The sequence below is a fragment of the Haloferax sp. Atlit-6N genome (genome assembly GCF_003383195.1).
Classification (GTDB): domain Archaea; phylum Halobacteriota; class Halobacteria; order Halobacteriales; family Haloferacaceae; genus Haloferax; species Haloferax gibbonsii.
Genome location: NZ_QEQJ01000001.1, coordinates 1588197 through 1701364, shown reverse-complemented (window position 1 = coordinate 1701364; position 113168 = coordinate 1588197). Strand labels below are relative to the sequence as shown.

General features: G+C 67.5%; 104 protein-coding genes and 1 tRNA gene (2 of these 105 cut by a window edge). 36 read left to right on the top strand and 69 right to left on the bottom strand.

Translation table 11 applies throughout. The features are described 5' to 3' along the window. Window positions 1-592: the end of a TRAP transporter fused permease subunit gene (locus DEQ92_RS08855; RefSeq protein ID WP_115820658.1), read on the top strand. 2288 nt of this gene lie to the left of the window's left edge; only the last 592 of its 2880 coding nucleotides appear in the window; its start codon lies beyond the left edge, outside the window; the stop codon is at window positions 590-592. A gap of 24 nt (window positions 593-616) precedes the next feature. Here the strand turns inward: DEQ92_RS08855 and DEQ92_RS08850 are convergent, their stop codons facing one another. Then, window positions 617-1249, bottom strand: coding sequence for a YigZ family protein (locus DEQ92_RS08850; protein WP_004974131.1), 633 nt, complete (start codon window positions 1247-1249; stop codon window positions 617-619). A 323-nt stretch (window positions 1250-1572) separates the two neighbouring features. After that, complete coding sequence (locus DEQ92_RS08845) at window positions 1573-2076, bottom strand: ACT domain-containing protein (protein WP_004974129.1); 504 nt, start codon at window positions 2074-2076, stop codon at window positions 1573-1575. A gap of 162 nt (window positions 2077-2238) precedes the next feature. Here DEQ92_RS08845 and DEQ92_RS08840 point away from each other — a divergent pair, with 162 nt between their 5' ends. Beyond that, window positions 2239-2964 (top strand): hypothetical protein, encoded by a 726-nt coding sequence (locus DEQ92_RS08840; RefSeq protein ID WP_115804343.1) that lies wholly within the window; start codon window positions 2239-2241, stop codon window positions 2962-2964. A 43-nt stretch (window positions 2965-3007) separates the two neighbouring features. Here the strand turns inward: DEQ92_RS08840 and hisB are convergent, their stop codons facing one another. Further along, window positions 3008-3601 carry an imidazoleglycerol-phosphate dehydratase HisB gene (gene hisB, locus DEQ92_RS08835; RefSeq protein ID WP_004974124.1) on the bottom strand — a complete coding sequence of 198 codons (594 nt, stop codon included), beginning with the start codon at window positions 3599-3601 and terminating at the stop codon, window positions 3008-3010. A 121-nt stretch (window positions 3602-3722) separates the two neighbouring features. On the opposite strand from hisB, the gene DEQ92_RS24070 reads away from it, so the two are divergent. Then, window positions 3723-3881 (top strand): hypothetical protein, encoded by a 159-nt coding sequence (locus tag DEQ92_RS24070; protein WP_231608289.1) that lies wholly within the window; start codon window positions 3723-3725, stop codon window positions 3879-3881. Between the two features lie 45 nt (window positions 3882-3926). Next, window positions 3927-4115, top strand: a complete 189-nt coding sequence (locus DEQ92_RS08825; RefSeq protein WP_115804344.1) for a hypothetical protein — start codon at window positions 3927-3929, stop codon at window positions 4113-4115. Window positions 4116-4144: 29 nt separating this feature from the next. On the opposite strand, the gene hisA is transcribed toward DEQ92_RS08825, so the two are convergent. Continuing rightward, complete coding sequence (hisA, locus tag DEQ92_RS08820) at window positions 4145-4861, bottom strand: 1-(5-phosphoribosyl)-5-[(5-phosphoribosylamino)methylideneamino]imidazole-4-carboxamide isomerase (protein WP_008090905.1); 717 nt, start codon at window positions 4859-4861, stop codon at window positions 4145-4147. Window positions 4862-5035: 174 nt separating this feature from the next. Here hisA and glmM point away from each other — a divergent pair, with 174 nt between their 5' ends. Then, window positions 5036-6400 carry a phosphoglucosamine mutase gene (gene glmM, locus DEQ92_RS08815; protein WP_004974119.1) on the top strand — a complete coding sequence of 455 codons (1365 nt, stop codon included), beginning with the start codon at window positions 5036-5038 and terminating at the stop codon, window positions 6398-6400. Between the two features lie 45 nt (window positions 6401-6445). Here glmM and DEQ92_RS08810 read toward each other — a convergent pair whose 3' ends face one another. From DEQ92_RS08810 to DEQ92_RS08770, 9 genes are all read right to left on the bottom strand, one after another. Continuing rightward, window positions 6446-6697, bottom strand: a complete 252-nt coding sequence (locus DEQ92_RS08810) for a hypothetical protein (protein WP_004974117.1) — start codon at window positions 6695-6697, stop codon at window positions 6446-6448. 99 nt (window positions 6698-6796) lie between these two features. Further along, entirely contained in the window at window positions 6797-7165 is a 369-nt protein-coding gene (gene hisI / locus DEQ92_RS08805; protein WP_004974115.1) for a phosphoribosyl-AMP cyclohydrolase, read from the bottom strand. A 78-nt stretch (window positions 7166-7243) separates the two neighbouring features. After that, window positions 7244-8293, bottom strand: a complete 1050-nt coding sequence (locus DEQ92_RS08800; protein WP_115804345.1) for an A24 family peptidase — start codon at window positions 8291-8293, stop codon at window positions 7244-7246. A 73-nt stretch (window positions 8294-8366) separates the two neighbouring features. Continuing rightward, window positions 8367-9308 (bottom strand): hypothetical protein, encoded by a 942-nt coding sequence (locus tag DEQ92_RS08795; RefSeq protein WP_115804346.1) that lies wholly within the window; start codon window positions 9306-9308, stop codon window positions 8367-8369. Window positions 9309-9429: 121 nt separating this feature from the next. Beyond that, complete coding sequence (gene fer, locus DEQ92_RS08790; RefSeq protein ID WP_004974109.1) at window positions 9430-9819, bottom strand: ferredoxin Fer; 390 nt, start codon at window positions 9817-9819, stop codon at window positions 9430-9432. A gap of 140 nt (window positions 9820-9959) precedes the next feature. Beyond that, window positions 9960-11081, bottom strand: a complete 1122-nt coding sequence (locus tag DEQ92_RS08785; RefSeq protein WP_193493500.1) for an inorganic phosphate transporter — start codon at window positions 11079-11081, stop codon at window positions 9960-9962. Between the two features lie 143 nt (window positions 11082-11224). Beyond that, window positions 11225-12517 (bottom strand): O-acetylhomoserine aminocarboxypropyltransferase/cysteine synthase family protein, encoded by a 1293-nt coding sequence (locus tag DEQ92_RS08780; RefSeq protein WP_004974105.1) that lies wholly within the window; start codon window positions 12515-12517, stop codon window positions 11225-11227. 126 nt (window positions 12518-12643) lie between these two features. Continuing rightward, window positions 12644-13891, bottom strand: coding sequence for a homoserine O-acetyltransferase (gene metX, locus DEQ92_RS08775; protein WP_004974103.1), 1248 nt, complete (start codon window positions 13889-13891; stop codon window positions 12644-12646). Next, a complete protein-coding gene (locus DEQ92_RS08770; protein ID WP_004974102.1) occupies window positions 13888-15207 on the bottom strand; it encodes an O-acetylhomoserine aminocarboxypropyltransferase/cysteine synthase family protein in 1320 nt (439 codons plus the stop codon). Before DEQ92_RS08770 ends, metX begins: the two co-directional genes overlap by 4 nt. A 170-nt stretch (window positions 15208-15377) precedes the next feature. Here DEQ92_RS08770 and DEQ92_RS08765 point away from each other — a divergent pair, with 170 nt between their 5' ends. The 4 genes from DEQ92_RS08765 (at window position 15378) to ligA (ending at window position 19998) form a co-directional block, all read left to right on the top strand. After that, window positions 15378-16031 carry a helix-turn-helix domain-containing protein gene (locus DEQ92_RS08765; protein ID WP_115804347.1) on the top strand — a complete coding sequence of 218 codons (654 nt, stop codon included), beginning with the start codon at window positions 15378-15380 and terminating at the stop codon, window positions 16029-16031. A gap of 99 nt (window positions 16032-16130) precedes the next feature. Beyond that, window positions 16131-17483: a cytochrome P450 gene (locus DEQ92_RS08760; RefSeq protein WP_049905029.1), complete on the top strand. Its 1353-nt coding sequence runs from the start codon at window positions 16131-16133 to the stop codon at window positions 17481-17483. Between the two features lie 100 nt (window positions 17484-17583). Further along, window positions 17584-17802: a hypothetical protein gene (locus DEQ92_RS08755; RefSeq protein WP_004974097.1), complete on the top strand. Its 219-nt coding sequence runs from the start codon at window positions 17584-17586 to the stop codon at window positions 17800-17802. Between the two features lie 96 nt (window positions 17803-17898). Then, window positions 17899-19998 (top strand): NAD-dependent DNA ligase LigA, encoded by a 2100-nt coding sequence (gene ligA, locus DEQ92_RS08750; RefSeq protein WP_004974095.1) that lies wholly within the window; start codon window positions 17899-17901, stop codon window positions 19996-19998. Between the two features lie 63 nt (window positions 19999-20061). On the opposite strand, the gene DEQ92_RS08745 is transcribed toward ligA, so the two are convergent. From DEQ92_RS08745 to DEQ92_RS08730, 4 genes are all read right to left on the bottom strand, one after another. After that, on the bottom strand, window positions 20062-20985 hold the full coding sequence (locus DEQ92_RS08745; protein ID WP_004974092.1) for an ABC transporter permease: 924 nt from the start codon (window positions 20983-20985) through the stop codon (window positions 20062-20064). Continuing rightward, window positions 20982-21962, bottom strand: a complete 981-nt coding sequence (locus tag DEQ92_RS08740; protein WP_004974090.1) for an ABC transporter ATP-binding protein — start codon at window positions 21960-21962, stop codon at window positions 20982-20984. Before DEQ92_RS08740 ends, DEQ92_RS08745 begins: the two co-directional genes overlap by 4 nt. 174 nt (window positions 21963-22136) lie before the next feature. Continuing rightward, window positions 22137-22412, bottom strand: coding sequence for a hypothetical protein (locus DEQ92_RS08735; RefSeq protein WP_004974087.1), 276 nt, complete (start codon window positions 22410-22412; stop codon window positions 22137-22139). 66 nt (window positions 22413-22478) lie between these two features. Next, window positions 22479-23999 (bottom strand): methyl-accepting chemotaxis protein, encoded by a 1521-nt coding sequence (locus DEQ92_RS08730; RefSeq protein ID WP_004974085.1) that lies wholly within the window; start codon window positions 23997-23999, stop codon window positions 22479-22481. A 147-nt stretch (window positions 24000-24146) separates the two neighbouring features. On the opposite strand from DEQ92_RS08730, the gene DEQ92_RS08725 reads away from it, so the two are divergent. Beyond that, window positions 24147-25886 carry an excinuclease ABC subunit C gene (locus DEQ92_RS08725; protein WP_115804348.1) on the top strand — a complete coding sequence of 580 codons (1740 nt, stop codon included), beginning with the start codon at window positions 24147-24149 and terminating at the stop codon, window positions 25884-25886. Window positions 25887-25951: 65 nt separating this feature from the next. Here DEQ92_RS08725 and mdh read toward each other — a convergent pair whose 3' ends face one another. Next, window positions 25952-26866: a malate dehydrogenase gene (gene mdh, locus DEQ92_RS08720; RefSeq protein WP_049905028.1), complete on the bottom strand. Its 915-nt coding sequence runs from the start codon at window positions 26864-26866 to the stop codon at window positions 25952-25954. A gap of 206 nt (window positions 26867-27072) precedes the next feature. Between mdh and DEQ92_RS08715 the strand changes: the two genes are divergently transcribed. Continuing rightward, window positions 27073-27765 carry an Sjogren's syndrome/scleroderma autoantigen 1 family protein gene (locus DEQ92_RS08715; RefSeq protein WP_004974079.1) on the top strand — a complete coding sequence of 231 codons (693 nt, stop codon included), beginning with the start codon at window positions 27073-27075 and terminating at the stop codon, window positions 27763-27765. An 85-nt stretch (window positions 27766-27850) separates the two neighbouring features. Here DEQ92_RS08715 and DEQ92_RS08710 read toward each other — a convergent pair whose 3' ends face one another. The 4 genes from DEQ92_RS08710 to DEQ92_RS08695 all read right to left on the bottom strand — a co-directional run bounded on the left by DEQ92_RS08710 (window position 27851) and on the right by DEQ92_RS08695 (window position 32854). Continuing rightward, complete coding sequence (locus DEQ92_RS08710; protein ID WP_115820657.1) at window positions 27851-30433, bottom strand: DEAD/DEAH box helicase; 2583 nt, start codon at window positions 30431-30433, stop codon at window positions 27851-27853. Window positions 30434-30778: 345 nt separating this feature from the next. Beyond that, a complete protein-coding gene (locus DEQ92_RS08705; RefSeq protein ID WP_115804350.1) occupies window positions 30779-31765 on the bottom strand; it encodes a Zn-ribbon containing protein in 987 nt (328 codons plus the stop codon). A gap of 48 nt (window positions 31766-31813) precedes the next feature. Continuing rightward, window positions 31814-32206, bottom strand: a complete 393-nt coding sequence (locus tag DEQ92_RS08700; protein WP_004044951.1) for a DUF2073 domain-containing protein — start codon at window positions 32204-32206, stop codon at window positions 31814-31816. Between the two features lie 6 nt (window positions 32207-32212). Next, on the bottom strand, window positions 32213-32854 hold the full coding sequence (locus tag DEQ92_RS08695) for an Era-like GTP-binding protein (RefSeq protein WP_004974066.1): 642 nt from the start codon (window positions 32852-32854) through the stop codon (window positions 32213-32215). 1610 nt (window positions 32855-34464) lie between these two features. Here DEQ92_RS08695 and DEQ92_RS08690 point away from each other — a divergent pair. Continuing rightward, entirely contained in the window at window positions 34465-36138 is a 1674-nt protein-coding gene (locus tag DEQ92_RS08690; protein ID WP_004974065.1) for a Cdc6/Cdc18 family protein, read from the top strand. A 104-nt stretch (window positions 36139-36242) separates the two neighbouring features. Here the strand turns inward: DEQ92_RS08690 and DEQ92_RS08685 are convergent, their stop codons facing one another. Then, window positions 36243-37076: a S26 family signal peptidase gene (locus DEQ92_RS08685; protein WP_199522714.1), complete on the bottom strand. Its 834-nt coding sequence runs from the start codon at window positions 37074-37076 to the stop codon at window positions 36243-36245. A 78-nt stretch (window positions 37077-37154) separates the two neighbouring features. Here DEQ92_RS08685 and DEQ92_RS08680 point away from each other — a divergent pair, with 78 nt between their 5' ends. Together DEQ92_RS08680 and DEQ92_RS08675 are read left to right on the top strand one after the other, a co-directional pair. Further along, entirely contained in the window at window positions 37155-38747 is a 1593-nt protein-coding gene (locus DEQ92_RS08680) for a DNA-directed DNA polymerase II small subunit (RefSeq protein ID WP_050458399.1), read from the top strand. A 134-nt stretch (window positions 38748-38881) separates the two neighbouring features. After that, window positions 38882-40009 (top strand): NADH:flavin oxidoreductase, encoded by a 1128-nt coding sequence (locus DEQ92_RS08675; protein ID WP_115804351.1) that lies wholly within the window; start codon window positions 38882-38884, stop codon window positions 40007-40009. A gap of 124 nt (window positions 40010-40133) precedes the next feature. Here the strand turns inward: DEQ92_RS08675 and DEQ92_RS08670 are convergent, their stop codons facing one another. Together DEQ92_RS08670 and DEQ92_RS08665 are read right to left on the bottom strand one after the other, a co-directional pair. Further along, window positions 40134-40943, bottom strand: coding sequence for a ZIP family metal transporter (locus tag DEQ92_RS08670; protein WP_115804352.1), 810 nt, complete (start codon window positions 40941-40943; stop codon window positions 40134-40136). Between the two features lie 153 nt (window positions 40944-41096). Then, window positions 41097-41525 (bottom strand): hypothetical protein, encoded by a 429-nt coding sequence (locus tag DEQ92_RS08665; RefSeq protein WP_004974055.1) that lies wholly within the window; start codon window positions 41523-41525, stop codon window positions 41097-41099. 187 nt (window positions 41526-41712) lie between these two features. Between DEQ92_RS08665 and DEQ92_RS08660 the strand changes: the two genes are divergently transcribed. Both DEQ92_RS08660 and DEQ92_RS08655 read left to right on the top strand, forming a co-directional pair. Continuing rightward, a complete protein-coding gene (locus DEQ92_RS08660) occupies window positions 41713-42891 on the top strand; it encodes an aspartate kinase (RefSeq protein WP_004974053.1) in 1179 nt (392 codons plus the stop codon). Between the two features lie 216 nt (window positions 42892-43107). Then, window positions 43108-44454, top strand: coding sequence for a tryptophanase (locus DEQ92_RS08655; RefSeq protein WP_115804353.1), 1347 nt, complete (start codon window positions 43108-43110; stop codon window positions 44452-44454). A gap of 57 nt (window positions 44455-44511) precedes the next feature. On the opposite strand, the gene DEQ92_RS08650 is transcribed toward DEQ92_RS08655, so the two are convergent. Both DEQ92_RS08650 and DEQ92_RS08645 read right to left on the bottom strand, forming a co-directional pair. Further along, entirely contained in the window at window positions 44512-45171 is a 660-nt protein-coding gene (locus tag DEQ92_RS08650) for a metallophosphoesterase (protein ID WP_050458403.1), read from the bottom strand. Window positions 45172-45255: 84 nt separating this feature from the next. Then, window positions 45256-45828, bottom strand: a complete 573-nt coding sequence (locus DEQ92_RS08645; RefSeq protein WP_115804354.1) for an IMP cyclohydrolase — start codon at window positions 45826-45828, stop codon at window positions 45256-45258. Between the two features lie 132 nt (window positions 45829-45960). Here DEQ92_RS08645 and DEQ92_RS08640 point away from each other — a divergent pair. Then, a tRNA-Gln gene (locus DEQ92_RS08640) sits at window positions 45961-46033 on the top strand. 161 nt (window positions 46034-46194) lie between these two features. Here DEQ92_RS08640 and cgi121 read toward each other — a convergent pair. Both cgi121 and DEQ92_RS08630 read right to left on the bottom strand, forming a co-directional pair. Then, on the bottom strand, window positions 46195-46689 hold the full coding sequence (gene cgi121, locus DEQ92_RS08635) for a KEOPS complex subunit Cgi121 (protein WP_004974044.1): 495 nt from the start codon (window positions 46687-46689) through the stop codon (window positions 46195-46197). Beyond that, window positions 46686-49166, bottom strand: coding sequence for an ATP-dependent DNA helicase (locus tag DEQ92_RS08630; RefSeq protein ID WP_115804355.1), 2481 nt, complete (start codon window positions 49164-49166; stop codon window positions 46686-46688). Before DEQ92_RS08630 ends, cgi121 begins: the two co-directional genes overlap by 4 nt. 161 nt (window positions 49167-49327) lie before the next feature. On the opposite strand from DEQ92_RS08630, the gene DEQ92_RS08625 reads away from it, so the two are divergent. Both DEQ92_RS08625 and DEQ92_RS08620 read left to right on the top strand, forming a co-directional pair. Then, window positions 49328-49573, top strand: coding sequence for a ferredoxin (locus DEQ92_RS08625; RefSeq protein ID WP_004974040.1), 246 nt, complete (start codon window positions 49328-49330; stop codon window positions 49571-49573). Window positions 49574-49826: 253 nt separating this feature from the next. Next, entirely contained in the window at window positions 49827-50687 is an 861-nt protein-coding gene (locus DEQ92_RS08620) for a hypothetical protein (RefSeq protein ID WP_115804356.1), read from the top strand. Window positions 50688-50708: 21 nt separating this feature from the next. On the opposite strand, the gene DEQ92_RS08615 is transcribed toward DEQ92_RS08620, so the two are convergent. Next, window positions 50709-51287, bottom strand: coding sequence for an ATPase involved in flagella biogenesis (locus DEQ92_RS08615; RefSeq protein ID WP_050458408.1), 579 nt, complete (start codon window positions 51285-51287; stop codon window positions 50709-50711). A gap of 98 nt (window positions 51288-51385) precedes the next feature. Next, complete coding sequence (locus DEQ92_RS08610; protein ID WP_004974024.1) at window positions 51386-51844, bottom strand: DUF2391 family protein; 459 nt, start codon at window positions 51842-51844, stop codon at window positions 51386-51388. A 126-nt stretch (window positions 51845-51970) separates the two neighbouring features. Here DEQ92_RS08610 and DEQ92_RS08605 point away from each other — a divergent pair, with 126 nt between their 5' ends. Then, window positions 51971-52651, top strand: coding sequence for a class I SAM-dependent methyltransferase (locus DEQ92_RS08605; RefSeq protein WP_004974023.1), 681 nt, complete (start codon window positions 51971-51973; stop codon window positions 52649-52651). Between the two features lie 42 nt (window positions 52652-52693). Here the strand turns inward: DEQ92_RS08605 and DEQ92_RS08600 are convergent, their stop codons facing one another. The 3 genes from DEQ92_RS08600 to DEQ92_RS08590 all read right to left on the bottom strand — a co-directional run bounded on the left by DEQ92_RS08600 (window position 52694) and on the right by DEQ92_RS08590 (window position 56792). Next, window positions 52694-53830, bottom strand: a complete 1137-nt coding sequence (locus tag DEQ92_RS08600) for an ABC transporter ATP-binding protein (RefSeq protein ID WP_115804357.1) — start codon at window positions 53828-53830, stop codon at window positions 52694-52696. Window positions 53831-53924: 94 nt separating this feature from the next. Continuing rightward, window positions 53925-55640 carry an iron ABC transporter permease gene (locus DEQ92_RS08595; RefSeq protein ID WP_115804358.1) on the bottom strand — a complete coding sequence of 572 codons (1716 nt, stop codon included), beginning with the start codon at window positions 55638-55640 and terminating at the stop codon, window positions 53925-53927. Between the two features lie 9 nt (window positions 55641-55649). Next, on the bottom strand, window positions 55650-56792 hold the full coding sequence (locus DEQ92_RS08590) for a thiamine ABC transporter substrate binding subunit (RefSeq protein ID WP_004974020.1): 1143 nt from the start codon (window positions 56790-56792) through the stop codon (window positions 55650-55652). Window positions 56793-56922: 130 nt separating this feature from the next. On the opposite strand from DEQ92_RS08590, the gene DEQ92_RS08585 reads away from it, so the two are divergent. Next, window positions 56923-57957, top strand: coding sequence for an AI-2E family transporter (locus DEQ92_RS08585; protein ID WP_049905001.1), 1035 nt, complete (start codon window positions 56923-56925; stop codon window positions 57955-57957). Window positions 57958-57969: 12 nt separating this feature from the next. On the opposite strand, the gene DEQ92_RS08580 is transcribed toward DEQ92_RS08585, so the two are convergent. Then, window positions 57970-58746 carry a sulfurtransferase gene (locus DEQ92_RS08580; protein ID WP_004974018.1) on the bottom strand — a complete coding sequence of 259 codons (777 nt, stop codon included), beginning with the start codon at window positions 58744-58746 and terminating at the stop codon, window positions 57970-57972. 251 nt (window positions 58747-58997) lie between these two features. Here DEQ92_RS08580 and DEQ92_RS08575 point away from each other — a divergent pair, with 251 nt between their 5' ends. Continuing rightward, on the top strand, window positions 58998-59858 hold the full coding sequence (locus DEQ92_RS08575) for a sulfurtransferase (protein WP_004974017.1): 861 nt from the start codon (window positions 58998-59000) through the stop codon (window positions 59856-59858). A 53-nt stretch (window positions 59859-59911) separates the two neighbouring features. Here the strand turns inward: DEQ92_RS08575 and DEQ92_RS08570 are convergent, their stop codons facing one another. Continuing rightward, entirely contained in the window at window positions 59912-61354 is a 1443-nt protein-coding gene (locus DEQ92_RS08570) for a short-chain fatty acid transporter (RefSeq protein WP_004974016.1), read from the bottom strand. A 185-nt stretch (window positions 61355-61539) separates the two neighbouring features. Here DEQ92_RS08570 and DEQ92_RS08565 point away from each other — a divergent pair, with 185 nt between their 5' ends. Then, window positions 61540-62139: a hypothetical protein gene (locus tag DEQ92_RS08565; RefSeq protein ID WP_004974015.1), complete on the top strand. Its 600-nt coding sequence runs from the start codon at window positions 61540-61542 to the stop codon at window positions 62137-62139. Window positions 62140-62396: 257 nt separating this feature from the next. Here DEQ92_RS08565 and DEQ92_RS08560 read toward each other — a convergent pair whose 3' ends face one another. Beyond that, window positions 62397-62666 (bottom strand): hypothetical protein, encoded by a 270-nt coding sequence (locus DEQ92_RS08560; protein WP_004974013.1) that lies wholly within the window; start codon window positions 62664-62666, stop codon window positions 62397-62399. 88 nt (window positions 62667-62754) lie between these two features. Between DEQ92_RS08560 and uvrB the strand changes: the two genes are divergently transcribed. From uvrB to DEQ92_RS08535, 4 genes are all read left to right on the top strand, one after another. Next, window positions 62755-64851 (top strand): excinuclease ABC subunit UvrB, encoded by a 2097-nt coding sequence (gene uvrB, locus DEQ92_RS08555; RefSeq protein WP_115804360.1) that lies wholly within the window; start codon window positions 62755-62757, stop codon window positions 64849-64851. A 6-nt stretch (window positions 64852-64857) separates the two neighbouring features. Continuing rightward, the gene (locus tag DEQ92_RS08550) at window positions 64858-65277 is read left to right on the top strand and encodes an NUDIX hydrolase (RefSeq protein WP_115820656.1); all 420 of its coding nucleotides are present in this window, start codon (window positions 64858-64860) and stop codon (window positions 65275-65277) included. Between the two features lie 408 nt (window positions 65278-65685). Beyond that, complete coding sequence (locus DEQ92_RS08540) at window positions 65686-66771, top strand: sulfite exporter TauE/SafE family protein (RefSeq protein WP_008090981.1); 1086 nt, start codon at window positions 65686-65688, stop codon at window positions 66769-66771. 63 nt (window positions 66772-66834) lie between these two features. After that, the gene (locus DEQ92_RS08535; RefSeq protein WP_004974009.1) at window positions 66835-67275 is read left to right on the top strand and encodes a universal stress protein; all 441 of its coding nucleotides are present in this window, start codon (window positions 66835-66837) and stop codon (window positions 67273-67275) included. A 25-nt stretch (window positions 67276-67300) separates the two neighbouring features. On the opposite strand, the gene DEQ92_RS08530 is transcribed toward DEQ92_RS08535, so the two are convergent. Further along, window positions 67301-67795 carry an acyl-CoA thioesterase gene (locus DEQ92_RS08530; RefSeq protein WP_004974008.1) on the bottom strand — a complete coding sequence of 165 codons (495 nt, stop codon included), beginning with the start codon at window positions 67793-67795 and terminating at the stop codon, window positions 67301-67303. A 455-nt stretch (window positions 67796-68250) separates the two neighbouring features. Continuing rightward, window positions 68251-69444 (bottom strand): SPFH domain-containing protein, encoded by a 1194-nt coding sequence (locus tag DEQ92_RS08525; RefSeq protein WP_115804362.1) that lies wholly within the window; start codon window positions 69442-69444, stop codon window positions 68251-68253. A gap of 76 nt (window positions 69445-69520) precedes the next feature. Here DEQ92_RS08525 and DEQ92_RS08520 point away from each other — a divergent pair, with 76 nt between their 5' ends. Both DEQ92_RS08520 and DEQ92_RS08515 read left to right on the top strand, forming a co-directional pair. Continuing rightward, window positions 69521-69715 carry a hypothetical protein gene (locus DEQ92_RS08520; protein ID WP_004974006.1) on the top strand — a complete coding sequence of 65 codons (195 nt, stop codon included), beginning with the start codon at window positions 69521-69523 and terminating at the stop codon, window positions 69713-69715. Window positions 69716-69764: 49 nt separating this feature from the next. Then, window positions 69765-70262, top strand: a complete 498-nt coding sequence (locus DEQ92_RS08515) for a 2'-5' RNA ligase family protein (RefSeq protein WP_004974005.1) — start codon at window positions 69765-69767, stop codon at window positions 70260-70262. A gap of 68 nt (window positions 70263-70330) precedes the next feature. Here DEQ92_RS08515 and DEQ92_RS08510 read toward each other — a convergent pair whose 3' ends face one another. The 23 genes from DEQ92_RS08510 to DEQ92_RS08395 all read right to left on the bottom strand — a co-directional run bounded on the left by DEQ92_RS08510 (window position 70331) and on the right by DEQ92_RS08395 (window position 97182). Further along, window positions 70331-71707, bottom strand: a complete 1377-nt coding sequence (locus DEQ92_RS08510) for a cytochrome P450 (protein WP_115804363.1) — start codon at window positions 71705-71707, stop codon at window positions 70331-70333. 74 nt (window positions 71708-71781) lie between these two features. After that, window positions 71782-73986, bottom strand: coding sequence for an ATP-dependent DNA helicase (locus DEQ92_RS08505; protein ID WP_115804364.1), 2205 nt, complete (start codon window positions 73984-73986; stop codon window positions 71782-71784). A gap of 110 nt (window positions 73987-74096) precedes the next feature. Continuing rightward, entirely contained in the window at window positions 74097-74996 is a 900-nt protein-coding gene (argF, locus tag DEQ92_RS08500) for an ornithine carbamoyltransferase (RefSeq protein ID WP_004974002.1), read from the bottom strand. A gap of 63 nt (window positions 74997-75059) precedes the next feature. Continuing rightward, entirely contained in the window at window positions 75060-76247 is a 1188-nt protein-coding gene (locus DEQ92_RS08495) for a [LysW]-lysine hydrolase (protein WP_115804367.1), read from the bottom strand. Further along, on the bottom strand, window positions 76244-77380 hold the full coding sequence (locus DEQ92_RS08490) for an aspartate aminotransferase family protein (RefSeq protein WP_004974000.1): 1137 nt from the start codon (window positions 77378-77380) through the stop codon (window positions 76244-76246). The genes DEQ92_RS08495 and DEQ92_RS08490 overlap by 4 nt, the downstream gene beginning before the upstream one ends. Beyond that, window positions 77380-78363 carry an acetylglutamate/acetylaminoadipate kinase gene (locus tag DEQ92_RS08485; protein ID WP_004973999.1) on the bottom strand — a complete coding sequence of 328 codons (984 nt, stop codon included), beginning with the start codon at window positions 78361-78363 and terminating at the stop codon, window positions 77380-77382. Before DEQ92_RS08485 ends, DEQ92_RS08490 begins: the two co-directional genes overlap by 1 nt. 54 nt (window positions 78364-78417) lie before the next feature. Continuing rightward, a complete protein-coding gene (gene argC / locus DEQ92_RS08480; RefSeq protein ID WP_004973998.1) occupies window positions 78418-79461 on the bottom strand; it encodes an N-acetyl-gamma-glutamyl-phosphate reductase in 1044 nt (347 codons plus the stop codon). Continuing rightward, window positions 79458-80333, bottom strand: a complete 876-nt coding sequence (gene lysX / locus DEQ92_RS08475; protein ID WP_004973995.1) for a lysine biosynthesis protein LysX — start codon at window positions 80331-80333, stop codon at window positions 79458-79460. The genes argC and lysX overlap by 4 nt, the downstream gene beginning before the upstream one ends. Before the next feature lies 1 nt (window position 80334). After that, window positions 80335-80514, bottom strand: a complete 180-nt coding sequence (gene lysW, locus DEQ92_RS08470; RefSeq protein WP_004045057.1) for a lysine biosynthesis protein LysW — start codon at window positions 80512-80514, stop codon at window positions 80335-80337. A gap of 317 nt (window positions 80515-80831) precedes the next feature. Further along, window positions 80832-82298 carry an argininosuccinate lyase gene (argH, locus tag DEQ92_RS08460; protein WP_115820654.1) on the bottom strand — a complete coding sequence of 489 codons (1467 nt, stop codon included), beginning with the start codon at window positions 82296-82298 and terminating at the stop codon, window positions 80832-80834. 1 nt (window position 82299) lies between these two features. After that, window positions 82300-83517: an argininosuccinate synthase gene (locus tag DEQ92_RS08455; RefSeq protein ID WP_115820653.1), complete on the bottom strand. Its 1218-nt coding sequence runs from the start codon at window positions 83515-83517 to the stop codon at window positions 82300-82302. Window positions 83518-84001: 484 nt separating this feature from the next. Then, on the bottom strand, window positions 84002-85216 hold the full coding sequence (locus DEQ92_RS08450) for a cation:proton antiporter (protein WP_004973992.1): 1215 nt from the start codon (window positions 85214-85216) through the stop codon (window positions 84002-84004). Then, entirely contained in the window at window positions 85216-85701 is a 486-nt protein-coding gene (locus DEQ92_RS08445) for a cation:proton antiporter regulatory subunit (RefSeq protein WP_004973991.1), read from the bottom strand. Before DEQ92_RS08445 ends, DEQ92_RS08450 begins: the two co-directional genes overlap by 1 nt. Before the next feature lie 73 nt (window positions 85702-85774). Then, a complete protein-coding gene (locus tag DEQ92_RS08440) occupies window positions 85775-86377 on the bottom strand; it encodes a hypothetical protein (protein ID WP_004973990.1) in 603 nt (200 codons plus the stop codon). A gap of 6 nt (window positions 86378-86383) precedes the next feature. Beyond that, on the bottom strand, window positions 86384-88168 hold the full coding sequence (gene glyS / locus DEQ92_RS08435) for a glycine--tRNA ligase (RefSeq protein WP_004973989.1): 1785 nt from the start codon (window positions 88166-88168) through the stop codon (window positions 86384-86386). Next, window positions 88161-89015, bottom strand: a complete 855-nt coding sequence (locus DEQ92_RS08430) for a CBS domain-containing protein (protein WP_004973988.1) — start codon at window positions 89013-89015, stop codon at window positions 88161-88163. Before DEQ92_RS08430 ends, glyS begins: the two co-directional genes overlap by 8 nt. Before the next feature lie 123 nt (window positions 89016-89138). Next, a complete protein-coding gene (locus DEQ92_RS08425) occupies window positions 89139-89729 on the bottom strand; it encodes a hypothetical protein (RefSeq protein WP_004973987.1) in 591 nt (196 codons plus the stop codon). A gap of 59 nt (window positions 89730-89788) precedes the next feature. Then, the gene (locus tag DEQ92_RS08420) at window positions 89789-90226 is read right to left on the bottom strand and encodes a hypothetical protein (RefSeq protein ID WP_004973986.1); all 438 of its coding nucleotides are present in this window, start codon (window positions 90224-90226) and stop codon (window positions 89789-89791) included. Between the two features lie 2 nt (window positions 90227-90228). Continuing rightward, a complete protein-coding gene (locus DEQ92_RS08415) occupies window positions 90229-91563 on the bottom strand; it encodes an ABC transporter ATP-binding protein (protein WP_008091035.1) in 1335 nt (444 codons plus the stop codon). After that, window positions 91560-92639: an ABC transporter ATP-binding protein gene (locus DEQ92_RS08410; protein WP_004973984.1), complete on the bottom strand. Its 1080-nt coding sequence runs from the start codon at window positions 92637-92639 to the stop codon at window positions 91560-91562. Before DEQ92_RS08410 ends, DEQ92_RS08415 begins: the two co-directional genes overlap by 4 nt. After that, window positions 92636-94075 (bottom strand): ABC transporter permease, encoded by a 1440-nt coding sequence (locus DEQ92_RS08405; RefSeq protein ID WP_049905027.1) that lies wholly within the window; start codon window positions 94073-94075, stop codon window positions 92636-92638. The genes DEQ92_RS08410 and DEQ92_RS08405 overlap by 4 nt, the downstream gene beginning before the upstream one ends. 6 nt (window positions 94076-94081) lie before the next feature. Then, complete coding sequence (locus DEQ92_RS08400) at window positions 94082-95131, bottom strand: ABC transporter permease (RefSeq protein ID WP_050458425.1); 1050 nt, start codon at window positions 95129-95131, stop codon at window positions 94082-94084. 212 nt (window positions 95132-95343) lie between these two features. Further along, complete coding sequence (locus tag DEQ92_RS08395) at window positions 95344-97182, bottom strand: ABC transporter substrate-binding protein (protein WP_004973982.1); 1839 nt, start codon at window positions 97180-97182, stop codon at window positions 95344-95346. Window positions 97183-97418: 236 nt separating this feature from the next. Between DEQ92_RS08395 and DEQ92_RS23840 the strand changes: the two genes are divergently transcribed. The 3 genes from DEQ92_RS23840 (at window position 97419) to DEQ92_RS08385 (ending at window position 103189) form a co-directional block, all read left to right on the top strand. Beyond that, window positions 97419-97586: a hypothetical protein gene (locus DEQ92_RS23840; protein ID WP_004973981.1), complete on the top strand. Its 168-nt coding sequence runs from the start codon at window positions 97419-97421 to the stop codon at window positions 97584-97586. 84 nt (window positions 97587-97670) lie between these two features. Further along, complete coding sequence (locus tag DEQ92_RS08390) at window positions 97671-98090, top strand: PPC domain-containing DNA-binding protein (RefSeq protein ID WP_004973980.1); 420 nt, start codon at window positions 97671-97673, stop codon at window positions 98088-98090. A gap of 2 nt (window positions 98091-98092) precedes the next feature. Further along, complete coding sequence (locus tag DEQ92_RS08385; RefSeq protein ID WP_115820652.1) at window positions 98093-103189, top strand: DNA polymerase II large subunit; 5097 nt, start codon at window positions 98093-98095, stop codon at window positions 103187-103189. 245 nt (window positions 103190-103434) lie between these two features. Here the strand turns inward: DEQ92_RS08385 and DEQ92_RS08380 are convergent, their stop codons facing one another. Continuing rightward, entirely contained in the window at window positions 103435-104700 is a 1266-nt protein-coding gene (locus tag DEQ92_RS08380) for a PQQ-binding-like beta-propeller repeat protein (RefSeq protein WP_115804374.1), read from the bottom strand. Window positions 104701-104869: 169 nt separating this feature from the next. Here DEQ92_RS08380 and DEQ92_RS08375 point away from each other — a divergent pair, with 169 nt between their 5' ends. Together DEQ92_RS08375 and DEQ92_RS08370 are read left to right on the top strand one after the other, a co-directional pair. Further along, the gene (locus DEQ92_RS08375; RefSeq protein ID WP_115804375.1) at window positions 104870-105157 is read left to right on the top strand and encodes a rubredoxin-like domain-containing protein; all 288 of its coding nucleotides are present in this window, start codon (window positions 104870-104872) and stop codon (window positions 105155-105157) included. A gap of 72 nt (window positions 105158-105229) precedes the next feature. Then, window positions 105230-106126 (top strand): ketopantoate reductase family protein, encoded by an 897-nt coding sequence (locus tag DEQ92_RS08370; protein ID WP_115804376.1) that lies wholly within the window; start codon window positions 105230-105232, stop codon window positions 106124-106126. A 21-nt stretch (window positions 106127-106147) separates the two neighbouring features. On the opposite strand, the gene DEQ92_RS08365 is transcribed toward DEQ92_RS08370, so the two are convergent. The 4 genes from DEQ92_RS08365 to DEQ92_RS08350 all read right to left on the bottom strand — a co-directional run bounded on the left by DEQ92_RS08365 (window position 106148) and on the right by DEQ92_RS08350 (window position 108885). Continuing rightward, the gene (locus DEQ92_RS08365) at window positions 106148-107689 is read right to left on the bottom strand and encodes a sulfatase (RefSeq protein WP_050458429.1); all 1542 of its coding nucleotides are present in this window, start codon (window positions 107687-107689) and stop codon (window positions 106148-106150) included. Window positions 107690-107767: 78 nt separating this feature from the next. Continuing rightward, window positions 107768-108145 (bottom strand): NifU family protein, encoded by a 378-nt coding sequence (locus DEQ92_RS08360; protein WP_115804377.1) that lies wholly within the window; start codon window positions 108143-108145, stop codon window positions 107768-107770. Between the two features lie 44 nt (window positions 108146-108189). After that, entirely contained in the window at window positions 108190-108507 is a 318-nt protein-coding gene (locus DEQ92_RS08355) for a DUF5783 family protein (protein ID WP_050458431.1), read from the bottom strand. 156 nt (window positions 108508-108663) lie between these two features. Further along, a complete protein-coding gene (locus DEQ92_RS08350; protein WP_115804378.1) occupies window positions 108664-108885 on the bottom strand; it encodes a hypothetical protein in 222 nt (73 codons plus the stop codon). Window positions 108886-109299: 414 nt separating this feature from the next. Between DEQ92_RS08350 and DEQ92_RS08345 the strand changes: the two genes are divergently transcribed. Together DEQ92_RS08345 and ppk2 are read left to right on the top strand one after the other, a co-directional pair. Next, window positions 109300-110058 (top strand): TrkA family potassium uptake protein, encoded by a 759-nt coding sequence (locus tag DEQ92_RS08345; protein ID WP_199522715.1) that lies wholly within the window; start codon window positions 109300-109302, stop codon window positions 110056-110058. A 60-nt stretch (window positions 110059-110118) separates the two neighbouring features. Next, window positions 110119-110949: a polyphosphate kinase 2 gene (gene ppk2, locus DEQ92_RS08340; RefSeq protein ID WP_004973970.1), complete on the top strand. Its 831-nt coding sequence runs from the start codon at window positions 110119-110121 to the stop codon at window positions 110947-110949. A 31-nt stretch (window positions 110950-110980) separates the two neighbouring features. Here the strand turns inward: ppk2 and DEQ92_RS08335 are convergent, their stop codons facing one another. Further along, complete coding sequence (locus DEQ92_RS08335) at window positions 110981-112429, bottom strand: DHH family phosphoesterase (protein ID WP_115820651.1); 1449 nt, start codon at window positions 112427-112429, stop codon at window positions 110981-110983. Window positions 112430-112591: 162 nt separating this feature from the next. Beyond that, a protein-coding gene (locus DEQ92_RS08330; RefSeq protein ID WP_050458434.1) for an MFS transporter crosses the window boundary here: on the bottom strand, window positions 112592-113168 show its 3' end. It continues 605 nt past the right edge of the window; only the last 577 of its 1182 coding nucleotides appear in the window; the start codon falls outside the window, past its right edge; its stop codon occupies window positions 112592-112594.

The following is a 113168-nucleotide window of genomic DNA, read 5'->3' as shown; positions in this document are numbered from 1 at the left end:
CCACCTGTTCATCCTCTACTTCGGGGTGATAGCGGACATCACACCGCCGGTGGCGGTCGCGGCGTACGCCGCCTCGGGCATCGCCCGGTCCAATCCGTTCCGGACCGGGACGAAGGCGTTCTCGCTGTCGCTCAACAAGGCCATCGTACCGTTCGCCTTCGCCCTCACCCCGGGCATCCTGCTCCTCCGCGGACGGGGCGAGTCCGCGGCGGTCATCACGTTCGCCGACGTGGCCGAGGTCGGCTACTTCGTTCCCGAGGTGGTCATCCCGGTCGCGGGCGTCTTCATCGGGGTCATCGGACTCGGCGCGACCGTCATCGGCTACCTCTACGGCCGCGTATCGCAGACCGAACGGGCCCTGTTCGCCCTCTCGGCGTTCCTGCTCATGGCCCCGATGCTCCTGTTGAACGCCGCGTTCGACCTCGGGAGCTTCCTCGGACTCGTCGGGACCGTCCCGGACACGGTCGCCGTCGACCTCGCCATGCGCGCGGTCGGTGGGGTGCTGTTCGGCGCGCTCGCCGTGAAGAACCGCCGCGAGACGCGCGAGCGGGCCGCACCGACGCCGCCGGAACAGGTAGAACCGACCAACTGAACCGAAAAGAAGCCCGCGACCGCGCTACTCGATGTCCGCGCGGCCGCTGGTCGCGCTTCTGATGCGGTCGCGGAGGTCCGCCCCGTCCTCGACGGGAACGCGGACCTCGAACGACACGTCGGCCTCGTAGGCGGCTTCGAACTCGACGCCCGCGCTCTCTAGGAGCCCGCGGACGCTCCCCGAATCGTCGTACTCGACGGTCGCGGTGAACCGCTCGTGGGGAATCTCCTCGACGACGCCCGCCGCGTCGAGCGCCTCCTTGACGGCCCGGGAGTACGCGCGGGCGAGGCCGCCGACGCCGAGGTTGGTGCCGCCGTAGTAGCGCGTCACGACGGCGGCGACGTTGCGCACGTCCTGCTGGACGAGAACGTTGAGCGCCGGTTTTCCCGACGAGCCGCTCGGCTCGCCGTCGTCGCTCTGGTACTCGCGGAGCATGACGTTCCCCCCGCCGGGAACCGACGACGAGGCCGACCCGGCGGGCACCCGGTAGGCGGGGACGTTGTGGGTGGCGTCGGGGTGGCGCTCCTCGATTTCGGCGACGAACGCCTCCGCCTCCTCGACCGTCTCCGCGGGGGAGACGTAGCCGATGAACTCCGAGCCGTTGACCTCGAAGCGGGCGTCGGCCCGGCCGGCGACGGTTCGATAGGCGTCGGTCATGCCACCGAGTTGGCGTCGCGGCGTGGAAAAGCGTTCGCACCGGGGCGTCGTCGGCCCGGCCCGGACGGCATGGGGTCGGCGAGGGCCGGCCGAGGGCGACGGGTGTTCGGGCGGGAGACGACGCGCGACTGCTACTGTCCGCAGGCGTCCGCGTACGACGTACACCCGTTTTGGATGCAGACGCCGCAGAGGTGGCGCGTCTCGGAAATCGGCTCACCACAGCACATGCAACTGCGCATGGACACCATGCGAACAGCTACCACGTGAAGTTACAAGAATCTTATTGCTGCGTTGACAGAACATTCGCGAGCCGACGGGGCGGCTCAGGCGATGATGATGCGGCGGACGAATTCGAGGTTCGACAGGTCGTTGAGCAGGTCGCCGGGAATCGGCTCGTCGGTGATGATGTAGAGCTTCGGGTCGTCGGTGAACTCGGGGTCCTCGCTTATCGTCTGGCGAATCGAGATGCCCGCGTCGGCGAGCTTCGAGGTGACGGTGGCGACGATGCCGGGCTCGTCGGCGTCGGCCACCTCGACGGTGAGCACGGAGAGGTTGAGCACCGGCGCGAGGTCCATCAGACTCGGAATCGACGAGATGTTCTGGAAGATTCGCCGAAGCTCCTCGTCGGCGAGGATGGCGTCGGTGGTCGAGTCGACGACTCGCCTGTCCACGTCGGCCTCGCGGGCGATGCCGGTGTTCGGTATCTCGATGCCGCCCGAAACGACCCGTCCCTGGTCGTTGACGGAAAAGCCCCGCTCCAAGAGGAGCCGGATGACGGCCTGCTGGCTCGGGCTGCCCTCGAACTTCTCCATAATCTCGTCGAACATTCGTTGGTCGGGGGATTTGCGGGCGGGTGCATTAAGTGGTACGTCGCCGACGGCGGCTGACTGGAGGCGTCGCGCGGGCGTCGGGTGGACGACGCCGCGGGCAGGCGACCGACGCCGCGGCCGGGGAGTGGGTTTAACCGTCGGCGCGGATACCCGTCGTGCATGCGCGAGCTACGCACCTGTGATTTCTGTGGGACCGACGCCGTCGGCGTGTTCGAGGTACTGCCGCCGGAGTTGACGCCGGCCGACGACCAGCGCCGCGTCGTCCTCTGCGAACACTGCGAGGAGACGCTGAGCGAGGTCATCGCGCCGCTTCTCTCCCGACTCGGCGTCGACGCCGGCGTCGACGTACCCGACGACGCGCGGGCCGAGACGGGCGCGTCCGCGGCACCGGAGCGGACCGCGAGCGGGTCGGGCGGCGAGGCCGCCTCGGTCGACGTGAACGCGGTCGACCCCGCGCCGACGCCGCCGGAGCCGGCCGATCACGACTCGACCGACGAGGCCGACGACCACGGGGTCTCGGGAGACGACGCGGACGACGACGGCGACACCGAAACCGAGACCGAAACCGAGGAGTCCGACGGTGCCGCCCGGGAGACCGACGAGACCGCCGACGAAGCCGAAGCGACCGACGGGGAGGCCGAGTCGGACGCCGACGATGAGACTGAAACCAGCGGCGGGTCGCCCGACCGGAGCGAGGAGCCGCCGAAGTTCCGAAAGGTCATTCGCATCCTCCAGAACCGCGAGTTCCCCGTCGAGCGGGCGGAAGTCGAGGCGCTGGCGTCCGGCGCGTACGACCTCGAGGACGACGAGGTCGCCGATATCTTCGACTACGCGGTCGAACGCGGTCTGCTCGTCGACGACTCGGGGACGCTCCGGCGACCCTGAGAGTCGAGTGCGGGAGGTCGGGGAGAACGGGGCGGACTGGCGACTACAGTTTTCCTTTGGTACTCGGCGTGTCGGAGCGCCGCGGGTCCACGCGGGTCGCGTCGTCGAGCGAGCGCGCGAGCGCCTTGAACAGCGCCTCGACCTCGTGGTGGGCGTTGTCGCCCTCGACGCCCGCGTGGAGCGTGAGTCCGGCGTTCATCGACAGCGACATCGCGAAGTGTTCGGCCATGTGGCTGGTGAACTCGCCGACGTAGGGCTGTGAGAACTCCCCGGAGAACTCGAAGAAGGGGCGGCCCGACACGTCCACGACGACGGAGGCGACGGCCTCGTCGAGCGGGACCTTGCGGTCGGCGTAGCGGACGATGCCGCGCTTGTCGCCGAGCGCCTCGGTGAACGCCTCGCCGAGGACGATGGCCACGTCCTCGACGGTGTGGTGGTCGTCGATGTGGAGGTCGCCGTCGCACTGGACGGTCAGGTCGAACAGGCCGTGTTTGGCGAAGGCCTCCAGCATGTGGTCGAAGAACCCGATACCGGTGTCGACGACCGCGTCGCCGTCGCCGTCGATGGACAGCGTCACGTCGATGGTCGTCTCGGACGTCTCGCGGGAGACGGCCGCGCGTCGGTCGGCGTCGCTCATGTCGCGTTCGAAGCGGGCCGCGCATATAGGGATTCTCGTCGTGCGGAGGCGACCGCAGCCCGCCGCAGCGTCAGACGCGCGTCTGACGGACGTTCATGGTTTCGGACGTGTACCGTGGGGTATGCAGCGAAAGGGAGCGCTGGTGGTGGGCTACACCATCTGCGTCGGGGGACTCCTGCTCACCGCCCGGTCCGGGGTGGCTGTCGCGCTCGGCGTCGCACTGGTGACGCTCGCGGTCGGCGCGGCGGTACTCGGCGGAGGCGTCCTGAGTGGGCGATAACCGACCGATGCGACTGGAATCGAGTCGTCCGGAGGCGAGCGACTGATGCGGCGCGGAGCGACCGCCAGCCCGAAACGCGACGTGGTGACTGTCAGTATGCTCGTCCTCTCGGGGCCGTTCCTCGCGACCTCGCGTCCCGAGACCGCGATTATCGGCGCGCTGTTCGTCGCCGTCGGCGTCTACGGGACCGTCGAGAGCCTCGCCGCGGCCGTTATCGCGTATCTGGACGGATAGCGCCTCGGTGCGGCGCGTCTCGTCGGCGACTACGCCTCCATCGCCTCTTCGAGCGTGAACCGCCCCTCGTAGAGCGCGGTGCCGACGACGGTCGCCGCCGCGCCCGCCTCGCGGAGCGCGCGGACGTCGTCGAGCGAGGCGACGCCGCCGGAGGCGACGACGGGGATGTCGACCGCGTCGACGACCGCCGAGGTCGTCTCGAGGTGGACGCCTTCGAGCTGTCCCTCGACGTCCACGTCGGTGAAGAGGATGGCCGCCGCGCCGAGTTCCTCGTACCGGGCGGCCGCCTCGGCGGGGTCCAGGCCGGTTCCCTCGGTCCAGCCGGAGACGACGACCTCGCCGTCTTTCGCGTCGAGGCTGACCATCACGCCGTCGGGGTAGTCGTCGGCGAGTTCGGCGACGATGTCGGGGTTCTCGACGGCCGCGGTGCCGAGGATGACGCGGTCGACGCCGCGGTCCAGCAGGTCGCGGGCGTCGTCGGCGGTGCGGATGCCGCCGCCGAGTTGGAGCGGCACGTCGACCGCGTCGAGGACGGCGTCGACCGCCGGGGCGTTCTTCCGCTCGCCCTCGAACGCGCCGTCGAGGTCGACGAGGTGGAGCGTCTCCGCGCCGGCGTCGACCCAGCGGCGGGCGGCCTCGACCGGGTCGCCGTAGGTCTTCTCGGTGCCGCGTTCGCCCTGTACGAGCTGGACGACCTCGCCGTCTTGCATGTCGACCGCGGGGACGACTTCGAACTCCGGGAACATACGCCACCGTGGGCGAGCGACGTGCGTAAACGCACCGGATACGGCGACCGAGATACCGAATACGACGACCCGGGTGCGACACCCCGAAGTGGGCGACGCGAATCGGGCGACGAACGGACCGAGCGAGCCACCAGTTCGGAACGGCTTTGTCGCGCCGGGGTGCACACACACTCAATGAAACTCTTCGGTTCCAGCGGCACCCGCGGCGTGGTGGGTGAGAGCCTCACACCGGAGTTCGTCCTCCGCGTCGCCAAGGCCGCCGGCACGGTCTGGAACGCAGACCGGGTCGCCATCGCACGCGACACCCGAACGACGGGTGAGATGTTCGTCAACGCCGCCGAGTCCGGGCTGGCGAGCGTCGGCGTCGACGTGGACGACCTCGGCGTCGTCCCCACCCCCGCCGCGGTCCGGTACTGCGAGAACCAGGGCGTTCCGGGCGTCGTCATCACGGCCTCGCACAACCCCCCGGAGTTCAACGGCGTCAAACTCGTCGGCGACGACGGCGTCGAACTCGCCGTCGAGGAGTTAGAGCGCATCGAAGACCACATCCTCGCCGAGGAGTTCGACGTGGCCGAGTGGGACGCCGTCGGGAAGACCCGGCGCGTCGAGACGGCGAACGACGACTACCGCGAGGACCTCCTCGCCAGCGTCGACCGCGAGAAAATCGCCGACGCGAACCTCACGGTCGCGCTCGACCCCGGCCACGGCGCCGGGTCGCTCGTCACGCCCGACTTCCTCCGCGAACTCGGCTGCGAGGTCCGCACCGTCAACGCCCAGCCAGACGGCCACTTCCCCGGCCGCCAGTCCGAGCCGGTCCCCGAGAACCTCAGCGACCTCGAACGACTCGTCCGCGCGACCGACGCCGACGTGGGAATCGCCCACGACGGCGACGCCGACCGGGCCGTCTTCGTGAACGAGCGCGGCGAGTGCATCTCCGGCGAGGCGTCGCTGGCCGCCCTCGCGGCCGCCGCCCTCGAACCGGGCGACGCGACCGTCTCCGCGGTGAACGTCTCCCAGCGCCTCGTCGACGTCTGCGAGGAGGTCGGAGCCGACCTCGAACTCACGCCCATCGGCGCGACGAACCTCATCACCCGCATCCGCGAACTCTGGCGCGAGGGTCGGAACGTCCCCATCGCGGGCGAGGGTAACGGGGGAGTGTTCTACCCCAACTACCGCCTCGTCCGCGACGGCGCGTACATCGCGGCGAAGTTCCTCGAACTCGTCGCCGAGCGCCCGCCGAGCGAACTCGTCGCGCCCTACGAGGACTACTACAACGTCCGCATCAACCTCGAATACGACGAGGAAGCCGAGTTGACGGCGATGCTCAACGCCGCCGCCGACTACGCGGAATCCGCCGACGCGACGCCGAACACGACCGACGGCTACCGCCTCGACTACGGCGACGCGTGGGTGCTCGTCCGCCCCTCGGGAACCGAGCCGAAAGTCCGCGTCTACGCCGAGGGTCGCTCCGAGGAACGCGCGACCGAACTCGCCGAGGACGCCGCCGACGCGCTTCGAACCGCGGTCGCGACGCTGTAACTCGGCGATAGCACCGGGGAGAAGGAGTCTCTTTTCGCGCGCCGCTCACAGGCTAATCGCCGCGAACAGGAGCGCCAGCGCGCCGAACACCAACAGCATGAAGCCGCGTTCGAGGTCGTCGCCGCCGAGTTCGTCGTCCGGCGGGTCCTCGCGGGTCGGGTCGAGGACGAACTCCGGGTCGTCGGAGCGGGCGACCCGACGGGCGGCCGCGGCGCTCTTGAGCAGCCGGCCGCCGAGGGCGAAACAGCCCAGCCCCACGACGATGGCGACCACGGAAACCGGATTGACGTTCAGCATCGGCCGGCGACCGCGGTCATCGGTCGGTCGACCCGTCGGTCGCGGTCGTGGCGACGGTCGGCGGAGCGGTCGCGCCCGTCATCGCTCGGCTCGCATCGGTCACTCGTCGTCGTAGACCGCGTCGGGGTCGAAGACGCGCTCGCCGACGTTCTCGCCCTCGACGGTGCGGTAGAAACACGACCGGTGGCCGGTGTGGCACGCGCCGACGTTCTGGTCGACGAGGTACAGCAGGGTGTCGGCGTCGCAGTCGACGCGGACCTCCCGAATCTCCTGTGTGTGGCCGCTCGAAGCCCCTTTCTCCCAGAGTTCGTCGCGGCTCCGCGAGTAGTAGTGCGCCCGGCCCGTCTCGACGGTTCGGTCGAGCGCCTCGGGCGAGACGTACGCCAGCATGAGCACCTCTCCGGAGTCGGCGTCCTGCGCCACGGCGGGGACGAGGCCGTCCTCGCCGAAGTCGACATCGACGGTCATGATTCGGGTCACGCGGTGGCCGGGGTTATCTCTTGTGCGTCGCCGCGTGGAAACGACGCCCGACTCTCCCCCGCGTGCTCAGACGATACCGAGCGCGCCGAGGACGCCGAAGAGGATGTCGCCGTAGACGAACGCAACGACGAGACCGACGAACATGGGAACGAGAAACGGGATGCCCGGCGAAATCCACACCGACTCGCGAGTCGTCACGAGTTCCAGTCCGCCGCGGAGTTTCTCGGGCGAGGTGCCGTAGGCGGTGCCCTCGATGCTGTCGAGGAAGCGGGCCGCGCCCCACGGGTCGTCGAACGACGCGTCCGGGTCGGCTGCGGCGGTGTCGCCTCCAGCGCCGGCGTCCGTATCGCCGTCTACCGCATCCTCGTCGTCGAGGTCGGGCGACGTGCCGCCGTCGGTTGCCGCGCGGTGGACCGCGCCGTCCGTCGGGTCGAACGTCTCGCCGATGCTGTCGGGGTCGCGGAGGGCGTCCGGGTCCGAACGCAGGTCCGCGAGCGTGAGGCCGCGCCAGCGGAGGTACATCCGGAGCGCGTCGAGGTCCAGTCCGTTCCGCGTGATTCCCTCGGGCGACTCGAACAGGCGGCCGTGGGCCGCCGAGAGCGACCCCACGGAGACGCGGCGGCCGACGAACGAGATGGGGAACTCGAATTCGCCGTCGGCGAGGTTCCTGGCGGCGAGGAACAGCGGGTAGGCGAGGCCGACGATGACCGTGTTCGTGAGAATCGTCATCGAGAAGACGCCGAGGCGGGTGGCGGCGAGCGGAAACTCCGTCCCGGCGACGACGTAACTGGGGAACGTCGGGAGCAGGACGGCGAACACCATGAGCGCCTTCGCGTCCGCGCCGCCGAAGCCGCCGAGCCGCCAGAACAGGTACGAAAGCGGGACGACGAAACAGACGCTCACGCCGACGCGAATCAGGTACAGCCGGTCGAGCACCGTCTCCGGCGGCAGGTGGCCGAGGAGTTCCCACGCGAGCAGGACGAGCCCCAGCGCCGCGAGCGGATACCAGACGACGTTGGGGACGCGCCGCGTGCGGACGTCGCGTACCGCGGTCCACGCGAGGACGGGGAGCACCACCAACCGCAGGAGGTCGGGGAGCGTTCCGATACCGAACATACCCGCAGACTGGGGGCAGGGGAGTTAGGTGTTCGGGACGGGTATCAATCCTGAAACCGACCCCGGCGGCGGGTCAGAACAACGCGAGTTCGACGAAGCCGACGAGCCGAATCGAAAGCGAGAACAGTGCCATCGCGGCCGCGGGAACCCACGCCGACTTCGAGCGGCCGAAGCCGAGGGCGGCCACGCCGAACGCGAGCGCCCACAGGGCGTGTTCGACGCTGCCGGGAACGTCGGCGAAGACGGTTCCGAGCGCGGCCACGGCGAGCAGTCCGAAGGCGAACGCGGGAGCGAGCGTCGGGCGCGAGAGGGGTCGAATCGACCGCTCGACCGCGCTTCGATACGTCACGCCGACCGCGACACAGCCGCAGACGGCGGCGACGAGGAGAAGTGAGACGACGCCGACCCGCCAGGGTTTCGGGAAGACGACGAGCGTGAAGGCGGCGTCGCGGAGCACCGAACGAAAGAACGTCGCGAGCGCGGCCGTCGCAGCGACGGCGCGCGCGGACGAGAGTCCGACCCGCGACGAGACGAGGTCGAACACCGCCGCGACGAGAATCCCGAACCCGAGGCCGGCGAGTGCCGCGTCTTCGGCGGTCCGAACCGCCGCCGTCGCGACCGACGCTTCCGGGTGGTACGTCCACCCGAGGAGCGCGGCGAGCGAGGCGTCGAACCCGGCCGCGAAGAGAACGCTCGTCGCGACGACGGCGAGCGCGGGAGCGAGAACCGTCGCCGCCGCGTCGGCGAGTCGGGAGCGCCCGGGAAGCCCGAACGAGAGCGAGACGCCGCGATGGCGCGCGTAGACCAGCGTCGGAACCGCGAGGCCGGCGACGTTCGGCGACGCGAGCGTGCCGACTATCGGGACGCCGCGGAGCCTGAGCGCGACCCAGTAGCTGGCCGCGCTCGCCACCGTGAGACAGGCGAGAAAGAGCCCGAGTCGACCGAGTTCGGTCGCTTCGCTCGGGAGCGAATCGTCGGGGCGGAGTTCGCGGACGACGGTCGTGACTCTCGACACGGGTGGAGCGACCGGTCGGCGGGACAAATCGCTGTCGGCCTCTCGGCTCGGACGGGGGCGGAAACGGCGTACCCGTCGGTCACGGGTGCGACGCGTCGAAAGAAATGTTCGGGATAGCGCCTTAGATGACGCGGTTCTGCAGGTAGTCGAGGTGCTTCGCGTTGTAGACGATCTTGACCTCGTCCTCGACCGGCGAACCGATGCAGGTGAGACGGACGTTCTTGTCGTTGACCTCCTCGTCGGAGAGAATCTGCTGCATGTCCATCTCGATTTCGCCCTCCTTCAGGATGGACGCACAGTTCGCACAGGCACCTGCGCGGCAGCTGAAGGGCCAGTCGTAGCCCTGGGCCTCGGCGGCTTCCAGGATGTACTCGCCCTGGTTGACTTCCATCTCACCGTAGTCTTCGGCGTCGAGACCGGCGTCCGCGGCCTGCTCGAAGAGGTCGTCGTCGTCGAGGTCCCAGCCGTTGTCGTCGAGAACTTCGTAGTTGAGGTAGGTTACCGTGGGCATCGACAGAGGATTCGAAGGCCACCCCATTAGACTTTGCTGTTCCGTGCGCCGAATTCGACCCGCGCCGCGGCGGCGGCCGCCCGTTTGTTACATTGTTGACCGTGATAGTTCCGGATTGACGGACGCGGCGATTGAACGCTTCAGATAACGCCAGCGGAGAACAGCGCGTACGACGCGAGGGCCGAAAGCGAGGGCGTGAGCATCCAGAAGAAGATGACTCGCCCGGTCGTGCCGGGGTCGAACAGGTCCTGCGCGGAGAGTTCGTCGGGCGCTTCCTCGCCCATCTTCGGCACCTCGTCCTCGCGCTCGACGGTGAGTGCGTTGACCGATACCTGCGGGGCCTCGCCGCCGCTCAGGGCCTCGCCGAGAGTGACGGTTCGGGTCGCCCGTCCCCAGCCGAGGCCGACGATGCACATCGTCGCGCTCACGGCGAGGCTGGCGGGGATACCGATGGCCGACAGGAAGGAGATGAGCGACGCGCTCACCGTCTCGACGATGAGCGCCGCGAGGATGGGCAACTGCGTGAGGTCGTTGCCGACGGTGTCGAGCGTCCGACGGGCGATGGTGAACGCGCCGAGACCGATGGCGCCGCCGGCGACGAGGATGCCCGTGTTCATCTCGAGCGCGCCGTTGCCGACGAGCGGGGCGACCGCGTTGGCGACGTTCGACGCGCCCGCGGAGAACGCCATGTAACAGGCGACGACGACGACGAGGACGGTGCTTCCGAACTCGCGGTACGTCGTGTTCGGCCCGAGTCGCGGTCGCGGAACGCCGCCGTCGCGGTCGAGCCTGACGAGGGCACCGGGGCTCTGGTCGAGTTTGAGCCACGCGTCGAGATACGGGTAGATGTACCGCCCGATGACCGCGCAGATCCAGAAGGCGATGACGGGCGCGACGATCCACCACGAGATGATTTCGAGCATCACGCCGGAGTCGAGCGACCCGTTGGCGAGGCCGAGGCCCGCGATGGCCCCGACCGCCGTCATCGACGTGGAGGCGGGGACGCCGAAGGTGTTAGAGACCAACAGCGCGAGGCCGACGAAAAAGAGGACGGCGACGCTCGCCGCGAGGGTGAACTCGCTTTGCGGGACGATTTCGCCGCCCATCTTGGCGACGACCTCCCTCCCGAGCGTCCACCCGCCGAGGAGCGCGAACCCCGTCATCAGGGCCGCTGCGGCGAGTTTGCCGAGCACACCGCTCCCGACCGCGGGACCGAAGGCGACCCCCGTGGACGAGCCGCCGATGTTGAACCCGACGAACACTGCCACCAGGAGACCGACGAAGAGGAGTGCTTCTACCACGGAGGTACCTACTGGCGCGGGAATAAAAGGAACGGCGGTCGGTGGTCGGCCAGTCCGCCGACGCGGCGGCCGGAAACGACTCGCCCGAGGGGAGCGCCCTCAGTTCAGTTCGACGCGGCGCGAATCGCCTGGTCGAGGTCGTCGATGATGTCGTCGACGTCCTCGATGCCGACCGACAGGCGGACCATGTCGGGCGTGACGCCCGCGGCGGCCTGTTCGTCTTCCGTGAGCTGCTGGTGGGTGGTGGACGACGGGTGGATGACGAGCGTCTTCGCGTCGCCGACGTTGGCAAGGAGCGACGCGAGTTCGACGTTGTTGACGGTGCCCTTGGCCGCCTCGTAGCCGTCGGTGAGGCCGAAGGTAATCATGCCGCCGTAGCCGCCGTCGAGGTACTTCGAGGCCTCCTCGTGGGTCTCGTGGGATTCGAGGCCGGGGTAGTTCACCCACGACACCTTCTCGTGGTCGTCGAGGAACTCCGCGACAGCCTGCGCGTTCTCGCAGTGCGCGCGCATCCGAAGCGGGAGCGATTCGAGCTTTTCGAGCGTCTGCCACGCGTCGAACGGCGACTGGGAGTTGCCGAGGTCGCGCAGGCCGCGGGCGATACCGGCGTAGGTGAAGCCGGCGGGGCCGAACGTCTCGTCGAAGTTGACGCCGTGGTACGCCGGGTTCGGCTTCGCGATTTCGGGGTAGTCGTCGGCGTACTCGTCCCACGGGAAGGTGCCGCCGTCGATGAGGATGCCGCCGATGGTCGTTCCGGCCCCGTGAATCCACTTCGTCGTGGACTGCCAGACGAGGTCCGCGCCGTGCTCGATGGGGTTACAGAGGTACGGCGTGGCGAACGTGTTGTCCACGAACAGCGGCGTCCCGTGGTCGTGGGCGACCTCGGCGATGGCCTCGATGTCCGGCGTCACGAGCGCCGGGTTGCCGATGGTCTCGAGGTGGACGAACGCGGTGTCGTCGTCGATGGCTTCCTCGTAGGCGTCAACGTCGAGCGTGTCCACGAACCGGGTCGTGACGCCGCGGCGCTCGACGGTGTGGGTGAGGTAGGTGTAGGTCCCGCCGTACAGCGACGACGCGGAGACGATGTTGTCGCCGGCAGAGGCGAGCAGGAAGGTCGCGAGGTCGAACGCGGCCATCCCGGACGAGGTCGCGACCGCGCCCACGCCGCCTTCGAGCGACGCGAGGCGCTCCTGCAGCATCCCGACGGTCGGGTTCATCAGCCGCGAGTAGATGTGTCCCGGCTTTTCGAGGGCGAACTGCGCGGCGGCGTCGGCGGCGTCCTCGAAGACGTACGAGGTGGTCTGGTACAGCGGCGGGGCGCGCGCGCCCGTCGCGGAATCGGGGCTCTGTCCGGCGTGGAGACTCCGAGTGTGGAAGCCCGGACTGTCGTCGCTCATACCCGAACGTCGAATCGAACGGGGGTAAAGCGGGGTGTCGGTCGCAATTCCCGCCGGCTTCTGCGACGCGGGACCGACGCGAAAGAGGAAGACTGCCGGGCAGCAGGCGGGACGACGGCCGGACCGTCAGCGCGAGAACAAAGAGGAGTGAACCGGTGCGAAGTCCTTCTCCTCGTCGGGTTCGCCGCCGTCGGTCGCGGTGTCGGTCACGGCGCGGCCCGCGACGCCCTCGTCGACGAAGTCGCCGAGCGGCGGCCCGACCTTCTCGGGTTCGACGAGGAAGGCGTCGTGGCCGTGGTCGGACTCGACGACGTGGTGGGCGACCGGCGCGTCGACGCGGCGGAACGCGCCCGCCAGCGACTCCGACTGCTCGGTCGTGAAGTGCCAGTCGCCGGTGAAGGAGACGAGGAGCGACTCGCCCTCGAAGGCGGCGAGGGCGGCCGCGTCGGACTCGTAACCCTCCGAGAGGTCGAAGTCGTCCATGGCGCGCGTGAGGTACAGGTACGAGTTGGCGTCGAAGCGCTCGGCGAACTTCTCGGCCTGGTAGTCGAGGTAGGACTCGACCTCGCGGTACGGGAAGAACGCGGCCGCGGGGTCCGACGGGAAGGCGTCGCCGCGGTCGCCGCGGCCCGCGGAGCGCCGGCCGAACTTGCGCTCCATCGAGTCCTTCGAGAGGTACATCAGGTGGCCGAGTTGGCGGGCGAGTCCGAGGCCCGCGTCGGGCGAGGCGCGGTCCTCGCCGTAGTAGTCGCCGCCGTTCCAGTTCGGGTCCGAGGTGATGGCGCGGCGGGCGACGGCGTCGATGCCGAGGCACTGCGAATCGAGGCGGGCCGCCGAGGCGACGACGGCGAGGCGCTCCACGTCGTCGGGGAACTGCACGGCCCAGTCGAGGGCGTTCATGCCGCCGACGGAGCCGCCGACGACGGCGTGGAGGCGGCCGACGCCGAGGTGGTCGAGCAGGCGGCGCTGGGCGCGGGTCCAGTCGTGGACGGTGACCGGCGGGAAGTCCGTGCCCCACGGCTCGCCGTCGGGACCCTCGCTCGCCGGACCGCTCGTGCCGTAACACGACCCCGGGACGTTCACGCAGATGACGTAGTAGTCGTTGGTGTCGAGCGCCTTGCCCGGTCCGACGATGTCGCCCCACCACGCGCGGGCCTGCCCGGAGACGCCCGACTCGGTGCCGTGGCCGGCGACGTGCTGGCTCCCGGTGAGACCGTGACAGACGAGGACCGCGTTCTGCCCGTCGAACTCGCCGTAGGCCTCGTAGGCGACCTGCAGGTCGGGCAGTATCTCGCCCGACTCGAACTCGTGTTCGCCGATGTCGACCACGTCGGATTCGACCCGGCGACCGGGCGTGGTTCGCGTGCGGCTCATGGCTCCTCCGACCCCCCGTCGGCCTGCTGACGCAGGGCGTGTTCGATTGCCTGGTCGAGGTCGGCGATGATGTCGGCGGCGTCCTCGATGCCGACCGACAGTCGGAGCATGTCGGGCGCGACGCCCGCGGCGCGCTGTTCGTCCATCGAGAGCTGGGCGTGCGTGGTCGACGCGGGGTGGATGAGAAGCGTCTTCGCGTCGCCGATGTTGGCGAGGAAGCTCACGAGGTCGACCGACTCGCAGACGGTCTTGGCGGCTCCGTAGGCCGCCTCGTCGTCCGCGCCGTCGAGGCCGAAGGTGACCATGCCGGCGTAGCCGCCCTGCAGGTACTCCGAGGCGAGGTCGTGGGTCTCGTGGTCCTCGAAGCCGGGGTAGGTGACCCACGCGACGCCGTCGCGGTCGCGGAGGAACTCGGCGACCTGCCGGGCGTTCTCGCAGTGGGCGCGCATCCGGAGCGCGAGCGTCTCGACGCCCTGAAGCGTCTGCCAGGCGTCGAACGGCGACTGGCAACTACCGGTGCTCCGGACGGCGCGCTGGCGGACGGCCTCGGCGAAGGCGCGCTCGCCGAACCGCTCGACGAAATCGACGCCGAAGGCGGGGTTCTCGCCGGAGAGCTCGTCGTAGTCGGCCGCGTCCCACGGGAAGGTGCCGCCGTCGACGACGACGCCGCCGACGGTCGTGCCGGAGCCGTGGAGCCACTTCGTCGTCGACTCCCAGACGATGTCCGCGCCGTGTTCGATGGGGCGACAGAGCGCGGGCGTGGCGAACGTGTTGTCAACGACGAGCGGGACGCGGTTCTCGTGGGCGACCTCGGCGATGGCCTCGAAGTCCGGCGTCTTCAGCGAGGGGTTCGCCACCGTCTCGACGTGGACGAAGGCGGTGTCCTCGTCGATGGCGTCCTCGTAGGCGTCCACGTCGAGCGTCTCGACGGTCCGAGATTCGACGCCGCGCCTGACGGCGGTCTTCGAGAAGTACGAGGCCGTGCCGCCGTACATGTCCTCCGAGAGGACGACGTTGTCGCCGACCGACGCGAGGACGGTCGTGAGCGCGTCGAGCGCGCCCATCCCGGAGGCGGTGGCGACCGCGTCGACGCCCGATTCGAGGGCGGCGAGGCGGCGTTCGAGGATGCGGGTCGTCGGGTTGGAGATGCGGGAGTAGACGTCGCCGTCGGCTTCGAGGGCGTACAGGTCCGCGGCGTGGTCCGCGTCGTCGAAGACGTACGACGTGGTCTGATAGAGCGGCGGGGCGCGGGCCCCTGTCGCCGGGTCCGGGTCCTGTCCGGCGTGGAGGCCGAGCGTGCGGAAGCCTCGATTCATGTATGAGGTGCATAATCTTCGACAGAGGAATAACCGTCAGTTACGGCAAGCGTTGCCCGTGGTTGCGGTCGGGGAGCGGCGGCCGGTCCGGAGGAGAGCGCGGGGAAACGGGACAGTCCGCGTCGGAGAGTAACTTGCATACCTCGGCGGCGCGAGGGAGGATGTAACGCATGAAGTGTCTCCGGGCCCACTTCGACGCCGACGAGAACCCGTTCGGGAGCCCGTACGACGTGTTCGCGGTCGACGGCCGACACCCGCGCGGGGAGCTTCGCGACCTGCGGCTCCGGCCCGACGGAACCGTGGTCGAACTCTGCGTCCTCGAAGACGCGCCGCCGGACATCGAGGCGCGGCTGGCCGACCACCCCGATATCGTCGATTTCGACGCGGGCGAGACGGCCGACGGCGGCGTCGTCTGCCACGTTCATCTCGTCCCCGACGACGACGTGCGCCGCCTCCTCGAACTCGTGGACGAACACGACCTGCTTCTCGACACGCCGATTCGGCTCACCCGCGAGGGCGTCGTCGTCAACGTCCTCGGGAGCCACGCGCAGCTCTCGGGCGCGGTCGCGTCGCTGCCCGACTCGCTCACCGACGCGTTCTGCGTGGACGGCCTCTCGGACTACGAACCGGTCCGCGGCGGCGTCCGCGCGGACCTCACCACCCGCCAGCGCGAAGTCCTCGACGCCGCCGTCGAGCGCGGCTACTACGACATCCCGCGTCGGGTGTCGGTCGAGGAACTCGCCGCCGAACTCGGCTGCTCGCAGAGCACCGTCTCGGAACACCTCCGGAAGGTCGAATCGCGCGTGATGAACCGGCTCGGGTGACGGCCGCCGGCGTCGCGTCGCCGACTTGGTGGACCACGATATAAAGGGCCGGCCGGCATCGGCAGTAGCGCCATCCCGGTTCCGCCCGTAGCTTCATCCATGTCAGAAGCGACGCAAGGCGGTCGAGAACGACCGCCGAGTCCCCCGTCGAAGCCCGTGGTCCACCACACCCTTCGGTACGCGGACGACCCGCTCGCGTTCGTCACCGAGGTCGCCCGCGAGTACGGTCCGGTCGCCGAGTACGACATCGGCGGCATCTCGTTTTACCAGCTGAGCGACCCCGAACTCGTCGAGCACGTCCTCGTACAGGAGAACCAGCGGTATATCAAAGGCGAGCTGTTTCAGGAATCGCTCGGGACGGTCCTCGGCGACGGCCTGCTCACGAGCGAGGGCGAGTTCTGGCGGCAGCAGCGCCACCTGATGCAGCCGGCGTTCCTCCCGCAGATGCTCCGGCGCTACAGCGAGGTGATGGTCGACTACACGGAGCGCATGCTGTCGTCGTGGGAGGACGGCGAGACACGCGACATCCACGAGGACATGATGAGCCTCACCGTCGAAATCGCCGCGAAGACGCTGTTCGACGTGGACATCCGCGAGGAGGAGTCCGCCGTCGGCGACGCCCTCGAAACCGTCATGGACTACTCGTCGACCTCGATGAAGCGCCCGGTGGACGTGCCGCGGTGGGTCCCCACTCCGCGCAACCGTCGGTATCAGCAGGCGCTGGACGACCTCACCGAGGTCGTCGGCCGCATCGTGACCGAGCACCGCGACGACGACCCCGACCCCGAGGCCAACGACGTCGTCTCGCTCCTGTTGACGTTCCGCGACGACGACGGCGATTCCCTGTCGGACGAGCAGATACGCGACGAACTCGTGACCATCCTCCTCGCCGGCCACGAGACGACCGCGCTGGCGCTCACCTACACGCTCCACCTCCTCGGGACGAACCCCGAGCAGGCGTCGACGCTCCGCGAGGAGCTCGACGCCGTCCTCGACGGCGAGCGCCCCGGCTTCGGCGACCTCGACGATCTGACCTACACCGAGCAGGTCGTCAAGGAGGGGATGCGGGTCTATCCGCCGGTGTGGGAACTCATCCGCGAGGCCGCCGAACCCGACGCAGTCGGCGGCTACCGCGTCGAACCCGGACAGACCGTCTCGGTCCAGCAGTGGGTGCTCCACCGCGACCCGCGGTTCTACGACGACCCCCTCGACTTCCGGCCGAGCCGGTGGACGAAAGCGTTCGAGCGCGACCTCCCGAAGTACGCCTACTTCCCGTTCGGCGGCGGCCCGCGGCGGTGTATCGGCGACCGCTTCGCCATGCTGGAAGCGCGTCTCGCGCTGGCGACGATTGCCCGGTCGTGGACGGTCGACCCGACCCACGACCTGTCGTTCGACCCCTCGATTACGCTCCGACCCGAGGGGTCGGTCGAGATGGTCGTGAACCGCAGGTGAGCGGTCGGCGAGAGCCGAATCGTCGGCGCACAGTCTCATCCCCGGCTTCGCCTACCGTCGTCGCCAACACGCTTATTCCCCGAGACCGAAGACCGGTTTCATGGCCGGAGACTTCCTCCTCGTCGCCGCCGTCTTTCTCGCAGTCGGCCTCCCGGCGGCGGCGTTCCCCTACCGCGTGTCGAAACTCGGCGAGCGGGTCGACGCCATCGGGAGCAAGACCCCCAACGACGAGGTCGAACCCGCCGAGTGGAACGTGACGCTCACGCGGTTCGTCGGCGTCTTCATGTCCGCGCTCGGCGTCGCCTACCTGTTCGCGTGACGCGGCGCGGTTCGGGCGGGAGTCGTCGCGGCCGGAACGTCGCCGTTCGCCGTCACCCCGGAGCGTTTACCCGCCGTCCCGCCGACACCCGAACCAATGAGCGACGCCGACATCGACGCCGAGTCGAACCCGTACCTCCGCGACCCGCCGACCGAGTTCGAACCCGCCGAGTCGCTCTCGCGCGAAGCGGCCGAAGAACAGGCCGCGCTCCTCCGCGAAGCCGTCCGCGAGCACGACCACCGCTACTACGTCGAGGCCGACCCACTCGTCTCCGACGCGGCCTACGACGCGCTGTTCTCCCGCCTCGTCGCGCTCGAAGGCGCGTTCGACCTCGACACGACCAACAGCCCGACGAACCGCGTCGGCGGCGAGCCGATCGACGCGCTGGAGACGGTCGAACACGTCGCGCCAATGCTCTCTATCGACCAGAGCACCGAGGCCGACGACCTCCGGGAGTTCGACGAGCGCGTCCGCCGCGAGGTCGGCGCGGTCGACTACGTCTGCGAGCCCAAGTTCGACGGCCTCTCGGTCGAAGTCGTCTACGAGGGCGGCGAGTTCGCCCGCGCGGCCACCCGCGGTGACGGCCGACGCGGCGACGACGTGAGCGCGCAGGTGAAGACGATTCCGACCGTGCCGCTGTCGCTCCGCGGCGACCACCCCGACCGACTGGCCGTCCGCGGCGAGATTTACATGCCGAAGTCCGACTTCAGCGACCTCAACGCCCGGCGCGTCGAGGCCGGCGAGGACGCCTTCGCCAACCCCCGGAACGCGGCCGCCGGGACGCTCCGCAACCTCGACCCCTCGGTCGTCGCCGACAGGCCGCTCGCGGTCTTCTTCTACGACATCCTCGACGCGAGCGCGCGCCCCGACAGCCAGTGGGCGGCGCTCGACCGCCTGCGCGAGTGGGGCCTCCGCGTCGCCGACCGCGTCGAGCGCGCCGAAGACGTGGAGGGAGCCATCGACTACCGAAACCGGATGCAGGCGGCCCGCGACGACCTCGACTACGAAATCGATGGGACGGTCATCAAGGTGGACTCGCGGGAGGCCCGCGAGCGCTTGGGCGAAAAGAGTCGCTCGGTCCGCTGGGCGTTCGCCTACAAGTTCCCCGCGCGCCACGAGGTGACGACCGTCCGCGACATCGTCGTGCAGGTCGGACGAACGGGCCGACTCACGCCGGTCGCCATCCTCGACCCCGTCGACGTGGGCGGCGTCACCGTCTCGCGGGCGACGCTCCACAACCCCGACGAGATAGCCGACCTCGGCGTCGCGGTCGGCGACCGAGTCCGAGTCAAGCGCGCCGGCGACGTGATTCCGCAGGTGGTCGAAGTCACGGAGGACGGCGGCGGGAGCTACGAGTTCCCCGACCAGTGTCCGGTCTGCGGGAGCGCGGTGGACCGCGACGGCCCGCTGGCGTTCTGCTCGGGCGGGCTTTCGTGTCCGGCCCAACGGGAGGCCTCTATCGGCCACTTCGCGGTCAAGGGCGCGATGGACATCGACGGCCTCGGCGGGGAGCGCGTCTCCCAGCTCGTCGACGCCGGCCTCGTCGAGACGGTCGCCGACCTGTACGGCCTGACGGCCGACGACCTCGCCGAGTTAGAAGGGTGGGGCGAGACGAGCGCCGAGAACCTCGTGACCGCCGTCGAGAACTCGACGAACCCCGCTCTCGACTCGTTCCTCGTCGGCCTGAGCATCCCCGAGGTCGGAGAAGCGACCGCCCGCGGTCTCGCCCGCGAGTTCGGGTCAATCGAGGCGTTTCCCATCGAATCCGACGCCGACGAAGGCGAGTTCGACGCGTTCGAAGAGCGCCTGACGACGGTCCCCGACGTGGGCGAGACGGTCGCGCGCCGCGTCCGCGACTTCTTCGAGAACGCGGACAACCGCGCCGTGATTCGCGCGCTCCTCGACCGCGGCGTCGACCCCGAACCCGTCGAATCGGGCGGCGACGAACTCGACGGCCTGACGTTCGTCGTGACCGGGACGCTCGCCGCGAGCCGGGGCGACGTGAAGGACCTCGTCGAATCTCACGGTGGCAGCGTTACCGGCTCCGTCTCGGGCAACACCGACTACCTCGTCGTCGGCGAGAACCCCGGCCAGTCGAAGCGCGACGACGCCGACGCGAACGACGTACCGACGCTCACGGAAGCCGAGTTCAAGGACCTGCTCGCAGAGCGCGGCGTGGCGTACCCACCAGAATAGTCGACAGTCGGTGGGAGAGTCGCGAAAGCGGTCGTTACCGCCTCTGCGGCCCGCGTCTCCGCCTCAGAGGTCCGCCTTCTGGAACGCGCGGTAGCCGAGCAGCGGCGGGACGACGATCCACGCGAGGAGGATGGCGAGGATGAACGGCCCGGTGAAGTAGAACGGAAGTGCCTCGCTGAAGGTCGCCTCGATGGCGAGTCGCTCGCCGAGTCCGGCCTTGAACAGGCGGGCGGCGACCGCGGGGCCGTACAGTTCCGCGACCAGCGTCTCGTAGGCTCGAAGCGGGTTCAGGTACTTGATGAAAAGGCGCATCTGGACGATTTGCGGCGCGGTCAGCGCGGTGAGACCGAGCTGCTCGATGACCCAGTTGACGAGCCGCGGGACGCCCGTGGCGACCGTCGACCAGAGGACGGCGAAGATGAAGTACAGCCCGACGGTGCCGAACAGCGCCTGTCGCTGGGACGCCGAGGTCGCGGAGAGCCAGACGCCGATGGAGACGAACGCCGTGGCGAGGAGCCCCGAGAGGGCGACCTGTCCCGCGTAGGAGACGAACATGACCTGCCCGCCGGTGAACAGCATCGCGAAGAGGGCGACGACGAAGCCGACGAGCATCGAGATGATGACGACGAGCGTGCGGCCGACGAGCTTTCCGAACACCACGTCGCGCCGAGAGTTCGGCAGCGACAGCAGGAGCTTGATGGTGCCCGACTCGCGCTCGTCGATGAGCGAGCCGTGGGCCGTCACGAGCGCGATGAGCGCGAGGACGAACCCGAGCATGCCCGCGTAGGAGAAGTTGAACAGCCCGCCGGGCGCGGTGGTGAGGCCGAACAGCGTCTCGGAGTTCGCGCCCGCGCCAGAGAGCAGGACGCCGTAGAACAGCGCCGTCGACCCGCCGATGAGGAGGGCGAAAAACAGCGTCAGGCCGAGGAGCCACCGCGACCGGAGAGCGTCGCGGAAGTCCTTGCGCGCGACCGATTCGAGCGTCATGCTGTCACCTCCGGTTCGCCTGCGGAGTCGTCGCCCTCGGTGTACGCGAGGAAGATGTCCTCCAGCGACGCGGAGTCAGTCTCGAAGTCGGCCACGGTCGCGCCGCCGGCCTCGACGGCCTCGATGACGCGCGACTTGGCGTCGTCGGTACAGCCGACGATGAGGCGGTCGCCGTCGGTCTCGACCGACGAGACGCCGTCGAGGGCGCGGACAGCGTCGAGGGCGGCGTCGCCGTCGACGTCGATGCGGAGAACCGAGTCGGTCTCGATTCGGCTCCGGAGCCCCTCGATGGTGTCCTCGGCGATGAGTTCGCCGTCGCGCATGATGCCGACGCGGTCACAGACCGCTTCGACCTGTCCGAGGACGTGGCTGGAGAAGAACACCGTCGCGCCGCGGTCGGCCTCGGTGCGGACGATGTCGCGCATCTCGCGCGCGCCGGCGGGGTCGAGACCGGAGGATGGCTCGTCGAGGACGAGGAGGTCGGGACTCCCGGCGAGCGCCATCGCGAGCGCGAGGCGCTGGGACATCCCCTTGGAGTAGCCGCCGGCGCGGCGGTCCGCCTCGTCGGGGTCGAGGCCGACGCGGGAGAGCAGTTCGTCGGGGTCGTCGTCGGCTTCCTTGGACTCGATGGCGAACTCGACGTGTTCGCGCCCGGTCAGCCGGTCGTACACGTCGTACCCCTCGGGGAGTACGCCGGTCCGACGCCGGACGGCCACGCTCTCGGCTTGCGCGTCGTGTCCGAGCACGCGGACGGACCCGCTCGTCGGGCGCACGAAGTCGAGAAGCATGTTGATAGTCGTCGATTTTCCGGCACCGTTGGGACCGAGGAACCCGAAGACCTCACCCTCCGCGACGGAGAACGTGAGGTCGTCGACGGCGGTGACGGCGTCGGCGTCGGACGACGGGAGGAGAGAATCGAACAGTCCCTCGTCGTCTTCGAACCGTTTCGTCACCCCGTTCAGTTCGATGGCGGCCATGGGCGGGCCTGCGTCGTACTGGGTTAAAGGGTTTTAGGTGCAAAAATCACGGGCGATAACATTCCCGCGCCGAGCGGAGGGTCAGACGGAGGAGTCACATCGCCGCAGTCGTGCGATTCGGTCGGGTTCGACGGCCGGTATCGGCGGTCGATGTCGACGGTCGGCTGTGCCGCCTCAGACCTCTTCGTCGGGTTCGTGGGAGTCGGCCATCTTCGTGGCCTCCGTCGCGTACCGCTCGCGCAGGTCGTCGTCACTTACTGGTTCGAGGTTCTCGGTCGGCGCGTCGATGGCGGCGGTCACGGTCATCCGGCGCTGGTGCATCACGGCCGCGGCGAGCTCCTTCCGGAGTTCGTACTCGCCGTCCGGCGTCGCGTAGATGAGGATGATGAGGTCCCGGTCGTCGTAGGACCGCTCGACCAACCAGAGCCGCGTCGTGTCGTCGTCGCTCATGCCCCGTGGTTCGGACGGGGTTCCCTTACGCGTGCCGGCATCGACGCCGGCCGTTCGGAACCCGGCTCAGGAGCGATTGCCCGTCAGTTCCTCGACTTCCATGGCGAGCGACGACAGCGCCTGCGTGCTCTCGTCGGTCGCGCTGACGATGCTGTCGACCGCGCCCTCGGTCTCGACGGTCCGGTCGCGCACGTCCTCGATGGTCGCGGTCAGTTCTTCGACCGCCTCGGCCTGCTCGTCGGTCGCGCGGGAGACCTCCGCGACGCCGTCCGCGGCGGTGTCGATGGAGGTGGCGATTTCCTCGAACGCCGCCAGCATCTCGGAGATGCGGTCGTCGGCGTGCTCGATGCGGTCGTTCGACTCCGTCGCCGCGTGGACCGCCTCGCCGGTCTGCGACTGGATGTCCTCTATCTGCGCGGTGATGTCTTCGGTGTGCTGGCGCGTCTCGTCGGCGAGCGACTTGACCTCCTCCGCGACGACGGCGAACCCGTCGCCGTCCTCGCCGGCGCGGGCGGCCTCGATGTTCGCGTTGAGCGCGAGCAGGTTCGTCTGTTCGGCCACCTCGGAGATGACCTCGACGACCGCCTCGATGTCGTCCATGCGGCCGCCGAGTTCGGTCACGCGGTCGACGAGCTCGTCGCCCATCGTGACGACGCTCTCGGTCGCCGCTCGCGCCTCGCTGTTGGCCTCGCGGCCCTCGGCGGTCGCCTGCCGCGCCTCCGTGGCCGCCGTGTCGACCTCGTCGGCGGTCGCGGCGACCTCCTCCATCGTCGCGCTGAACTGCTGCATCTGGGTCGCGCCCTCGTCGAGGAGGTCGCGCTGCTCTTCGACGTTATCGACGATGGCGTCGGCCGCCGAGGCGGCCCGCGTGACCGCCGCGGTCGCCGTCTCCGTCTCGTCTTCGACGTTCGACGCCAGCGTCGAGAGGTTGCGCGCCGTCTCGTTGACCGCGTCGACGACGAGATAGAGCTGGTCGTCGACGGCCCCGCTCTCGTCTATCGTCGCCCGCGCGTCGAGGTTGCCCCCGCTCAACTGGGTCAGCGTCGATTCGACCTCGGAGACGAGCGCGGCGACCTCGCGGTGGCGCTCGACTTCCGTCGTCCGGTTGCGGACGGTCTGGAGAACGCCGACGAGCTCGTCGCCCTCGTAGAGCGGCATCGCCGTGTGCCGGGCGTGGCAGTCGTCGCCGTTCACGTCCGCAAACGTCTCTTCTACGGCGTAGAGCAGGCGGTCGGGGTCGTCGAGTTCCACGCCGTCGAGCGCCGCGGCGTCGAGTGGGTTGTCGAGGACCTGCCCCGCGAGCACGCTGGCCGCGGAGTCGCCGTAGAAGGCATCACCGAGGTCGCGTCGGCCCAGCGCGGCGTCCGCGGACGTGCCGGTCAACGACTCGACGCCGGCGTTCCACGCCGCGATGCGACCCTGCTCGTCGAGGACGAACGCCGGGAGGCCGACGCCGTCGAGCAGTACGTCGTCGTCGACGTTCAAGTCCGGCGCGTCCGTGGCGGAACCGGCGACGATTCCGCCGTCCGGTAACGGAGTCTCCTCACCGAACCACGAGCGGACGCGTGAGAGTATACCAAGTGACATTAGAGGCCACGTTTCAGAGCATCACAGGAGTATCTTTCGAGCAGATTATCAAATCAGATAATTTTCGGGGCGGCGAGACGGCCGAATCGGCCGCCCCGCTGGCTCGACGCGTCAGCCTCAAGCCCTTCGCGCGGTAAGCCACCCCAGATGGACCCTGCCGCGGTCAGCGAACGAGCCAGCGCGCTTCCGTCGGACCCCGGCGTGTACCAGTTCGTCGCCGGCGACACGGTGCTGTACGTCGGGAAGGCCGTCGACATCCGCGCGCGGGTTCGGTCGTACGCCGACCCGCGGTCGGAGCGTATCTCCCGGATGGTCGACCGCGCGGAGCACATCGACTTCGCCGTTACCGACACTGAAACGCAGGCGCTCCTCCTCGAAGCCAACCTCATCAAGCGCCACCAGCCGCGCTACAACGTCCGCCTGAAGGACGACAAGTCCTACCCGCTCGTCCAACTGACGGCCCACGCGGTCCCGCGCATCGAGGTCACCCGCGAACCCGAGGACTCCGCGACCGTCTTCGGACCGTACACCGACAAGGGCCGCGTCGAGACGGTCGTGAAGGCGATTCGGGAGACCTACGGCCTCCGCGGCTGTTCTGACCACAAGTACTCGAACCGCTCGCGGCCGTGTCTCGACTACGAGATGGGGCTGTGTACGGCCCCCTGTACCGGCGAAATCGCGGAGCGCGACTACCGCGAGGACGTGGAGTCGGCGGTCCGCTTCTTCGAGGGCGAGACGGGCGTCCTCGCCGACCCGCTCCGCCGGGAGATGGAGGCGGCCTCACAGGACGCGGAGTTCGAGCGCGCCGCCAACCTCCGCGACCGGTTGGAAGTCGTCGAGTCGTTCCACGGCGCGGGCGAGGACGCCGTCTCGTCGCAGTCCGACGAGCGCGCCATCGACGTGCTCGGCGTCTCGCTCCGCGGCGACTCGGCGACCGTCGCCCGGCTCCACGCCGAGCGCGGGCAACTGGTCGACCGGACGCGGCACCACCTCGACGCCCCCGAGGGCGAAGACCGCACGGCCGCCGTCCTCTCGGCGTTCCTCGCGCAGTTCTACGCCGAACGCGAACTCCCCGACGCGGTCGTCCTCTCGGAGCATCCCGACGACGAGGACGTGGTCGCGTGGCTCGAATCGGAGGGCGTGGGCGTCCGCGTCCCCGGCGCGGGCCGCGAGGCGAAACTGATCGAACTCGCCCTGAAGAACGCCCGCCGGCGCGCCGGCCGCGACGACGGGCTCGCCACGCTCGCCCGCGAACTCGACCTCGACGTGCGACGCGTCTCCCGCATCGAGGGCTTCGACGTGAGCCACGCGCAGGGCAAGGCCGTCGTCGGCAGCGACGTGTGCTTCGTCGAGGGGAGCGCCGAAACCTCGGACTACCGCCGGCGGCGACTCCCCGAGCGCAACGACGACTACGCGAACATGCGAGAACTCGTCCGCTGGCGGGCGACCCGCGCGCTGGAAGGCCGCGACGACCGCCCGGACCCCGACTTACTCCTCATCGACGGCGGGAAGGGACAGTTGAACGCCGCGCTGGACGCCCTCGAGGAGACCGGCTGGGACGTGCCCGCCGTCGGCATCGCCAAGGACCGCGAACTGGTCGTCACGCCCGACCGGACGTTCGACTGGCCGGACGACGCGCCGCACCTGCACGTCCTCCAGCGCGTCCGCGACGAGGCCCACCGCTTCGCCGTCCAGTACCACCAGACGCTCCGCGACGAGGTGAAGACCGTCCTCGACGACGTGCCCGGCGTCGGCGAGAAGACCCGCCGGGCGCTGCTCACGCGGTTCGGCAGCGTCGAGGGCGTCCGCGAGGCGTCGGTCGAGGACCTGACGGATGTGCCCGGCGTCGGCGAGAAGACGGCCGCGGAGCTGAAGCGACGGCTCTGAGCGGGGTCGGCCGCGTCGGGTGAAAAAGACGGATTGGATTCGTCGCGCGAGCGAGCCGGAGCGGCTTACGCGATTTTGTTGTACTGGTCGCGGAGCTTCTCGGCCGCGTCGTCCATGAGGTCGGCCTCGTAGTCGTCGAGGTCCCACTCGACGACCTCCTCGATGCCGTTCGAGCCGAGCTTGACGGGGACGCCGAAGGCGGTGTCCTCGTAGCCGAACTCGCCGTCGAGGACGAGCGAGCCGGGAAGCACTTCGCCGGTGTCGTGCAGGACGGCCTCGACCATGTGGGCGACGCCGGTCGCCGGGCCCCACTGGGTCGCGCCCTTGCGCTCGATGACGTCCATGGCGGACTCCTGGAGGTCGCCGAGAATCTCGTCTTTCTCGTCGCCGGAGAAGGCGGGGTCGTTGCCGTCGACGCGGACCTTCGAGAAGACGGGCACCTGCGCGTCGCCGTGCTCGCCGAGGATGGTCGCTTCGACGTTCTTGACCGGCACGTCGAAGCGCTGGCTCAGCACGTAGCGGAAGCGGGCGGAGTCGAGTCGGCCGCCGAAGCCGATGACTTTGTGGCGGTCGCGGTCGCCCGTCTCGTAGAGGTGGCGGTTGAGCAGGTCGACGGGGTTCGACGTGGTGATGGAGACGAAGTCGTCGTTGTGCTCTGCGAGCGAGGAGCCGATGTCGTCCATGATGGGGGCGTTGTCGCCCGCGAGGTCGATGCGGGTCTGTCCCGGCTGCCGCGGGATGCCCGCCGTGATGACGACCACGTCGGAGCCGGCGGTGTCCTCGTAGCCGCCCTGCGTCACGACCGTGTTGGAGTCGTACGCGATGCCGTGGTTCGTGTCCGCCGCCTGTCCGACCGTCTTGTCTTCCATCTTCGGGATGTCGACGAACACGAGTTCGTCACAGACATCGCGAAGCGCGAGGTTGTACCCAGCCGCGGCGCCGACCGTCCCGGCCGCACCAATCACGCTAACTTTCGTCATACCACATTAACCAGGCTGTGGATTCCGAGTAAACGTTTCGAAACGGGCACCGAAGCGCCGTCTGTCGATTATCTGTTCGTCAGTCGTCGAATTTCGACCGACAGCGGCGGGGTGTCCTCGGCCGCGAGAGCCGGTGAGACCGCCGGTGACGAAACCACCCGAGCGACGCCGTGGGGTTTTTCGACGCACGTCGCGTCCACACGCACATGAGCGACTTCGATAAGGAAGCAGAGCGGCAGCGACTTCGGGAGAAGTACGAGCGAGACGAGACGAAGCGCCGTTCGACCCAGCGCATGAGCGAGTTGCTCCTCAAGGGCGCGACGATGACGAACAAGCACTGCGACAACTGCGGCGACCCGCTGTTCCGCTACGAGGGACAGGTGTTCTGTCCGACCTGTCAGGCCGAGGGGCAGGTCGCGGCGAATGCGGACCAAGACGCCGAGCAGGCCGCCGAGGCGGCCGTCGAAGCCGACCCGGTCGAAGGCGGGGTCGAGGCCTCGTCCGGCGGAGCGACCGAGTCCGTAGAGCGCGCCGATGCGGCGGCCGACCCTGCGGCGGTCACCGCCGAGGCGTCGGACTCCGAGCGACCGCAGGCCGGAACGCGACAGCCGGCGCAGGGCCAAGGAACCCGCGTCGCCGACGAGGCGCGCCGTGACCCCACCGGCGCGAACGGGCGCGCTGCGACCCCGTCAGCGCGAACCGCAGGCGAGCAGCGGGCGACCGGGCAGCGTGCACGCCGCGAGGTCGCCGGCGACGTCACCGACGCGCGCGAGTCGCTCGTGCGGACGCTGACGTGGGCCGCCGAGCGCGCCGAGTCGACCGACGACCCGCGGCGGGCGACCGAGTATCTGACCGCCGCGCGCGAGGCCGCCGAGGCCATCTCCGCGCTCGACCGATAACCGACCGGCGCACCGCTATCGCTCTCGGCGGTTGAAATCAACACGCTTCGGTCCCTCTGTTTCGGAGAAGCGCACTCATCCGCGCTCAGCGATACTCCGCCCCGACGACCTCGCGGATTCGCTCGGCGGTGACTTGGCCGACGCCGCGGACCTCTTTGAGGTCGTCCTCGTTGGCGGTCATGACCGCCTCGACGCTCCCGAACGCTTCGAGCAGCGTCCGCGCCGTGACCGGGCCGATGTCGGCGATGGCCGAGACGACGTACTCCTGTTGCTCGTCGAGCGTCTTCGCGCTCTTGCCGCCGTGGACGCTCACGGTGCGCTCGCGGTCCGTCTGCTCGCGGGTGGCGATGGTCGCCAGCATCTCCGCGGTGTCGTCTTCGTCCTCCGTGAACAGCACGCTCACGTTGAAATCGACCGCGACCGACGACAGCGCCCCGCGAATCGCGCCGGGGTGGATGTTCCGCTCCTCGTAGAGACCACGACCCTCGATGATGAGAAGCGGCCGGGCGTAGTGACGCGTGAGGTCCGCTATCTGCTCGAATATCGAGCGGTCGCCGCCCGTGAGCGTGTCGAGGAAGTCCGAGACGCTCTTTCGCTCGACCGCGACGCGGTCCGAGAGGACGTAGTCGCCGACCGCGAGCGTCTCCAACCGGGTCGTCAGGTCCTCGCGCTTCGAGAGAGTGCGGGCGATGTTGGAGTCGAGTTCGCGCTGGTCGACGACGATTTCGACGGTCTCCTCGTCGTCCGTTCCCGCCGCGGCGACGGTGGCCGGGTCGTCCGCCTCGTCGCCGTCGCCGTCGTTTTCATCGTCGCCGTCGTCGTCGTCGCCGTCGTCGTCGTCGCCGTCCGCCCGCGCCAACTCCTCGTCGGAGGGACCGAAGTCGGCGAGGCCCGACTGCCCGTCCGAGTCGGTCGCCGCGGCGACCGCGGTCTCTCCGTTCGTGGCGGTCGACGCGGCGGCTGATTCAGCGGCCGATTCCGCGTCCGACGCCACGTTTGCATCGTCACCGGCCGCGGCGTCAACCCCCTCGTTTCCGGTGGAACTCCCGGCGTTGCCGGCGGAACTGCCGTCGTCGCCCGCGAACGCCGAGAGGTCGCGCTGGGAGGGGTCGAGTTCGGCTTCGAGGTCGTCGGCCGCGCCCTTGAGGTCGCGAAGCTCGTTTTGCATCGTCTTCTCGCGGCGGCGCGATATCCAGAAGTACGCCTCGTCGCGGGTGTCCTCCGCGAGGAGGACGACCACGCGACCGTCGGCCTGACGACCGGTCCGACCCTTCCGCTGGATGGACCGGATGGCCGTCGGCACGGGTTCGAAAAAGAGCACGAGGTCGACCTCGGGCACGTCGAGGCCCTCCTCCGCGACGGAGGTCGAGACCAGCACCTCGAACTCGCCGCTTCGGAACTTGTCGAGGGTCTCCTGCTGTTCCTTCTGCGTCATCCCGTCGGAGCCCTCGCGGTCGCCCTGTCCGACGAACCGCCGGACCGAGAAGCTCTCCGAGAGGAACTCCGTGAGCGCCTCGGCCGTGTCGCGGGACTCGGTGAAGACGATGACGCGCTCGCCGTCCTGAATGCCGAGCGTCTCCGCGAGGAGGATGCGCGTCTTCCTGAACTTCGGGTGGAGGCCGTCGAACGACTCGGCTTTCCGCATCGCCTCGCGGACCTTCGGTTCGGCGACGAGTCGCTGGCTGGCCTTCGACGCGCCCGACGACCGGGCGGCGTTGCGCTGGCGCTCGAAGTACCGCCGGACCGACTCGACCGACTGGGTCTCGACGAGCTCGACCGCCCGGCGGAGCTTCATCACCTCCGCGTGCGTGGACATACCCTTGTAGCCCTCCGACTTGTCGGCGTTCATCAGTCGCTGTAGCTCCGCGCGCATCCGGTTGAGCTTCTTCTGGGAGATATCGGGCTTCGTCGACTTGGTGACGCCCAACTGCTTGAGTTTCTCCAGGCGGTCGGTGATGACCTCGTTGAGGGCGTCGCGTATCTCCAGAATCTCGTCGGGGAGCTGGATGCGGTTCCACTCCACGTCCGTGTCGTGGGTGTACTCCGACACGTCGGCGTCCTCCTCGGTCATCACCTCCACGTCGACGATGCCGAGGTTCTCACAGACTTCGAGGATGGCCTCCTCGTCGCCGCCCGGCGAGGCGCTCATCCCCGTGACGAGCGGGTCTTCGGCGTCGGCGTGGTAACGCTCCGCGATGTAGACGTAGGCGTAGTCGCCGCTCGCGCGGTGGCACTCGTCGAAGGTGAGGTGCGTCACGTCCCGAAGCGAAATACGGTTGCCGATGAGGTCGTTTTCGATGACCTGCGGCGTGGCGATAACTATCTGGGCCTCCTGCCAGAGTTCGGCCCGGTCGTCGGGCCGAACGTCGCCGGTGAAGACGACGATTTCGTCGTCCGGGACGTTCAGCGCCTCGCGGTAGAAGTCGGCGTGCTGCTGGACGAGCGGCTTCGTGGGCGCGAGAAACAGCGACTTCCCGCCGACGTCGTGGAGCCGCTGGGCCGTGACGAGCAGGCTGACGGTCGTCTTCCCGAGGCCGGTGGGAAGACAGACCAGCGTGTGGCCGTTGCGCGCGGTACCGGCGAGGCGAATCTGGTAGAGCCGTCGCTCGATGAACGACGGCGCGAGTAGCGGGTGGTCCACGTACGCAACGTCCTCGGAGGCCGGCATCGGTGACGATTACTCGTCCTCGCCGATAAGGGTTCGCAGAGCGGGGTGAAAGTAAAGCGGTCCGCCGGTGGAAACCGCGGCGGTCGTTACCCCGCGCTGTCGGCGGTGTCGAGGTCGGGGTCGTCTGGTCGCGCGGACGGGAGCGACGCTCCGAGGAGCGACGCCCACTCGGCGACCTTTTCGTTGTGCGGATTGGACATAGCGCTTCCCCAAGGAGATATACTCTCAACTATCGTATATAACGATTGTGCCGATTCGACGGACGGACTCGTCCGCGGGACCGAACGGCCGGCGTTCCACCGGAAACAACGGGGTCGGAAAATCAGTTCGACGCGAGGAACGCGCTCAGTCTTCGCGGTTACCCGGTCCCCACGAGTCCGGGACTTCGATGACGTAGCGGCCGTCCTCGCGGAGCGAGATGATGTACTCGTCGCGGTCGTACAGTTCCATGAGATTGAGTTCGTACTGACCGGGATTGACGATTTTGATGCTCTCGAACTGGTCGTTGAGCTCCTCGCGGAGCTGGTCCAGGTTGGGTCGGTCGTCTGACGACGGCTCGATGACCGTACCGTCCGCGTCCGTGGGTGCGGCGTCCGCGGGCTGACCGGCGGCCGCGTCGGGGTCGGGGCCGGAAGGCGCTTCGGACGGCGTCTCCGCCGGCGAGTCGCGCCGGTTCGCGTCGGCAGCGGCGAGTTCCTCGGGGGTGACGACGTCGCTCCGCGCGCTCTTCTGGGAGTTGTCTTCGTCCGTCTCGCGCGCGTTGATTTTCCCCGGCTCGCGGTTCGGGGGCGAATCCGGTCCCCGCGAGCGGCTGGCCTGCTCCGAGGCCGATTGGGCCCGCGATTCGTTCCGCGATGCTTCCGGATCCTGCGGGTCTGCCCCCGGAGACTCGCCGGGCGCAGACGGCCATTCGCCCCAACCGCGGGGTTTGGCTTCGGGGTCGTCGACCGCGTCGCTTGCGTCGGCCGCGTCGGTCGGCGACGGCTCGTTCTGGGTCGAGCCGGCGGCATCGACAGTCTCGGTTCGCTGTGAGGCGTCCGCGTCCGCATTCGCGTTCGCCCAGTCGCTGACGGTCATCGACTCCTCGTCGGTCGTGTCGGGGTGGGACTGCTGCTGCGCGCGGTCTCGGACGGCGTCGGCCGCCGAGGAGGTCAGGTCCCGCGTTCCGGCGCCGCCCGTCGACGTCGCGTCGTCGCTCGCGCTCGCGGGAGCGCTCCCGCTCGATGCGGGCTTGAACTGAAACTTGTTGCCGCCGCAGCTCGGGCACCCCGAGAGCATCTCCTTCGAGCCGTCGGGGAACACCTTACCGCACGTGGTGCATTGATGTGGCATTGATAGATGTTGACGCCGGATGGCGCGTGAGGGCGTTCGTGGGACCCCCTACTTTCGCGAGACGAGCGCGCTGATGAGATTCTCGTCCTTGTGTAGCGTCTGAATCTGGTTCGCGGGACCGATGACGGTGAGCTTCTGGGTCGACTGTCGGCCCATGAGCCGGTCGAGGAAGCTCTGGTCTGCGGTCTGCGAACGCGGGTACGTCTCGATTTCGATTCCGTTGAACTCGTCGGGGCTTATCTCGGCCATCGTGACCTCGATGAGCTTCGACTCCTCGTCGGGCGAAAGGCCCTCCTCGAGGATGACGATGTTGCCGTCGCGGACGCCGTCGAGGATGAGCCGAATCTTCTCCATGCTCGTGAGGTTTGCCATCCGATTCCCGCTGAAGAGGTCTATCTGGACCCCGTCGGAGCCGTTGTCGGAGGCGGTTGCTTCAGGCATGGTGAATCACGCGAAGTACTCCGCGATTTTGGCGTACACTTCGTCCATGTTCTCCCCTTCGAGCGCCGACAACTCGACTGTTTCGTGCTGTGGGTACGCGTTCGCGATGCGCTCGACGTTCGAGTCTTCGAGGTCGATCTTGTTCGCGAAGATGAGCACGGGCAGGTCCTGGCTCTCGATGATGCCGATGAGCATCGTGTTGACCTGCGATATCGGGTCCTTCGTGCTGTCGAGCACGTAGATGACGCCGTCGACGTCCTCGCGGAGCCAGTGCATGGCCTCGGCGACGCCCTCGGTCGCCTCGCGGGACCGGCGGACGGCGTCGTCTTTCTCCATGTCGTGTTCGAGGAATTCCTTGTAATCGACCTTCGTCGTGACACCCGGCGTGTCGACGATGTCGATGGTGACTTTCTTGCCGTTCCGCTCGATTTCGACGTTCTCTTTCCGCCTGGCGCGGCGAGTCTCGTGAGGGATGTGGCTCTCGGGACCGATGGCGTCACCGGTCCAGTCACGGGCGATACGGTTTGCGAGAGTCGTCTTCCCGGCGTTGGGCGGGCCATATATACCGATCCGCTTCGGCTCGCTCTCCGAAAAGAGCCGGTCGACGACTCGTGAGATGCTGTCTCTTAAATCTGTGAGCAGTCCCATCCTGGGCCTCCCGCACCTCCCGAACGCGTCGTGGAGGGCGTATGGAGGTATCACCCAACCGGACTCACTTAAGCACTACGTCAGACACCAGTCACGTGGGAGACAAGACGACAGAAAGGAGCGTCGTGGACGAGGGTCAGTTCGATAAAACGAGGTCGGGCAACGAGAAACGAGAGACGAGCGCTTGTTCACCGAGTATAATGTAACTGATACTAAAACGGTTCGAGCCGAATCCGTATTGCAGTTTATGGTTACTTTGCGCGCACACGTGCGTAACTTGGACATACGACGAACGGAGAATCTCCTGAATGTGCCGAACAGTTCCTGAAAACACCGAGCCGGTCTCTCCCCCGATCTGTCGTCACCTTAGTCTCTGCGGACAAGACACGGGGTTGACACTATTTGGTAGACGCGAAACGGTCGGGGGAACACCCCCACCCCTTCGTTTCGGGTGGAACGGCCCGAAGGGGTGGGTGGGGGGAGACCGCTAGACGGCGGTGGGACGTTAATTCTATTCTAGGGGAGTACAATAATATCTCTTTTTGCCCCAGTACGGTTACGGTATGACAATATAAGTAATAAAACTATCTGTATCTAAAGACCACCGAGACCCCCTCCCCACCCTCTCACGCCTCCACCCGAAACGAAGGGGTGTGGGGGATTCGAGCCCCAGGGGTTTCCCGTCGAACTGGAGAACACCCACTTAATTGCAGAGGAAACCAAGGGGTTAGGACGGTCGCTAAAATCCTCAGACCCTCGATTTCTCCGGAAGCGTGTTTTGCCCGTTTCCACACGAAACGAAGGGGTCTCGGGGACCGATTTTTCTCGTCGGACGTCCACTCAACTCCGAGTTCCACTCCACCCACGCGGACCGGTGGGTTTCGCGTCGACCGGGAGTCCGGTGTGGTGCCGCCCGGGTGTCCGGTGCGCAACTGCCGTTCGTCGAAATCCACCACTATCGCTCGGAGTCTCGACGCGTCCCGCGGTTCGATTCGACAGAGTGCGATTGTTCGAACCGATCCGTTTCACCTCGATGCCACTGTACCCAATTCCCTCCGTCCCAGCCAGCCGACTCATTCGATCAGCTCTATCCGACTCCCGACCCCATCCGACTACGTTCTCCGATCGACTCGAACTACTCGTCTCATCCGAACCCTTCCTCACCCATCCCTGACTCCCGGCCGTGGTTTCGACTCCGAGACGTTCCGCTCTCGGTGTCGATACGACCTGCCGACCCCATCGACTGACCCCCGGCTGACCCTCAGCTGACTCCCGACTTCCAACCGACGACCCCAATCGTCTGACGAGTGACGACCTCGACCGACTGACGACTCCAACCGGCGCTTCCGGACAGTGGTCGCGAGGAGTCTCCGTCCCCCGAGCGAATCGAGCGCTCGTGTTGAAACGGTCCCGTCCGGCCGAGTTCCGGTCGAACGACGGCAGACGAGTCGGAGAAGTAAGATTTTTGTACCGACTGTTCGTTTGGTTCCTTTGCATCATCTGGAATCGCCTTCTTCGGCGTGACGCGCAGATGCCGACTACCACCGGCCTCACGCACCGTATGCGCCGCTGCGGGCGACTATTCCACTTGAAACAAAGGGGTATTCACGATGGACGAGGAAGAGAATCCGCGAGGCGGCGCACGAGGAGAAGTCGGGAACAGCACGTCGGACGACAGCGCCGTCGACGGCGACTCCGGCGATGCACCCAGTACCGACGCGTCCGCTGACGATGCGTCCTCCGAGACACCGACACCAGCCGCCGAGGACGACGTCTCCCCCGAAGACATCGACATTCAGGCGAGCATCGGCCCCGACGCCGACGCGCCCGACGAGGACCTCGACCAGCACAAAGACCCCGACGTCGGTCTCGACAAGGTCGTCCTCAACGACGACGAGGGTTCGAAGGGACTGTTCGACGACCTCCTCGCCGGCGAGCCGATTTTCGAGAACAAGGAAGTCCTTCGCCCGTCGTACACCCCGCACGAACTCCCTCACCGGACCGACCAGATAAACCAGATGGCGACGATTCTCGTCTCCGCCCTGCGCGGGGAGACGCCGTCGAACATCCTCATCTACGGGAAGACGGGGACCGGGAAGACCGCGAGCGCGAAGTTCGTCAGCCAGGAACTCGAATCCACCTCCCAGAAGTACGACGTGCCCTGCGAGGTCGAGTACATCAACTGCGAGGTGACGGACACGCAGTACCGCGTGCTCGCGCAGTTGGCGAACAAGTTCATCGAGAAGAACGTCGAGCGCATCGAGGCCGAACAGGAACGCCTCGACGAGATGCGAACCCGGGCGACGGAAGACCCGAACGCCCTCGCGGACACGCCCTACGACTCCATCGCCGAGATAGACGAGCGCGCGGCGGAACTCGACGACGACGCCGACGAGATGGAGACGGTGCCGATGACCGGGTGGCCGACCGACCGGGTCTACACGACGTTCTTCGACGCCGTCGACTACAAGGAGCGCGTGGTCGTCATCATGCTCGACGAAATCGACAAACTGGTCGAGAAGTCGGGCGACGACACCCTCTACAACCTCTCGCGGATGAACTCCGAACTCGACAACTCCCGCATCTCCATCATGGGTATCTCGAACGACCTGAAGTTCACCGACTTCCTCGACCCCCGGGTCAAGTCGAGCCTCGGCGAGGAGGAAATCGTCTTCCCGCCGTACGACGCGAACCAGCTCCGCGACATCCTCCAGCACCGCGCCGACGTGGCGTTCAAGCCCGGCGCGCTCACCGACGACGTGATTCCGCTGTGCGCCGCCTTCGCCGCGCAGGAACACGGTGACGCCCGGCGCGCGCTCGACCTGCTCCGCACGGCCGGCGAGCTCGCAGAGCGCGGGCAGGCCGACACCGTCGAGGAGGCACACGTCCGGCAGGCGCAGGACAAAATCGAACTCGACCGGGTGGTCGAGGTCGTCCGTACCCTCCCCACGCAGTCGAAAATCGTCCTCTTCGCCATCATCCTCCTGGAGAAAAACGGCGTCCGCAACATCAACACCGGCGAGGTGTTCAACATCTACAAGCGCCTCTGCGAGGAGATCGACGCCGACGTACTCACCCAGCGCCGCGTCACCGACCTCATCTCGGAACTCGACATGCTCGGCATCGTCAACGCCGTCGTCGTCTCGAAGGGTCGCTACGGCCGGACCAAGGAAATCAGCCTTTCTGTCCCCATCGACGAGACCGAGGCCGTCCTGCTGACGGACTCCCGGCTCGGCGACATCGAGAGCGCACAGCCGTTCGTGCAGGCGCGGTTCGACAACTAAACGACAACCGTCGCTCTCTGACCGGAGCCGTCGTAGAAGTTCTGCTCTGCTTAGTTCTTCTCTGCTTAGTTCTGCTCTGCTTAGTCCTGCTTACCGAACCCGGGTCACGCCGCGACCGCGTCGCCGTGCACTGCTGTCTTCGACGTCTCGACCGGAAGCGGTGCCGTCGTCGCTACGTTGGCGACCGTCGGCTCCGCCGTCGTCACGTCGACGGATTCGACGGAATCAACGGAATCAATCGACACGGGCGCGACCGGCGTCGTCGTCGCCATCGAGTTGGCGAGCGTCAGGCGGACCCAGCCGAGAAGCGGGATGCGGACCCGCGCGACGCCTTGAACCCACTCGGGTCGGACCGGGTCGGCGATGCCGCTCACCTGGTCGTACCGCGGGTTGTTGTCGCCTTTCGTGATGAAGCCGGCGTACTCCGCGGGACAGTTGGCGAGTTCTCGACAGTTGTCGGCCGACATGTACTCGGGGTTCGCCCGGTCGTACCAGTTCTCCCCTTCGTCGACCCAGAACATCGCCCGGTGGATAATCGGGGGCCCTGCCGACCCGGGGTCGTCGTAGACGATGACGCTGCCGGGGCCGCCGAACTTCCGATAGTCGACCTCCGCGCCCGTCTCGGCGGTGACGACGGCAGTTCCCTCGACGGACGCGTCCGGGGCGTACCGGTCCGGTCCCGTGATGAACACGAGGTCGCCTTTGTGCATGTGCGGTTCCATGCTCCCGCTTTCGACGGCGACCATCGGCGGCCACACGCCGCTCACCGCGAACAGGAACAACCCGACGGCCAACACGGCGAGCGCGCTCGTCAGGACTTCGCGGACGAACAGCAGCGGCCCCTCCTCTGCCGTCCGGAGCCGAGTTAGTACGCCTTCGTCGGAGGCGGGACCGCGCCGCGGTTCGGGGGAGGGCGGGCGACCGTCGTCGTCACTCATCACTCCCAGTTTACCCGGACTGGGTTTCAACGTTCTGGGTTTCGGCATCCTTTTTGCCGCGTGTCGCACACTCCGGGTGTGCCACTGGAGACGCCGGCGCGCATCGTCCGGGCGCTCGTCGGTCGCGGCTACAACGCCGAACGCGAGGCCGTGACCCTCATCGCCGGCTCCGACGACCCCGGCCGAACCCTCGCCCGCGTCGTCGAAGCCGTCCCGGACGACGCGCTTCGCATCACCGCCGACCACGTCCGCGAGGTGCTCGCGTCCGCCCCCGCCGCGGACCCGCCGGGAACGGAATCGACCGGCCCGGCCGCCGCGCGGGCTACGGACGCCGACGCGTCTGCCACCGCCGCGTCAGACCCCCCTGTTTCCGCTGCAACATCGCACGACAACGCGGACCACACCGCTCAATCGACTCCAGCCGAAGCCGAGGGAGAGCCGACCGGACGAAACGTCGACCCGGCGCTTCGGTCCCTCGAAATCGCCAACGACATGACGGGCCAGTCGACGGGAACCGGCGAGTACGACGACTTCGTGAAGGTGTTCCGCGACCGCTACGAGAAACTCTCGAAGATGCTCCGCGGGCGCGTCAACCACCGCCCCGCGAAGGCCATCTCGAACATGTCCGGCGGCGAGGATGCGGAGCTCATCGGCCTCGTCGACGACGTTCGCTCCACCAAGAGCGGCCACTGGATTATCGAACTCGAAGACACGACGGGGACGTTCCCCTGTCTCGTGATGAAGGACAAGGACATCGCGGGCTACGTCGACGAACTCCTCATGGACGAGTGCATCGCGGTGCAGGGGACGCTCTCGGGCGACGCGGGCATCCTCTTCGTCGACTCGATGCACTTCCCCGACGTGCCGCGGAGCCACCGCCCCAACACCGCCGACAGGGACGTGCAGGCGGCGCTCATCTCGGACGTCCACGTCGGCAGCCAGGAGTTCATGGCCGACGCGTGGAACCGGTTCGCGGACTGGCTCCACACCGAGGAGGCGGAGCGCATCGAGTACCTCCTCATCGCCGGCGACATGGTCGAGGGCGTCGGCGTCTATCCGAATCAGGACGAGGAACTCGACGTCATCGACATCTACGAGCAGTACGAGTCGTTCTCGGAGCACCTCAAATCGGTGCCCGGCGACCTCGACATCGTGATGATTCCGGGCAACCACGACGCCGTCCGACTCGCGGAGCCACAGCCCGGCTTCGACGACGAACTCCGCGACATCATGTCGGCCCACGACGCTCGAATCACGAGCAATCCCTCGATGATCACGCTCGAAGGGGTCAACGTTCTCATGTACCACGGCGTCTCGCTCGACGAGGTCATCGCCGAGCTGCCGGCGGATAAGGCGAGTTACGACGAGCCGCACAAGGCGATGTATCAGCTCCTGAAAAAGCGCCACGTCGCGCCGCAGTTCGGGGGCCACACCCGCCTCGCGCCCGAGGAACTCGACTACCTCGTCATGGAGGACGTGCCCGACATCTTCCACACCGGCCACGTCCACAAGCTCGGGTGGGGCAAGTACCACAACGTTCTCGCGGTCAACTCCGGCTGCTGGCAGGCCCAGACCGACTTCCAGAAGTCCGTCAACATCGACCCCGACGCCGGCTACGCCCCCATCGTCGACCTCGACACGCTGAACATGACGGTTCGGAAGTTCTCCTGAGACGGCGACTGCGTGGTTTTCCTGTGCCGTCGACTCGTTTCCCGCCCTTCGTGCGCCCTGATAGCACGCCGGATGTGCGGGGGTCGGGACCATTCCGCCGTCGGTTTTTATCCGCGACGCGCGCAGAACCGGTGATGACTGACGACGCGCTGTTCGACGCGACGAGCCTGAACGACCTGTCGCTCGCTAACCGGGCCGGGTTGGCACCGATGACGCGTATCAGCGCCACCGACGAGGGGTTGGCGACGAACGAGATGGCCCACTACTACCGGAAGTTCGCCGACGGCGGGTTCGGATTCCTCGTCACCGAGGGCGTCTACACGGACGACGCGTACAGCCAGGGCTATCTGAACCAGCCGGGGCTCGTCACCGACGACCACGTCGAGGCGTGGACGAACGTCACGGACGCCGTCCACGAGGTCGACACGCCGATTTTCGCGCAGTTGATGCACGCCGGGGCGCAGTCGCAGGGGAACCCGCACCTCGACGGCGACCGGACGCTCGCGCCCTCCGCGGTCCAGCCCGACGGCCAGAAGGCGGAGGCCTACGGCGGAAGCGGCGAGTTCGCCGTCCCGAAGGCGGCCGACGAGGCGGACCTCGAAACCGCTCGTGAGGGCTTCGTACAGGCGGCGAGGAACGCGGTCGAAGCCGGCTTCGACGGCGTGGAACTCCACGGCGCGAACGGCTATCTGCTCAACGAGTTCCTCGCGGCGGACGCGAACCAGCGCGACGACGAGTACGGCGGCGGGCCCGAGTCTCGCGTCAAGTTCCCCGCCGAGGTCCTTTCTGCGGTCGCCGACGCTGTCCCCGAGGAGTTCGTCGTCGGCGTCCGCGTCTCGCAGGAGAAAGTGACCGACGGCGACTACGAGTGGCCCGAGGGCGAGGACGCGGCCGCGGTCTTCTTCGAGGCGCTCTCGGCCGCCGGAGCCGACTACGTCCACACGACCGAGACCGACGCGACGAGCCCGACCTTCGGCGCGGACGGTCCCTCGCTCGCGGAGGCGGCCGCCGAACACGTCGCGGACGACACGGTCGTCATCGCCAACGGCGGTCTCGGCGACCCCGACGCGGCGCGGGCCGCCGTCGACGCCGGCGCGGACCTGTTCACGCTGGGGACGAGCGCGCTGGCCAATCCGGACTGGCCGGCGCGCGTGGCCGCCGGCGACGGCCTCGACGCCTTCGACCCGGCGAAGTTCCTCGCGCCGACTGCCGGGCTCTCGGACCACGAGGTTCCGTCGGACTCGCCGGTCGCCGACGACTGACGCGCGCTCGACGCGGGTTTTCTGCCGACGGACCGACGACCGAACCCCTTCGCTTCCACTCGAACTCCCGCCTTTGCGACGTTTCTCGGCGTTTCCTGTTTCGGACACCGCGACGCCGACTCGACTACCCGAGCGTCACGTCGAGGTAGAGCATCACGACGACGCCGACCATCGTCCCGAAGGTCGCCACGCGCTCGTGGCCGTTCGAGTGCGTCTCGGGGACGATTTCGTCGGAGATGACGAACAGCATCGCGCCGGCGGCGAAGCCCATCGCGTAGGGGAGCAGCGCCGAGGCGTACTGGATGGCCCACGCGCCGAAGACGGAGAGCGGAATCTCCACGAGGCCGGCGCGGATGCCCGCGAACGTCGCGTAGGTCGTGTTCCGGAGGCCGGCGTTGACGGCGGCGATGGAGACCGCCAGTCCCTCGGGGATGTTCTGGATGCCGATGGCGAGCATCAGCGGGATTGCCGTCCCGAGGTCGCCGGAGCCGAAGCCGACCCCGACGGCGAGGCCCTCGGGCATGTTGTGGATGGTGATGGCGACGATAAACAGGATAACCGAGGCCATCTTCGTTTCCGTCTCAGGGGCGTCCGTCCGGGTCTTGCCGGTCACGAGGATGTGGACGTGCGGAATCCACAGGTCCGCTTGGTCGAGGACGACGACGCCGATGACGAAGCCGACGAGGACGGGAATCGGACTCCCGCCCGCCGCCTCGATGCCGGGGAGGATGAGGCTCGTGAAACTCGCGGCGAGCATGACGCCGGCGGCGAAGCCGAGAAGCGTGTCGAGCGAGCGCTTCGAGGGGTCGCGCCAGACGAGAATGAGAAGCGCGCCCAGCATGTTCATGCCGGCGATGACGATGCCCCCGAGGAGGCCCTGCATCACGGGGTTCGACCCCGCGAGCGAGACGAACAGTTCCTCGACCGCGGTCACGGTCGTCTCACTTCCGGCGGTTGGTTTCCGTGTCGGTCGGTCATGGGCCACCAAACGAGAGGGAGGTATGTATGCCCTCCGTCGGTTCTCGCCGACCGCGCCCTCGTTGCGCGCGACGGGAGCGAACTGGGCGGCCGCGACCCGCGGGCTGGATTACCCCGTCTCGTCGAGGACGTACCGGACGGTCGGCGCACCCTCGAACCGGGGGCCGTGACCCACCCGGTCGAACCCGGCGTGCTCGACCGCGTCACACAGCGGCCGCTCGGATTCGAGGACGAGCACCTCGACCGGCAGGCTCTCGGCGCTGGCGAAGCGGAGCGGCTCTTCGAGCAGCCGTCGCACCGCCGGCTCGGTCCCGCCGAGTCGGGTGACGTGGAGGACGCCGTCGCGGACGTCGAAGCCGACGAACCCGAGCACCGGTTCGTCGTCGGCCGGCGCGTCGGCGTTCGGGTCGGAGCCCGTGTCGGCGGTGGCGAGACGGACCGTCCGGTCGCGTATCAGCCGCCGCATCGCCCGTATCGGCGCGTCCGCGACGGCGGCGAGCGCCTCGGCGTCGGTGTCCACGGCGTCTCTGACATCCATGCCCGAACGTACCGCGCCTTCGGTGATAAATCTCCGCACGCGAGGCGGCGGTACGAGCCGTCTCGTCGCCGGATTCGCGGGTGACGGCAACGGTTGAACCGGAGGACATAGTTATACGTCCCCCCGCGTTAGCCCCTCGCATGTTTACCAACGAAGCCCCGAAGCGACGCGACGCACCGGAGGGACGATGCGCGTAGTCGCGAAGTTCGGCGGCACCTCGCTCGGTAGCGGCGACCGAATCAACCGCGCCGCGGACTCCATCGCCGCGGCCGTCGAACACGGCCACGAAATCGCCGTCGTCGCCTCCGCGATGGGCTCGACGACCGACGACCTCCTCGACGAAATCAAGTTCGAGGCCGACGACCGCGACCGAGCCGAAATCGTCTCGATGGGCGAGCGGACCAGCGTGCGCATGCTCAAGGCGGCGCTCGCCGCCCGCGGCGTCAACGCCCTGTTCGTCGAACCCGGCACCGACGAGTGGCCGGTCATCACGAACGACCTCGGCGAGGTCGACGTCGAGGCGACCCGAGAGCGGGCCGCGAAGCTCGCCGCCGAACTCGACGGCGTCGTCCCGGTCATCACCGGCTTCCTCGCGCAGAACCACGACGGCGAAATCACGACGCTCGGCCGCGGCGGCTCCGACACCTCCGCCGTGATGCTCGGCAACTACATGGACGCCGACGAGGTCGTCATCGTGACCGACGTGGAGGGCGTCATGACCGGCGACCCGCGCGTCGTCGAAGGCGCGCGCAACGTCGGCCGCATCACCGTCGACGAGCTCCGGAACCTCTCGTTCCGCGGGGCAGAAGTCGTCGCGCCGTCCGCGCTCTCGTACAAGGACGCGGCGCTCGACGTTCGGGTCGTCCACTACCAGCACGGCGACCTGCTCACCGGCGGGACGCTCATCGAAGGCGAGTTCCACAACCTCATCGACATGCAGGAAGAGCCCCTCGCGTGTCTCACCGTCGCCGGGCGAGCGATTCGCAACCGGCCGGGAATCCTCGCGGACCTCTCGGCAGCCCTCCGAGAAGAGGACATCAACGTCGACTCGGTCGCCTCCGGGATGGACTCTATCACGTTCTACGTCCTCGAAGACGACTCCGACCGGGCCGAGGCCGTCCTCCACGACCGCGTCGTCGCCGACGACGCGCTGTCTTCGGTCACCGTCGAAGACGACATCGCCGTCGTCCGCGTCACCGGCGGCGAACTCCCGAACCGCCCCGGCGTCATCCTCGACATCGTTCAGCCGCTGTCCGACGCCGGCATCAACATCCACGACGCCATCACCTCCGCGACCTCCGTCGCAATCTTCGTGGCGTGGGACGACCGCGAGGAGACGCTCGGCATCATCCAAGACAAGTTCTGAGCCCGCTCCTCGGCTCGATTCCGTTTTCACGCAGTCGTTTCCGCCAGCGACGCCGAACAGTCGGCAGTATCCGACGGTCGGCGTGGGCGGTTCGTGGCGATAGCGGAACAGCCGGCGACACCGATGCACATTCCCGTCCACGAGCGCAGAAAATCGGTCGTCGTCCCTCGATTTTCCGCCTGCCGATTACTTCACGCTCGCGGGTCTATTGCGGGCATGAAATCGTACAAGGCGAAGATGGTCGAGCCCATCGAACTCCCCTCGCGCGAGGAGCGCGAGGCCGCCCTCGAACGGGCCGGCTACAACGCGTTCAACCTCGACGCCCGCGACGTGTACATCGACCTCTTGACCGACTCGGGGACGGGCACCATGTCCGCAGAGCAGTGGGCGGCGATGATTCGCGGCGACGAGGCCTACGCGGGCAGCGAGTCGTTCGCCCGACTCGCGGAGTCGGTCCGCGACGTGATGGGCTTCGAGCACGTCGTGCCGACCCATCAGGGCCGCGGCGCGGAGAACGTCCTCTACGGCGTCCTCCTGGAGGACGGCGACGTGGTGCCGAACAACTCGCACTTCGATACGACCCGGGCCCACATCGTCAATCAGGGCGCGGAGCCGGTCGACTGTCCGTCGCCCGCCGCCCGCGACCCGAACTCCACGGAGTCGTTCAAGGGTAACTTCGACATCGACGCGGGCTACGCGCTCGTCGAGGAGGTCGGCGCCGACGCGATTCCCGTCGTCGTCCTCACCATCACGAACAACTCCGTCGCCGGCCAGCCGGTCTCGATGGCGAACATCCGCGCCACCGCCGAGTTCGCACGCGACATCGACGCCATGTTCGTCATCGACGCCTGCCGGTTCGCCGAGAACGCCCACTTCATCAAGACCCACGAGGCGGGCTACGAGAACCGCTCGGTCGCCGAAATCGCCCGCGCGCAGTTCGAACACGCCGACGCGATTACGATGTCCGGCAAGAAGGACGCGCTCGTCAACATCGGCGGCTTCGCCGCGATGCGCGACGAGACGGTGTTCGAACACGCGAAGCAGCGCGCCATCCTCTACGAGGGCTTTCCCACCTACGGCGGCCTCTCGGGCCGCGACATCGAGGCGATGGCCGTCGGCCTCCGCGAGGCCGTCACGCCGCCGTACGTGTCTGACCGCGTCGAGCAGGTGGCCGAACTGGGCGACCTCCTCGTCGAGGCGGGCGTCCCCGTCTACCAGCCGACCGGCGGCCACGCGGTCTATCTCGACGCCGGCGAGGTGTTCCCGCACATCCCGAAAGACGAGTTCCCCGGACAGGAACTCGTCTGCGCGCTCTATCTCGAAGGCGGCGTCCGCGGCGTCGAACTCGGTGGCTTCGCGTTCCCCGGCACCGACCGCCCGGACCTCGTGCGCCTCGCACTCCCGCGGCGCACTTACAGCCGCGAACACCTCGAACACGTCGCCGAGACGGCCGCGAAGGTGATGGACTCCGCCGGCGACTACGGCGGTCTCGAAATCGTCGAGGAGCCGCCGATGAAGGAGCTTCGGCACTTCTCGGCGCGGCTCGAACCGGTGTCGAACTGACGGCTTCAGGACGCCTACTCGATTTCGTCCCTATTTTCCCTATTTTCCCTATTTTCCCTATTTTCCCTCGTACAGCCGACTCGCCAGTCGCTCCGGCAGGCCGACCTCGCGCACGCGCTCGGCGACGCGGTCGATGTCGTAGTTGACGCGCTCCGCCTCGATTTCCATCGCGTCGAGGTCGGCGACCGCGTAGGCCGCCCGCGGGTCGCCGTCGCGGGGCTGGCCGACGCTTCCGGGGTTCAGGACGATTCCGTCGTCGTAGATTCGGTGGCCCTGCACGTGGGTGTGACCCAACACCAGCAGGTCCTCGCCGTCGAGGAGCGACGGCGCGAAGTCGTCGGGGTAGGTGTAGCGGTCGGGGTGGTCGGGGTGGCCGTGAGCGAGTTTGACCCGGCCGTCGGCGACGTGTCGGGTTTTCGGAAGTGAGGATAGCCACTCCATCGACGCCGGGGAGAGCGCGTCGCGGGCGTAGTCGACGCCCGCGGCCGCCATGCTGTTGAAGCGGAAGCCGGTCCCCGACGTGACCGCGCGGTCGTGGTTCCCCGAGACCGTCGGCACGTCCCGTTCGGCGAGTTCGGACACGCACTCCTCGGGCCACGGGTTGTAGCCGACCACGTCGCCGGCGCAGACCAGTCGGTCGACCGGCGGCATCGATTCGAGCACCGCGTCGAGTGCCGGGAGGTTCCCGTGCACGTCCGAGATGACGCCCAGACGCATGGCTCGGTGTACGGGTGCGCGGCTGAAAAGTTCCGGGCCGGTCGCGGTCGAGCGCTCGCCCGCGGCGGGACGCCGACAGTTGCGTTACTCGCCGTTGTGGAAGGCGGTCTCGACCGAGTCGTCGACGGTCGCGGCGGCGGCGCAGACGGCGTGTTCGAACTCGTGGTCGTAGAGTTCGCGGGCCGCGTCGGCCGCGGTCTCCGCGTCGAGGTCGAACGCGCGCGGGTCGTCTTCCTCGTAGGTCGCCACGAGCGTGGGTTCGGAGACGGCCTCCACGACGAGCGCGTCCTTTCGGACGATGCCGATGAACGCCTCGTCGTCGCCGACGACGCCCGCGATTCGGGGCGTGTCGTAGTCGTCTTTCTCGTAGTCGAGCGCGAGCAGAATCTCGGCGAGGGCGTCGCGCGGCGGGTAGCCGAGGTCGAGTTTCTCCGCGATGGGGTCGACCTGCGAACCGTTGCCGACGACGACGTAGTCGCCGCCCTCGCGGACGCAGTTGTAGGCGATGTAGGGGTTATCGGTCTCGGGAGCGTCGGGCGTCGGCCCGACGGTCAGGGCTCCGTCCCGGTCGACGACCTGTCGGTTCGGGAAGGACCGAGAGGAGACGCGATACGCACCGATTCCGGGGCCAACGACGACGAAACGTCCGACGTACATACACGAGAGTGGATAGAATAGGGGCAAATAGTTGGCGGTTTATGCACGTCCGTCCGTTACCGTGCCATAAAATCGCACGGCGGAATCGACACGCAACGTTTACAAATACCCGCGAAGTACGAACTGATGCGAAGTCCCATGGGGTAGTGGCCAATCCTGTTGCCTTCTGGGGGCAACGACCCAGGTTCGAATCCTGGTGGGACTACTTCTCAGCATTCTACTCTCGATGAGGCCGCGCCGTCCCCTGTTCTCCAGTTGAAACGAAGGGGTAGGTTTCAGAAACCCAAGGGGTGTGTTTCGAGTGGAGTGTTTGCTGACGTATTCTCAGACCGTCCGAATACGGAGGGTACGGGCCGCGAAAACCGCTTAGCGTTCGACCGCGAGCAGCGCGACTCGCTCTTTGACCAGTGCGGGGAGGTCGCCGTCGGCGACGCGCAATTCCGTCTCGCCCACGTCGAACACCTCGCGGACGAGCGCTTCGTCGTAGTCGCCGAGGGTCTCCGCGGGTTCGAGGTCGAGTCGGTCGAACAGCGCGGCCTCGGCGTCTTCTTCGTCGCCGCCGTCGACGAGAATCACGACGGGGAGCGTCCCCTCCGAGACGCCGATTTCGAACGCGCGGTTAATCTGCCGGCGGCCGCTGGCGTAGAGGAGGATTTCGACGGCCCGGTCGCGGGCGATTTCGTTGCCGCGGCCGATGGCCCGGTCGGCGAGTTCGGTCGCCCGTTCGAGGTGCTCGCGGTCCACGACGTACCGGGCGTCGAACGCCTGCACCGTCGCGCCCGTCTCGTCGGCCACGTCGCCGACGACCGCGATGAACGAATCGAGGTCCGAGACGGTCGCCTCGGCTTCGACGAGCCTCATTCGAAATCACCCAGACTGGCCTGCTGGTCGGCGCGCTCTTTGGCCGTCTCGAAGCCGGCGTCGTCGGGAACGGCGTCTTCCGGCGCGTCGTCCTCGTCCACCTCGTCCATCGAGGGGTCCTTCCGACCCGCGGCTTCGAGGATGTTCTCCGCGGTCTTCCTGCGACCCCGGAGCGCGGCGAGGATGCGCGATTTCTCGGTCTCGCGGAGGTCGGCCCGACTCTCGACGCCGGCTTCGAACAGCCGTCGGGCGCGCTTTCGGCCGACGCCGCGGACGCCGGCGAGGTCGAGCAGCTCCTCGCGGACGCCGTACTCGACGCGCTTTTTCGCCTCGCGGACCGCGTACACGGAATCGAGGTCGAGTTCGGAGGCGAGTCGCTCGGCCGCGCCGAGGAGCCACTCGGCCGTCTCGACCTTCCCGCGGATGTCGCCGGGGCCGACGCCGTAGCGCTCGGTGATGCGGTCCTCGTCGACCTCACCGACCCAGTCTTCGAGGAGCTTCGCGGTCTTCAGCGCCGACAGCCAGTCTTCGAACGCCACGTCCTCGTACTCAGAGGGGACGCGCCCGAGGAACTCCGGTTCGCGCTCGTAGCACAGTTCGGTGTAGGTCTCGCGGTCGCCGGACTTCAGGTAGAGCTGATACATGTCCGGCGTCCGGCAGACGAGGTGGTAGAGGCCGAGCGGCGTCGGATACGTCCGGTCCGCCTCGAACTCGTTGGCGTCGTCGCTGTCGTCGCCGTCGTCCGCCCCCGTTCCGTCTCCCGCGTCGCCGCTCTCTGCCGCGACCATCTCGCTGGCCCGCTGGAAGCCGCCGGGTTCGTCGTCGGATTCGCTCCGCGCTCGCTTCGGCTTCTCGGGCGCCTCGCCCGCGAGCGCCCGGAGCTTCTCGGTTCGGTGGTCCGCCGCCCACTCGAGGCCGTCGATGATTTCGGCGGCGCTCATCGGGTCGAGGTAGAGCCGCGAGACGGTGTGGCCGACGGGCGTCGCCCGTATCGTCTCTCCTTCGAACTCGACGAACCCGTTCACTTCGAGGTAGTCGAGCACGCGGTCTGTCACCTGCCCGAGTCGCTCGGGGTCGTCGGTCTGGGTCGCATACAGCGTCTGGTCGAGGAATTCGAGCAATCCCTCGCGGGTGTGGGCGAAGCCGGAGGCGACGGTGGCGAGCAGGTGCGTCCGCAGCGCGGGCTCGGCCGCGAGCTTCGACCGCACGTCCTCGGCGTCGGCCCAGATGTACCGCTCGAACAGTTCGTCGCGGGCGTCGGCGTCCTTCGCGAGCAGCACCGCCTCGCCGTAGGGGTCGAGGCCAGGCCGACCGGCGCGACCCATCATCTGGTGGACTTCGAGCACGTCGAGCGGCTTCATCCCGCCGTAGTCGCCGTCGTAGCGCTGCCAGTCGCGGACGACGACGCGGCGACTCGGGGTGTTGACGCCGGCGGCGAGCGTCGGCGTGGCGCAGATGCACTTGATGAGTCGGTCGCGGAAGGCGTCCTCGACGAGGGTTCGGTGCTCCGCGGCGAGCCCCGCGTGGTGGAACGCCGCGCCCTTGGCGACCGCCGCGGCGAGGTCCTCGGAGGTCTCGGTGTCGGAGACGTCGCGTATCTCGGCGGCGAGTTCCGCGAGGTCACCGCGCTCGTCCCCGGTGATGTACCGCTCCGTCACGTCGGCCATGCGGCGGGCCGCGGACTCGGCGTTGCGCCGCGAGTTCACGAAGACGAGCGAGGAGCCCTGGTCGCCGTCGCCGTCGCCCTCCAACGCGTCGGCGACGAGCGCGGGCGTCTGTCGTTCCCCGCGGCCGACCGGCACCTCGCGTTGGCTCCCGTCGGCGAAGGAGACGGCGTTGCCGTAGTGGACGCCCATCTTGAGGTCGATGGGTCGCCAGTCGGACTTGACGAGCTCCGCGTCGAGCCAGTCGGCGACGACGCCCGCGTTGCCGACGGTCGCCGAGAGCGCGACGACCTGCAGGTTCGGGTTGAGCCGGCGGAGCTTCGCCAGCGTGACCTCCAGCGTCGGCCCGCGGTGTCTGTCGTCGACGAGGTGGACCTCGTCGGCGACGACGCAGGTGAGTTGGTCCATCCACGCCGCGTTGTTCCGGACGAGCGAGTCGACCTTCTCGGAGGTGGCGACGATGATGTCGCGCGAGGAGAGCCACTCGCCGTCGGACTCGTAGTTGCCGGTCGAGACGCCCACGTCGATGCCGTACTCCTCCCAGCGCTCGAACTCGGCTTTCTTCTCGGAGGCGAGCGCCCGGAGCGGGACGATGTACAGCGCCTTCCCGCCGCGCGCGACGCTCGACAGCATCGCCAGCTCGGCGATGAGCGTCTTCCCGCTCGCCGTCGGGACGGCGGCCACGAGGCTCTCGCCGTCCGTCAGGCCGGCCTCGACGGCCTCGGCCTGCGGCGGGTACAGCTCCTCGATACCCTCGTCGCGGAGGGCCTCGGGAATCCCCGTCGGCAGGCCCGTCAGGTCCGCAGTTCGCATTGCATCTCCCTTGGACCGTCCCCCGGTTTAAGCCATCGGGTCGGTTCGGGCGCGGACGCGTCGCCGCCCGCGGCGTCGGTCGCACGACCGCGACGCGAGGCGACGCCGACCCACGTCCCCGCGTCGGCAGGGCTTTGTACGGCCCGGCGGTACGATGGCGCATGAGAGTCGAGTACGACCGCGACACCTGCATCGGCATGTTCCAGTGTGTCGACGAGTGGGAGGGCTTCGAGAAGAACGTCGACGACGGCAAGGCCGACCTCGTCGACGGCGAGGAGACCGACGACGGCGTCTTCGTCCGCGAGATTCCGGAGGACGCCGAGTTCGACGCGAAGTTCGCCGCCCGCGTCTGCCCCGTCGAGGCCATCCGCATCCTCGACGACGACGGCGAACAGCTCGTTCCCTGACCGCGACGCCGACGAGTCTACCGTTTTCTCTCGCGTCCGCGACGCGACCGAACCGTGTGACCGACGACCGTGGGGCGCGTCCCCGAACCCCTCCGTTTCGACTGGAGATTCGGCCGACGATAGAGTGTAAAGGTTAAGCGGCGGGCCCCTAATCGTGCCACTATGAGCCAAGCGACGAAAATCGTGCTCGGTACCGTCGGCGTGTCGGCCCTGCTGGCCGTCGTGTTCGTCGGGATGAGCATCGCCTGAGCGGATGTTCGAGACGCGCACCCTGCCGTCGGACCTCGAATCGGTCCGCGACGAGTACGCCCCCGGCGCGCTCGTCTTGGACGTGGCCGGCGACTTCGACACCATTCCCCCGGAGGCCGCGGAGAACCTCGGGCTGGTGGTCGAGTCGCTCTCCCCGGCGGCGTACCCCGCGGAGTGGCTACCAGACGACTCGCCCCAACAGCTCCGGCGCTACGCCTCGTCCGACTTCACCATCGGGATGCCCGGCGACGGCACCGTGACGTGGTCCCGACAGACCGACCCGCCGGTCGTGCTGGTGAAGTACCGCGCGAAGGGGACGCCGGACGACTTTCTGGACTTCCTCATCGCCGAGGCGTTCGTGCAGGCCGGAAACGACGAGATTCCGGAGCACTTCCTGCCCTTCTTCGGCGAGCGGTACCGCGACCTCGCGGCGGCGACGCCGCTCGGCCCGAGCGAGACGTATCAGGTCGCCGCCGCGCTCTACGAGGGCTGGGTCGGCCTCCACACCCGCGAGGCGTTCGCGTCGTGGGAGGGAGACCACGACCGCCTCCACGAGGCGTGGGTCGACGCCGGCGGCCGACTCGACGACCGACTTGCGAACCTCCCGCGGCTCGTCGCGCTCGGCAGACTCTCCTTCGCCGAGGCGACCGAGTTCGCGTGTTCGGCCGTCAAACACGGCCGCGACCTCCCCGCGCCGTTTTCGGCGCTTGACACCGCGGCGTACCGCGACCACGGGCCGAGCTACGCGGTCAAGTGGGCCGAAAAGACGTTCGCGCAACTCGCGGCGGACGACGACGCGGACTCGGTCGATGACGACGACCCGACCGCCGACGACTCGGGTGACGACGCCGCCGATTCGACGTAGCCGCTCGCGTCGCGTGCCGCCTCAGAACTCGGTCGTGACGGTGCCGTCCTCTTCGAGGTCGACGACGCCGTCGAACAGTTCGCGGAAGCGGTCGAGCGTCTCCTGGTCGTGGACTTCCTTCGAGAGGTGGAACAGCCCCACCGCGTCGAACTCGTCGAGGAGTTCGAGAATCTGCTTCGTCGCTTCGAAGGCGCGGTCCTCGTCGGCGTAGTACGCCATCTCCGTGACCGAATCGACGCTGAGCCGGAGCTTTCCGTCGTGGCGTTCGAGGAACTGCCGGGTCTTCTCGACGATAGCGTCGAGGTCGTCGGGGGCCGCGACGTAGTAGATGTTGTCCGAACTGCGTCGGGAGTAGCCGCGCTCGATAGAGAGCGTGTCGAGGATGGTGGCGCTGGACTCGTCGACCTCGTAGTGCTCCAACTTCTGTTCGACCTCCCGCGCGGTGGTCCGCGTCGAGATGACGAGGAAGCGGTCGGTGTCGACTTTGAAGAAGTCCGTGTCGATGCGGTCGGTCTCGCCGATGCTCGGATGAAGGAGCAAGATACCTGTGCCGCCCGGAATCGTCTCGGGCGCGTCTTCGATGGCGAGCTCGTAATCCATACCCCAAGCAGTTACCCTGCCGACTTAATCCTTCATGCCGCTCGGGCCGCGGCGTCCCCGAGCCGTGGTGCGTGTTCACTCCCCTCGCGCCGGCGGCGTCAGAACAGCGAGTCGGCCGTGGCGGCGCCGATGACGCTGAACACCGCGCCGACGCTCGTCGCCTTGAGCGTGATGCGGAGCACCGCGAGGTCGAGGTCGTACCCCAGCACGGTGACGAGGACCTCCCCCGACACGTCCGAGAGGAACGTCCCCGGCGCGTCGAACGCGAGCGCGAGGATGAACACGGAGAGGTACGAGACAGTGATGAGCGAGATGAACCGGACGGGAATCCCGCCGACCTCGCGCTCGCGGTCGGGGTCGCGGTCGTCGGCCTTGTAGAGCGCGCCGTAGCCGACCGCGAGCACGATAAAGAGGGTGAGAATCGCCTGCGCGAACGACATGCTCCGCGCGAGCACCCACACCTCCTCGGTGACGACGAACGGCCCCGCGAGGAGGAACCCGCCGACGACCTGCTGAGCGGTGTCGGCGAGCGCGAACCGGCGGCGGACTCCGACCATACACCGGTCGTCGGGACGCCGGTAATTAAAAGGCGCGACGGGAGACGCGGCCGATTCGCCGCCGGATTCGCCGCCCCCGCGGGACCAGTTCGAACGCATTTTCACCCCGGCGCGCGAGGCTCCGGTATGAGCGTCCGCGACGAGTTCGACGCCTGGGCGGCCGACGGCCGCGACAAGGGCATGGAGGACCGACACTGGCACACCGCGAAGCACGCGCTCGCACGGATGCCGGTCGAGGAAGGCGACACCGTCGTCGACCTCGGGACTGGGAGCGGCTACGCCCTGCGCGCGCTTCGCGACACGAAGGGCATCGGCCGCGGGTTCGGCCTCGACGGCTCGCCCGAGATGGTCCAGAACGCCCGCGAGTACACCGACACCGACGACCTCTCGTTTCTCGTCGGCGACTTCGACGACCTCCCGTTCGACGACGACAGCGTCGACCACGTCTGGTCGATGGAGGCGTTCTACTACGCCGCCGACCCGCACCACACCCTCGAAGAAATCGCCCGTATCCTCAGGCCCGGCGGGACGTTCTACTGCGCGGTCAATTACTACGAAGAGAACGTCCACTCCCACGAGTGGCAGGACCTCATCTCCATCGACATGACCCGGTGGTCCCACGCCGAGTACCGCGAGGCGTTCCGCGACGCCGGCCTCCACGTCGCCGAACAGGACTCCATCGCCGACCTCGACATCGACATCCCGGCGGCCGCCGAGTTCCCGACCGACGACTGGGAGACCCGCGAGGCGATGGTCGAGCGCTACCGGACGTTCGGCACGCTCCTGACTGTCGGCGTCGCACCCTGACGCGGAACGGGACCGCAGAACCGACCGACCCGCGCTTCCGGCCTAGTCGACGATGTGAGCCGACGCCGGGGCGAATCCGATATCCAGCGTCGTCCCGACCTCGAATCCGGCCGCTGATTCTTCGCCGCCGTCTTCGACCGCCACGACGAGTTCCGTCCCGCCCCAGTCGAGTCGCACCCGCGTCGTCGCCCCCTGAAACTCGGTGTCGACGACGGTTCCGCGGACTCGGTTCGTCTCCGCGCCGACTCGGAGCTGTTCGGGTCGGACGCAGAAGGTGAGGCTGTCCCCGGTCTCGGGACGTGCGGGTCGGCCGCCGTCCCTCCCGTCGGTTTCAGCGCGGTCGCCGGACGCCGAACCACCTTGGCCGAGGACGCGTCGACCCTCGGCCAGCGTGAACACCGCGTCGCCGACGCCGACGCGAATCCCCCCCGTTTCCGGTCGAGACTCGACGACCCCGTCGAGGACGTTGTTCTCGCCGAGGAACTCCGCGACGAACCGCGTCCGCGGGCGGTGGTAGAGTTCGCGGGGCCGGCCGACCTGTTCGACGCGGCCGCGGTTGAGGACGGCCACCCGGTCGGACACCGCCAGCGCCTCCGACTGGTCGTGGGTGACGTAGACGGTCGTCACGCCGAGTTCCGACTGGATGCGCTTTACCTGTCGGCGGAGTCGGTCCCTGAGTCGGGCGTCGAGCGCCGACATCGGCTCGTCGAGGAGCAGGAGGTCCGGGCCGGGCGCGAGGGCGCGGGCGAGCGCGACACGCTGTTGCTGCCCGCCCGAAAGCGAGTCCGGGTCGCGGTCTTCGAACCCCGCGAGGTCGACGAGGTCCAGCAGTTCCGCGACGCGCTCGTCGCGGGTGCCGCCGCCCGGCGGGTCGGTAAAGCGGAGGCCGTAGGCGACGTTCTCGCCGACGCTGAGGTGCGGGAACAGCGCGTAGTTCTGGAACACGACGCCGACGCCCCGAGACTCGGGCGCGACGCCGGCCATCGACTCGCCGTCGAAGCGCACGGTCCCCTCGGTCGGGGACTCGAAGCCGGCGATACAGCGGAGCGTGGTCGTCTTGCCGCAGCCAGAGGGGCCGACGAGCGTGAAAAACTCGCCGTCGTCAACCGACAGCGAGACGGAATCGAGCGCCGTCGCCGACCCGTAGCGCTTGGACACCGCGTCGAGTTCGAGTCTCACGGGTTCGCCTCCGAAGTCACGTTCTCCCCTCGCCGGCGGACGGTCATAATTCTCACTTCCCGCGGCTCGCCCCCGTCTCGTTCCCCGGGCACCCTCATAGCTCGCCCCACCGGCCGCCGAAGCGGTCCACGACGAGGAAGCTGGCGGACGTGACGAGAAGCAGGAGACAGCCCATCGCCGTCGCGGGGCCGAGCCGTCGCCCGAGGAACCGCTCGACCGCGATGGGCATCGTGTAGCTCCCCGCGCCCTCCGCGAGGATGATGGTCGAGTCGAACTCGCCGATGCTGATGGCGACGGCGAACGCCGCGCCCGCGACGACGCCGGTCCAGACGAGCGGCAGTTCGATATCGACGAGCGCGCGGGTTCTGGTCGCGCCGAGCGACCGCGCGGACTCCACGAGCCGGCCGTCGAGTCGGGCGAAAAGCGGCGCGACGTTCCGGGTGACGAAGGGGTACGCGCCGACGGCGTGGGCCGCGACGATAGCGAGCGCGCCGGTGACGCGGACTCGCGTCCCCAGCACGTCGACGCCGAAGACGAGGCCGCGGAGCAGGCCGAGGCCGACGACGATGCCCGAGACGGCGAAGGGGGCCATCGAGAGCACGTCGATGAGGCCGCGCCCGCGGTACCGGCGGGTCGTGAGGACGGCCATCACCACGCCCATCGGGACGGCCACGACGAGCGTCCCCGCGGCGAAGGCCAGCGAGTTCAGGATGGCGGGGAGTGGTTTGACCTGAAAGCTCGCGCCGGTCGCCTGTCGCTCGACGAGGAAGGCGTAGTTGGCGAGCGTGAAGCCGCCGTCGCCGCCGGTGACGCTCGCCAGAATCATGCTGGCGATGGGGACGACGAACACCAGTCCGACGACGAGGGCGTAGCCGGCGATGCCGACCGTCCGAAGCGTCGATTTCGGCGTCCAGTCGGCCGGGACGACAGACCGGCGGGGAAGGGGGTTCGCCGCGCCGCCGGCCGACCGCTGGCTGGCCTCGTACCGGAGGTAGACGGCGGTCAGCGTGATGGAGATGACCGTCTCGATGACCGCGAGGCTGGCGGCCTCGGCGTACGCGAGGTCCCGGACCCGCGAGTAGACGAACACCTCGATGGTCGCCAGTTGGAAGCCGCCGAGCGCGAGGACGATGGGGAACGACGCGAAGGTGAAGATGAACGTCAGGGTCGCGCCGACGCCGATGGACGGCAGGAGCTGTGGGAGGACGACGTCGCGGAAGGCCCGCCGCGGGTTCGCGCCGAGCGAGCGGGCGGTCTCGACGGTCCGGGCGTCCACGCTCTCCCACGCGGCGGTGACGACGCGGGCGACGAGCGGGGCGTTGTAGAACGCGTGGGCGACGATGATGGCTTCGAGCGTGAACAGCAGTTCGACCGGCGGGAGGCCGACGGCGGAGAGCGCGCGGTTCAGCGTCCCGTTGCGGCCGAACGTCGCCACGAAGCCGATGGCGACCATGATGGAGGGCATGACGAACGGGAGGATGGTAAGCGAGCGGAGCGTCTCGCGGCCGCGGAACTCGAAGCGCGAGAACAGCCACGCGGCGGGGAGGCCGAGCGCGAGGCTGGCGAGCGTCGAGTAGAACGCCTGTTTCGCCGTGAACCAGATGATGTCGACGAGGTAGAACTCGCTCGTCAGAATCGCCGCGATTGGTTCGACGGTGAGTCGGCCGTCCACGAGGACGGCGTCGGCGAAGACGGTGGCGACGGGGTAGTAAAACAGGACCAGGAGGACGACGGCGGTGAGCGCCGCGACGAGGGTGAGCAGTCGCTGTTCGAGGACGCGGGCGACCCGGCGAACCGAGACGCGGCTCACCGGTTCACCTCACTTTCTGGCGAACTCGCGGGCCCAGGCGTCGGTCCAGTCACTCAGGTTGTTCTGAAGCCGGTCGTAGGAGAACGTGACGGCTTCCGGCGGCTCCTGTGCGTACTGCGCGAAGTCCTCTGGCAGCTCCGCGGTGGTCGTGGCCGGGAACTGGACGTTGCGGACGGCGATTTCGGCCTGCACCTCGGGTCGGAGCATGAAGTCCATGAACTCGGCCGCGAGGTCGGGGTTCGACGCGTCGGCGAAGTGGGCCATCCCCTCGGGGTTGGCGTAGCCCTCGTCGTTCAGGAAGCGAATCTGGTGTTTCGCCATGTCCTCGCCGGACTCGGCGGCGAACACCTGGTCGGTCGAGTACGAGACGACCATCGGGGCCTCCCCGTTCGAGTAGGCGTTGTAGGAGTCCTCCCAGTCGCCGAGGACGCGGACGTCGTTTTCCTTCAGACTCGCCCAGTAGTCGAGGTAGCCGTCTTCGCCCTTGGCGTCGATGGTGTGGAGTAAGAACGCCTGTCCCGTCGCCGACGACGTGGGATTCTGCGCGAGGAGCGCGCCCGCGTACTCGGACTCCAGCAGGCCGTCGAACGTCTCGGGGGCGACGAAGTCGCCGTCGCCGTAGGTCTCGTTGTAGACGAGCGAGATGTAGCCCGTGTCGTAGGGGACCGCGCGGCCCTGCGGGTCGAAGTTCAGTTGCTCGTTCACCTCGTCGGCTCGGGACAGTCCCTCGGCGGGCGAGAACAGCGCCTCGTCGAGCTTCTGGTCGATGCGGACGAGCATCTGCGCGTCGAGGCCGACGTAGAGGTCCGCGCCGGACTCGACGCCCTGGAGGGCGCGCTCGATGTAGTAGTTCACGCCCGAATCGGGCGTCTGCCACTCCAGCGTCGCGTCGAACTCGGACTCGAACGTCTCTTTCAGCCACGGACCTGGGCTCGAACTCGGCGCGTCGACGAACGAGCCGTAGGTACCGACGGTGAGCGTCGGCGACTCGCCGCCCGCGGTCGTCCCCTCGGTCGTCGTCGCCGTGGTCGTCTCGGTCGTGTCGCCCGAAGCCTCGGTCGTCGTCTGCTCGCCGCCGGTCCCGGTACAGCCGGCGAGGAGCGCGGAGACGCCTCCCGCACCGGCGGCCTTCAGGAAACTACGTCGTCTCATTACTCGGTTGTTGCACTCTGTGGTACTTAACGGGCGTGGTGTTTTCGGAGACGAATAAACGGCCGAATCCGTCGGATTCGAGGTCCGTGTCGGGAGAACGACTTTATCCTCGGCGGGAGTATCACCGGAGGTGACTGCTTCTCGTCCGTACGTCCTCGGCGGTGTGCTCGCCCTCTTCGCGCTGCTCGCGGCGGTCATGCTCGCGGACGTGTTGGCGACGGTGTTTTTCGCCATCACCGTCGCCTACCTGCTCGTGCCGCTCAGGCGACGCCTCGAAGCGCGCGGGGCCTCCCGCTGGGTCGCCAGCCTCGCCGCCACCGTCGTCGCGGCGGTCGGCGTCGGCGTCGTGCTCGCGCCGCTCGTCGTCATCGTCTTCCTCCGACTGAGCGACATCCTCGAGCTCGCGGCGCTCCTGCCCGACGTGGTGACCGTCGAGTTCCTCGGGATGGTCGAGACGGTGACGCTCGACGACGTGGTTGCGGTCGGCCTCAACCTGCTCCAGTCGCTCGGCCGCGCCGCCGCCACCGCCGCGCCCGTGGTCCTCATCAAACTCACGCTGTTCGGGTTCCTCGTGTTCTCGCTGCTCCTCAGCGGCGACGCCGTCGGGCGGACGCTCCTCGCGCTGGTCCCCGCCGACTACCGGGACGCGGCGACGGCGCTCAACAAGCGGGCCCGCGAGACGCTGTTCGCCATCTACGTCCTGCAGGCGGCGACCGCCGTCGGCACGTTCGCTATCGGCCTCGTCGTCTTCTGGGCGCTCGGCTACGAGTACGTCGTCACGCTCGCCACGGTCGCGGCCGTCCTCCAGTTCATCCCCATCGTTGGCCCGAGCGTCCTGCTCGCGGCGATGGCCGTCTACCACGCCGCGGTCGGCGACCTCGTCGCCGCCGCGCTCGTCGTCGTCGTCGGCGGATTCGCGGTCGCGTGGCTCCCGGACATCCTGATTCGCCCGCGACTCGCCAGGGAGACCGCCGACCTGCCGGGGAGCCTCTACTTCGTCGGCTTCGTCGGCGGCCTGCTCAGCCTCGGTCCGGTCGGTATCATCGCCGGCCCGCTCGTCGTCGCGCTCCTCGCGGAGTCCGTTGACCTGCTCGGTGCGGAGTTACGCGTCGACGACGGCGGAGGCGAGGAGGCCGCGGGCGACGACCCGGTCGAGACTCCCTGACTGCGCCGCTCGTCAGCCCTCGACGACCGCGCCGTCGCGTTCCTCCCACTCGGTGAGGCTGCCCTCGTAGAACGCCACGTCGTCGTAGCCGAGGTGCGAGAGGACGACGTAGGTGTGGCTGATGCGCCGGGCGGTGTTGCAGTAGAGGACGACCCGACGGTCCGGGGCGACGCCCGCGGCGTCCAGAATCGAGTCGAGTTCGTCCCGCGGTTTCAGCCCGCGGGTCTCGTCGTCGACGAGTTCGCGCCAGTCGAGGTTGACCGCGCCGGGGAGGTGGCCCTCGTCGTACTCCGCGGGGTCGCGGGTGTCCACGATGACGGTCTCGGGGTCGTCGAGCGCGGCTTCGACCGCCTCGAAGTCCACGAGCGGCGTCTCGGTCGGGTCGGTTATCTCGTAGACCGTCCCCTCGACCTCGGTCGCCTCGGTCGTCGTCTCGCGCTCGCGGTTCCACGCGCTGAAGTCGCCGTCGAGGAGGTGGAGTTTCTCGGGGTCGTGTCCGTAGAGGAGGGCGGTCACGAGAAAGCGGGCGGCGAAGACGCCGTGGGTGTCGTCGTAGGCGACCACGTCGTCGTCGGCCGCGACGCCCGCGCCCGAAAGGAGGTCGGACCACGCGTCGCGGCCGGGGAGCATCCCCACGTCGCCGTCGGCGCTTCGGAACTCGTCGAAGGGTATCGACACCGCGCCGGGGAGGTGCCCGATGCCGTCGAACTCCCAGCCGTCCCGCACGTCCACCACGCGAACGTCGCCGAGTCGGTCCGCGAGCCACGTCGAAGAGACCACGTCTACCATGTCCCCACGTTTCCGGGCCGCGGGTTTAGGTCCGCCCCTCCTCGCACCCCTCGCCACGTGTCCGGGGTAGCGGATGTTGTTGCTGGTTTCGTCGGATACCGGGCTGAGAGTCCCCGAGACGGCCGTTCTCCGAGTCAGTTTCGCCGTCTCCCCCGCCATATCTGGGACAATATTGCCGCATCACCCGAGGTCAGGCCGTACATGCCGTCGCTGTGAGAGTTATGGGCCTTCCTGTTGTACGGAGAAACGCGATGTCAAACTCCGATTACGCGAAGGACGTGCTCGTCTCTGCGGACTGGGTGGAGAGCCACCTCGACGAGTTCCAGAGCGACGACCCGGCGTACCGACTCGTCGAAGTGGACGTGGACACCGAGGCGTACGACGAGAGTCACGCCCCCGGTGCCATCGGGTTCAACTGGGAGTCCCAGCTGCAGGACCAGACGACCCGTGACGTGCTGACCAAGGAGGACTTCGAGGACCTCCTCGGTTCCCACGGCATCTCTGAGGACTCCACGGTCGTCCTCTACGGCGACAACTCCAACTGGTTCGCCGCCTACACCTATTGGCAGTTCAAGTATTACGGCCACGAGAACGTTCACCTGATGAACGGCGGCCGCGACTACTGGGTCGACAACGACTATCCGACGACCGACGAAGTCCCGTCCTTCCCGGAGCAAGACTACAGCGCCAAGGGTCCCTTCGAGGACATCCGCGCGTACCGCGACGACGTCGAGAAGGCGGTCGACAAGGGCCTTCCCCTCGTCGACGTTCGCTCGCCCGAAGAGTTCTCCGGCGAGATTCTCGCGCCCCCGGGACTGCAGGAGACCGCCCAGCGCGGCGGCCACATCCCCGGCGCGAGCAACATCTCGTGGGCCGCGACCGTCAACGACGACGGCACCTTCAAGTCCGCCGACGAACTCCGCGAACTCTACGCGGACCAGGGCATCGAAGGCGACGAGTCCACCATCGCCTACTGCCGCATCGGCGAGCGCTCGTCCATCGCGTGGTTCGCCCTCCACGAACTCCTCGGCTACGAGAACGTCACCAACTACGACGGCTCGTGGACGGAGTGGGGCAACCTCGTCGGCGCGCCCGTCGAGAAGGGTAACTGAGCCGCCTCGGCCTCAGTTCGTTTCGAGACCGACCGACCGGTTCTTTTTGCGGTTCACATCGGCAGGACGCTGATGCCGACGGCGACGAGTACGCCCGCGCCGAGAAGCACCATCACGCAGTAGCCCATGATGTCGCGGACCGACAGGCCGCTGATGGAGAGCAGCGGGATGGCCCAGAAGGGCTGGATCATGTTGGTCCACGCGTCGCCCCACGAGGCGGCGACGGCGACTCGCGGGATGGACTCGCCGGACGCCTTCGCGGCCGTGACGAGCGTCTCGCCGATGACGGCCCACTCGCCCCCGCCGGAGGGGACGAAGAAGTTCACGAGACCGGCGGTGAAGAAGGCAAAGGCCGGGAGCGTCCCGTCGGGCGCGACGGCGACCATGCCCTGTGCGATCTGCGTGGCGAGGCTGACGGACCCCTCGGGCGCGTAGGCCATGATGCCCATGATACCCGCGTAGAAGGGGAACTGGAGGATGATTCCCCAGACGTTCTCGACGGCCTCGACGATGGCCTCGATGTACGCCTTGGGCGTCCCGTGGAACAGCAGGCCGAGGAAGAGGAAGCCGAAGTTGACGATGTTCAGGTTGAGGTTGTTCCACGGCATCGTCCCGTTCTGGATTCCCTCCCAGAAGTACAGGACGACCGCGAGCAGGCCGACGACGCCGATTGTCACGCCGATACCGAGCGAGTGCTCGATGCGCGTCGCGAGCGAGGCGTCCTCGGGGACGTCCGTGGAGGCCCACCCGCCAGTCGCTTGCTCGCCACCGTCGGTCGCCGTCTCGAACGCCGCGGGGTCGATGGGCGTCTTCTTCGCGTCGTCGGCCGGGTACATGAGCGCGAACAGCGCCGGCAGGAAGAGGAAGCCGACCGCGACGACCAACACGAGGTTGGCGACCGTGAAGATGGTCCCGCCGGTGCCGAACGTCGTGTCGAGGATGCCCGCCTCGATGAGGAAGTTCCCCTCGGTGTTCAACAGGAGCGGAATCGACCCCGCGAGACCGCCGTGCCAGACGACGAACCCGGAGTACGCCCCGGCGACGACGATGGGGAAGTCGATGCCGCGCATCTCGGTCGCTATCTTCCGGGCGAACAGCGCCCCGACGACGAGGCCGAGACCCCAGTGAACGAACGACGCCGCGGCGGCGACGACAGGCACCATCGCGGCCGCGCCCCGCTCGGTGTTCGGGACGCCCGCGAGGCGCGTCAGGAGCCAGTCCACGGGCTTCGTCTGCGCGAGTGCGTAGCCCGTCATCAGGATGAGCGTCATCTGCATCCCGAACGAAAGCAGGTTCCAGAAGCCGCCGTACCAGCCGTCGATGAGAAGGTTCCCGGCGTGTCCGACCGCGCCGACCCCCTCGGCCGGCGCGACCGATACCAGCGCCAGCACGAACGCCACTCCGGTCAGGATGATGGCGAACAGGAACGCGTCGGGGAGGTACTGTTCGACCAGTTTCGAACTGCGCTCCGCCGCCTGCCTGATAGCGTTTGTCATAGCTCGGATAACCTCATGATAATACAATATATAATGTTTAATATTCGTGCTAGTTCGACTCGGTAGAATGTCACGACCCGGCCGACACGCCGGTCGTCGTCTCGGGTCGAGCCGGGTCGTCGCAGACCCGCGCCGGACTCGCCGCCGCCGATGGGTACAAACCCGAGACGGACATACGGGGGCGTATGTCCGAACTCCTCGACACCCTCCGCGACGACCACGAGACGCCGCTTTCCCGACTCGGCTCCTCGAAGGCGCTGTACGCCGTCACCGGCGGCGAGATGGACGGCGACGCGGTCCGCGCCGCGGCCGCCGCCGAGGCCGCCGCCGCCGCCGACCTGTTCGACTGGTGGGCAGACGACGAACCGAACGACGAGGCGGCCGCACTCTTCGCCGACCTCGCCGACACCGCCCGCGAGCACGCCGAAACCGTCGGCGCGGAGCCCGACGGCTCGAAGCCGAACGTCTACGACGTGCTGGCCGAGTTCGAGACGACCGACGGCCGCCTCGGCGGCGCGCTCGCCCGCGCGCTCGTGTCGCTGAAGACCGTCGAGCAGATGGTCGGCTTCTTCGTCGGCGACGCGGACCCGATGGCCGCCAACGACTTCCGCACGCTCAAGTCCGACCTCAACGACCAACTCGACACGCTCGAAGCCGCCATCGACGACCTCGTCGAGGACGACGCCGTCGCCCGCGAGGCCGCCGACGCGGTGGTCGAAGCCGCCTACGACGAGTACGTCGAGACGCTGGAAGGCATGGGCGTCAAGCCGAAGAACGTCTGCTAAGCCCCCTCTTCACTCACAGGGGTCGCCGTTGGCGACCGACCCGGCGTAGACCGTCTCCGCGAACGGTAGCGGAACGACGGCTCGTGAGACGCGCTGCGTCTCACGGTGGAGAAAACCGGTCGCGAGACTCGACTTCGGCCCCGCTCGCGGTGCGGTATGCTCGGAACTTGTGTCTTCGTTCGCCCAGTGCCGACAGCGACGACTCGCGGCGTAGCGGGCGAGTTCCAGTAGAAACGAGGGGGTTTGTCAGCCGGTCGTCAGACGCCGGGGACGCCCTTGCGGTATTCGAGGACTTCGCTTCGGGCCTCGCGGACCGTCTCGGCGACGTCGCCGTCGAGGTCCTCGGCGAGTTCGTGGAGGACCGTCATGTGGCGGGCGAGTCGCCCGTGGTCCGGTCCCTGCTCGCGCGTCGCCAGCTTCGCGAGCTGGTCGGACTGTTCGTAGAGTCGCTCCTGCACGTCGCCCTCGGTCGCCTCGGCGGCTTCCTTGAGCAGGTTGCTCGCGCGTTCGAGTTCGGCTCGCGTCATACTGGACGGTTCGACAGCCCGGCCCAAAACCGTTCCTCCGGCGACAAGCACCGCCTCGCTCAAGTACGCCGCGACCCAAGGAGGGGCAATGAGCGAGTCCGGTCCCCTGTCCGCCGACAGACCCGACGCAGACCGCGAATTCCGCGTCGACGCCCCCTTCGACCCCGCGGGCGACCAACCCGAGGCAATCGAGGCGCTGGCCCGCGGCTTCCGCGAGGGTGCCGACGTGCAGACCCTGCTCGGTGTCACCGGTTCCGGCAAGACAAACACCGTCTCGTGGGTGGTCGAGGAGATTCAGAAGCCGACGCTCGTCCTCGCGCACAACAAGACGCTCGCCGCCCAGTTGTACGAGGAGTTCAAGAGTCTCTTCCCCGACAACGCGGTCGAGTACTTCGTCTCCTACTACGACTACTACCAGCCCGAGGCGTACATCGAACAGACCGACACTTACATCGATAAGGACATGTCGATAAACGAGGAAATCGACCGGCTCCGCCACTCCGCGACCCGGTCGCTTCTCACCCGCGACGACGTTATCGTCGTCGCCTCGGTGTCGGCTATCTACGGCCTCGGCGACCCGAAGAACTACGCCGATATGTCCCTCCGACTGGAGGTCGGCCAGCAGATGGACCGCGACGAACTCCTCCGTGGTCTCGTCGACCTCAACTACGAGCGCAACGACGTGGACTTCCGGCAAGGGACGTTCCGCGTCCGCGGCGACACCGTCGAGGTGTTCCCGATGTACGGCCGCTACGCCGTCCGCATCGAGTTCTGGGGCGACGAAATCGACCGGATGCTGAAGCTCGACCCGCTGGAGGGCGAGGTCAAGTCGTCCGAGCCGGCGGTGCTCATCTATCCGGCAGAGCACTACTCCATCCCCGAAGAGCAGCTCGAAGGAGCCATCTCGGAAATCGAGGAGCTGATGGAACAGCGGGTGAAGCACTTCCAGCGACAGGGCGACCTCGTGGCCGCCCAGCGCATCGAAGAGCGAACCACCTTCGACATCGAGATGCTCCGCGAGACGGGCCACTGCTCCGGCATCGAGAACTACTCGGTCCACCTCTCGGACCGCGAGCCGGGCGACGCGCCCTACACCCTCCTCGACTACTTCCCCGACGACTTCCTCACCGTCATCGACGAGTCGCACGTCACGCTCCCGCAGATTAAGGGCCAGTACGCCGGTGACAAGTCCCGAAAGGACTCGCTCGTCGAAAACGGCTTCCGCCTTCCGACGGCCTACGACAACCGCCCGCTCACCTTCGAGGAGTTCGAAGAGACCGTCGGGCAGGCGCTTTTCGTCTCCGCGACCCCCGGCGACTACGAGCGCGAGCACTCCGACCAAATCGTCGAGCAAATCGTCCGACCGACCCACCTCGTGGACCCGAAGGTCGAGGTGACGGAGGCGACCGGGCAGGTCGACGACCTGATGGCCCGCATCGACGAGCGCATCGACCGCGACGAGCGCGTGCTCGTCACGACGCTCACGAAGCGGATGGCCGAGGACCTCACCGAGTACCTCGAAGAGGCCGGCGTCGACGTGGCCTACATGCACGACGAGACCGACACGCTCGAACGTCACGAACTCATCCGGTCGCTCCGCCTCGGCGATATCGACGTGCTCGTCGGCATCAACCTCCTCCGCGAGGGCCTCGACATCCCCGAAGTCTCGCTCGTCGCCATTCTCGACGCCGACCAGCAGGGCTTCCTGCGCTCCGAGACCACGCTCGTCCAGACGATGGGCCGCGCCGCCCGCAACGTCAACGGCGAGGTCGTGCTCTACGCCGACGAGATGACGGACGCGATGGAGGCCGCCATCTCCGAGACGCAGCGCCGCCGCCGCATCCAACAGGAGTTCAACGAGGAACACGGCTACACGCCGACGACCATCGAAAAGGAGGTCGGCGAGACGAACCTGCCGGGGAGCAAGACCGACACCCGCGGCGTCTCCGGCGACGAACCCGCCGACGCCGACGAGGCGGTAGAACAGATCGCCTTCCTCGAAGACCGGATGCAGGAGGCCGCCGACAACCTCGAGTTCGAACTCGCCGCCGACATCCGCGACCGTATCCAGAACCTCCGCCGAGAGTTCGACGTGGACGCCCTCGAAGACGGCGTCGCGCCGGAGTACCCCGACGAACACGACGGCGAGGCCGACGACGGCCTGACGCCCCCGGACGAGTTCTGACCGGTCGTGTCCTCACCATCGACTCTGACGTTCGCGGCCGGCGGGGTCCTCCGCCGCGACGACGGCCGACTCTGTCTCGTCCACCGGCCGCGCTACGACGACTGGTCGCTCCCGAAGGGGAAACTCGAACCGGGCGAGACGCTGGTCGAGACCGCCGTCAGAGAGGTCCGCGAGGAGACGAGGTGCGAGGTCGACTGCGGCCGGTTCGCCGGGCGCTACGAGTACCGCGTCCCCGACGACGCGGGGACGCGGAGCGGCCCGAAGGGCGTGTTCGTCTGGCACATGCGCGTCGCCGACGAGCGCCCGTTCGAACCCGACGGCGAGGTCGACGCGCGCCAGTGGGTCACCCCCGCCGAAGCGCTCGAACGGCTCACCTACGAGACCGAACGGGCGCTGGTCAGACGGGCGTTCGAACCCAACGACTGAGCACAGATTTTGGATAGAAACACATGTTACTGGTTTTTCGACGCGCGTCGGTGTGTGGACCGTACCCAAATTGGGGGGTCGACATCAAGACTTATTAGCCCGACCTCGCTATGCCCGTTCCACCGTGATCCGCACCTCGGCGGACGAGCCTGCAACCCACACCGTTCACCACGCCTACCCCAACGGAGGCATTACCTGAATGGTCCGCGGATTCGAGCACTCCGTGCTCGACAGTTCGGGCGACCACCGCACGCCGGTCTCCCCGGTGTGCGACGCGGTCGCATCTTCGGGAGACGGTGAACACGCGCGGGTCGGTGCCGCTGATGACTCGGCAAACGGGCTGTTTTCGGCGTGCCACTCCACGCGAGTGCACGCGAACGCTACTGCGTACTGATAACAACGAGAACCATGAGCTCTCAGTCTCTCAGTCACGTCCAGAAGTCGTTCCTGAAGTACCAACACATCCTCGTGTTCATCGCTCCCCTGCTGTTCCTCGCCTCGGTGTTCACCATGGCACCGACGCCGTCGGGTGCAGGCATGGAGTACTGGCTCCAGTACTGGTGGCTGTTCCCGGTGTTCCTCACCGGCGCGACCATCGTGAACACGGTCGGCATCAGCGGGTCGGCGCTCTTCGTCCCGTTCCTCATCTTCATCTTCCCCATCTTCGCGCACCCGCTCGACTCGTCGACGCTGGTGAAGGTGGGCCTCATCAGCGAGGCGTTCGGCCTCTCCAGTTCGGCCGTCGCCTTCATCCAGTACGGCCTCGTCGACCGTCGACTGGCGCTGACGCTCGTCGGCGGCTCGATTCCGTTCGTCGTCGGCGGCGCGCTCCTGTCGTTCGTCATCCCCGACGTGGTGTTCCACGCGCTGCTCGGAATCGCGCTGCTCGCCGCGTCCTACCTGCTGTTCAACGCCGACCTCGGCCACGACGAACCCGGCTCGTCGGACTCCGACCACGCCGCGGCCACCGACGGCGGCACCGTCTCCGCGAGCCTCCCCAACGACCCCGGTAAGCTCGGTCCCGCGGGCGTCCACACGGCCGACGACGGGACCGTCACCCGCGTCGACCGCGAGGGCGACGACTACACGTACACCCGCGGCGGCTACCTGCGCCGCTTCGCTAACTACAGCGTCGGCGGGATGTTCCAGGGCCTCGCCGGCTTCGGCGTCGGCGAACTCGGCATCATCTCGATGCTCAGCACGAAAGTCCCCGTCCGCGTCGCCATCGGTACGAACCACATCGTGGTCGCGCTGACCGCCATCCTGGCGTCGCTCGTCCACGTCTTCGGCGGCGGCATCGTCGGCGGTCACTCACTGAGCCTCGCGACGACGCCGTGGAACATGGTCGTCTTCACCGTCCCCGCGACGGTCCTCGGCGGCCAAATCGCGCCCTACGTGTCGAACGCGCTGGAGACTGACGTCATCAAGAACTTCGTCGGCGTTCTCTTCGCCGTCATCTCGATTGCGCTGTTCATGATGGCGCTGGGCATCTAACGACCCGCTCGAACCGTTTTCACCGGCACCACTTTCACAGTCCTCGATTCTGAACCCTCACCCATGTACGACCACATCCTGCTTCCGACCGACGGTAGCGACGCGACCGATGCGACCATCGAGCACGCGGCGACCCTCGCCGAAACGTACGGCGCGACGGTCCACGTCCTGTCCGTGGCCGACTCGCGCAACCGCTTCGAGTCGCCCTCGGCCGGCATCGCGCCGGACGTGTGGGAGAAGTCCGAACTCGACCGCGCGGAGTCGGCGGCCGACGCCGCCGTCGAGGCGCTCCCCGACGGCGTCGAGACCGAACGCATCGTCGAGGAGGGCGTGCCTCACTCGACTATCGTCGACTACGCCGCCGACGCCGAGGTCGACCTCGTCGTGATGGCGACCCACGGTCGAACCGGCCTCGACCACTACCTCGTCGGCTCCGTCACGGAGCGCGTCGTCCGCCAGTCGGACGCGCCGGTGTTGACCGTCCGCGCGGCGGACGAAGAATAAGCGCCGCGACCTCTCGCGGTCCGCGTTACTCGAACTCTTCTGCCAGCGCGGCGCGGTGCTCGCGGCGCTTCTGAAGCGCCGCGTCGCGCAGTTCGCGCTCCTCTTGGGAGTCGCAGACGAGGTCCGGAACCGGACTCGGCTTCTCGTCGTCGTCGAGCGCGACGAACGTGAAAAAGGAGGTGATGGTCTCGCGGCGGTCGCCCTCGCTCGGTCGCTCGGCGGTCACGTCGACCTTGATGTCCATGCTGGTGCGACCGGTGTCGAAGACGTACGCCTCGACGGTCACCACGTCGCCCACGTCGATGGGTGCGAGGAAGTCCACGTGGTCCATCGACGCCGTGACCACCTGCCGCTCGGCGAAGCGTCGCCCGGCGATGGCCCCGCAGACGTCCATCCACTCCAGAATCCGCCCCCCGAGGGCGCGACCGAGGTTGTTCGTGTCGTTGGGCATCAAAATCTCGCTCATCTCGGCGCGGGACGCCGACAGCGACCGCGTGCCGACCGACGACTGCTGTTGCATACCACACGATCTGAGACGGACGTGGTTAAATTATTCTACGTACTGAAAAATAGAAATAAAGGCGATTAATCGCTCGGGTTGTCGATTGTCGACAAACGCCCCCTCACATTTCAACGACCTAGACAATTAATAGTGTTTATTACGTATCGAACGGTGTCTGCGCGAACCGCAGACAGGTGGTGGGACGCCGACACCCATCTCTCGTTCGCGTGCGGGGGGACGTTCCCGAGGGTTCCGACTCCCGTTCGACCGCGACGAGCGACGGGGAATCAGTCGCCGATTCCGACGCCGACGACCCGAGCGGCTCCCGTTTCACGTCCGTCCCGCGCCTCGCCGAACCGCGACGGCCGGACGACGGGGCTCGCGCCGGTCGCCCCGCAGACCGGACACGACGCTGCACCGGCCCCTCGGCGCGTCGGTGGAATCGCGACTGCTTCGCGTATTCGATTTTTCGCTCACTCGACCCGCTCAGCCTCGACGCCGCCGTCTTCGATTTCGATATCGACCGCGTCGGCGGAGATGTCCGCCGTCTCGATGCCGTCCAACTCGCCGAGTATCTCGCTGATGTCGTCGAGGCCGAGGAGTTCGCGGGTCTCCTCGTCGAACGCCTTGCTTTCGAGGCCCGCGGCCTGCTGTATATCGGAGCCGGTCAGCCCCTTCCCGTAGCGGCCGAGCAGCGACGTGAGTTCCTGCGGCAGCACGTACGTCGTCGACGGCGAGGTGCCGATGTTCCCCAGCGTCTCCATGCCCTTGTCGATGATGGCGCGCTCGCCCATCGACTCCGCCGCGCGGGCCCGGAGGACCGTCGAGATGGCGTCACCCTGCGCTTCGAGAATCTGCGACTGCTTTTCACCCTGTGCGCGGATGATGTTCGACTGCTTGTCGCCCTGCGCCTTCTCGACGGCGGAGCGACGTTCGCCCTGCGCTTCGAGAATCATGGCGCGGCGGCGGCGCTCGGCGGAGGTCTGCTGTTCCATCGCGTTCTCGACGTCCTTCGAGGGCTTCACCTCGCGGACCTCGACGGATTCGACGCGGACGCCCCACTCGTCGGTCGGCTCGTCGAGTTCCCGGCGGATGCGCGCGTTGATGTGGTCGCGGCGCGCCAGCGTGTCGTCGAGTTCCATGTCGCCGAGGGCGGCCCGCAGCGTCGTCTGCGCGAGCAGCGAGACGGCCCGGCGGTAGTTGTCGACCTGCAGGAAGGCGCGCTCGGGGTCCATCACGCGGATGTAGACGACGGCGTCCGCCGTCACCGGTGAGTTGTCCTCCGTGATGGCCTCTTGGGAGGGCACGTCGAGCGTCTGGGTTCGCATGTCGAAGCGGTAGGTCTTCGAGACGAACGGCGGGACGACGTTCAGCCCCGGTTCGAGGATGCCCTTGTAGTCGCCGAACACGGTCAGCGTCCGCTTTTCGTACGCCTGCACGATTTCGACCGCGTCGTACACCGCGGCGACGGCGAGCGCGAGGACGACGTATCCCGCGAGCGTCAGCGGCGTGACGGGGAAGACGACGACGGCGATGCCGAAGACGATTACCGCGACGGCGAGGGGACCAAGCCAACGCGGGATTCGGCCGGGCTCGCTGTCGACCGGCCCCGCGCCCGACGACGAGGACGCCGAGAGCTTCCCGAGTTGGTAGAACAGGCTGTCCATGGTGGAGAGTGACACCGAAGCGGAATAAAGCTACCCGGCCACCAGCTATTTGTCCGCGAACGACCCACCGCCCCGTATGCGAACGAACCGCGGCCGAATCGACGTGGAGGACCTGCTGAAAATCATCCTCCTGCTCGTCCTCGTCTGGCTCGTGCTCGAAATCATCGGCGAGGTGCTCGGGCTGTTCGGCGCGTTGCTCGGCCCGCTCCAGCCGATTCTGGGACTCGTCGTCGCGGCGCTCATCGTCCTCTGGCTGCTCGACCGAATCTGACCCCCCGCTGCGACGATACGCCTTTGTGTCTCTCGCGTGAGTCACGGGCGTGTACAGTCTGAACGTCCCGGTTCCGGGGCGGGTCGCCCGCCTCGCGTCCGACCTGTTTCCGTACCTCGCCCCGTTCGACCGGGTTCGCGACCGGCACACGCTCGTCTGCAAGCGGTTCGAAGACACCGAGTTCGACCGCTTACACGAACAGTTGCGGCGCGTGCTCGCCGGTCAGCCGGCGTTCGAAGCCCGCGTGACCGACGTCCGATTCTTCGAAGCGCCGCCGCGCGGAGCCGCGCCGGTCGTCTATCTCGCTGTCGAGAGCCCCGGCCTCGCCGACCTGCACCGCGCGCTCACCGACGAGTTCGGCGCTGTCGACGGACTGGAGGGCGACGACTACGTCCCGCACGTCACGCTCGCCCGCGGCGGCAGTCTCGCGGACGCCCGCGCGGTCGCGAGCCAGTCCATCGAGCCCGTCGAGTGGACCGTCTCGCAGCTCGACATCTACGACTCGTCGTTCCGCGAGACCGCGGCCTCGATTTCGCTTCCGGCCTGACGGGGGGATTCGACCGCGTCGCCGTCGGCGAAGCGACGACCGCCGGTGTGTCACCCCGTCCCGCCTCGTCAGTCGCGCGCCCGGAGCCGCATCCCCATCGGCTCTTCGGGGTGCATCGTCAGCGACCCGCGAAGCGAGAACGGCTCGTCGCGGACGTAGTCGAGTTCGTACCGCTGGGCGACGGTGCCGAGGATGAGCCGCCCTTCGAGCAGCGAGAGGTGCTTGCCGATGCAGTGGCGCGGCCCCCCGCCGAACGGGAAGTACGCGAAGCGCGGGCGGTCGCCGGCCCGCTCGGGTGCCCAGCGGTCCGGGTCGAACGAAAGCGGGTCGTCCCACCAGCGCTCCGAGCGGTGGACGACCCACTGCGGGAGCATGATGGCCGAGCCCTCCGGGACGCGGTAGCCGCCCAGACGAACGTCCACCTTCGGCTCGCGGAACATGACGTACACCGGCGGGTACAGCCGCATCGCCTCGTTCAGCATGCGTTCGGTGTACTCCAGCTTCCGAACGTCTTCGAACGTCGGCGTCCGCCCGCCGAGCACCTCGTCCAGTTCGCGGTGGAGCTTCGCCTCCGCCTCGGGGTGCTGCGAGAGCAGGTACCACGCGTACGTCAGCGTCAGCGCCGTCGTGTCGTGGCCCGCGAGGAGCATCGTCATCAGCTCGTCGCGGAGGTTCTTCTCGGTCTGCTCGCCCTCGTCGTAGGCGCGGAGCAGAATCGAAAGCAGGTCCATCGGTCGGTCGTCGCCCGTCGCGTCGGCGGGCACCGACGACGCCGGCGTCTCGCCGTACTCGGTCCCGCGGCGCTCCTCGACGATGTCCCAGACGAGCGATTCGAGTTCGGACAGCGCCTCCTTGTACTGGCGGTTCTCCCGCGTCGGGGCCCAGTCGGGCGTCAGGAACCGAAGCGGGTCGGGTTCGAACCGCGCCCCGAGCGGTTCGAGGTTCTCCTGTACCCGCCGGACGCGCTCGTCGTCGAGGTCGGTGCCGAACATGGCGTCGACGATTATCTCGACGGTCAGCCGCGCCATCTCCAGTTGCACGTCGACCACGTCGCCGTCGCCCCACGACGACAGCATCGACTCCGTCCGGTCGGTCATCATGCCGGTCATCGTCGAGATGCGCCGCACGTCGAACGCCGGCTGGGCGAGTTGGCGCTGTTTCTTCCACGTCGCGCCCTCGCTCATGAGCAGGCCGTCGCCCAGCAGGTCGCCGATGGCGCGGTCCTGGAACTGCGGCTTCCTGAACTTCGACGCCTCGCTCACGAGCACCGTCTCGACGTCCGCCGGATTCGTGAGCATGTAGGTGTCGAGCGGGCCGAGGTCGAAGTGGACCACGTCGCCGTAGGCGTCCGCGACGGCCGTCAGGAACGTAAACGGGTCGCGGGCGTACTGTCTGCTCGCGCCGAACAACGGGAGGCCCTTCGGTCCGGGAGGGGTCGCACTCATCACCCTGTGTTGGTTCGAACAGGTAAGAATCGCACGGCGGTCGCGGCCGACTTTTCGCGCCGACCGCGACCCGCTCAGGGCCGCGGCGGGTCGCCGTCGTAGGCGTCGCGGTCGTTGTAGAAGTTCAGCATCGCGAACTTGAGCTTGTTCGGCGCGATGTCGACCATCTCGGCGCGCTCTTCGACCGGGAACGACCCGCGGACGCCGTACTTGCCCATCGAGGAGCTCTCGCGGGTGTAGCGTTTGTCGGCCAGCACGCGAACGCCGAAGTCGTCGGGCGCGCGGATGACTCGGCCGAGCGCCTGTCTGGTCTTCCGAATCGTCGGAATCTCGACGGCGTAGCGCCAGCCGGCGTCCTTCTTACCGCGGTAGGCGCGGTCGTAGGCGTCCTGTACCGCCTCCAGTCGCTCGGAGAGATGCGGGTAGGGAACGCCGACGACCACGACCGTCCGGGCGTCGTCGCCGTCGAAGCTCACGCCCTCGGCGAGCGTCCCCCAAAGCGAGGTGAGAAGCACCGCGCCGTTCTTGTCGACGAACTCCCGGCGCAGCTCCTCGGCGCGGACGCCCGGTTCGTCCAAGAACAGCTCCGCGCCGACGTCCGGGTTTGCCCGCAGACGCTCGTGGTAGCGCTCCGCCTCGGCGTACGACGGGAAGAACACGAGCGTGTTGCCCGGCGTGAACGTGGCGGCGTCGGCCAGCATCCCCTCGATGGTCTCCTGCGTGCCGGGGTCGTCGCGCTCGGAAGAGAACAGCGCGGGCAGCGAGACCGAAAACGTCCGTCGGTTCTCCTCGGGGTATTCGAGGCCGTAGGCCATCGTGACGGGGTTTTTGAGCCCGAGGGTCCCCTCCGTCACGTCGAACGGGCGGAGCGTCGCCGACATCAGGATGCTCGCGTGAACTTCCTCGAACAGCTCTTTCGTGACCTCTCTCGGGATGCAGGTGTACAGCTCTGCGCGGCCGTAAATCTCGTCGGTGCCGCCGTCGCGGCGGACCGACAGCATCGGATGGCGGCCGAGTTCGCCGCCCATCTCCGTCCAGTCGGCGATGAAGTTCGCCGCCTGCAGCGTCTGGCACTCCTTGCGCGTCGTCGCCTCGCCGTTCTTGTACGCGTCTTCGTACTGTTCGTCCAACTGCTTGCCCAACTGGAGCGCGAGTTCGACTTCCACGTCGATGCCGCGGCCCTCGTAGGACTGCAGGAACTCCATCGTCAGGTCGTCTCGGCGGCCCTGATTGGCGATAGAGAGGTCGTACCAGTTCTCGCCGACCTGCTCGCGCTCGCCGAAGCCGAACGCCTCCTCGTAGCTGTCGCGAAGCGAGTCGAGGAACGTCCCGATGACGTTGCGGGCGCTCTCGGCCCGCGAGTCGTCTTCGTCTTCCAGCTCGTTCATCGCGCTCTCGAGCGTGTTCTCGGTGAGCGCGCGACTGGCGTGGTCGCGGGCCGCGCTCTCGATGTTGTGCGCCTCGTCGAACACCGTAATCACGTCGTCGGGGTCGCGGTCCAACCACCGGAAGAACTGCTCGCGTATCATCGGGTCGAGCAGGTGGTGGTAGTTGCAGACGACGAGGTCGATGCCCTCCATGCCCTCCTTGAGTAGCTCGTAGCCGCAGAGGTTCTGCTTCCCGGCGTACTCGAAAATCTCGTCGGGCGTCCGCACGTCGTCGAACAGCCACTGGAAGAACTCGTCGGTGTTCCGCGCGAGGTTGTTGTAGTAGTGCTCGCAGTAGTTGCCCTCCTTCAACTCCTCCAGCTCGTCGTCGATGCTGTCGAGTTCGTCCGTGACGGCGCTCCGCGCGTCGGCCGCGCCGGACTCGCCCTCGCGCATCCCGTCGAGGAGCGACTGCGCCTGCTCGGAGAGTTCTGCCCTGTCGGACTCCTTTTCGACGATGCTCCGGGTCGTATCGCGGAGGGTCTGACACTCCTGAAAGCCCACGTCGATGTGGCACATCGAGGACTTCCCGCGGAACACCACCGCCCGGATGGCCTCCTCTCTGGTGATGGCGCGGGCGTCCTCGACGAACTGGCGCATCTGCTGGTGGACGTTCGTCGTGATGACGACCGTCTTGTCGTGCTCGCGGGCGTACGAGAGCGCGGGCACGAGCGCGGAGATGGTCTTCCCGGTCCCGGTCGCCCCTTCGAGGAGGACGTTCCGCTCGTCGTCGAGGGCGTCGGCGATGCCGGACATCGCCGCCTCCTGATTGGGGTAGGGCTCGTCGTACGGGAAGAACCGCCACGCTCCGTCCGCGTCGCCGTCGTCGGGTGCGCCGTTGGCGTGGGCCACGGGAGAATCTCGGCCGCCATCCGATTAAAAGGCTCGGAGCCCCCGACACCGCTGTTCCCGCGCTCGACGGCGTCTTCTGAGAAGAGACCCGACCGCCGCGGAGCCGATTGCTATTCTTCGAGCAGTTCGACGATGAGTCCCTTCTGGGCGTGCAGGCGGTTCTCCGCCTGGTCCCAGACGAGCGAGCGCTCGCCTTCGAGCACGTCGCCGGTAATCTCCTCGCCGCGGTGGGCCGGCAGGCAGTGCATGACCTTCGCGTCGGTGCCCGAAAGCAGGTCCTCGTTGAGTTGGAATCCCTCGAACGCCTGCAGTTTCTCGTGGCGCTGGTCCTCCTGGCCCATCGAAATCCACACGTCGGTGTAGACCACGTCCGCGTCGGCGACGGCCTCCTCTGGGTCGGTCGTAATCGTCGGCGTCGAGCCGAGTTCGGCGGCCTTTTCGAGCACGTCGTCGTCGACGCCGTAGTCCGGCGGCGTCGCCACGGTGAGGTCGATGCCGGCCATCGCGCAGCCGAGGACGAACGACTGGCCGACGTTGTTGCCGTCGCCGACCCACGCCGCGGACACCTCGTCGAAGTCGCCGACGTGCTCGCGGATGGTGAGCAGGTCGGCGAGCGTCTGGCAGGGGTGGGCGTCGTCGGTCAGGCCGTTGATGACCGGCGCGTCGGAGTGCTCGGCGATTTCGAGCAGGTCCTCGTGGTCGAACAGGCGGACCATGATGGCGTCGCCGTAGCGACCCAGCACGCGCGCGGTGTCCGAAAGCGGCTCGCCGTGGCCGAGCTGGATGTCTTCGGGGCCGAGGAACAGCGCGTGGCCGCCCAGTTCGGTCATCCCCGTCTCGAAGGAGACACGCGTCCGGGTACTCGGCTTCTCGAAGAGCATCGCCAGCGTCGCTCGGGTGAGCTGCGTCTCGTCGTCGCCGGACTTGATGTCGGCGGCGCGGGTGAGGACGCGGTCTAACTCCGATGCGCTGATGTCGTCGATGTCGGTGAAGTGGGTGGTTTCGAGCATTGTGTCGTGTGTCGTGTCTCCGTGTCGGTTCGCCGTCTCGGTCGGTCGTCGCTGCCGCCCGCCTCAGTCGTCCGCGAGGCGCTCGCACACGTCGACGAGCACGTCGATGGCGCTGTCGAACTCGGCGAGGTCGAGGTGTTCGTTCGGGGCGTGGTCGAGGTCCGAGTCGCCGGGACCGTAGGTCGCCATCGGGCAGTCCCACGTGCCGGCGAAGATGTTCATGTCGCTGGTCCCGGTCTTCCGGAGGAGCCGGGGCTTCACGCCGCCGACGTTGCGGATGGCCACGCGGAACGCCCGCGCCACGTCGGTCCGCGGGCTCATCATGACCGGCGGGATGGGCTTGTTCCAGTGGACGCCGCCGCGGGTGAGTTCGCCCTCCGCGACCTCGCGCACGTCGTCGATGGAGAGCCGCGGCGGGACGCGGAACTGCACGTCCACCGTCGCCTCGACCGCGAGACCGTCGTCGGTCGGGCCGCCGTCGAACGTCACGGGCTTGGTCGTCACCGTGTCGAAGACGCCGTCGCGCTCCTCGTCGAAGAAGTCGGCCACGCGGGACCACCACGCGACCGCGGACTGGATGGCGTTCTCCTCGGGGCGCGAGGAGTGGCCGAGTTCGCTCGTCGCGATGTACGTTCCCGAGAGGAACCCGCGGTAGCCGAGCGTGACGCCGTCCCAGCCCGAGGGCTCGCCGTTGACGACCGCGTCGGGCTCCTCGCGGTCCTCCACGAGGTGCCACGCGCCGCGCGAGGAGGTCTCCTCGCCGACGACGCCGACGAACGAGACGCCCGTCTCGACGGCCGCCGCGGCCATCGAGCAGAGCGGCCCCGTCGCGTCGACGCTGCCGCGACCCCAGAGGACGCCGTCTTCTATCTTCACCGGCACGTCGCCGGGGACGGTGTCGATGTGGGAGGTGAGGAGCACCGCGTCGTCGGCCGGCGCGCGGACGTTGCCGACCTCGTCTATCCAGACCTCGCGGTCGTGCGCCTCGAAGAACGCCTTCAGGACCTCGGCGGCCGCCTCCTCGTCCCCCGAAACCGAGGGCGTCGAGACCATGTCGTAGAGGAGGTGGCGCGCGTCGACCCACTCGCCCTCGTCGAGGGCGTCGGTGTCGGCGTCCGCGTCGGGGGTCACGCCGGCATCGACCTCGGCGTCGGGCGTCGTCTCCGACTGCGACTGCGACTCAGCCACTGACTCCGTCTCGGTCTCCGCTTCCGCCTCGCCGCCGTCCTCGCGGTCGATTTCGGCGTTCATGATAACACGTTCGTCATGGCGTCGACCGCGCGGTCGGCGTGTTCCTCTTCGATGACGAGCGGCGGCAGGAACCGGACGACCGTCCGGCCCGCGGGGAGCGCGAGCAACTGCTCGGACAGCGCGAGGTGCTTCAGCGTGCGGTTCGCGCCGCGCTTGACCTCGACGCCGACCATGAGGCCGTCGCCGCGGACCTCGCGGACCGGCAGGTCGTGTTCCTCGACGGCGGCTTCGAGCTCCGTCGTGAGGTAGTCGCCCACCGCGGCCGCGTGGCCGGGCAGGTCCTCTTCGACGATGGTGTCGAGGGTGGCGTTCGCCGCCGCGCAGACCACGGGACCGCCGGAGAACGTCGAGCCGTGGGAGGCCGCGCCGTCCGCGATCCAGTCGGCACAGAGCGTCGCGCCGAGCGGCAGTCCGTTGGCGATGCCCTTCGCACTCGTCAGGATGTCGGGGACGACGCCGGCGTTCTCGCAGGCCCACAGCGACCCGGTGCGACCGATACCGGTCTGAATCTCGTCGAAGACGAGCGCCGCGCCGGCGTCGTCGGTCAGGTCGCGGGCGGTCTGGAGGTACTCCGCCGCGGCGGGGTTGATGCCGCCTTCACCCTGAATCGGCTCTAAGAAGACCGCGGCCGTCTCGTCGTCGATGGCCTCGGCGAGCTCCTCCTCGTCGCCGTAGCTGACGAATTCGACGCCGCCGGCGACCGGCTCGTAGGGCTTTTTGTACTTCTGCTTCCACGTGAGCGCGAGGCTCCCGAGGGTGCGGCCGTGGAACGCGCGCTTCGTGGCGATAATCTTCTGGCGGCCGGTCGCCGAGCGGGCGAACTTCATCGCCGCCTCGTTGGCCTCGGTGCCGGAGTTACAGAGCCAGACGTTCGAGATGTCGCCGGGCGCGAGCGTCGCCAGCTTCTCGTAGAGTTCGGTGCGGACCTCGACGGGGTACGACGCCTGCACGTAGGTCAGCTTCGCGGCCTGCTCTTGAATCGCCGAGGTGACCGCAGGGTGAGAGTGGCCGAGCGCCGCGACGGCGTAGCTCGCGCCGAAGTCGAGGTACTCGGTGCCGTCGTCCGAGTAGAGATACGGCCCCTCGCCGGACTCGATGGCGATGGGCTTCTCGTTGAAGACGAATCCAGACATTACTGCTCAGCCTCCTCGGTTTCGACCAGCGCACCGGGCGTCACGTGCGTGCCGCCGTCGTTGAGCGCGGTCACGATGGGGTCGTTCAGGTTCGCGTCGGAGACGATGACCTCGGCGGCCCCGCCGTCGAGCGCCTCCTTCGCGGCCATGACCTTCTTCGTCATGAACCCCTCGGCGGCCGATTCGAGCGCCGAGAACTCCTCGGGCGTGTCGGCCGTCTCGATGAGCGTGGACTCGTCGTCGGGGTCGGCGTAGACGCCCTTCACGTCGGTGAGGACGACGAGCTTCGCGCCGAGCGCGCCCGCGACCGCGGCGGCGGCGCGGTCGGCGTCGGCGTTGACCGGCACGCCGTCGTCGGCGAGCATCGGAACGGTCACGACGGGCGTGTAGCCGCCGTCGAGGAGCGTTTCGAGGAGCGTCGCGTTCACCGAGGTAATCTTCCCGGAGTGGTCGCCGCGCTTGATTTTCTTCTTGCCGTCTTCGATAACGCGGACGGCCGACTTGCGCGGGCCGGTCAGGAGGCCGCCGTCGACGCCCGAGAGGCCGAGCGCGTCGACGCCCGCCTCGCGGAACAGCGCCGTCAGGTCCGTGTTGAGCTTGCCGGGCATCACCATCGAGAAGACCTCCATGGTGCGCTCGTCGGTGAAGCGCCCGGAGACGCCCGAGGGCGACTCGACGTACGTCGGCTCCTCGCCGAGTTCTTCGAGCGTCTCGTCGACGGCGGTCGAGCCGCCGTGGACGACGACCACGTCGGTGCCGTTGGCGACGAGGTGGGCCACGTCGGAGACGGCTCCCTGCGGGTCGACGGCCTTCGCGCCGCCGATTTTGACGACGACCGGCGGCTCCTTGCCGCCGTCAGCACGGAGCGCTGACGAGGTACCGGAATCTCCGATTCCGATACCGCCGTCGGCGATGAGGTTGTCTTCGTTGTCGACGAGCTGTTCGTGTGCCGCGAGCAGTTCCTCGCGTGTGTATCCTGTCATAGTCGAAATGGTGCGTAAATCGTGGGTCGGGGCGAGCGTTCGGGGGCGGTGCGGTCAGGGCGAGCCGATGGGGTGGAAGCCGGTGAAGTCGAGTCCGGCGGTCTCCTCCAGCCCGAGCGCGATGTTGGCGGCGTGGACCGCCTGCCCCGCGGAGCCTTTCATCATGTTGTCGATGGCCGAGAAGACGACGAGTCGTCGGTTTCCGGGGTCGATTTCGAAGCCGACCTCGCCGAAGTTCGTCCCGGCGACCGACTTCGGTTCCGGGTAGCGGTAGACGCCGCCGCCGCCGGCGACGGTGCGCATGAAGGGTTCGTCGCCGTAGGAGCCGCGGAACGCTTTCCACATGTCGCCCTTCGAGACGGGGCCGTCGGGGAAGACGTGACAGGTCGCCGCCGCGCCGCGGACCATGTCGACCGCGTGGACGGTAAACGAGACCGAGAGGCCGAGGTACTCCTCGATTTCGGCCTCGTGGCGGTGGCCGGTCGGCGCGTAGGGGCGGACGATGCCCGAGCGCTCGGCGTGCGACGACGCCTTGCTCGCGCCCGCGCCGCCCTCCGACGAGCCGACTTTCACGTCCACGACGACCTGCTCGTCGCCGGAGAGGATGCCGGCGTCGAAAAGCGGCTTGAGGCCGAGAATCGTCGCGGTCGCGTTACAGCCGCCCGCGGCGATGAGGTCCGCGCCGGGGAGGTTCTCGCGGTTCAGTTCGGGGAGCGCGTACTCCGACTGTTCGAGGTATTCGGGGCAGACGTGGCCGTCGTACCACTCGTCGTACTGCGCCGCCTCGGAGAGACGGAAGTCCGCAGAGAGGTCGACGACGGTGTCCGCCGCGTCCTGAAAGGCGTCGATGTGCTCCATCGAGACGCCGTGGGGCGTCGCCGTGAACAGCACGTCGACTGATTCGAGGTCCTCCGGCGAGGTGAAACGGAGGTCGAGGTGACGAAGGTTCGGGTGGACGTGTCCGACGGTCTTGCGCTCGTAGGAGCGGCTCGTCGCCTGTTCGACGTCGAAGTTCGGGTGGCCGTCGAGCAGGCGGAGCAGTTCGCCGCCGGTGAAGCCGGAGCCGCCGACGACGCCCGCGGTGAGCTGTTCGCTCACGCCGAGACCTCCGCCAGCGACTGCTCGCCGTCGACCTTCGCTTCGAGCCAGTCGACGACCGTCGCGGGAACGTCCGTCTCGACGGCGTCGTTGAGCGCCTTGAACTCGACGGTGTGGTTGACTTCGTGGACGGTGTAGTCGTCTCCCGTCTCCATGAGGTCGACGCCGAGGAGGCCGCCGCCGACCGCGTCGGACGCCTGCTTGACGAGTTCCTTCGCGCGGTCGTCGAGTTCGAACTCGTCGACGCTCGCGCCCTTCGCGGCGTTCGTGAGCCAGTGGTCCGACGAGCGGACCATCGCGGCCACGGGTTCGCCGTCGGTGGCGAGCACGCGGATGTCGCGGCCCGGCTTCTCGACGAACTCCTGGATGTAGAACACCTTGTGCTCGTAGTTGCCGAGCGTCGACTTGTGTTCGAGGATAGCCTCGGCGGCCGACTCGGAGTCGATTTTCGCCATCAGGCGACCCCACGAGCCGACGACCGGCTTGAGGACGCAGGGGTAGCCGAACTCCTCGACGATTTCCATCGCCGAGTCGACCGTGAAGGCCACTTTCGTGTTCGGCGTGGGGACGCCCGCGTCCGCGAGCGCGAGGCTGTTTTTCGCCTTGTCGGCGCAGACGTCGGCGGTCTCGTGGGAGTTGACGACCGGGATTCCGTACGACTGCAGGAAGCGCGTGATGTAGATGCTCCTGCTCGTCGCCAGACAGCGGTCGACCACCACGTCGAGTCCGTCGAACGATTCCGGCGGCTCCGTGAGGTCGAACTGCTCTTTCCGAACGTCTATCTTCGTCACCTCGTGGCCGCGGTCGCGAAGCTCGTTGAGCAGGAGCTTCTCGTCGCGGCGAATCCGGGAATAGAGCAGTCCAACGTGCAATTTACTCTCCCCAGTCCTCTTCGAGTTCGGGCGCTTCTTCGAGTGTCACGGGGTCGAGGGAGACGACCTCAAGCTCTGCGCCCGTGGCGGGGCTGTCGATGATTTCGCCGACTTCGACGTCGGCAGGCAGCTCGATTTCCTCTCCACTCAGCGGGTCTTCCGCGGTGATGGTGTCGCTCATTACATCCGTGGCTGGTCGACGGACGGTATTAAAGCCGTCGAAAATTACACGACAAAAATGAACGCAAAGAAGTCTCTAACGGGTGTTATCTGTCGAATCGGCCGACAATACGGGTCGGCCGAACGACGCGTCGAGCTTGGGTGCCACGCTCACTCGACGCCGGAGACGGGACCGGTCGTCGGACCGGTCGACCCGTCCCCCGCGTCGGGCGTGGTCGTCGTCGGGGTTCCGGTCGGGGTCGTCGGAGCCCCGCCGGTCGTCGCGGCGCGGTCGCTCGCGGTCGTCGGAGCAGACCGGCGGGCGTCGCGTCCGTGAACTCAGACATAGCTCGAAACCTCCTTTTCGAGACCCTCGGCCGCCGCGGCGAGCGAGTCGCGCGCGTCGGCGACGGCGGCGGCGTCGTCCGAGAGCTCGTCGCGGGCCGTCGAGAGCGTCGCCTCCACGGCGGCGGGCGCGGGCCCGCCGACCGAATCGCGACTCGCCACGCTCTCGGTCGGGTCGAGCGCGGCTTCGACGGCCTCGGCTGTCACGTGCGTAAAGAGTGACTCACCTAATACGTCCGTAGCGACGGCGTCAAGTGTTGCCACGTCGGGCGTTCCCTCCGAGCGGGCGGCCGCCTCCGCGACGACCTCGTGGGCCGTGCGGAACGGCAGGCCGGCCATCGCCAGCAGGTCCGCCACGCCGGTCGCGGTCGAAAAGCCGTCGCCCGCGGCCGCGGCGAGTTCGTCCTCAGGCCACGTCGCAGACCCGACCGCGCCGGCGGCCACCGCGGCCGCCTCGGCCACGTCGTCGACGGTGCGGAACGCGTGTTTGTGGGCGCGCTGCAGGTCGCGGTTGTACGCGCGCGGCAGTCCCTTCAGCGTCGTCAGGAGGCCGGTGAGTTCCCCGACGGCGTCGCCCGCGACGGCGCGGACGAGTTCCATCGTGTCGGGGTTCTTCTTCTGCGGCATGATAGAGGAGGTCGACGAGTAGTCGTCCGACAGCTCGACGAGGCCCTTGTTCGAGAATATCACGAGGTCCTCGGCGAGGCCGGAGAGCGTGACCGCGTGGGTCGTGAGCGCCGACAGCGTCTCCGCGAGGAAGTCGCGGGTCGCCGAGGCGTCCATCGAGTTCTCCATCACGCGGTCGAAGCCGAGCAGGTCGGACACGAGTTCGCGGTTCACGTCGAAGGGCGTGCCCGCGAACGCCGCCGACCCGAGCGGCGACTGGTTGATGCGCTCGTACGCGCACATGAGGCGGGCGCAGTCGCGGGCGACCGCCCGTTCGTACGAGAGGAGGAAGTGCGCGACCGTCGTCGGTTGCGCGGGCTGGAGGTGCGTGTAGCCGGGCATCACCGTCTCGGTGTGTGCCGCGGCCGTCTCGAGTAACGACTCGCGCAGAGCGAGCGCGGCGTCGAGGGCCGAAAGCACGTCCTCGCGCAGACGGTAGCGGATGCAGGTCGCCACCTCGTCGTTGCGCGAGCGGGCGGTGTGCATCTTCCCGCCGTCGGGGCCGACGATGTCGATGACGGCGGCCTCGATGGCCTCGTGAACGTCTTCGCCGCCCGAAAGCGCGTCGTGGCCCGCGGCCTCGACCTCGTCCAGCGCGGCGAGAATCTCGCTCGCGACCTCGGACTCGATGATGTCCTGCGACGCGAGCATCACGACGTGCGCCCGGTCGACGGCGAGGTCGGCCTCGAAGATGCGTTCGTCGGCCGCGAGGCTCGACATGAACCCGCGGGCGGGGCCGCCGCTGAAGCGGTCCCGGCGGATGACGCCCTCGGAGTCGCCGTCCTCGCCTGCCATCTTACTCGTCGCTACCGCCGTCTGCGGCGAGTTCGGGCTTTTCCTTCTTCGCGCTCTGGTTGGCGAGGCGCGCCTGGAAGCCGTGGTACTTGGCGACGCCCGTCGCGTCGGCCTGTTCGATGCCGTCGACCGTCTCCGTGTTGAAGGAGGCGGCGGACTCGGAGTACGCGGCGTACTCGGATTTGCGACCGACCGGGCGGGCCTGCCCGCCCTCGAACTTGATGGTCACGGTGCCCGTGACGCGCTCTTGGGTCTTCTCGAGGAAGGCGTTCAGCGCGCCCACGAGCGGGGCGTCGATGAGGCCCTCGTAGGCCTTCTGGGACCACTCGTTGTCCACGGTGGCCTTGAAGTCGCGTTCCTCCTTCGTGAGGACGAGCCCTTCGAGCGCCTCGTGGGCGTTCAGGAGCGTCGTCGCGGCCGGGTGCTCGTAGTTCTCGCGCACCTTGAGGCCGAGCATGCGGTCTTCCATCATGTCGGTGCGGCCGACGCCGTGCTTGCCGGCCTTCTCGTTGAGGAACGAGATGAGTTCGAGGGGCTCCATCTCCTCGTCGTCGACGGCGACCGGGTAGCCGTCTTCGAACGCGATTTCGATGAGTTCCGTCTCGTCGGACGGCTGGTCGGTCCACTCGTAGATGTCCTCCGGCGGGACGTAGCCGGGGTCTTCGAGGTTGCCGCCCTCGATGGAACGGCTCCAGAGGTTCGTGTCGATGGACCAGACGCCCTCGTTGCCGCCCTGCACCGGGAGGTCCTTCTCGGCGGCGTACTCGATTTCCCACTCGCGGGTCATGCCCATCTCGCGGACGGGTGCGATGACTTCGAGGTCGGAGGCGCGCCAGACCGCTTCGAAGCGAAGCTGGTCGTTGCCCTTGCCCGTACAGCCGTGGGCGATGCCGTCACAGTCCTTCTCTTCGGCGAGTCCGAGGATGGCCTTGGCGATGACCGGACGCGCGAGCGCGGTGCCGAGCGGATAGCCCTGATAGTCCGCGTTGGCGCACACCGAGTCGAGACAGAGCTGTGCGAACTCCTGTTTCGCGTCGACGACGTAGTGTTCCAGCCCGAGGGCCTCGGCCGTCTCGTAGGCCTCCTCGAACTCCTCTTCCGGCTGGCCGACGTCGACGGTGACGCCGACGACTTCGTCGTATCCGTACTCCTCTTCGAGAATCGGGACGCAGACTGTTGTGTCGAGTCCGCCCGAGAACGCGAGTGCGACTTTCTTCATGTACTCGTCTGTGGCGGGGACATACAGATAAATTCTTTGCATTCAATTTCTGAAATTAAGTAGTAGAGATGCCTATAGGCACGAAAATAGGTGATTAGCGATTTCGACGTGTCCCGAAGGAGATGATGATTGTGGCCCTAAAGGGCCCGTCGTCGGGGTCGGACAGCCGCGGCTCGCAGCGGGGCAAAAGTGGCGAAGGTGCTGCGAGTCGCCATGGTTGCGAAACGCTACGACGTCTTCCCTATTAAACGCTTCCGGCGACGCAAACGTTTCCTCAGTCGAGCAACTCCCCGGCGAGTTCGACCAGTAGTTCGTTGTCGACGAGCGCGACCACGAGCGCGATAATCGCGAGCACGACGACTGCGATGATGAGCCACTCGATAAGGGTCATAGCACCCGCAACGTGACGACTCCTCGGATAAGTGTTCTGTGGCCGTTCGGATCGGTCGGCGTCGACGGGTCGAAAACGCCGCGCCGGGGCGAGTCAGGCGCTCTCGGTCGAGACATCTCCGTCCGCCGCGCCGCCGCGGAACACGAGTCGCTCCACGAGGTCCGACCGCTGCATCAGCACCGTTCCGAGCGCGCTCATGACGAAGACGTAGCCGACCGCGAACGCCGGGATGATTTCGCGCATCACCGGCGTCGTCCCCGCGGCGGCCAGCGCCGCGATGACGAGCGAGAACTCGCCGCGCGGCACCAACCCGACGCCGACCCGGAGCGACCGGTGCGCCGAGAGGTCGTACGCCCGACCGCCGAAATAGCCCGAGAGAATCTTCGACGGCGTCGACACGACGACCGCGATGGCGAGCGGGACGGCCGCCGCCGCCAACAGCGTCGGGTCGGTACCGAGGCCGATCCAGAAGAAGAACACCGCGGCGAACACGTCGCGGACCGAGACGAGCAGGTGTTCGAGTCGCTCCCGGTGGCCGCTCGTCGAAAAGCCCATCCCGACGAAGAACGCCGCGACGGCCTCGCTCACCCCGAGCGCGAGCGCCGCACCCGAGATGGGAACGACGACCGCGAGCGCCCGCAGGACGAACGCCTCCTCGTTCTCCACGTCGAGGACGCGGGCGAAAAGCGCCGTCCCGTACTGGACGGCCACGAACAGGAGGCCGAGGAAGCCGAAGGCGATGGCGAGCGAGCGACCGATGGCCGCGACGCCGCCGTCGCCGCCGAGCACGAGCGAGGTGACGACCGCGAGGTAGACCGCGATGGCGAGGTCCTCGAAGACGAGCGTGCCCAGAATCGGCTCCGACTCGGGGTCCGCGATCCATCCGAGGTCGATGAGCGTCTTCGTCACGATGGCCGACGACGAGATGTAGACGATGCCGCCGAGCAGCAGCGCCTCCACCGGCGACCACCCGAGGACGAGACCGATGGCGATGCCGATTGGCAGGTTCACCGCGAGGTCGATGACGCCCGCGCGGCCGATTTTCGCCCCCGACGACCGGAGTCGGTCGAGGCTGAACTCCAACCCGAGGAAAAACAGGAGGAGGACGATACCGAGCTCCGCCAGAATCGCCACCACCTCGTCGTTCGGGACGTACGGGAGGCCGAACCGCCCGGCGACGTACGGCCCGGCGACGACGCCGCCGACGACGTAGAGGGGAATCACCGACAGGCCGAGGCGGAGCGCGACCGCTCCGACGACCGCGAGGACGGCGAACAGGTAGCCGAATTCGAGCAGCGCCGCCGCCATCAGGTCCCTTTGACGAGCGCTGTGAAGTCGCGGCAGGCCGCCTTCGGACCGATGACGACCAGCGTGTCGCCGGCTTCGACCATCGCGTCGCCGCCGGGCGACGTGATGACCTCGTCGCCGCGCTCGATGGCGATGACGGACGCGCCGGTCGCCTGCCGGAGGTCGGACTCGCCGAGGGTCTTGCCCGCTACCTCGGAACCGGCACCGACTTCCACCCACTCGATGAGCGTGTCCCCGCCGAGAAGCGTCTCGATGTTCTCCGTCTGGACCGGCTGGAAGTACGCGCCTTCGAGGAGCGTCCCCACCTGCCGGGCGAGTTTGTCGGTGAGCTCGAACAGCTTCTCGGAGTCGCTGTCGGCGTTCGGACGCCGGAACACCTCCCGTTTGCCGGTGTTGTGCGTCACGATGACGAGTCGGGAGCCGTCGCCGAGTTCTACCTCGTGTTTCTTCCCGACGCCCGGAAGGTCGCTCTCGTAGACAGTCATGACTGTCCGGTTCGTCGCCGACCGAAATAAAATCGCATCACGGACCGACGCCCGAACGCCGACCGCGTTCCGCTCAGGCGAGCAGCCAGAGCGTCACCGCGATGGCGGTACAGGCGACCGGCGGAATCGAGAGGTTGTCGTCGATGACGTAGCCGGCGACGACCGGCTTCGCGCCGTCGGCCAGCGTCGCCCCGGCGGCTCCGACGGCCGCGGCGAGGCCGCCCGCGACGACTCCCGAGACGGGAATCACGAACGGCGCGGCGAGGACGAAACAGACCGCGAACATCGCCGCGAGCGTCCGCGCCGACTTCAGTTCGCCGACCGGGGCGGAGCCGAGGAGGCCGCTTATCGGGTCGCCGATGGTGAGCATGAGCATCCCCGGAATGGCGACGTGGGGGCCGAACACCAGCGCGACGGCGGTCTGGCTGTAGACGTACAGCGCGTAGCCGGCGACGTTGTCCTGCTCGTACTCGCGGGTGAGGTCGTCGTAGATGGCCCAGTCGAGGCCGCCGAACAGCCGGAGCAGTTCGAGGACGCTGACGACCGCCGCGAGGAAGACGAACAGATACCCGAGGGTACGCCACTCGACCAGCCCGAGGAGGTACAAAAGCGGCATCCCCGAGCCGCTCGCGTGGACCAGTCGCCGTTTCACCTCGGCGGTGTTCGGTCGCCCCACGGCGGGTTACGCCTCGACGACCTCGTTCTCGTCGAGCACGTCGTCGAACGAGGCGGTGCCGGCGCGCAGGCCGACGAGCGTTCCGACGAGGTCGTCGACGGGCAGTCGGACTTGCTTTCCGCTGTCGCGCTCGCGGATGGTGACGGTGTTCGCGCCGTCGCCTTCGAGCCCGTCGCGGTCGATGGTGATGCAGAACGGCGTGCCCACCTCGTCCTGTCGGCGGTAGCGCCGACCGATGCTCCCCGAGTCGTCGTAGACGACCGCGAAGCCGGCCGCGCGGAGTTCGGCGGCCACGTCGTCGGCGAGGTCGACCAGTTCGTCGACGTTGCTCACGAGCGGGAAGACGCCGACGTTCGTCGGCGCGACCGAGGGCGAAAGCGAGAGGTAGCTCCGCGCCTCGCCGTCGACCTCGTCGGTCTCGTACGCGTGCGCGAGGAGCGTGTACACCGTGCGGTCGATACCGAACGAGGGCTCGACCACGTGGGGCGTGATGTGCTCGCCCGCCTCGGTCTGCGTCTCGACCGAGAAGTTCGCCACGTCGGTGTCGACGGTGATGTCCTCGCCGTCGATGTCGAGGGTCACCTCGTCGGCGTCGAAGGCGTCGGGGTCGCGCTCGGCGAGCGTCTCCAGCGCCTCGGCCACGTCGGCGGCCTGCGCGCCGAACTCGGGGCCGAGCGTCGCCATGTCGGGGTCGACGACGGCGCGCTCGACCGTCTTCGGCTCGTCGTACTGCTGGAAGACGGTGAAGTCGTCGTCACCGTACTCGCCGTGCTTCGAGAGGTCGTAGTCGCTGCGGTACGAGAAGCCCGCGATTTCTATCCAGTCGCCGTCGACTTCGCTCTCGGCGTCCCAGCAGTCCGAGGAGTAGTGGGCGCGCTCGCCCGCGAGGTGCTGGCGGAAGCGGAAGCGGTCCATGTCGACGCCGACCGTCTCGTACCACTCCTGGGCGATGCCGAGGAAGTAGCCGAGCCACGCGTTGCCGATGACGCCGTCCTCGACGGCCTCGCCGATGGTCGTCTCGACGTAGTCGCCGTCGTCGGCCTCCTGCTCGGTCGCGGGGTACAGGAGCACCTCCACGTCCTCGACCGCGGAGAGGTCGGCCTCGTCGCGCTCGGGGTCGATGAAGTGCTCCAGTTCGGCCTGCGTGAACTCGCGGGTGCGGACGATGCTCTTCCGCGGCGAAATCTCGTTACGGTAGGCGCGGCCGACCTGCGTCACGCCGAACGGGAGGCTGTTGCGCGCGTACTCCTTGATGCGCGGGAACTCCACGAAGATGCCCTGCGCCGTCTCGGGGCGGAGGTAGCCCGGCGTCGAGGAGCCGGGGCCGATGTTCGTCTCGAACATGAGGTTGAAGTCCTCGACCGACTGGCCGGCGAGGTCCGCGCCGCAGGTCGGACAGACGAGGCCGAGGTCGGCGATTTTCTCCGCCGCCTCCTCGGGCGACAGCGTCTCCGCGTCCTCCAGTTCGGAGTTGTCCTCGATGAGGTGGTCCGCGCGGTGGGACTCGCCGCACTCGGCGCACTCGACGAGCATGTCGTCGAAGCCGTCGAGGTGGCCCGACGCCTCGAAGACGGGTTCGGGCATGATGGTCGGCGCTTCGATTTCGAGGTTACCCTCCTGGACGGCGAAGCGCTCGCGCCACGCCTCTTCGACGTTGGACTTCAGGGCCGCGCCCTGCGGGCCGTAGGTGTAGAACCCGCCGACGCCGCCGTAGGCCTCCGAGGAGCCGAAGAAGAAGCCTCGGCGCTTCGCGAGTTCGGTGAGCGCGGCGGACTCGTCGCCCTCACTCATACAGCGCCTCCAGCAGGTTGATGTCGCGGACGATGCCGATGAGTTCGTCGCCGGAGACGAGCGGAATCTGCTCGATGTCCTCGCGAATCATCGTCTGGGCGGCGTCCTTGGCGGTGGCGCGCGTCGGGACGCTCACGAGGTCGTCGGTCATGAACTTCGAGACCGGCTCGGCCGGAATCTCGACGTTCCGGGTCGGGATGTAACGGTTGCCGACCGCCTTGATTCCCTCCCACATCCACTCGTCGTCTTGGTTGGCGACCGAGTCGCCGGTGCCGGCCTCGCCTTCGACGACGCGGGCGACCTCGATGATGTCGACTTCGGTCACGATGCCGGCCAGCGAGGCCTCGTCGTCGAGGACGACCGCGTAGGGAACGTTCGCGTAGAATATCTCGCGCTCGACGATGTGCAGGGGGACGTCGACGTACGTCGTGTTCACGTCGCGGGCGGCGAGGTCGCCGACCTCGGTCTCGCCGTCGATGTCGCCGCGGGCGATGGCCCGGACCACGTCGGTGACGGTGAGGATGCCCTCGATGGCGTCGCCGTCGACGACGGGGATTCGGCGCGCGCCCTCCGAGACCATCGTCGCGGCCGCCGCTTCGAGGTCGTCGTCGGCGCTCGCGGTCGGCACCTCGCGGACGAGCACCGCCAGCTGGTCCTCGTCGGGGTGTTCGATGAGGTCCTCCCGAGAGATGAGCCCTCGGTACTTCGTCCCCTCGTCGGTCTCTTTCACCACAGGAACAGAAGAGAACCCACGCTCTTGGAGGTATTCCAGAACGTCGTCGCGGGTGCCCGGCAGGGACACCGTCACGACCTCCTCACCGCGGGTCATCGCGTCGGCTACTTTCATACACCCGCTTTCTTCCCCCCGCCTAATGTACTCTGCGAACGCTTTCGGTTCGTTGACAGGCGTCCGCCGCCGCTCGCGGGAGCGTCGCGAGTCCTCCGAAAACGAAAGCGGGACGCCCCCGACTCAGTTGTCGTCGCTGGCGTCGCCTTCGGCCTCGTCGTCGCCGCTGTTCGGCGCGTATCGCCGAATCGCGTCGAGGTTGGGGAAGAACTTCTCGGGGTCGTCGTGCTCGACGACGCCGACGACGGTGCCGTCGAGCTTCTGCAGGTAGGTGTACATCCGCCCTTCCTCGACGGCGACGGTCGCACACTCGAGCGCCTCGCGGAGGTCCCACGCGCCCGCGAGGAAGATAGCGGTCTCGGCGTCCGGCGAGAACAGCGCCGTCACCATGTAGACGCGGCCGTCGTTCTCCGCGCGGTACACCTCGTACTCGGGGAACGATGTCGCTTCGAACAGGTCGGCGACCGTCTCGGCCTTGTCGCCGGGAATGACGTACGCGAGGCCGAACGCCCCCTCGTCGCCCTTGCCGCTGGAGGGACCGAACGGACCGCTGTCGCCCGCCGGGATGCGGACCGTCTCCCACCCGTCGGCTTCGAACTCGTCGGCCATCGCTGTCATGTCGTCGAGCGTCGCGCCCCACGCCTCGCGGCGGCGGTCCGCCTCGCTGGCGATTCGTTCGACATCGGGCGTCTCGTCGTCTCCGAGTTCGGCCATACCCGTTCTGGACGACGTATATGGTAAAAGGCATCGAAGGCCACGGGGGTCCGAGGCGGTCAGTAGTTGATGCCGAAGACGACCTCCATCGCGTACGAGGCCGCGAGGATACAGACCGACGCGAGGAGGAGTTTCACCCCGCTCGACGGCCGCTCGTCGCTGTTCGCGGGTCGCAGTCGCGGCGGCAGTACCGCGTCGAGCGCGTTCCCGACGAGTTTCTCGACGCCGACGGGCTCGTCGCTCCCCGAGAACAGGCCGCCGTCGGTGCCACCGTTTTCGTCGCCGCCCTTCCAGGCCGCCTTCGGGCGGACCTTCAGCGACGCGTAGCCGAACATGGCGAACCCGAGAAAGAACATGAGCCACTTCGCGCCGGGCAGTCCGTTGCCGGCGAGCGTGCTCACGAGGGCGGTCACGACGAACACCACGCCGGTGAGGGAGACGGCGTAGACCACGGCGTCGATGGTCTTGACGCCGAAGCGGCGTGGGTCGAACTCCATGGCTATTGAACGAGCGTCTCGAAGACGGCCGCCGGCTCTTCGTACTCGGGTTCGTGACGGTGACAGAGGCTCAAGCGCCCCCGGTTGCCGACCGTGAGCTGGTCGGGTCGCTCGTGGTCACAGACGCTCCCGAACTCCTCGTGGAGGTAGGTCTGTGCGGCGTCCTCGTCGTCGTTTTCGGCGTAATCGGCGGCCTCGCGGATGTGGGTCATCACGCTCGAGGGCACGTCCAGTTCGCCGAACAGTTCGGGGATGATTTCGTCCATCCCGGCGCGGTGGCTCTCGCGGCCGAGCAGTTTCCGGACGCGGTCGCTCAACGAGGGGTCGGCGCGCGAGCGCTCCCGCAGCACCTCGCGGAAGACCTCGATGCGCTCCCAGAGCTCTGGGTCCATGTCTCTGTACGCCTCCGGGCGAATCTTCACCGGACAGCGCGTCGAGAACGGACAGCCCGCCGGCGGGTCCCGCGGGCTCGGCGGCGTTCCGCGGAGGGTGATTCGGTCGCGCTCGATAGTCGGGTCCGGCTCCGGAATCGACGACAACAGCGCGTGCGTGTACGGGTTCGCCGGTTGGTCGAACATCTCGTCCGCCGGTCCGATTTCCATCATGTTGCCGAGGTACATCACGGCGACGCGGTCGCAGATGTGGCGGACGACCGCGAGGTCGTGGGCGATAAACAGGTACGTCAGCCCGAACTCGTTTTGCAGGTCTTCGAGCAGGTTCAGAATCTTCGCCTGCACGGACACGTCGAGCGCCGACACCGGCTCGTCGAGGATGATGAACTCCGGTTCGAGCGCGAGCGCGCGGGCGATGCCGATGCGCTGGCGCTGGCCGCCGGAGAACTGGTGCGGGTAGCGGTAGTAGTGCTGTTCCTGCAGGCCGACGGTTTCGAGCAGTTCGCGGACGCGCTCGCGGCGCTCCGACGGCGTCTTCCAGTCGTGGACGTCGAGCGGCTCGCGGACGATTTCGCCCACGGTCATCCGCTCGTTGAGGCTCGAATCGGGGTCCTGGAACACCATCTGTACGTCCTTGCGGAACTGCTTGAGGTCCGAGCCGGACAGCGTGGTGATATCCGTGCCGTTGAGTTTGACCTCGCCCGCGGTGGCCTCTTCGAGGCGCATCAGCGTGCGACCGAGCGTGGACTTCCCGCAGCCGGACTCACCGACGAGTCCGAGCGTCTCGCCGCGCTGGATGTCGAACGAGACGCCGTCAACCGCTTTCACGGGGTTGCTGCCGAGGAAGCCGCCGTCCTCGTAGTAGGTCTTGAGGTCGTTGACCTCGAGGATGGTGTCTCCGCGCGCCTCGGTGCTCCGCTCTTCTTCGGTGGATGTCGTACTCATCGCGTGTCACCTCCGCGCTGTCCGCCCTCGCGGTGGACGGCGACCGCCTCCTCGGACGGGAGGTCCTCGGGGTACAGCAGACACGACGCTCGGTGGTCGTCCGCGCTGTCGCCCACGTCGACGGGGACCGGATGTACCGTGTCGCACTCGGCGAACGCCTTCGGACACCGGGGGGCGAACCGACAGTACGTCGGGTCCTCGTTGGGTGTCGGCACGTCGCCCTCGATGGTCGCGAGGCGCTCGTCCTCGTCGAGCCCCTGTCCGGGGATGGAGTTGAGAAGCCCCTGCGTGTAGGGGTGTTTCGGCGACTCGAACAGTTCGACGACGGGTGCGCTCTCGACGATTTCGCCCGCGTACATCACGTTGACGCGGTCGGCGATTTCGGCGATGACGCCCATGTCGTGGGTGATGAACATGATGCCGAGGTCGCGTTCCTCCTGAAGCTCTTCGAGGAGTTCCAGAATCTGCGCCTGGATGGTCACGTCGAGCGCCGTCGTCGGCTCGTCGCAGATGAGCAGTTCGGGGTCGCACGCGAGCGCCATCGCGATGACGGCGCGCTGGCGCATCCCGCCGGAGAACTGGTGGGGGTACTCGCGGACGCGGCGGTGCGCGTCCGGAATCCCGACCGCTTCGAGCAGTTCGATGGCCTCTTTCGTCGCCTTCGACCCGCTCAGTCCGCGGTGGAGTCGAAGCGCCTCCTTGATCTGGTTGCCGACGGTGTAGACGGGGTTCAGGCTCGTCAGCGGGTCCTGGAACACCATCGCGATGCTGCCGCCGCGGATGGAGCGCATCTGCTTCGGCGACTTGTCGAGGAGGTCCTCGCCGTCGTACATGATGCGGCCGTTCTCGATGCGGCCGGGCTTTTCCACCAGCCGCATGATAGAGCGGGCCGTGACCGACTTGCCCGAACCGGACTCGCCGACGATACCCACGGTCTCGCCGCGGAAGATGTCGAACGAGATGCCGTCGACCGCGCGAATGACCTCCTTGTCGGTGTAGAACGACGTTCGGAGGTTCTCGATGGAGAGCAGGGGCTCGCCCTCGGTGCGGGCCGAACTCGCCTGTTCGGTGCTCATGCGCCACCTCCCGTGGCCGCGGCCTCGTCACCGGTGTCCGCCTGCGGGTCGATGGCGTCGCGGATGCCGTCGCCGAAGGCGTTCAGGCCGGTCACGACGAGCGTGATGAGGAGGCCGGGAACCAGCGAGATGTGCCACGAGGGACTCGCGACGTACTGCTGTCCGTTCGCGATGAGCCGGCCCCACTCGGGGGTCGGCGCGGTGATGCCGAGCCCGAGGTACGAGAGCCCGGCGACGCTGATGATGATACCACCGAGACTGAGCGAGGCGTAGATGAGCATGTAGCTGAACACGTAGGGGGCCATGTGCTTGCGCATGACCTGCGTCGGCGTCTGGCCGAACGATTTCGCGGCGTCGATCCAGTCCTGCTCGGAGACCTGGAGCGCTGGCCCACGTATCGACCGCCAGATGAACGGCCAGTAGACGATACTGAAGATGAGGATGATGAGCACCGCGCCGTCGTACAACTCCCTCACCCAGGTGTTCTGGAAGATGACGAGCATCAAGATGAGGACCATGATGACCGGCAACGCCTGTATCGAGTCGGAGACTAACACCGTTGCCAAGTCTGCCAGTCCCTTGTAGTACGCCGTTATCATGGCCAAGGCGAGTCCGATGAGGCCGGCGATGCCCATGGCGACGACGGCGATGGTCAGGGATATCCTGGCCCCGAACACCACCTGTGTGAACAAGTCCTTCCCGTTTGTCGCCGTGCCGAACGGGTGGAATCTGCCGAAGTCGTCGTACGTCAGCGGCGCGACGTTCTCGTCACCCGCTCCCTGCGACCCGGAGCCGAGATTGGCCTCGCCGACGAGGACGGTCTCGACGCTCTGGGTGTCTTCGCTCCAGTAGCTGACCTCGTAGTCGTACGGCTGGAGGATGTTCTGTTCCATCGTGGTCGGCCCGAGCGTGGGCGCGAATACCGCCATGACCACAAACGTGATGACGATAATGAGCCCGAACTTGCCCCAGGAGTGGCCCCGGAAGCGGTTGACCACGTCGTCCCGCGGCGTCCAGTCGACGCGGCGGTAGTGGCGGCGGAACCGCTTGTAGCCGTTCCACGCCCACGCCAGCACCGCGAAGGCGTACGCGTAGACGACCGCGACGCGGATGGCCCACGCGACCGCGGGCGAGAGCCCGAGGAACGTGTTCTCGTAGCCGGTCCCGTTCCAGTAGCCCTGGTTCGGAATCACGTCGCGGGAGATGAGCGTCGGAATCGCGTCGAACGCCGCCTGCAGCGACTGGACGGCCGACGCGCCGGGGTCACCGGGGATGAGGTTGACGACCACGCCGGCGATGGCACCGACGACTTGGAGGATAGCGCCCAGCTCGACGCCGATGAGGACGGCACCGACGGCGGCCCAAATCAGCGCGGGCTGGGGGTTCTCAGCGACTCGTTGTCGGAGCGGAATTTCGGTTTCGGTTGTCGTGCTCACTGTGATTCACCCGTCGTACCCGACGCGCGGGTCGATAATCGTGTACAGGAAGTCCTGTAGGATGTTCGTGCCGACCAGGATGAGGATGAAGATGAACATCAGCGTCCCGATGAGCGGCAGGTCCCCGTTGATGGCTGCGTTGAAGAACAGCCAGCCGAGGCCGTTGATGGCGAAGACTGTCTCGACGAACACGGACCCGCCGAGAAGCAGGAACGCCTCGCCCGTGATGATGGGCACGAGCGGGATGAGCGCGTTCCGGAAGATGTGCTTCCAGACGAGCGAGCGCCCGGAGACGCCCTTCGCACGGGCGGTCTCGACGTAGTTCGAGTTGATGGTCTCGAGGACGGCGGTGCGGCCGATGCGCATCTCGTTACCCATCGACGCCGACCCGAGGACCAGCGCGGCCGGGGCGATTTGCTTCGTCGCCCGGATGAACGACTCGGTCCACCCGCCGGGGTCTTCGAGGAACTGTTCGACCGGCGATTGGAAGAAGCCGAGCGCCGGCGGCGTCACGACGTTCGTCCTGACGATCCACGTCTGCCACGTGAACAGGCCATTGGTCCACGTCCCGAGCTGCGAGAGGGCCGTGACAAGCATGATGGCCAGCCAGAAGTTCGGCATCGCGCGCCAGACGATTCCGCCGAAGGAGGCGACGTAGTCGGAGGGCGTGTTCGGGTTCAGTCCGGCGTAGAAGCCGAGCGGAATCCCGACGAACAGCGCGATGACGACCGACCAGAAGCCGAGCCAAATCGTCCGGGGCGCGTAGATTTCGATGAGTTCGTACGCGGTCGTCCCGGGTGCGATGACCCACGACTGGCCGAGTTGGAAGGTGAACAGTCGATACATGAAGTCGAGGTACTGACTCCAGAGCGGCTGGTTCAACCCGAGGTTCGTCCGAATCTGTTCTGCCGCCTGTGGGTTGTATTGCGTCCCCAGAATCGCCGAAACGGGGTCGAGTGGCCCCAGGCGGATGAGGGCAAACGTAATCGTCGTCCCGAAGATGACGACAGGAATCGACATCAGTACCCTGCGGAGGAAGTACTGCCATCGACTCATGGCATCACCTCGCAGACCGTTCGAGCGGACATTATTGTACTGGTTTAATGAGTGGTATGGATATGTCTTGCGCTTCGAAGCCCTAATGTCGTAGTTTCAGCAACTCTACTGCAGGATTATAGTATATAGTGGTAACTAACTGTACGCTTGTCAAAAATAACCGGGAGTTTCAACTGAGACGGGACGCGAAGATGCGCCCGCGCTACCCAGTCTTACCGGTTGAGCGTGACGTTGTTGAGCTTCTGGCGGCTCGGACCCATCCCACCGAACGGTTCGATGTTGACGGTGTCGTACCAGAACGTCTCGTCCTTGCGGTTGTAGATGGGCAGCATCGCGACGTCTTCCCAGTTGGCCGTCTCGATGTCGACGTAGGCCTCGTCGCGGATCTGCTGGGCCTCGTCGGTCGGGGCCGGGTTGTTGACGACCTGCTGGTAGGCGTCGGTCGCCTGCTGGTAGGCGTCGCCGTTTTCGGCCGTCCAGTTGACGTACGAGATGGGGCCCTGCTTGGACGTGTCAGTCTGCGGCGGGTTCAGGAGCTGCAGGAAGTTGTCCGGGGCCGGCCAGTCGGCGATCCAGCCGAGGGTGTACGCCTCGAGCTGACCGTTGCGGCCGCGCTCGAGGAGCGTCGAGAAGTCGGCCTTCTGAATCTGCATGTTGATGTGGGCGGACGCGAGCTGGTCGCGGAGGATGCTCGCCATCTCCTCCCACGTGTTGGAGTTGTACTGGGTCCACTGGACCTCGAACTGGTTGTCCTCACCGTAGCCGGCTTCCTCCATGACTTCGCGGGCGGCCTGGATGTCCGTCTCGTCCGCGTTGTAGGGGTACTCCGAGTCGATGAGGTCGTTTGCGGCCTGCGCGCCACCGGGGAAGATAGTCGGCGGCGTGAAGAGCTGTGCGGGGGAACCGCGGCCCTTGAAGACCTCCGAGACCATCTGGCCCTGGTTCAGGACGTAGGCGAACGCCTGACGGACCGGCTTCGGGACCTTCTCCATGTTGAAGCCGACGTAGAAGATCGACAGCGTCGGGACGCCGACGTAGTTGAGCGTCTTCCCGTTGCGGACGGGACCGTACTTACCGATTTCACGACCGTACTCGTCGGTCGACTCCACCTGAACGAGTCCGGGGTCGTACTGCGCGGTGGGCAGTCCGAAGTAGTCCGCGTTCTCGTTCATCGCGTAGTTGTAGCGGGCCGTGTCGTCCTCGATGACCTGCCAGCGGACGTTGTCGACCTGCGCGACCTGTCCGTAGTAGTCGTCGTACTTGGAGACGGCCGCGGCGGTACCCTGCTCCCAGAAGGCGAACTCGAACGGACCCGCACCGATGGGGTTGTTCGAGGCGAACTCGGTGTACTCCATCTCGCCGTCGTAGCCCTCGATGTCGCCGAGGACGCCCTCGGGGAGGGCGGCGAACGAGGTGTAGGCGAACATCTCGAGGGTGTCGTGGAACGGCTCGGAGAGGTTGACGACGAGTTCGGTCTCCGTCTCGCCGACTTCGACGCCGAGCGAACCGGGCACGTAGTTGCCCTCGTCGTCCGTCTCGTGTTCCACGCCGATGGAATCGAGGATGAAGTAGGCGCGGCGGCTGTTCGAGGAGGCCGCGAGGCGCTCCCACGCGTAGATGAAGTCGGACGCGGTGACCGTCTCACCGTTGTGGTAAGTCGCGTCGGCGAGCTGGAACGTGTAGGTCGTGAAGTCGTCCGAGACCGTGTAGTCCGCGGCGAGCTCGTTTTCGACCGTCGGCAGGGCGTTCGGGTACGACATCAAGCAGTCGAAGACCTGCTGGATGAGGATGCCCGACGACGTGTCGGTCGCGGCGACGGGGTCCATCGTCGTGATGGTGCCCGAGAGGATGCGGTTGAACACCGAGCCGGACAGCTCCGTGCCCGTGTCCTCTTCGGTCGTCGTCGCGGTGGTGGTCTCGTCGCCACCGGATTCGGTCGTCGTCGTCTCGTCACCGTCACCGCCGGTACAACCGGCGAGAGCGGCGGCCGTAGCGGCCCCACCCGTTGCCTTCAGGAAGCGGCGACGCGAGAGTTTGTTAGTGTCTGGCATTCGAACCAATCTTTCCGGTCCGCGTGGATAAACTTACCGTATTCGATTTGTTTGATATAGTGTAGCGTGGAAGGGATGTAGTACCATACATAACCGGCGAAAACTGCCACGAGAATCCCTACAGAACTCGTTTTACATTTTAAACCCTTTTTCGAGACGACAGAATCGGGTAACGGGGGCTCCCCTCGGCCCGCCATTTCGGTCCACTTATATAGGGGTGTCACTATGTATCATACATGACGCCGGATGCGACGGCTTCCGTCGACGACTCGGGCGCCGAGGTCATGGCCTCGGTGGATCGCTCTCAGACGGGCCAGCGTCTTATTATCGCGGACATCTCCCGCGATGACGCGTGGCTCGCTGCTGACGTAGCCGACGCGCTCGCACTCGACGAGTGGCGATAATCGCTCCGGCCCCGTAAGCCCGCCGCCGGACGCCCGGCGGCCAGACCATTCACATTTTAGTCCGACTCGCTCGTGGTACGCTGCATGAACGCTCGAGCGGTGACGGTGAGCGAGGAGTACCTCGCCCGCCTCGAACACGGTGCGGACTGGCGCGAGGAGATCGAGGAGTTCTGCGCGCGCAAGGACATCGAGTCCGCGTGGTTCAACGCCATGGGTGCCGTTCAGGACGCCGAACTCTGGTTCTACGACCAGACGGACCAGGAGTACCAGTCCGTGACGTTCGACGAGCCGCTCGAAGTCGCCGCCTGCGTGGGTAACGTCGCGCTCCTCGACGGCGAGCCCTTCGCACACACGCACGCGATTCTCTCCCGACGCAGCGGGCAGTCGCTCGCCGGCCACCTCGACTCGGCGACCGTCTTCGCCGGCGAAGTGAACCTCCGCGCCTTCGAGGAACCGCTCGAACGCGACCACGACGCGGTGACCGACCTCGACCTCTGGTTGTAACCGTGCGCGAGGAGGACTCCCGGTACTTCCGTCGCATCGAATCCCGCCTCGACGAGGCGTTCGACCTCGCGGAGGCCGCGAAGGCGACGGGGTACGACCCGAAGACCGAAGTCGAGATTCCGGTCGCCAAGGACATGGCCGACCGCGTGGAGAACATCCTCGGTATCGACGGCGTCGCAGAGCGCGTCCGCGAACTCGAAGGCGAGATGTCCCGCGAGGAAGCCGCGCTCGAACTCGTGACCGACTTCGTCGACGGCAACGTCGGCGACTACGACTCCCGTGAAGGCAAAGTCGAGGGCGCGGTCCGCACCGCCGTCGCCCTCCTCACCGAGGGGGTCGTCGCCGCCCCCATCGAGGGCATCGACCGCGTCGAAATCCTCGAAAACGACGACGGCACGGAGTTCGTCAACGTCTACTACGCCGGCCCGATTCGCTCGGCGGGCGGAACCGCGCAGGCCCTCTCCGTGCTCGTCGCCGACTACGCCCGGTCGCTTCTCGACATCGACGAGTACAAGGCTCGAACCGACGAGGTCGAGCGCTACGTCGAGGAGATAAACCTCTACGACAAGGAGACCGGTCTCCAGTACTCGCCGAAGGACAAGGAGTCGCGCTTCATCGCTCAGAACATGCCCATCATGCTCGACGGCGAGGCCACCGGCGACGAGGAGGTCTCGGGCTATCGCGACCTCGAACGCGTCGACACCAACTCCGCCCGCGGCGGGATGTGTCTCGTCGCGGCCGAGGGCATCGCGCTCAAGGCCCCGAAGATTCAGCGCTACACCCGCCAACTCGACGAGGTCGACTGGCCGTGGCTTCAGGACCTCATCGACGGTACCATCGGAAAGGACGACGAAGACGCCGCAAAGGCAGACGACGCCGGAGAGGACAGCGACGAGACCGACGACGCGGACGCCGGCGCGGACGCTGACGCCGAGGACGCCGAGAGCGGCGCCCCCGACGGACCGACCCGCGTCGAACCCGCGACCAAGTTCCTCCGCGACCTCATCGCGGGCCGCCCGGTGTTCGGCCACCCCTCCGCGCCCGGCGGCTTCCGCCTCCGGTACGGTCGCGCCCGCAACCACGGCTTCGCGACCGCGGGCGTCCACCCCGCGACGATGCACATCGTGGACGACTTCATCGCCACCGGCACCCAAATCAAGACCGAGCGCCCCGGCAAGGCCGGCGGCGTCGTCCCCGTCGACTCCATCGAGGGGCCGACGGTCAGGCTCGCCAACGGCGACGTGCGCCGCATCGACGACCCCGAGGAGGCGGAGGAACTCCAGAACGGCGTCGAGAAGATTCTCGACCTCGGCGAGTACCTCGTCAACTTCGGCGAGTTCGTCGAGAACAACCACCCGCTCGCGCCCGCCTCGTACGTCTTCGAGTGGTGGATTCAGGACTTCGAGACGACCGAGGCCAACGTGCAGGCGCTCCGCGACGACCCCGCCGTCGACCTCGAAGAGCCGTCGGTCGAACAGGCCCTCTCGTGGGCGACCGAGTTCGACGCCCCGCTGCACCCGACGTACACCTACCTCTGGCACGATATCTCCGTCGAGCGGTTCGACGCGCTCGCCGACGCCGTCGCGGCCGGCGATGTCGTCGCCGCCGAAGCCGACGGCGGCACGGCCGGCGCGCTCGAACACGAGAACGAACCCGAGCGCGGGCTTGAGGGCACGCTCGTCCTCGACAACACGCCCGATATTCGGGAGGCGCTCGAACACCTGCTCGTCGCCCACCGCCAGACCGACGAGACGCTTCGGGTCCCCGTGTGGCGACCGCTCGCCCGGAGCCTCGGCCTCACCGACGACCGCGAGCGGACGTGGGAACTCGATGACCTCTCCGAGCGCGCCCGCGAGTGGGACGGCGGCGACAACGCCGTCGAGGCCGTCAACGAGGTCGCGCCGTTCACCCTCCGAGAGCGCGCGCCCACCCGCATCGGCAACCGGATGGGGCGCCCGGAGAAGTCCGAGCGCCGCGACCTCTCGCCGGCCGTCCACACGCTGTTTCCCATCGGCGAGGCCGGTGGGAGCCAACGCGACGTGGGCGACGCCGCCAGACACCGCGGCGAGTCCGGCGGGCGCGGGCAGATTTCGGTCCGACTCGGCCGGCGCAAGTGCCCCGACTGCGGCGCGTTCGGCTTCAAGTCGAAGTGTCCCGACTGCGGCGGCCACACCGAACCCCACTACGAGTGCGACGACTGCGGGTCCGTCATCGAACCCGACGAGTCGGGACGCGTCTACTGCGAGCGCTGCGAGTGGGACGTCGAGAGCGCCGAGTGGCAGGACATCGACCTCAACACCGAGTACCGAAACGCCCTCGAACGCGTCGGCGAGCGCGAGTCGTCGTTCCAGATTCTCAAGGGTGTGAAGGGGCTCACCTCGGCGAACAAGACGCCCGAACCCATCGAGAAGGGGGTCCTGCGCGCGAAACACGACGTGTCGTCGTTCAAAGACGGGACCGTCCGCTACGACATGACCGACCTGCCCGTCACCGCGGTCCGTCCCGAGGAACTCGACGTGACGGCCGACCACTTCCGCGAACTCGGCTACGAGACCGACATCGACGGCGAACCCCTCCGGTTCGACGACCAACTGGTCGAACTCAAAGTTCAGGACATCGTCCTCTCGAACGGCGCGGCGCAGCACATGATGCAGACCGCCGACTTCGTCGACGACCTCCTCGAACAGTTCTACGGCCTCGACCGGTTCTACGAAATCGAAGAGCGCGACGACCTCATCGGCGAACTCGTCTTCGGGATGGCTCCCCACACCTCCGCCGCGGTCGTCGGCAGAGTTGTCGGATTCACGACAGCAGCGGTCGGATATGCTCATCCGTACTTTCACGCCGCGAAACGCCGGAATTGTTTCCATCCGGAGACGAAGGTCTGGTACCGAGACGAGACCGACCGGTGGCGATACGACGAGGTTCGAACGCTTGTCGAGGAACGGCTCGATGACCCGGATACCGACGACTTCGGGACCCTCGTTCAGGAACTGGACGGGGACGTGTACGTCCCGTCGTTGGCCAGAGACGGACGAGAGACGATGAAACCGGTCGAAGCCGTCTCTAAGCACGTCGCACAGGACCACCTCGTACGAATCGAGACCCGCGGTGGGAGAGAGCTAACGGTCACTCCAGACCACACGGTGATTCGAGCCGGCGACGGCGGATTCACGCGGATTCCCGCGCACGAACTCGACGAAGGCGACGCGCTTCCGTCGCCCAAGTGCGTCGACATCGACGCGGACCCGGCTCAGTTCGACTTGCTCGCGGAGTTCCTGAACGGCGGGACGATACCGGCCGAAGACCTGATGATTCGGGGACTCGGTGCGGACCGAATCCGGTCGCTCTTCGACGAGCATACCGAAGCGAGCGGCTATCTGAAACCGGTCGCCGAGCGACTCGGACGGAGCGATTCGACGGTTTACAACTGGGTCTCTCGCGATAGCGTTCCGGCCTCGGTATTCGTGGAGGTTCTCGGAGACGTCGAAACGGTCGTCGACGTGCTTCCGCGTGAGCTATCTCTTGGTGTTCGCCGCGATACCGCGACCGTTTCGAGAGTGCTCGATATCGACGAGGCGTTCGGAACTGTACTGGGATACTACGCCGCGGACGGCTTCACGAGAGCGTCGCCCGGAAACTTCTACCAGACGACGATCTGTATCCCGGACGAACTCGCCCGCGAACACATCCTCGACACGGTTAGCGAAGCGCTCGGTGTCGACGCGTTCGAGGAGAACGAATGGAAAGTCACGATTTCGAGTCGGCTCGTTCAGTCGCTGTTTGCGGACGTCATCGGATGCGGGTCGCGTGCCGAGGTCAAACGCGTCCCGGACTCGATACTCACCGGCCCCAAGCCGGTTCTTCGGTCCTTCCTGTCGGCGTACTTCTCCGGAGACGGAAGCGCGTCTTCGGACCGTGTGGAGATCCGCGCGCACACCGTGAGCGACGACCTCAAACGCGACCTCGTTGCCGCCCTCAAACGATTCGGCATCGCCGCGAAGACCTACTCTGAGCGCCGAACACCACAGACCGGTGCGGTGGCGGAGTTCTACGATGGAGACGAGGTCCCGACGTTCGACTCGTGGGTCCTCAAAGTCACGTCGGAGAACGCGGTTCGATTCGCCGAGGAAGTTGGCTTCCACCTCCCCCGAAAGAGCGAGGCGCTGGCGAGCGCTCTTGGTGACACGGACATCCGAAGTCAGCGTCTCTTCTCGGACGGCGGGGATACGTGGCTTGACGAAGTCGTCTCAGTCGAATATCTCGAAAGCGATATCGACCACACCTACTCGTTGACCGTCGAAGATACCAACTCGCTGGTCGCCAACGACCTCCACGTCGCGCAGTGCGACGGTGACGAGGACTGCGTCATGCTTCTCATGGACGGTCTTCTCAACTTCTCGAAAGAATATCTCCCTGACAAGCGCGGCGGGCAGATGGACGCGCCGCTCGTCATGTCCTCGCGCATCGACCCCTCGGAAATCGACGACGAGGCGCACAACATGGACATCGTGCGGCAGTACCCCCGCGAGTTCTACGAGGCGACCCTGCGGATGGAAGACCCCGACGACTGGGAGGACGACGTCACCATCGCCGAGGAGTTCCTCGGAACCGACCGCGAGTACACCGGGTTCGACCACACCCACGACACGACGAACATCGCCGCCGGCCCCGACCTCTCGGCGTACAAGACGCTCGGGTCGATGATGGACAAGATGGACGCCCAACTGTTCCTCGCGCGGAAGCTTCGGGCGGTCGACGAGACGGACGTGGCAGAGCGCGTCATCGAGTACCACTTCCTGCCGGACCTCATCGGGAACCTCCGCGCCTTCTCGCGACAGGAGACGCGGTGTCTCGACTGCGGCGAGAAGTACCGGCGGATGCCCCTTTCGGGCGACTGCCGGGAGTGCGGCGGCCGGGTGAACCTCACGGTCCACCAGGGCTCCGTGAACAAGTACATGGACACCGCGATTCAGGTGGCCGAGGAGTTCGACTGCCGCGACTACACGAAACAGCGACTCGAAGTGCTCGAAAAGAGCCTCGAATCAGTCTTCGAGAACGACAAGAACAAGCAGTCGGGTATCGCGGACTTCATGTAGTCTAGAGTCGTTTTTCCTCCAGGTTTTGCGAGTCGAGCGGAGTGAGACTCGGAAAAAGTGGAGAACGAGCAGTCGGGTATCGCGGACTTCATGTAGTCTAGATGTTTTTCCTCCAGGTTTTGCGAGTCGAGCGGAGTGAGACTCGGAAAAAGTGGAGAACGAGCAGTCGGGTATCGCGGACTTCATGTAGTCTAGAGTCGTTTTTCCTCCAGGTTTTGCGAGTCGAGCGGCGCAGTCACCCGGCCTTAGTCCCGCGCCGGTCCCAATCCGTGGAAGCCGTCGGCGGCGACGACGTACACCGCCCCGTCGAGCGGAACCGCCGTGCCGACGCCCTGCGATATCACGTCAGCCACCTGCACTTCTGGTGTGTGATGTATCCATAGCCGACGTTCTTCTACAGAATCGTACGCAAATAGCTGTCCGTGTTCATCGGAGACCAATATTGTTTCTCGTGCGCGCGCGTGAGGACCGCCGTGGAAGCGCGCCGCCACTTCCTTCCCGTCGTCGAGCGACAGCGTCGCGGTCTCTCCGTCGACGGCGACGTGGAGCACGTCGTCGGCGACGACCGGCGTGCCAGTCCCCGGTGACCGCCACAGCTCGGTGCCGTCGGTCGGGGCGAGCGCGAGGAGTTCGTCGTCGCGGGTGGTCAGGTACGCCGCCTCTGTCGTCGCGACCGGCGTCGTCCACTCGCTCGCCCGGGATTCGACGCGGAAGCGCCGCTCGCCGGTCGCGAGGTCGACGGCGTGGACGGCGTCGTCGGTGACGACGAACACCGCGCCATCGGCGACGGCCGGCGCGCCCTTCGCGTCGCTTCCGAGGTCGTAGTGCCAGCGCTCGGTCCCGTCGCCGAGTTCGAACGCCCGTAGGTGGGTTGGAACGCCGTCGAACCCGCCGCCAGAGACGACGGCGACGCCGTCTCCCACCGCGGGCGGGCCGTGGATGCCGTCCATCTCCGGCCCGCGCCACAGTACCTCGTCGCGGTCGGCGGCGAGGCAGAAGGCCTCGATGAACGTCGTGACGACGACCCGGTCGCCTGCGACGACGGGCGGCGAGTTTATCCCGTAGCGGACTAGGGTGGTCGCGCTCCGCTCGGCCATCGTCGAGGGGTCGCGTCGAACGAGCGCGCTCTTGTCGCGCCCGCGGCCGTGAAGGTTGTAGAGACGCTCGCCGTCGAGGACGGGCGAGCCGCCGGCGTTCAGCCGCCAGTACTCCTCGGCGACGGAGGGAACCGAGACGTCGGGATTGTAGCCGGTGTTACCCGCGTCGAACTGGTACTGCGGCCACGTCCCCGATGGCGAGAGCGCGGGGTCACCCGGCGGCGTGGCCGTCACGCGTTCGTCCGGCCCGGAGGTCGGACCGTAGGTCGTGGTTGGCTCAGCCCTGGTGGTCGTCGTCTCCGTGGCCGTCGTCGTACTCGGCGACCCGCCGTCGCGGCCGAGACAGCCGGCGGCGCCGAGAGATGCACCCCCGAGCAGTTGGAGGAACCGACGACGGCTCCGAAATCGGGACATGTTACGAGCGTGACACCGATTCGATAAGTGTCTTGTCGCGTTCTCGAATTCTATATCGCGATATTCAGTTTATTATTTATACTTGGTTCGCAGCCCTCCGAGCCTCCCGCGGTTCTTGAGGTCGAATCGGCCGTTCCTTTTTATTCGCTCGCGCGACGAATAGTCGGGTATGGCTGACGAGACACAGCCGACGGTGGGAATGACGGTGTATGCGGAGGACGGAACCGAACTCGGGAGCATCCGCGGCTTCGACGACGACGGCTTCTTCGTGACGACCCGCGACGGACTCACCGGGATGTCCGTCGAACACGAGCGCGCCGGCCACGAGTTCGGCGAGGCCGAGTTGATGTGGCGGTGCAGCGACTGCGGCGAGATGGGTGATATCGACGGACTGCCCGACGCCTGTCCGAACTGCGGCGCCGAGCGCGAGAAACTCTACTACTGGACCGAGGACTGAGAGGCCGCCCTCGATTCGACCGCCGCGCCCGCGAAACTCGCCATTTTTGTCGTCCGCTGAGTACGGGTAGCCATGCGAATTCTCGTCTTCGGCGCGGGCAGTCTGGGCACGCTCGTCGGCGGCCTCCTCGCGCCGGTCCACGACGTGACGCTCGTCGCCCGCGACCCGCACGCAGCGCGGGTGTCGACGGCCGGTCTCGACATCGTCGGTGCCGAGTCGACGCACGTCTCGCCCGCGGCAACGACGACCGAGACGGGCCACAGCGCGGACCTCGCGCTCGTCACCGTCAAATCGTTCGACACCGCGGCGGCGGCCGACGCGCTCGCCGACTGCGACGTGGGTGCGGTGCTATCGCTCCAAAACGGGCTCACCGAGGAGATGCTCGCCTCTCGTCTCGACGCGCCCGTCCTCGCGGGAACGGCGACCTACGGTGCTCGGCTCGTCGAACCGGGTCGCGTCGAGTGTACCGGGGTCGGCCGGGTCGTCCTGGGCGCACTCGACGGCGGTCCCGACCCGCTCGCCGAGCGCGTCGGCAAGGCGTTCCGGGTCGCGGGGCTCAACACGCTCGTCGCCGCAGACATGCCGAGGCGGCGCTGGGAGAAACTCGCGGTCAACGCCGGCATCAACGCGGTCACCGCGCTCTCGCGGGTCGAAAACGGCGCGCTCGCGGGGGACGACGCCCACGACCTCGCACACCGGGCCGCCCGCGAGACGGCTCGAGTCGCCCGATTGGAGCGCGTGTCGCTCCCGAATCGCGTCGCCCGCGAGGCGGTCGACCGGGTGGTCGAAAAGACCGCCGCGAACCGCTCGTCGATGCTGCAGGACGTCGAGGCCGGAAAGCGGACCGAGGTCGACGCCATCAACGGTGCGGTCGTCGATATCGCCGCCGAACACGGCTTCGAGGTGCCGACGAACCGAACGCTCGCGGCGTTGCTCCGGGCGTGGGAGCGCGGAGAAGGGATACGCTAAGAGTAGACTCGGGGTCGGTCGCTATTCGAGGTAGCCGAGGTCGCGCAGGCGGTCCTGCGTCTCGTCGTCCATCTGGTCCACTGAATCGTCCGACACGTCGGTGTCGAGCGCGTCGGTCCACGCGCCGCCGATGGCGTCTTCGAACGCCGCGAGGGCGGCCTCCGTCTCGGCGACCGCCTCGTCGTCCGAATCGACGACGTTCTCGGTCTCTTCGGGGTCGACGTCGATTCGGTAGGCCTCGTCGGGGACGCGGTCGATTCGGACGTACTTGGCGTCGGCCCGCCGCGCCGCCCGCATCCGCGAGTAGAACCGCGAGTCCTCGGGGAGTTCGATGCCGGCGCTCGCGGCCTTCTCCTCTAACTGCTTGAGTTCGACCACGGGACGGGAGTACTCGACGAACGCGTACTCGCCGTCTCGGCGCTGGCCGGGGTCGTCGTTCGCCGCCCGCGCGAACTCCCGGTAGTCGGCCGACAGGAGCGAGCGCGTGCGGTCGAGACCGACCGCGTCGTCGCCGGGGCTCGCGGGTTCGCCGCCCTCGACGCCGAGCGAGTCGAGGACCGTGTGATAGAGGTCGACCAGTTCGACCTGGTCGTCGCGTCGCCCCGCGCCGAGGTCGGGGTGTTTGACCATGAGCGGGACGTTGATGAGCGGGTCGTACAGGCAGAACTCGTGGCCGTAGAGGCCGTGTTCGCCGTGGAGTTCGCCGTGGTCGGCGCAGACGACGACCATGGTGTCGTCCCAGCGGCCGGTCTCTTTCAGGTGGTCGAACAGCCGGGTGAGTTGGTCGTCGATGTGGGCGATTTCGGCGTCGTAGAGCCCGCGGATGTCCTCCCACTCGTCGTCGTCGATCTCGTAGGCTCCGGCGTTGTACTCCTTGGAGTTCTGGCAGACGTCGGTCGAATCGACGCCGGGCGCGAAGCGCTCTTTGTACTCCTCGGGCGGGTGGTACGGCAGGTGCGCGTCCATGAGGTTGACGAACGCGAAGAACTCCTCGGAGTCGTCGATGAAGTCGATGGTCTGGTCGATGACGGCGGGCGTCTTCGAGTCCGCGCCCTCGCCGCCGGCGAGGTACTCGTGGGCGGTGTTGCCGAGGCTGACGAGCTTATCGGCGAGCGTCCGGAGCGCGTCGCTGTCGTTCATCGTCTTCCACGCCTTCGCCAGCGGGCCCGACAGGAACTCGCCGGGCATGACCTCGAAGAAGTTGTCCTGGTCGGCGAAGCCGTCGGTCAGATGCGTGTACGGCGTTATCCACGCGTTCGAGGAGTAACAGGCGGTGTCGTAGCCGGCCGCCGAGAGCGTCTCGGCGAGGGTCGTCGCGCCTTCGAGGTAGGGGTTCTCCTGGTCGGCCCCGTGTTGGCTCGGGTACATCCCGGTGAAAAGCGAGGCGTGGACCGGGAGCGTCCACGGCGCGGGCGCGACGGCCTGCTCGAAGACGGTCGCCTCGTCGGCGAATCGGTCGAGCCCCGGCGTCGTCGGGCGGTCGTAGCCGTACGGCGTGAGGTGGTCCTTCCGGACCGTGTCCATGACGACGAAGAGGACGTTCTCGGGCGACTCGGCAGTCATACCCGAGGGTGGGGAGTAGTCGCCGATAAAACTCCTGTTCTCGGCCGACGACGGGACGAAAACGTCCGAAACGCCGACTTAGAACGGGGCCTGCGGGCCCTGGTCGTCTTCGATGTCGGTCGTGTCGTCGCTGGTGTCGCCGGGGAACGACGGGCTACCGCCGCGGCTGTCGCCGTCCATACCGCCGTCGTCGCCCATGCCGGTGTCGGCGTGGACTTCGTTGATCTCGGGAATCTCCTTGACCATGCGGGTCTTGATGGCCTGGATAGTCATCGGGGAGATACCGCACCCGGAGCAAGCGCCACCGAGGAGAACGGTGACCTCGCCGGTCTCGCGGTCGAGGTCGCGGATGGCCGCGCTGCCGCCGTGCATCTGGATCTGCGGGAAGTTCCGACGGAGGAAGTTCACGACACGCTCTTTGAGGTCGTCCTCGCCGTCCTGCGTCTCCGTGCTCATGCACGCGGCTTCGAGGTGAACGTGCTTAGGCCTTTGGTTCGGGGTTACGCCTCGACGCCGAACACCCGCCGAAGCTCGCCTTCGATCTCGTCGACGTAGCGGTCGAGGACGGCGTCGAGCTCGCCGTCGTCGATTTCGACCGCCGTCAATCGCTCGGCGGGGTTCTCGGGGAGCCGCACGGAGAAGTCGCCGTCCTCGTAGAACGGCTCGGACTCGTTGAGAATCTGCTGGTCGACCCCGTGGATGAGCGACGAGTCGAACTCGTCGTTCATCGTCTCGAAGGCGTTCTTGTACGCGCGCTGGAGTTCGGGGAAGTAGTTGGCGTACTTGTCCTCGAACTTCTCGGGGTCGAAGTCGGTCATACCCGGAGCTTTCGCGCTCCCGGCAAAAAATCGGACGGTTGTTGGCTGGTGTTTCAGATTCTGTATAGCAGAGTGTGATTTATTACGGGTCGTCTCCCGAACAGCGATTCCGCTCTCAGTGCGTCTCAAATGCGAAAAATCGAGCGACGCGAGGCGTCACTCGATGAGCGGGCTGTCCACGCGCGCGGCGGAGAGTTCGCTCGCCGCGAAGATGGACACGATCTCGGTTATCAGTTCGTCGTACGACTCGTCGTCCTCGCGCAGCGCGTCGAGTCGCTCGACGGTTCGACGGTCCAGTTCGACCGTCTCTGTCTGTACCTCCGGTTCGTAGCCGACCGGGTAGTCGTATTCGGCCTCGTTCGAGTTGGCAGTCGCCATCGTTCACCCCACTCCGGCATGCGTGCCGGTGCCATGTCATACACAACCATCCGATATGAGGATTTCGCGGATTTTCGCGGATTTCGCGCCCAAAACCGAACGCGAATCTGGTTTGGCGTCGGTTCGTCACTCCTCCGATTCCGAAATATAAATCATATTCTGCTATATTGAATAGTGTTCGAGAGCGAATCAGGGAGTCATAGCCAGTGTATTGAGTTGTTTAATGACAAACGATTTTATACTCGAACGATTGTCGAACACTGTCTACATGACCGAATATACACTCAAACACGAGTCAAAAATCTCTAATCGTGGTCAATCTAGCAATTCCCAATCGTTGTGCCGCCCGATTCGCCGCGGTTGCGGGCCGCACGAGCCAGACCGGTCGCGCTCCCACGAGGTGTCCGCGCCCCCGTGACGTACGACCGCCGCATTCTCATCGACGCGCTGGCGCACAGGCCGTTGCTCCGGCGGATGGTCCGGCCGCTCGTCGCAGTCGCGGCGTTCGTCGTCGCCGGCGTCGGCGGGTTCAGCGCCCTCGCCGGCGCGTCCCTCGTCGACGCGGCGTTCTGGCTTTTCGACCCGACCAGCATCGAACTCCACTACCAGACGCACGAGGGGCCGGCGACGCTCGTCAAGGCGTACGCCATCGTGATTCTCACCGGCCTCATCGGTACCGGGCTGTGGGCCGGCGAGACGTTCGTCTCCGCGGCCTTCGGCGGGCAGATACGCGAGGAACTCGACCAGATGAAACTCCAACGAGAGATAGCGGAACTCGAATCGCACGTGGTCGTCTGCGGCTACGGAACCTTCGGGAAGACGGTGGCGGCGCGGCTCCGCGAGATGGGCCGCGACGTGGTCGTCGTCGAGAGCAAGGAGGCGCAGTACCAGCGCGCGCTCGACGCGGACCTGCTCGCGGTCGACGGCGACGCCCGTCGCGAGGACAGGCTCATCGACGCGGGCGTCGAACGCGCCGCGACGGTCGTCGGCGCGATAGACGACTCCAAGGAGAACATCCAAATCGCTATCGCGGCGAGCCGGTTGTCTCCCGACGCCAAACTCGTCGTCCGCGCGGGCGACCAGATGGACGAGGCGCTCGCGCGCCGCGCCGGTGCCGACGAAGTCGTCGTCCCGGAAATCGTGAGCGGCGAGCAGGTCTGTTCGGACCTCTGAGCCGCCGCGCCGACTCCGCCTCCCCGCCTGCTATTTGTTCACAGCGCACGCAGCTATCGTATGTCGACCGACGAGCCCCGCTACGACGACGAGGGCGTCCTGAAGAAGAAAGACTACAAACGCGAGTTGAATCGGCTACAGGAGGAACTGGTGAAACTCCAGTACTGGATAAAGGAACACGACCTCAGGGTTTGTGTCGTCTTCGAGGGGCGAGACGCCGCGGGGAAAGGCGGCGTCATCAAGCGCATCACCCGCCGGCTCAACCCTCGTGTCGCGCGGGTCGTCGCGCTCGGCAAACCCACGGAGCGCGAACGGGGGCAGTGGTACTTCCAGCGGTACGTCGAACAGCTCCCGACCGAGGGCGAGATGGTGCTTTTCGACCGGAGTTGGTACAACCGCGCGGGGGTCGAGCGGGTGATGGGCTTCTGTACCGACGAGGAGTACGAGGAGTTCCTGCGGACCTGCCCCGAGTTCGAGCGGATGCTCGTCCGCTCGGGCATCGTCCTCGTCAAGTACTGGTTCTCCATCAGCGACGAGGAGCAGGAACGGCGCTTCCAGCGGCGAAACGAGGACCCGAAGCGCCGCTGGAAGCTCAGTCCGATGGACCTCGAGGCGCGCTCGCGGTGGGCCGACTACTCGGAGGCCAAAGACCGGATGTTCGAACACACCGATACCGACGACGCTCCGTGGCACGTCGTCAACGCGGACGTGAAGCGCCACGCGCGACTCAACTGCATCTCGCACCTGCTGGAGCAAATCGACTACGAGGACCTGACGCCCGACCCCATCGAACTCCCGTCCCGACAGGACGACACCGGACACGAGCGCCCGCCAATCGACAGTCAAAACTGGGTTCCGGCGAGGTTCGGTGAGAATCCGGTTGACGACTGAGCGCCGCCCTCGTCGCCGGCGGAGTGGCGCTTCAGTCGTCGCCGCCGTCGCCGTCGTCGGCGTCTCCCAACTGCTCGCCGACGATGCGGTCGGCCTCGGCGATGAACGCCTCGACTTCGCCCTTCGGAATCGTCGCGCCCGCGGCCACGTCGTGGCCGCCGCCGTCGCCGCCGACCGACCGCGACGCCTCGCGCATGACCGCCGAGAGGTCCAAGCCGTCTCGGACCATCACGTACGACCCGCGCGAGGAGACTTTCACCTCGCCCTCCTCCGTGTCGGCGAACGCGAGGACCGGAATCCCGTTCCGGGTCGCGTTGGTGCCGACGGCCATTCCGGCGACGATGCCGACGATGGTCTCGCGTATCTCGCCGCCCGCGTCGAACCACTGGAGGTTGTCCTCGACGCGGACGCCGTGTTCTTTCACCCACTGGAGGCCGTTCGAGAGGTTCTTGCGGTGGTTCCGAAGGAGCCTGCGCGCCCGGTCGAGCGCCGCGTCGCGTTCGCCGAGACAGACCGCGAGGCCCACGTCGGCGCGGTCGTAGCGCGCGGTCGCGTTCAGGAGCGTCGAGAACTCGCTCACGTCGCGGAGTTCGGTTCCCTCCTGCTCCCGAGAGAGCACGTAGGTCGTCCCCACGAGGTCGTCGATGCGGGAGGCGGGCACGCCGCTGGCGATGGCGCGGCGAATCAGGGCGCTGGCGAGCGTCTGGCGCTCGTCGCCGGTGAGGTCGACCCACCGCTTCCACTCCCCGTCGTCGTCGCGGCAGGGAACGTCGAGTTCGGTCAGGAACTCGATGGCTCCGGCCTCGTTGTTCGAGATGCCGGGGATGCGAACGTCGGTCGCGTACTGGAGCAGTTTCGGGAGCGCGCGGGTCTGGCGGCCGTAGATGCGGAGGTCGGTGCCCTCCTCGACGACGCCGGCCTCGACGCCCTCGTCGACGATGCCCGCGTTGGCCCCGCGGAGTTCGCCGTTCGTGTCCTGCATGTCGCCGACCGCGCCGACGACGGCGAGGGCGGCGAGGTCGCGGTTGTCTCGACCCTCGGGTTCGAGCGCCCGCGCGAGGACGTAGCTCGCGCCCGCGCCGGAGAGTTCGCTCGTGCCGTTGAGGCCGAACCGAAGCGGGTTGAGGTGGTGTTCGGTCTCGACGCCCTCGGCGGGCTGGTGGTGGTCGGCGATGACGGGGTGGAAGTCGCCCGCCGCCTCGTACTCCGCGACGACGTCGAGTTGGCCGCTGCCGAAGTCCGTGAACAGCACGGTGTCGTAGTCGGTCGCCGCGATGTCGGCGACGGCGGCCTCGTCGAGTTGGCGGCAGAACACCGTCTCGAAGGGGATTTCGGCGCGTTCGAGCGCGGTCGAGGCGATGCCGGCGCTCGTCAACCCGTCGGCGTCGATGTGCGAGGCGAGGAGCACCCGGTCGGCGTCGCGGAGGCGGTCCGCGCAGGCCGCCGCGTGCTCGGCGAGTTCGGGGACGGGTCCGTCCATTGGTGTGGTACTCACGCCCTCTCCGGCATAAACGCTGGCAGTTCGGGCGCGGAACCCCTTCGTTTCCACTCCAGTTCGACGGCGAACATGTGTCGTGGTCGCCGCGGTTCGGTATAAGAAGGCTCGCCCGCGGAGCGCGGGACCGGTCGACCGCGACGCCGGTCAGATTCGCCGTCTGACGACGAACAGGAGGACGGTCGCGAGCACCGTCGAACCGGCGACGAGCGCCCAGCCGGCCCCGTAGCCCGTCGACTCCACGACGAAGCCGAAAAGCGGCGGGGCGACGAGGCCGCCGACGTTGAGCGCGGTCTGGCCGCCGGCGGTCGCCGCGCCGATGTCGCCGTCGTCGACGACGCCGCTCAGACAGGAGTAGAAGACGCCGGTCGAGCCGTGGATGGTGAGGCCGAGCGCGACGAAGACGGCGATGGTGAGCGCGAACGAGCCGCCGGTTCCGACGAGGAGCGAAAAGAGCGCGACCGCGCCGGCCAGTTGGACGAGCGCGACGGTGGCCGCGCCGCGGGCCCCACCGAGCCGGTCCGCGAGGCTCCCCGCGCCGATGCGACCGACGCTTCCGGTCACCTGCGTCGCCGCGAGGACGCCGCCGGCGAGGGCGGGGCCGGTCCCGACCACGTCCTGCACGTACAGGACGGTGTAGCCGAGCATCGAGAAGATGGACGCGCCGATGAACAGTCCGGCGGCGACGAGCGCGACGTAGGCGCGGTTGTCGCCGAGGCCGGCG

What these genes read in the sequence shown, in the direction of transcription:
- DEQ92_RS08510 (WP_115804363.1), bottom strand. Translation starts at nt 71,707, where the DNA reads ATGAGTGCGACCCCTCCCGGACCGAAGGGCCTCCCGTTGTTCGGCGCG.
- DEQ92_RS08380 (WP_115804374.1), bottom strand. Translation starts at nt 104,700, where the DNA reads ATGTCCCGATTTCGGAGCCGTCGTCGGTTCCTCCAACTGCTCGGGGGT.
- DEQ92_RS08455 (WP_115820653.1), bottom strand. Translation starts at nt 83,517, where the DNA reads ATGAAGAAAGTCGCACTCGCGTTCTCGGGCGGACTCGACACAACAGTC.
- DEQ92_RS24070 (WP_231608289.1), top strand. Translation starts at nt 3,723, where the DNA reads ATGCAGCGAAAGGGAGCGCTGGTGGTGGGCTACACCATCTGCGTCGGG.
- DEQ92_RS08430 (WP_004973988.1), bottom strand. Translation starts at nt 89,015, where the DNA reads ATGAAAGTAGCCGACGCGATGACCCGCGGTGAGGAGGTCGTGACGGTG.
- DEQ92_RS08490 (WP_004974000.1), bottom strand. Translation starts at nt 77,380, where the DNA reads ATGTCTGGATTCGTCTTCAACGAGAAGCCCATCGCCATCGAGTCCGGC.
- DEQ92_RS08350 (WP_115804378.1), bottom strand. Translation starts at nt 108,885, where the DNA reads ATGGCGACTGCCAACTCGAACGAGGCCGAATACGACTACCCGGTCGGC.
- DEQ92_RS08740 (WP_004974090.1), bottom strand. Translation starts at nt 21,962, where the DNA reads ATGGCCGCCATCGAACTGAACGGGGTGACGAAACGGTTCGAAGACGAC.
- DEQ92_RS08800 (WP_115804345.1), bottom strand. Translation starts at nt 8,293, where the DNA reads ATGTTCGGTATCGGAACGCTCCCCGACCTCCTGCGGTTGGTGGTGCTC.
- DEQ92_RS08705 (WP_115804350.1), bottom strand. Translation starts at nt 31,765, where the DNA reads ATGCCACATCAATGCACCACGTGCGGTAAGGTGTTCCCCGACGGCTCG.
- metX (WP_004974103.1), bottom strand. Translation starts at nt 13,891, where the DNA reads ATGAGCCGCACGCGAACCACGCCCGGTCGCCGGGTCGAATCCGACGTG.
- DEQ92_RS08695 (WP_004974066.1), bottom strand. Translation starts at nt 32,854, where the DNA reads ATGGGACTGCTCACAGATTTAAGAGACAGCATCTCACGAGTCGTCGAC.
- DEQ92_RS08590 (WP_004974020.1), bottom strand. Translation starts at nt 56,792, where the DNA reads ATGAGACGACGTAGTTTCCTGAAGGCCGCCGGTGCGGGAGGCGTCTCC.
- lysW (WP_004045057.1), bottom strand. Translation starts at nt 80,514, where the DNA reads ATGAGCGACACCATCACCGCGGAAGACCCGCTGAGTGGAGAGGAAATC.
- DEQ92_RS08710 (WP_115820657.1), bottom strand. Translation starts at nt 30,433, where the DNA reads ATGCCGGCCTCCGAGGACGTTGCGTACGTGGACCACCCGCTACTCGCG.
- DEQ92_RS08665 (WP_004974055.1), bottom strand. Translation starts at nt 41,525, where the DNA reads ATGGATGTCAGAGACGCCGTGGACACCGACGCCGAGGCGCTCGCCGCC.
- DEQ92_RS08525 (WP_115804362.1), bottom strand. Translation starts at nt 69,444, where the DNA reads ATGGACAGCCTGTTCTACCAACTCGGGAAGCTCTCGGCGTCCTCGTCG.
- DEQ92_RS08725 (WP_115804348.1), top strand. Translation starts at nt 24,147, where the DNA reads ATGGACCCTGCCGCGGTCAGCGAACGAGCCAGCGCGCTTCCGTCGGAC.
- DEQ92_RS08560 (WP_004974013.1), bottom strand. Translation starts at nt 62,666, where the DNA reads ATGACGCGAGCCGAACTCGAACGCGCGAGCAACCTGCTCAAGGAAGCC.
- DEQ92_RS08360 (WP_115804377.1), bottom strand. Translation starts at nt 108,145, where the DNA reads ATGAGCACGGAGACGCAGGACGGCGAGGACGACCTCAAAGAGCGTGTC.
- DEQ92_RS08400 (WP_050458425.1), bottom strand. Translation starts at nt 95,131, where the DNA reads ATGAGTCGATGGCAGTACTTCCTCCGCAGGGTACTGATGTCGATTCCT.
- DEQ92_RS08565 (WP_004974015.1), top strand. Translation starts at nt 61,540, where the DNA reads ATGTCCGAACTCCTCGACACCCTCCGCGACGACCACGAGACGCCGCTT.
- DEQ92_RS08780 (WP_004974105.1), bottom strand. Translation starts at nt 12,517, where the DNA reads ATGAGCGACGACAGTCCGGGCTTCCACACTCGGAGTCTCCACGCCGGA.
- DEQ92_RS08445 (WP_004973991.1), bottom strand. Translation starts at nt 85,701, where the DNA reads ATGACTGTCTACGAGAGCGACCTTCCGGGCGTCGGGAAGAAACACGAG.
- DEQ92_RS08620 (WP_115804356.1), top strand. Translation starts at nt 49,827, where the DNA reads ATGTTCGAGACGCGCACCCTGCCGTCGGACCTCGAATCGGTCCGCGAC.
- DEQ92_RS08355 (WP_050458431.1), bottom strand. Translation starts at nt 108,507, where the DNA reads ATGACCGACTTCGACCCCGAGAAGTTCGAGGACAAGTACGCCAACTAC.
- DEQ92_RS08630 (WP_115804355.1), bottom strand. Translation starts at nt 49,166, where the DNA reads ATGCGAACTGCGGACCTGACGGGCCTGCCGACGGGGATTCCCGAGGCC.
- DEQ92_RS08425 (WP_004973987.1), bottom strand. Translation starts at nt 89,729, where the DNA reads ATGGCCGAACTCGGAGACGACGAGACGCCCGATGTCGAACGAATCGCC.
- DEQ92_RS08845 (WP_004974129.1), bottom strand. Translation starts at nt 2,076, where the DNA reads ATGTTCGACGAGATTATGGAGAAGTTCGAGGGCAGCCCGAGCCAGCAG.
- cgi121 (WP_004974044.1), bottom strand. Translation starts at nt 46,689, where the DNA reads ATGAGGCTCGTCGAAGCCGAGGCGACCGTCTCGGACCTCGATTCGTTC.
- DEQ92_RS08715 (WP_004974079.1), top strand. Translation starts at nt 27,073, where the DNA reads ATGAGCGACTTCGATAAGGAAGCAGAGCGGCAGCGACTTCGGGAGAAG.
- DEQ92_RS08700 (WP_004044951.1), bottom strand. Translation starts at nt 32,206, where the DNA reads ATGCCTGAAGCAACCGCCTCCGACAACGGCTCCGACGGGGTCCAGATA.
- hisI (WP_004974115.1), bottom strand. Translation starts at nt 7,165, where the DNA reads ATGACCGTCGATGTCGACTTCGGCGAGGACGGCCTCGTCCCCGCCGTG.
- DEQ92_RS08765 (WP_115804347.1), top strand. Translation starts at nt 15,378, where the DNA reads ATGAAGTGTCTCCGGGCCCACTTCGACGCCGACGAGAACCCGTTCGGG.
- DEQ92_RS08390 (WP_004973980.1), top strand. Translation starts at nt 97,671, where the DNA reads ATGAACGCTCGAGCGGTGACGGTGAGCGAGGAGTACCTCGCCCGCCTC.
- DEQ92_RS08810 (WP_004974117.1), bottom strand. Translation starts at nt 6,697, where the DNA reads ATGCTGAACGTCAATCCGGTTTCCGTGGTCGCCATCGTCGTGGGGCTG.
- ppk2 (WP_004973970.1), top strand. Translation starts at nt 110,119, where the DNA reads ATGTCGACCGACGAGCCCCGCTACGACGACGAGGGCGTCCTGAAGAAG.
- DEQ92_RS08745 (WP_004974092.1), bottom strand. Translation starts at nt 20,985, where the DNA reads ATGACGCTCGAATCGGTCGCGCGCAAGGACTTCCGCGACGCTCTCCGG.
- DEQ92_RS08370 (WP_115804376.1), top strand. Translation starts at nt 105,230, where the DNA reads ATGCGAATTCTCGTCTTCGGCGCGGGCAGTCTGGGCACGCTCGTCGGC.
- DEQ92_RS08570 (WP_004974016.1), bottom strand. Translation starts at nt 61,354, where the DNA reads ATGACAAACGCTATCAGGCAGGCGGCGGAGCGCAGTTCGAAACTGGTC.
- DEQ92_RS08840 (WP_115804343.1), top strand. Translation starts at nt 2,239, where the DNA reads ATGCGCGAGCTACGCACCTGTGATTTCTGTGGGACCGACGCCGTCGGC.
- DEQ92_RS08655 (WP_115804353.1), top strand. Translation starts at nt 43,108, where the DNA reads ATGAAATCGTACAAGGCGAAGATGGTCGAGCCCATCGAACTCCCCTCG.
- DEQ92_RS08685 (WP_199522714.1), bottom strand. Translation starts at nt 37,076, where the DNA reads ATGAGTGACGACGACGGTCGCCCGCCCTCCCCCGAACCGCGGCGCGGT.
- DEQ92_RS23840 (WP_004973981.1), top strand. Translation starts at nt 97,419, where the DNA reads ATGACGCCGGATGCGACGGCTTCCGTCGACGACTCGGGCGCCGAGGTC.
- DEQ92_RS08615 (WP_050458408.1), bottom strand. Translation starts at nt 51,287, where the DNA reads ATGGATTACGAGCTCGCCATCGAAGACGCGCCCGAGACGATTCCGGGC.
- DEQ92_RS08575 (WP_004974017.1), top strand. Translation starts at nt 58,998, where the DNA reads ATGTCAAACTCCGATTACGCGAAGGACGTGCTCGTCTCTGCGGACTGG.
- fer (WP_004974109.1), bottom strand. Translation starts at nt 9,819, where the DNA reads ATGCCCACGGTAACCTACCTCAACTACGAAGTTCTCGACGACAACGGC.
- DEQ92_RS08530 (WP_004974008.1), bottom strand. Translation starts at nt 67,795, where the DNA reads ATGCAACAGCAGTCGTCGGTCGGCACGCGGTCGCTGTCGGCGTCCCGC.
- DEQ92_RS08450 (WP_004973992.1), bottom strand. Translation starts at nt 85,216, where the DNA reads ATGGCGGCGGCGCTGCTCGAATTCGGCTACCTGTTCGCCGTCCTCGCG.
- argH (WP_115820654.1), bottom strand. Translation starts at nt 82,298, where the DNA reads ATGGCAGGCGAGGACGGCGACTCCGAGGGCGTCATCCGCCGGGACCGC.
- DEQ92_RS08365 (WP_050458429.1), bottom strand. Translation starts at nt 107,689, where the DNA reads ATGACTGCCGAGTCGCCCGAGAACGTCCTCTTCGTCGTCATGGACACG.
- DEQ92_RS08610 (WP_004974024.1), bottom strand. Translation starts at nt 51,844, where the DNA reads ATGGTCGGAGTCCGCCGCCGGTTCGCGCTCGCCGACACCGCTCAGCAG.
- DEQ92_RS08420 (WP_004973986.1), bottom strand. Translation starts at nt 90,226, where the DNA reads ATGGAGTTCGACCCACGCCGCTTCGGCGTCAAGACCATCGACGCCGTG.
- DEQ92_RS08495 (WP_115804367.1), bottom strand. Translation starts at nt 76,247, where the DNA reads ATGAACGCCGAAATCGACCGCGAGGACGGCGGCGAGGCGGAAGCGGAG.
- DEQ92_RS08540 (WP_008090981.1), top strand. Translation starts at nt 65,686, where the DNA reads ATGAGCTCTCAGTCTCTCAGTCACGTCCAGAAGTCGTTCCTGAAGTAC.
- DEQ92_RS08415 (WP_008091035.1), bottom strand. Translation starts at nt 91,563, where the DNA reads ATGAGTACGACATCCACCGAAGAAGAGCGGAGCACCGAGGCGCGCGGA.
- DEQ92_RS08645 (WP_115804354.1), bottom strand. Translation starts at nt 45,828, where the DNA reads ATGTACGTCGGACGTTTCGTCGTCGTTGGCCCCGGAATCGGTGCGTAT.
- ligA (WP_004974095.1), top strand. Translation starts at nt 17,899, where the DNA reads ATGAGCGACGCCGACATCGACGCCGAGTCGAACCCGTACCTCCGCGAC.
- uvrB (WP_115804360.1), top strand. Translation starts at nt 62,755, where the DNA reads ATGAGCGAGTCCGGTCCCCTGTCCGCCGACAGACCCGACGCAGACCGC.
- DEQ92_RS08675 (WP_115804351.1), top strand. Translation starts at nt 38,882, where the DNA reads ATGACTGACGACGCGCTGTTCGACGCGACGAGCCTGAACGACCTGTCG.
- DEQ92_RS08395 (WP_004973982.1), bottom strand. Translation starts at nt 97,182, where the DNA reads ATGCCAGACACTAACAAACTCTCGCGTCGCCGCTTCCTGAAGGCAACG.
- DEQ92_RS08760 (WP_049905029.1), top strand. Translation starts at nt 16,131, where the DNA reads ATGTCAGAAGCGACGCAAGGCGGTCGAGAACGACCGCCGAGTCCCCCG.
- DEQ92_RS08735 (WP_004974087.1), bottom strand. Translation starts at nt 22,412, where the DNA reads ATGAGCGACGACGACACGACGCGGCTCTGGTTGGTCGAGCGGTCCTAC.
- DEQ92_RS08850 (WP_004974131.1), bottom strand. Translation starts at nt 1,249, where the DNA reads ATGACCGACGCCTATCGAACCGTCGCCGGCCGGGCCGACGCCCGCTTC.
- DEQ92_RS08535 (WP_004974009.1), top strand. Translation starts at nt 66,835, where the DNA reads ATGTACGACCACATCCTGCTTCCGACCGACGGTAGCGACGCGACCGAT.
- mdh (WP_049905028.1), bottom strand. Translation starts at nt 26,866, where the DNA reads ATGACGAAAGTTAGCGTGATTGGTGCGGCCGGGACGGTCGGCGCCGCG.
- DEQ92_RS08335 (WP_115820651.1), bottom strand. Translation starts at nt 112,429, where the DNA reads ATGGACGGACCCGTCCCCGAACTCGCCGAGCACGCGGCGGCCTGCGCG.
- DEQ92_RS08410 (WP_004973984.1), bottom strand. Translation starts at nt 92,639, where the DNA reads ATGAGCACCGAACAGGCGAGTTCGGCCCGCACCGAGGGCGAGCCCCTG.
- DEQ92_RS08650 (WP_050458403.1), bottom strand. Translation starts at nt 45,171, where the DNA reads ATGCGTCTGGGCGTCATCTCGGACGTGCACGGGAACCTCCCGGCACTC.
- DEQ92_RS08485 (WP_004973999.1), bottom strand. Translation starts at nt 78,363, where the DNA reads ATGACAGGATACACACGCGAGGAACTGCTCGCGGCACACGAACAGCTC.
- hisB (WP_004974124.1), bottom strand. Translation starts at nt 3,601, where the DNA reads ATGAGCGACGCCGACCGACGCGCGGCCGTCTCCCGCGAGACGTCCGAG.
- DEQ92_RS08375 (WP_115804375.1), top strand. Translation starts at nt 104,870, where the DNA reads ATGGCTGACGAGACACAGCCGACGGTGGGAATGACGGTGTATGCGGAG.
- DEQ92_RS08520 (WP_004974006.1), top strand. Translation starts at nt 69,521, where the DNA reads ATGCGAACGAACCGCGGCCGAATCGACGTGGAGGACCTGCTGAAAATC.
- argF (WP_004974002.1), bottom strand. Translation starts at nt 74,996, where the DNA reads ATGCTCGAAACCACCCACTTCACCGACATCGACGACATCAGCGCATCG.
- DEQ92_RS08625 (WP_004974040.1), top strand. Translation starts at nt 49,328, where the DNA reads ATGAGAGTCGAGTACGACCGCGACACCTGCATCGGCATGTTCCAGTGT.
- DEQ92_RS08605 (WP_004974023.1), top strand. Translation starts at nt 51,971, where the DNA reads ATGAGCGTCCGCGACGAGTTCGACGCCTGGGCGGCCGACGGCCGCGAC.
- DEQ92_RS08770 (WP_004974102.1), bottom strand. Translation starts at nt 15,207, where the DNA reads ATGAATCGAGGCTTCCGCACGCTCGGCCTCCACGCCGGACAGGACCCG.
- hisA (WP_008090905.1), bottom strand. Translation starts at nt 4,861, where the DNA reads ATGTTCCCGGAGTTCGAAGTCGTCCCCGCGGTCGACATGCAAGACGGC.
- DEQ92_RS08730 (WP_004974085.1), bottom strand. Translation starts at nt 23,999, where the DNA reads ATGTCACTTGGTATACTCTCACGCGTCCGCTCGTGGTTCGGTGAGGAG.
- DEQ92_RS08690 (WP_004974065.1), top strand. Translation starts at nt 34,465, where the DNA reads ATGGACGAGGAAGAGAATCCGCGAGGCGGCGCACGAGGAGAAGTCGGG.
- DEQ92_RS08580 (WP_004974018.1), bottom strand. Translation starts at nt 58,746, where the DNA reads ATGGTAGACGTGGTCTCTTCGACGTGGCTCGCGGACCGACTCGGCGAC.
- DEQ92_RS08660 (WP_004974053.1), top strand. Translation starts at nt 41,713, where the DNA reads ATGCGCGTAGTCGCGAAGTTCGGCGGCACCTCGCTCGGTAGCGGCGAC.
- glyS (WP_004973989.1), bottom strand. Translation starts at nt 88,168, where the DNA reads ATGAGTGAGGGCGACGAGTCCGCCGCGCTCACCGAACTCGCGAAGCGC.
- DEQ92_RS08755 (WP_004974097.1), top strand. Translation starts at nt 17,584, where the DNA reads ATGGCCGGAGACTTCCTCCTCGTCGCCGCCGTCTTTCTCGCAGTCGGC.
- DEQ92_RS08825 (WP_115804344.1), top strand. Translation starts at nt 3,927, where the DNA reads ATGCGGCGCGGAGCGACCGCCAGCCCGAAACGCGACGTGGTGACTGTC.
- glmM (WP_004974119.1), top strand. Translation starts at nt 5,036, where the DNA reads ATGAAACTCTTCGGTTCCAGCGGCACCCGCGGCGTGGTGGGTGAGAGC.